The 111,793-nt window shown below is 66.4% G+C and carries 103 protein-coding genes (2 of these 103 running past the window's edge); 52 read left to right on the top strand and 51 right to left on the bottom strand.

What is annotated here, in order from left to right:
• From B9Y82_RS03970 to B9Y82_RS03955, 4 genes are all read right to left on the bottom strand, one after another.
• Window positions 1–143, bottom strand: partial view of a DUF423 domain-containing protein gene (locus B9Y82_RS03970; protein ID WP_100471625.1) — the start only. The gene continues 229 nt to the left of window position 1, outside the view; the window shows 143 of its 372 coding nt (coding positions 1–143); the start codon lies at window positions 141–143; its stop codon lies beyond the left edge, outside the window.
• A gap of 104 nt (window positions 144–247) precedes the next feature.
• On the bottom strand, window positions 248–1,321 hold the full coding sequence (locus B9Y82_RS03965) for an SRPBCC family protein (RefSeq protein ID WP_100471624.1): 1,074 nt from the start codon (window positions 1,319–1,321) through the stop codon (window positions 248–250).
• A gap of 234 nt (window positions 1,322–1,555) precedes the next feature.
• Complete coding sequence (locus tag B9Y82_RS03960; protein ID WP_100471623.1) at window positions 1,556–2,197, bottom strand: response regulator; 642 nt, start codon at window positions 2,195–2,197, stop codon at window positions 1,556–1,558.
• The gene (locus tag B9Y82_RS03955) at window positions 2,197–3,393 is read right to left on the bottom strand and encodes a sensor histidine kinase (protein WP_100471622.1); all 1,197 of its coding nucleotides are present in this window, start codon (window positions 3,391–3,393) and stop codon (window positions 2,197–2,199) included. Before B9Y82_RS03955 ends, B9Y82_RS03960 begins: the two co-directional genes overlap by 1 nt.
• 150 nt (window positions 3,394–3,543) lie before the next feature.
• Between B9Y82_RS03955 and B9Y82_RS03950 the strand changes: the two genes are divergently transcribed.
• Genes B9Y82_RS03950 through B9Y82_RS03930 form a run of 5 tightly spaced genes read left to right on the top strand, consistent with a single transcriptional unit; the run spans window position 3,544 to window position 6,565 of the window.
• Window positions 3,544–4,140, top strand: coding sequence for a GNAT family N-acetyltransferase (locus tag B9Y82_RS03950; protein ID WP_014036357.1), 597 nt, complete (start codon window positions 3,544–3,546; stop codon window positions 4,138–4,140).
• A complete protein-coding gene (gene minC, locus B9Y82_RS03945; protein ID WP_100471621.1) occupies window positions 4,086–4,931 on the top strand; it encodes a septum site-determining protein MinC in 846 nt (281 codons plus the stop codon). Before B9Y82_RS03950 ends, minC begins: the two co-directional genes overlap by 55 nt.
• A gap of 35 nt (window positions 4,932–4,966) precedes the next feature.
• Complete coding sequence (gene minD, locus B9Y82_RS03940; protein WP_005415682.1) at window positions 4,967–5,776, top strand: septum site-determining protein MinD; 810 nt, start codon at window positions 4,967–4,969, stop codon at window positions 5,774–5,776.
• Window positions 5,777–5,778: 2 nt separating this feature from the next.
• On the top strand, window positions 5,779–6,039 hold the full coding sequence (gene minE / locus B9Y82_RS03935) for a cell division topological specificity factor MinE (RefSeq protein WP_005408532.1): 261 nt from the start codon (window positions 5,779–5,781) through the stop codon (window positions 6,037–6,039).
• 46 nt (window positions 6,040–6,085) lie between these two features.
• On the top strand, window positions 6,086–6,565 hold the full coding sequence (locus B9Y82_RS03930) for a hypothetical protein (protein ID WP_032961355.1): 480 nt from the start codon (window positions 6,086–6,088) through the stop codon (window positions 6,563–6,565).
• 61 nt (window positions 6,566–6,626) lie between these two features.
• Here B9Y82_RS03930 and B9Y82_RS03925 read toward each other — a convergent pair whose 3' ends face one another.
• From B9Y82_RS03925 to B9Y82_RS03915, 3 genes are all read right to left on the bottom strand, one after another.
• Window positions 6,627–7,871, bottom strand: coding sequence for a DUF819 domain-containing protein (locus B9Y82_RS03925; RefSeq protein ID WP_100471620.1), 1,245 nt, complete (start codon window positions 7,869–7,871; stop codon window positions 6,627–6,629).
• Between the two features lie 154 nt (window positions 7,872–8,025).
• The gene (locus tag B9Y82_RS03920; protein ID WP_100471619.1) at window positions 8,026–10,104 is read right to left on the bottom strand and encodes an alpha/beta hydrolase family protein; all 2,079 of its coding nucleotides are present in this window, start codon (window positions 10,102–10,104) and stop codon (window positions 8,026–8,028) included.
• Between the two features lie 245 nt (window positions 10,105–10,349).
• Window positions 10,350–12,314: an OPT family oligopeptide transporter gene (locus B9Y82_RS03915; protein ID WP_100471618.1), complete on the bottom strand. Its 1,965-nt coding sequence runs from the start codon at window positions 12,312–12,314 to the stop codon at window positions 10,350–10,352.
• Between the two features lie 198 nt (window positions 12,315–12,512).
• On the opposite strand from B9Y82_RS03915, the gene B9Y82_RS03910 reads away from it, so the two are divergent.
• A complete protein-coding gene (locus B9Y82_RS03910) occupies window positions 12,513–13,661 on the top strand; it encodes a DUF1624 domain-containing protein (RefSeq protein ID WP_100471617.1) in 1,149 nt (382 codons plus the stop codon).
• A 106-nt stretch (window positions 13,662–13,767) separates the two neighbouring features.
• The gene (locus B9Y82_RS03905) at window positions 13,768–15,522 is read left to right on the top strand and encodes a peptide MFS transporter (protein WP_100471616.1); all 1,755 of its coding nucleotides are present in this window, start codon (window positions 13,768–13,770) and stop codon (window positions 15,520–15,522) included.
• 56 nt (window positions 15,523–15,578) lie between these two features.
• Here the strand turns inward: B9Y82_RS03905 and B9Y82_RS03900 are convergent, their stop codons facing one another.
• Together B9Y82_RS03900 and B9Y82_RS03895 are read right to left on the bottom strand one after the other, a co-directional pair.
• A complete protein-coding gene (locus tag B9Y82_RS03900) occupies window positions 15,579–17,567 on the bottom strand; it encodes an alpha/beta hydrolase family protein (RefSeq protein ID WP_100471615.1) in 1,989 nt (662 codons plus the stop codon).
• 163 nt (window positions 17,568–17,730) lie between these two features.
• A complete protein-coding gene (locus B9Y82_RS03895; RefSeq protein ID WP_049422777.1) occupies window positions 17,731–18,366 on the bottom strand; it encodes a LysE/ArgO family amino acid transporter in 636 nt (211 codons plus the stop codon).
• 138 nt (window positions 18,367–18,504) lie between these two features.
• On the opposite strand from B9Y82_RS03895, the gene B9Y82_RS03890 reads away from it, so the two are divergent.
• The 14 genes from B9Y82_RS03890 (at window position 18,505) to B9Y82_RS03825 (ending at window position 33,542) form a co-directional block, all read left to right on the top strand.
• Window positions 18,505–19,410, top strand: coding sequence for a LysR family transcriptional regulator ArgP (locus B9Y82_RS03890; RefSeq protein WP_010483397.1), 906 nt, complete (start codon window positions 18,505–18,507; stop codon window positions 19,408–19,410).
• Between the two features lie 170 nt (window positions 19,411–19,580).
• Window positions 19,581–20,165 carry a hypothetical protein gene (locus tag B9Y82_RS03885; protein ID WP_100471614.1) on the top strand — a complete coding sequence of 195 codons (585 nt, stop codon included), beginning with the start codon at window positions 19,581–19,583 and terminating at the stop codon, window positions 20,163–20,165.
• Between the two features lie 99 nt (window positions 20,166–20,264).
• A complete protein-coding gene (locus B9Y82_RS03880; protein ID WP_100471613.1) occupies window positions 20,265–20,711 on the top strand; it encodes a GNAT family N-acetyltransferase in 447 nt (148 codons plus the stop codon).
• 182 nt (window positions 20,712–20,893) lie between these two features.
• Complete coding sequence (gene mqo / locus B9Y82_RS03875) at window positions 20,894–22,588, top strand: malate dehydrogenase (quinone) (protein WP_100471612.1); 1,695 nt, start codon at window positions 20,894–20,896, stop codon at window positions 22,586–22,588.
• A 355-nt stretch (window positions 22,589–22,943) separates the two neighbouring features.
• Window positions 22,944–25,136 (top strand): TonB-dependent siderophore receptor, encoded by a 2,193-nt coding sequence (locus B9Y82_RS03870; RefSeq protein WP_100471611.1) that lies wholly within the window; start codon window positions 22,944–22,946, stop codon window positions 25,134–25,136.
• 166 nt (window positions 25,137–25,302) lie between these two features.
• Window positions 25,303–26,946, top strand: coding sequence for a malonate decarboxylase subunit alpha (gene mdcA / locus B9Y82_RS03865; protein WP_100471610.1), 1,644 nt, complete (start codon window positions 25,303–25,305; stop codon window positions 26,944–26,946).
• A 10-nt stretch (window positions 26,947–26,956) separates the two neighbouring features.
• On the top strand, window positions 26,957–27,277 hold the full coding sequence (gene mdcC / locus B9Y82_RS03860) for a malonate decarboxylase acyl carrier protein (RefSeq protein ID WP_100471609.1): 321 nt from the start codon (window positions 26,957–26,959) through the stop codon (window positions 27,275–27,277).
• Window positions 27,274–28,182 (top strand): biotin-independent malonate decarboxylase subunit beta, encoded by a 909-nt coding sequence (locus B9Y82_RS03855; protein WP_100471608.1) that lies wholly within the window; start codon window positions 27,274–27,276, stop codon window positions 28,180–28,182. Before mdcC ends, B9Y82_RS03855 begins: the two co-directional genes overlap by 4 nt.
• On the top strand, window positions 28,179–28,889 hold the full coding sequence (gene mdcE / locus B9Y82_RS03850; RefSeq protein WP_100471607.1) for a biotin-independent malonate decarboxylase subunit gamma: 711 nt from the start codon (window positions 28,179–28,181) through the stop codon (window positions 28,887–28,889). The genes B9Y82_RS03855 and mdcE overlap by 4 nt, the downstream gene beginning before the upstream one ends.
• Complete coding sequence (mdcG, locus tag B9Y82_RS03845; RefSeq protein WP_100471606.1) at window positions 28,882–29,523, top strand: malonate decarboxylase holo-[acyl-carrier-protein] synthase; 642 nt, start codon at window positions 28,882–28,884, stop codon at window positions 29,521–29,523. Before mdcE ends, mdcG begins: the two co-directional genes overlap by 8 nt.
• Window positions 29,520–30,377 carry a triphosphoribosyl-dephospho-CoA synthase MdcB gene (mdcB, locus tag B9Y82_RS03840; RefSeq protein WP_100471605.1) on the top strand — a complete coding sequence of 286 codons (858 nt, stop codon included), beginning with the start codon at window positions 29,520–29,522 and terminating at the stop codon, window positions 30,375–30,377. Before mdcG ends, mdcB begins: the two co-directional genes overlap by 4 nt.
• On the top strand, window positions 30,374–31,294 hold the full coding sequence (gene mdcH, locus B9Y82_RS03835; RefSeq protein ID WP_100471604.1) for a malonate decarboxylase subunit epsilon: 921 nt from the start codon (window positions 30,374–30,376) through the stop codon (window positions 31,292–31,294). The genes mdcB and mdcH overlap by 4 nt, the downstream gene beginning before the upstream one ends.
• Before the next feature lie 104 nt (window positions 31,295–31,398).
• Window positions 31,399–32,766 (top strand): SLC13 family permease, encoded by a 1,368-nt coding sequence (locus B9Y82_RS03830; protein WP_100471603.1) that lies wholly within the window; start codon window positions 31,399–31,401, stop codon window positions 32,764–32,766.
• Window positions 32,767–32,822: 56 nt separating this feature from the next.
• Window positions 32,823–33,542: a GntR family transcriptional regulator gene (locus B9Y82_RS03825; protein WP_012510388.1), complete on the top strand. Its 720-nt coding sequence runs from the start codon at window positions 32,823–32,825 to the stop codon at window positions 33,540–33,542.
• A 92-nt stretch (window positions 33,543–33,634) separates the two neighbouring features.
• Here the strand turns inward: B9Y82_RS03825 and B9Y82_RS03820 are convergent, their stop codons facing one another.
• The gene (locus B9Y82_RS03820) at window positions 33,635–33,961 is read right to left on the bottom strand and encodes a hypothetical protein (protein ID WP_100471602.1); all 327 of its coding nucleotides are present in this window, start codon (window positions 33,959–33,961) and stop codon (window positions 33,635–33,637) included.
• A 150-nt stretch (window positions 33,962–34,111) separates the two neighbouring features.
• Between B9Y82_RS03820 and B9Y82_RS03815 the strand changes: the two genes are divergently transcribed.
• Window positions 34,112–35,059 (top strand): nucleoside hydrolase, encoded by a 948-nt coding sequence (locus tag B9Y82_RS03815; RefSeq protein ID WP_053506836.1) that lies wholly within the window; start codon window positions 34,112–34,114, stop codon window positions 35,057–35,059.
• A gap of 4 nt (window positions 35,060–35,063) precedes the next feature.
• Here B9Y82_RS03815 and B9Y82_RS03810 read toward each other — a convergent pair whose 3' ends face one another.
• The 5 genes from B9Y82_RS03810 to B9Y82_RS03790 form a co-directional block, all read right to left on the bottom strand.
• Window positions 35,064–36,323 (bottom strand): MFS transporter, encoded by a 1,260-nt coding sequence (locus tag B9Y82_RS03810; RefSeq protein WP_100471601.1) that lies wholly within the window; start codon window positions 36,321–36,323, stop codon window positions 35,064–35,066.
• Window positions 36,324–36,427: 104 nt separating this feature from the next.
• The gene (locus B9Y82_RS03805; RefSeq protein ID WP_100471600.1) at window positions 36,428–37,741 is read right to left on the bottom strand and encodes a sensor histidine kinase; all 1,314 of its coding nucleotides are present in this window, start codon (window positions 37,739–37,741) and stop codon (window positions 36,428–36,430) included.
• Window positions 37,738–38,478: a response regulator gene (locus tag B9Y82_RS03800; RefSeq protein WP_100471599.1), complete on the bottom strand. Its 741-nt coding sequence runs from the start codon at window positions 38,476–38,478 to the stop codon at window positions 37,738–37,740. Before B9Y82_RS03800 ends, B9Y82_RS03805 begins: the two co-directional genes overlap by 4 nt.
• Window positions 38,479–38,535: 57 nt before the next feature.
• Window positions 38,536–39,081, bottom strand: coding sequence for a redoxin family protein (locus B9Y82_RS03795; protein WP_100471598.1), 546 nt, complete (start codon window positions 39,079–39,081; stop codon window positions 38,536–38,538).
• 3 nt (window positions 39,082–39,084) lie between these two features.
• The gene (locus tag B9Y82_RS03790; protein WP_100471597.1) at window positions 39,085–39,885 is read right to left on the bottom strand and encodes an alpha/beta fold hydrolase; all 801 of its coding nucleotides are present in this window, start codon (window positions 39,883–39,885) and stop codon (window positions 39,085–39,087) included.
• A gap of 342 nt (window positions 39,886–40,227) precedes the next feature.
• Between B9Y82_RS03790 and B9Y82_RS03785 the strand changes: the two genes are divergently transcribed.
• The 5 genes from B9Y82_RS03785 to B9Y82_RS03765 all read left to right on the top strand — a co-directional run bounded on the left by B9Y82_RS03785 (window position 40,228) and on the right by B9Y82_RS03765 (window position 43,791).
• Window positions 40,228–40,872 (top strand): HvfX family Cu-binding RiPP maturation protein, encoded by a 645-nt coding sequence (locus B9Y82_RS03785; RefSeq protein WP_100471596.1) that lies wholly within the window; start codon window positions 40,228–40,230, stop codon window positions 40,870–40,872.
• A 93-nt stretch (window positions 40,873–40,965) separates the two neighbouring features.
• Window positions 40,966–41,442, top strand: a complete 477-nt coding sequence (locus B9Y82_RS03780) for an HvfA family oxazolone/thioamide-modified RiPP metallophore (protein ID WP_100471595.1) — start codon at window positions 40,966–40,968, stop codon at window positions 41,440–41,442.
• A 54-nt stretch (window positions 41,443–41,496) separates the two neighbouring features.
• Window positions 41,497–42,342, top strand: a complete 846-nt coding sequence (locus tag B9Y82_RS03775) for an HvfB family MNIO-type RiPP peptide maturase (protein WP_100471594.1) — start codon at window positions 41,497–41,499, stop codon at window positions 42,340–42,342.
• Window positions 42,335–43,069, top strand: coding sequence for an HvfC family RiPP maturation protein (locus B9Y82_RS03770; protein ID WP_100471593.1), 735 nt, complete (start codon window positions 42,335–42,337; stop codon window positions 43,067–43,069). Before B9Y82_RS03775 ends, B9Y82_RS03770 begins: the two co-directional genes overlap by 8 nt.
• 83 nt (window positions 43,070–43,152) lie before the next feature.
• A complete protein-coding gene (locus tag B9Y82_RS03765; RefSeq protein ID WP_100471592.1) occupies window positions 43,153–43,791 on the top strand; it encodes a ferric reductase-like transmembrane domain-containing protein in 639 nt (212 codons plus the stop codon).
• 61 nt (window positions 43,792–43,852) lie between these two features.
• On the opposite strand, the gene B9Y82_RS03760 is transcribed toward B9Y82_RS03765, so the two are convergent.
• From B9Y82_RS03760 to B9Y82_RS03735, 6 genes are all read right to left on the bottom strand, one after another.
• On the bottom strand, window positions 43,853–44,257 hold the full coding sequence (locus B9Y82_RS03760; protein WP_100471591.1) for a hypothetical protein: 405 nt from the start codon (window positions 44,255–44,257) through the stop codon (window positions 43,853–43,855).
• Window positions 44,258–44,329: 72 nt separating this feature from the next.
• Window positions 44,330–45,466, bottom strand: a complete 1,137-nt coding sequence (locus B9Y82_RS03755; RefSeq protein ID WP_100471590.1) for a metallophosphoesterase — start codon at window positions 45,464–45,466, stop codon at window positions 44,330–44,332.
• A gap of 64 nt (window positions 45,467–45,530) precedes the next feature.
• Entirely contained in the window at window positions 45,531–47,072 is a 1,542-nt protein-coding gene (locus B9Y82_RS03750) for a TerC family protein (protein ID WP_100471589.1), read from the bottom strand.
• Window positions 47,073–47,115: 43 nt separating this feature from the next.
• Window positions 47,116–47,340: a helix-turn-helix domain-containing protein gene (locus B9Y82_RS03745; protein WP_005408494.1), complete on the bottom strand. Its 225-nt coding sequence runs from the start codon at window positions 47,338–47,340 to the stop codon at window positions 47,116–47,118.
• Window positions 47,340–47,807 (bottom strand): DUF2975 domain-containing protein, encoded by a 468-nt coding sequence (locus B9Y82_RS03740; RefSeq protein WP_100471588.1) that lies wholly within the window; start codon window positions 47,805–47,807, stop codon window positions 47,340–47,342. Before B9Y82_RS03740 ends, B9Y82_RS03745 begins: the two co-directional genes overlap by 1 nt.
• Before the next feature lie 184 nt (window positions 47,808–47,991).
• Complete coding sequence (locus B9Y82_RS03735) at window positions 47,992–48,573, bottom strand: NMCC_0638 family (lipo)protein (protein WP_100471587.1); 582 nt, start codon at window positions 48,571–48,573, stop codon at window positions 47,992–47,994.
• 129 nt (window positions 48,574–48,702) lie between these two features.
• Between B9Y82_RS03735 and B9Y82_RS03730 the strand changes: the two genes are divergently transcribed.
• The gene (locus B9Y82_RS03730; RefSeq protein WP_004147836.1) at window positions 48,703–49,014 is read left to right on the top strand and encodes a metalloregulator ArsR/SmtB family transcription factor; all 312 of its coding nucleotides are present in this window, start codon (window positions 48,703–48,705) and stop codon (window positions 49,012–49,014) included.
• Between the two features lie 24 nt (window positions 49,015–49,038).
• Entirely contained in the window at window positions 49,039–50,433 is a 1,395-nt protein-coding gene (locus tag B9Y82_RS03725; RefSeq protein WP_100471586.1) for a DUF2867 domain-containing protein, read from the top strand.
• 38 nt (window positions 50,434–50,471) lie between these two features.
• Here the strand turns inward: B9Y82_RS03725 and B9Y82_RS03720 are convergent, their stop codons facing one another.
• Window positions 50,472–50,903, bottom strand: a complete 432-nt coding sequence (locus B9Y82_RS03720) for a pyridoxamine 5'-phosphate oxidase family protein (protein ID WP_005412573.1) — start codon at window positions 50,901–50,903, stop codon at window positions 50,472–50,474.
• 284 nt (window positions 50,904–51,187) lie between these two features.
• On the opposite strand from B9Y82_RS03720, the gene B9Y82_RS03715 reads away from it, so the two are divergent.
• Window positions 51,188–51,622: a hypothetical protein gene (locus B9Y82_RS03715; RefSeq protein WP_100471585.1), complete on the top strand. Its 435-nt coding sequence runs from the start codon at window positions 51,188–51,190 to the stop codon at window positions 51,620–51,622.
• Between the two features lie 37 nt (window positions 51,623–51,659).
• On the top strand, window positions 51,660–51,971 hold the full coding sequence (locus tag B9Y82_RS20800) for a PaaI family thioesterase (protein WP_238381536.1): 312 nt from the start codon (window positions 51,660–51,662) through the stop codon (window positions 51,969–51,971).
• Window positions 51,972–52,170: 199 nt separating this feature from the next.
• Here B9Y82_RS20800 and B9Y82_RS03705 read toward each other — a convergent pair whose 3' ends face one another.
• From B9Y82_RS03705 to B9Y82_RS03690, 4 genes are all read right to left on the bottom strand, one after another.
• Complete coding sequence (locus tag B9Y82_RS03705) at window positions 52,171–53,913, bottom strand: GGDEF domain-containing protein (protein WP_100475165.1); 1,743 nt, start codon at window positions 53,911–53,913, stop codon at window positions 52,171–52,173.
• A gap of 162 nt (window positions 53,914–54,075) precedes the next feature.
• A complete protein-coding gene (locus B9Y82_RS03700) occupies window positions 54,076–55,101 on the bottom strand; it encodes an AI-2E family transporter (protein ID WP_100471584.1) in 1,026 nt (341 codons plus the stop codon).
• 116 nt (window positions 55,102–55,217) lie between these two features.
• Window positions 55,218–56,270, bottom strand: a complete 1,053-nt coding sequence (locus B9Y82_RS03695; protein WP_100471583.1) for a sensor domain-containing diguanylate cyclase — start codon at window positions 56,268–56,270, stop codon at window positions 55,218–55,220.
• Between the two features lie 115 nt (window positions 56,271–56,385).
• Window positions 56,386–57,393, bottom strand: coding sequence for a LacI family DNA-binding transcriptional regulator (locus B9Y82_RS03690; protein WP_100471582.1), 1,008 nt, complete (start codon window positions 57,391–57,393; stop codon window positions 56,386–56,388).
• Window positions 57,394–57,488: 95 nt separating this feature from the next.
• On the opposite strand from B9Y82_RS03690, the gene B9Y82_RS03685 reads away from it, so the two are divergent.
• From B9Y82_RS03685 to B9Y82_RS03665, 5 genes are read left to right on the top strand one after another with little or no spacing between them, the layout of a single operon-like run.
• Window positions 57,489–58,541, top strand: coding sequence for a sugar phosphate isomerase/epimerase family protein (locus B9Y82_RS03685; RefSeq protein ID WP_100471581.1), 1,053 nt, complete (start codon window positions 57,489–57,491; stop codon window positions 58,539–58,541).
• A 27-nt stretch (window positions 58,542–58,568) separates the two neighbouring features.
• The gene (locus tag B9Y82_RS03680) at window positions 58,569–59,786 is read left to right on the top strand and encodes a nucleoside permease (RefSeq protein WP_100471580.1); all 1,218 of its coding nucleotides are present in this window, start codon (window positions 58,569–58,571) and stop codon (window positions 59,784–59,786) included.
• Between the two features lie 12 nt (window positions 59,787–59,798).
• Entirely contained in the window at window positions 59,799–60,923 is a 1,125-nt protein-coding gene (locus B9Y82_RS03675; protein WP_100471579.1) for a Gfo/Idh/MocA family protein, read from the top strand.
• 19 nt (window positions 60,924–60,942) lie between these two features.
• A complete protein-coding gene (locus B9Y82_RS03670; protein WP_100471578.1) occupies window positions 60,943–61,806 on the top strand; it encodes a sugar phosphate isomerase/epimerase family protein in 864 nt (287 codons plus the stop codon).
• A gap of 18 nt (window positions 61,807–61,824) precedes the next feature.
• Window positions 61,825–62,121: a c-type cytochrome gene (locus B9Y82_RS03665; RefSeq protein WP_100471577.1), complete on the top strand. Its 297-nt coding sequence runs from the start codon at window positions 61,825–61,827 to the stop codon at window positions 62,119–62,121.
• A 30-nt stretch (window positions 62,122–62,151) separates the two neighbouring features.
• On the opposite strand, the gene B9Y82_RS03660 is transcribed toward B9Y82_RS03665, so the two are convergent.
• From B9Y82_RS03660 to B9Y82_RS03620, 9 genes are all read right to left on the bottom strand, one after another.
• On the bottom strand, window positions 62,152–62,895 hold the full coding sequence (locus tag B9Y82_RS03660; RefSeq protein ID WP_238381535.1) for a 3-keto-disaccharide hydrolase: 744 nt from the start codon (window positions 62,893–62,895) through the stop codon (window positions 62,152–62,154).
• A 14-nt stretch (window positions 62,896–62,909) separates the two neighbouring features.
• Window positions 62,910–63,485, bottom strand: a complete 576-nt coding sequence (locus tag B9Y82_RS03655; RefSeq protein WP_100471575.1) for a gluconate 2-dehydrogenase subunit 3 family protein — start codon at window positions 63,483–63,485, stop codon at window positions 62,910–62,912.
• Entirely contained in the window at window positions 63,485–65,170 is a 1,686-nt protein-coding gene (locus B9Y82_RS03650) for a GMC oxidoreductase (RefSeq protein WP_100471574.1), read from the bottom strand. The genes B9Y82_RS03655 and B9Y82_RS03650 overlap by 1 nt, the downstream gene beginning before the upstream one ends.
• A gap of 27 nt (window positions 65,171–65,197) precedes the next feature.
• On the bottom strand, window positions 65,198–66,094 hold the full coding sequence (locus B9Y82_RS03645; protein WP_202908114.1) for a hydroxypyruvate isomerase family protein: 897 nt from the start codon (window positions 66,092–66,094) through the stop codon (window positions 65,198–65,200).
• A 731-nt stretch (window positions 66,095–66,825) separates the two neighbouring features.
• The gene (locus tag B9Y82_RS03640) at window positions 66,826–67,968 is read right to left on the bottom strand and encodes a restriction endonuclease subunit S (RefSeq protein ID WP_100471573.1); all 1,143 of its coding nucleotides are present in this window, start codon (window positions 67,966–67,968) and stop codon (window positions 66,826–66,828) included.
• Window positions 67,965–69,548, bottom strand: a complete 1,584-nt coding sequence (locus B9Y82_RS03635) for a type I restriction-modification system subunit M (protein ID WP_100471572.1) — start codon at window positions 69,546–69,548, stop codon at window positions 67,965–67,967. Before B9Y82_RS03635 ends, B9Y82_RS03640 begins: the two co-directional genes overlap by 4 nt.
• 11 nt (window positions 69,549–69,559) lie before the next feature.
• Entirely contained in the window at window positions 69,560–71,398 is a 1,839-nt protein-coding gene (gene rmuC / locus B9Y82_RS03630) for a DNA recombination protein RmuC (protein WP_100471571.1), read from the bottom strand.
• Between the two features lie 8 nt (window positions 71,399–71,406).
• Entirely contained in the window at window positions 71,407–74,787 is a 3,381-nt protein-coding gene (locus B9Y82_RS03625) for a DEAD/DEAH box helicase family protein (protein ID WP_100471570.1), read from the bottom strand.
• Window positions 74,788–75,194: 407 nt separating this feature from the next.
• Window positions 75,195–75,770: a single-stranded DNA-binding protein gene (locus tag B9Y82_RS03620; protein ID WP_100471569.1), complete on the bottom strand. Its 576-nt coding sequence runs from the start codon at window positions 75,768–75,770 to the stop codon at window positions 75,195–75,197.
• A 293-nt stretch (window positions 75,771–76,063) separates the two neighbouring features.
• Between B9Y82_RS03620 and B9Y82_RS03615 the strand changes: the two genes are divergently transcribed.
• Complete coding sequence (locus B9Y82_RS03615; RefSeq protein ID WP_100471568.1) at window positions 76,064–77,095, top strand: LacI family DNA-binding transcriptional regulator; 1,032 nt, start codon at window positions 76,064–76,066, stop codon at window positions 77,093–77,095.
• A gap of 48 nt (window positions 77,096–77,143) precedes the next feature.
• Here the strand turns inward: B9Y82_RS03615 and B9Y82_RS03610 are convergent, their stop codons facing one another.
• The 6 genes from B9Y82_RS03610 to B9Y82_RS03585 form a co-directional block, all read right to left on the bottom strand.
• Window positions 77,144–77,338 (bottom strand): hypothetical protein, encoded by a 195-nt coding sequence (locus B9Y82_RS03610; protein ID WP_100471567.1) that lies wholly within the window; start codon window positions 77,336–77,338, stop codon window positions 77,144–77,146.
• Window positions 77,335–77,799: a GNAT family N-acetyltransferase gene (locus tag B9Y82_RS03605; protein ID WP_100471566.1), complete on the bottom strand. Its 465-nt coding sequence runs from the start codon at window positions 77,797–77,799 to the stop codon at window positions 77,335–77,337. Before B9Y82_RS03605 ends, B9Y82_RS03610 begins: the two co-directional genes overlap by 4 nt.
• Before the next feature lie 134 nt (window positions 77,800–77,933).
• Window positions 77,934–78,320: an SseB family protein gene (locus B9Y82_RS03600; protein WP_100471565.1), complete on the bottom strand. Its 387-nt coding sequence runs from the start codon at window positions 78,318–78,320 to the stop codon at window positions 77,934–77,936.
• A 125-nt stretch (window positions 78,321–78,445) separates the two neighbouring features.
• A complete protein-coding gene (locus tag B9Y82_RS03595) occupies window positions 78,446–80,161 on the bottom strand; it encodes an alpha-amylase family glycosyl hydrolase (protein ID WP_100471564.1) in 1,716 nt (571 codons plus the stop codon).
• On the bottom strand, window positions 80,161–81,648 hold the full coding sequence (locus tag B9Y82_RS03590; RefSeq protein ID WP_100471563.1) for an MFS transporter: 1,488 nt from the start codon (window positions 81,646–81,648) through the stop codon (window positions 80,161–80,163). The genes B9Y82_RS03595 and B9Y82_RS03590 overlap by 1 nt, the downstream gene beginning before the upstream one ends.
• A complete protein-coding gene (locus B9Y82_RS03585) occupies window positions 81,645–83,837 on the bottom strand; it encodes a Six-hairpin glycosidase-like protein (protein ID WP_100471562.1) in 2,193 nt (730 codons plus the stop codon). The genes B9Y82_RS03590 and B9Y82_RS03585 overlap by 4 nt, the downstream gene beginning before the upstream one ends.
• A 237-nt stretch (window positions 83,838–84,074) precedes the next feature.
• Here B9Y82_RS03585 and B9Y82_RS03580 point away from each other — a divergent pair, with 237 nt between their 5' ends.
• Entirely contained in the window at window positions 84,075–86,129 is a 2,055-nt protein-coding gene (locus B9Y82_RS03580) for a glycoside hydrolase family 97 protein (protein ID WP_100475163.1), read from the top strand.
• A 225-nt stretch (window positions 86,130–86,354) separates the two neighbouring features.
• Window positions 86,355–89,111 (top strand): TonB-dependent receptor, encoded by a 2,757-nt coding sequence (locus B9Y82_RS03575; RefSeq protein WP_162292078.1) that lies wholly within the window; start codon window positions 86,355–86,357, stop codon window positions 89,109–89,111.
• A 168-nt stretch (window positions 89,112–89,279) separates the two neighbouring features.
• Here the strand turns inward: B9Y82_RS03575 and B9Y82_RS03570 are convergent, their stop codons facing one another.
• Window positions 89,280–90,893 (bottom strand): alpha-glucosidase, encoded by a 1,614-nt coding sequence (locus B9Y82_RS03570; RefSeq protein WP_100471561.1) that lies wholly within the window; start codon window positions 90,891–90,893, stop codon window positions 89,280–89,282.
• 214 nt (window positions 90,894–91,107) lie between these two features.
• Between B9Y82_RS03570 and B9Y82_RS03565 the strand changes: the two genes are divergently transcribed.
• Window positions 91,108–92,106 carry a polyprenyl synthetase family protein gene (locus tag B9Y82_RS03565; RefSeq protein ID WP_100471560.1) on the top strand — a complete coding sequence of 333 codons (999 nt, stop codon included), beginning with the start codon at window positions 91,108–91,110 and terminating at the stop codon, window positions 92,104–92,106.
• 121 nt (window positions 92,107–92,227) lie between these two features.
• Here B9Y82_RS03565 and B9Y82_RS03560 read toward each other — a convergent pair whose 3' ends face one another.
• A complete protein-coding gene (locus B9Y82_RS03560; protein WP_100471559.1) occupies window positions 92,228–93,013 on the bottom strand; it encodes a dienelactone hydrolase family protein in 786 nt (261 codons plus the stop codon).
• A gap of 132 nt (window positions 93,014–93,145) precedes the next feature.
• Between B9Y82_RS03560 and B9Y82_RS03555 the strand changes: the two genes are divergently transcribed.
• Window positions 93,146–93,739, top strand: a complete 594-nt coding sequence (locus tag B9Y82_RS03555; RefSeq protein ID WP_100471558.1) for an SMI1/KNR4 family protein — start codon at window positions 93,146–93,148, stop codon at window positions 93,737–93,739.
• A gap of 25 nt (window positions 93,740–93,764) precedes the next feature.
• Here the strand turns inward: B9Y82_RS03555 and B9Y82_RS03550 are convergent, their stop codons facing one another.
• The 4 genes from B9Y82_RS03550 to B9Y82_RS03535 form a co-directional block, all read right to left on the bottom strand.
• Entirely contained in the window at window positions 93,765–94,154 is a 390-nt protein-coding gene (locus B9Y82_RS03550) for a hypothetical protein (protein WP_238381534.1), read from the bottom strand.
• Between the two features lie 242 nt (window positions 94,155–94,396).
• Window positions 94,397–95,806, bottom strand: coding sequence for a UDP-N-acetylmuramoyl-L-alanine--D-glutamate ligase (gene murD / locus B9Y82_RS03545; protein ID WP_100471557.1), 1,410 nt, complete (start codon window positions 95,804–95,806; stop codon window positions 94,397–94,399).
• Window positions 95,787–97,139 carry a UDP-N-acetyl-alpha-D-muramoyl-L-alanyl-L-glutamate epimerase gene (gene murL / locus B9Y82_RS03540; RefSeq protein ID WP_100471556.1) on the bottom strand — a complete coding sequence of 451 codons (1,353 nt, stop codon included), beginning with the start codon at window positions 97,137–97,139 and terminating at the stop codon, window positions 95,787–95,789. The genes murD and murL overlap by 20 nt, the downstream gene beginning before the upstream one ends.
• A gap of 76 nt (window positions 97,140–97,215) precedes the next feature.
• Window positions 97,216–99,810 carry a bifunctional aspartate kinase/diaminopimelate decarboxylase gene (locus B9Y82_RS03535; protein WP_100471555.1) on the bottom strand — a complete coding sequence of 865 codons (2,595 nt, stop codon included), beginning with the start codon at window positions 99,808–99,810 and terminating at the stop codon, window positions 97,216–97,218.
• Between the two features lie 75 nt (window positions 99,811–99,885).
• Here B9Y82_RS03535 and B9Y82_RS03530 point away from each other — a divergent pair, with 75 nt between their 5' ends.
• Window positions 99,886–100,758, top strand: coding sequence for a PhzF family phenazine biosynthesis protein (locus B9Y82_RS03530; RefSeq protein ID WP_100471554.1), 873 nt, complete (start codon window positions 99,886–99,888; stop codon window positions 100,756–100,758).
• 131 nt (window positions 100,759–100,889) lie between these two features.
• Window positions 100,890–101,768 (top strand): PhzF family phenazine biosynthesis protein, encoded by an 879-nt coding sequence (locus tag B9Y82_RS03525; RefSeq protein WP_100471553.1) that lies wholly within the window; start codon window positions 100,890–100,892, stop codon window positions 101,766–101,768.
• Window positions 101,769–101,951: 183 nt separating this feature from the next.
• On the opposite strand, the gene B9Y82_RS03520 is transcribed toward B9Y82_RS03525, so the two are convergent.
• Window positions 101,952–102,383 (bottom strand): OsmC family protein, encoded by a 432-nt coding sequence (locus tag B9Y82_RS03520; RefSeq protein ID WP_100471552.1) that lies wholly within the window; start codon window positions 102,381–102,383, stop codon window positions 101,952–101,954.
• Window positions 102,384–102,754: 371 nt separating this feature from the next.
• Here B9Y82_RS03520 and B9Y82_RS03515 point away from each other — a divergent pair, with 371 nt between their 5' ends.
• From B9Y82_RS03515 to B9Y82_RS03500, 4 genes are all read left to right on the top strand, one after another.
• Window positions 102,755–103,153: an HU family DNA-binding protein gene (locus tag B9Y82_RS03515; RefSeq protein ID WP_072168628.1), complete on the top strand. Its 399-nt coding sequence runs from the start codon at window positions 102,755–102,757 to the stop codon at window positions 103,151–103,153.
• A gap of 253 nt (window positions 103,154–103,406) precedes the next feature.
• A complete protein-coding gene (locus tag B9Y82_RS03510) occupies window positions 103,407–103,715 on the top strand; it encodes a DUF3861 family protein (protein WP_100471551.1) in 309 nt (102 codons plus the stop codon).
• A 56-nt stretch (window positions 103,716–103,771) separates the two neighbouring features.
• Window positions 103,772–104,311, top strand: a complete 540-nt coding sequence (locus B9Y82_RS03505) for a hypothetical protein (protein ID WP_100471550.1) — start codon at window positions 103,772–103,774, stop codon at window positions 104,309–104,311.
• An 82-nt stretch (window positions 104,312–104,393) separates the two neighbouring features.
• Window positions 104,394–104,990: a DUF1439 domain-containing protein gene (locus B9Y82_RS03500; RefSeq protein ID WP_012510326.1), complete on the top strand. Its 597-nt coding sequence runs from the start codon at window positions 104,394–104,396 to the stop codon at window positions 104,988–104,990.
• A gap of 69 nt (window positions 104,991–105,059) precedes the next feature.
• Here B9Y82_RS03500 and B9Y82_RS03495 read toward each other — a convergent pair whose 3' ends face one another.
• Together B9Y82_RS03495 and B9Y82_RS03490 are read right to left on the bottom strand one after the other, a co-directional pair.
• On the bottom strand, window positions 105,060–105,602 hold the full coding sequence (locus B9Y82_RS03495; protein WP_100471549.1) for a type 1 glutamine amidotransferase domain-containing protein: 543 nt from the start codon (window positions 105,600–105,602) through the stop codon (window positions 105,060–105,062).
• A gap of 127 nt (window positions 105,603–105,729) precedes the next feature.
• Entirely contained in the window at window positions 105,730–106,197 is a 468-nt protein-coding gene (locus B9Y82_RS03490; protein WP_012479369.1) for an SET domain-containing protein, read from the bottom strand.
• A 208-nt stretch (window positions 106,198–106,405) separates the two neighbouring features.
• Between B9Y82_RS03490 and B9Y82_RS03485 the strand changes: the two genes are divergently transcribed.
• The 5 genes from B9Y82_RS03485 (at window position 106,406) to B9Y82_RS03465 (ending at window position 111,707) form a co-directional block, all read left to right on the top strand.
• Complete coding sequence (locus B9Y82_RS03485) at window positions 106,406–106,861, top strand: SUF system Fe-S cluster assembly regulator (protein ID WP_005408436.1); 456 nt, start codon at window positions 106,406–106,408, stop codon at window positions 106,859–106,861.
• A gap of 17 nt (window positions 106,862–106,878) precedes the next feature.
• Window positions 106,879–108,354: a Fe-S cluster assembly protein SufB gene (gene sufB, locus B9Y82_RS03480; RefSeq protein WP_100471548.1), complete on the top strand. Its 1,476-nt coding sequence runs from the start codon at window positions 106,879–106,881 to the stop codon at window positions 108,352–108,354.
• 73 nt (window positions 108,355–108,427) lie between these two features.
• Window positions 108,428–109,192, top strand: coding sequence for a Fe-S cluster assembly ATPase SufC (gene sufC / locus B9Y82_RS03475; RefSeq protein WP_100471547.1), 765 nt, complete (start codon window positions 108,428–108,430; stop codon window positions 109,190–109,192).
• The gene (sufD, locus tag B9Y82_RS03470; RefSeq protein ID WP_100471546.1) at window positions 109,192–110,454 is read left to right on the top strand and encodes a Fe-S cluster assembly protein SufD; all 1,263 of its coding nucleotides are present in this window, start codon (window positions 109,192–109,194) and stop codon (window positions 110,452–110,454) included. Before sufC ends, sufD begins: the two co-directional genes overlap by 1 nt.
• Window positions 110,451–111,707, top strand: a complete 1,257-nt coding sequence (locus B9Y82_RS03465; protein WP_100471545.1) for a cysteine desulfurase — start codon at window positions 110,451–110,453, stop codon at window positions 111,705–111,707. The genes sufD and B9Y82_RS03465 overlap by 4 nt, the downstream gene beginning before the upstream one ends.
• A gap of 15 nt (window positions 111,708–111,722) precedes the next feature.
• Here B9Y82_RS03465 and B9Y82_RS03460 read toward each other — a convergent pair whose 3' ends face one another.
• On the bottom strand, window positions 111,723–111,793 hold the 3' portion of the coding sequence (locus B9Y82_RS03460) for a transposase (protein WP_100471544.1). Its footprint extends 580 nt past the window's final position; only the last 71 of its 651 coding nucleotides appear in the window; its start codon lies off the right edge, out of view; it ends in the stop codon at window positions 111,723–111,725.

Below are 111,793 nucleotides of genomic sequence, written 5' to 3'. Positions count from 1 at the left end.
GCCATGTTCAGATGCTGCTGCGCCAGCGGATCGGCCACACCGTGCGACGCATAGGCAGACAGGCCGATCGAGGCAGCGGCCAACAGCGCACCCAGGCAGGCCAGCAGGGAAGGCTTGCGTGCGCGACGTTCGAGATTGAACATGAGGGCTCCTTGCGCAGCGCCCCTTGCCGGGCGCCAGATGAAAAAAAACGCGCCGCAATGAGCGGCGCGTTTTCGCGTCCAACACTACATGGGTCAGCCGAGGCTTACTTGACGGCCCAGTAGATGTCGTAGGTCGCTTCCGGGGTGAACGACTTGTCGATGCCGTCCTTCCAGGTTTCGTACGGACGGTCGATGACTTCGTTGCCCGAGGTCACGGCCCAGGCGCGCAGGCCGTTGCGGGCCACGTCCAGGCCGGCCATGTGGCCGGTGTAGGCCGCATGCGCCGAACGGTGCGGAGCCACGTGCACGTACTTGACCGGTGCGCCGCCATCGATCTTGACGGTCAGCTCCTCAGCGGTGGCACCCTCGGCACCCTTCTTCTTCACCGGCTGGGCGATGTCGAAGGCGTACTTCTCCTGGCCGAAGTCGGTGGTGATGATGCGGAACGGACCGGCGGCTTCAAGGCCATTGGCCTCCATCACGCGCTTGATCCACTCCTGGTTGTCCTTGATGGACTTGGTGATGCTGTCCTGACCGCGGTCCACGTTGCCGGCGTTGACGACCAGCAGGTTCTCGGCCGGCACGTCGACGATGGCCAGGTCGGTCAGCGGGGCTTCCGGCGTGCGGTAGTCCACGTTCGGCACGGTGGCGAGCATGTTGGCCATGCGCGACAGGCCCATCTTGATGTCGTCGCCGATCTGGCGGCTGACATACAGGCCGGCGTAACGACCGAACAGGTCGAAGCCGTACTTCACCGAGTAGTCCTGGGTGATCTTGACGTTGCGACCGCCCTTGCCGGTCGGCTCCAGGTTGAAGGTGGTGACCTTGTCGTGACCCTTGGTGGCGTCTTCGATGGCGATCACAACACGCTTGTTCTCTTCGGCTTCGGTGATCTTCCAGGAACCGGTGCCCAGGTCCTTGGAGGTGAAGTCGAGGGTGGCACCGGTACCGGAGGCCGGGCCGGACAGCTTCAGTTCAACGGCGGGATCGCGCAGTACCAGCGGGTTCCAGTCCTTGAAGCGGCGCAGGCTGCTGACCGTGTCGTACACGATCGTCATCTTGCGGTTGGTCTCGATGCTTTCGGTGATGTGACGCTCGCCCGGCAGACATACGCCAATGATGACGAACAGGCCAGCCACGATCCCCAAGGCGATCAGGAACTCGATAATACGGGTCATTCAGAGAGTCTCCGGGGCCGATCCCACGGCCGGGTTGATTGAAGCGAAGCGCCAATCCTAGCAGGCTTCGCAGGCATTGTTTATCGGGATTGGCGCACCGGTTTCCCTGCCGGCTGCGTATTTGTATGGACAAAGAATTCGAAGGGTAACGCATACCGCTGCCCGGCAAGTAGGGGGCAACCTTGGCGGGAACCCTCGGCAACCATCCAAGTCGTTGTACCTGAAGGATTTTCCTCAGACCAGCTGGAGTTCGAACGCCTTCAGGACGGCGCGCGTACGGTCGCGCACGCCCAGCTTGGAGAGGATGTTGGACACGTGGTTCTTGATGGTGCCCTCGGCCACGCCCAGCGAATTGGCGATCTCCTTGTTGGAGAAGCCGCTGGCCATCAGCCGCAGGATCTCGGTCTCGCGGTCGGTCAGCGGGTCCGGCCGGTCCAGGCTGACGAACTCGTTGCGCATGTGCTCCAGGCCGGACAGCAGGCGCTGGGTCACCGCCGGCTGCACCAGCGATCCCCCATCGGCCACGGTGCGGATGGCACCGACCAGCTGCGCCAGGGTGACATCCTTGAGCAGGTAGCCCTTGGCACCGGCCTTGAGCCCGGCCAGCACCAGCTGGTCGTCGTCGAACGTGGTCAGGATGATGGTCGGCGGCAGCTGTTCCTGCCGCGACAGCAGCTGCAGCGCCTCCAGGCCGGACATCACCGGCATGCGCATGTCCATCAGCACCACGTCGGGGCGCACCTGCGGTATCAGCTCGACCGCCTGCCGGCCGTCGCCGGCCTCGGCCACCACCTCGATGCCGTCGTCGAGCGCCAGCAGGGAGCGGATTCCCTGCCGCACCAGGGTTTGGTCGTCGACCAGGCAGACGCGAATCATCAACGCACTCCTTCAGGAACCTTGGTAAGGGCGGCCACCAGCACCGTTGCCGGCACCGTCGCCCGCAGCCGGAAGCCTTCGCCGGGACGGGTTTCGATCTGCAGCTGGCCACCACATTGTTGCAGGCGCTCGCGCATGCCGCGCAAGCCATTGCCTACATTGACCATATCCGCGCCGACGCCGTCGTCGCGGGCCTCCACCACCACCCGGTCGGGGGCTTCACGGTACACCTTGATCCACAGGTGGCGGGCGCCGGCGTGGCGCACCGCGTTGGTGATGATCTCCTGGGTACAGCGCAGCAGCACATGGGCCCGCTGCGGGTCCTCCACGTTCAGTGGATCCTCGATCTCCAGCTGGATGTCCAGCGAGGGCACGTTCTCGGTCAGCGGGCGCAACGCGGCGGCCAGATCGATGGCGCCGGTCTCGCGCAGCTGGCTGACCACTTCGCGCACGTTGCCCAGCAGCAGCTTGGCCAGCGCGTGCGAGCGCTTCACGTGATCCAGCGCCTGGCCCTCGGCCAGGTGGCCGGCGACCTCCAGGTTCAGGGTCAGCGCAGTCAGCTGGTGGCCCAGCAGGTCATGCAGCTCACGCGAAATGCGGGTGCGCTCGTTGACCCGCGCGCTCTCGGCCAGCAGCGCGCGGGTGGCCCGCAGTTCCGAATTGAGCCGGCGCTGCTCGTCGCGGGCCTCGGTCTGCTGCCGCGCGACCAGGCTGGTCACGAAGATGAACATGGAAAAGCCGCCGTACAACAGCGACTGCATCACTGCCTCAAACAGCGGGAAGCGCAGCAGCATGTAATAGACCGGCGCCACCGCCAGCTGGCTGACCAGCAGCCACAGCACCCCCAGCCGTACCGACAGCATCCACGGAATGACCCCGGCGGCCACCATCATCAGGATGCTGCCCAGGCCCGATCCGCTGAGGAAGCTGACCCCCAGCGCGGAGACCGTCAGCAACAGCAGCAGGCCGCGGTCCAGCCAGCTGGTATGGCTGTCGCTGCGCAGGATGCGGGTCAGCCAGTAATAGGCGGTACCGAAGGACAGGTAGGCGACGAACAGCAGGATCGCCCAGCCGCCCATGTCATTGCGGCTGTGCAGGTTCTCGAACTGCGAGTAAGCCAGGGGCAGGCCGACCATGACCCAGGTGAACAGGCCGGCCAGGCGGAGGACACGGGTATGGCTGAGGACTCCCAACATGCCAGCACTCTACGGGGCACGCCTGCGCACCGCACCCCACGGAAGTCATGCCCGCCCGGTCGCCTGTTCATGCCGCAGCCCACCCCGGGCATGCAATAATCGTGCGCAGGGTCCCTCGATGGACCAACCGCGTTACCCCACGGAGTCACAATGTCGATTGTCATCCGCGACGTGCGCGAGCACGAGCTCGATTCCGTCCTGGCTTTGAACAACAACGCTGGCCTGGCCATCCTTCCCCTGGATGCGGCCCGCCTGCGCCTGTTCTATGAAACCGCTGAGTATTTCCGCGTCGCCGAGCGCGACGGCAACCTGGCCGGCTTCCTGATCGGCTTCGGCAGCGACAGCCAGCACGACAGCAGCAATTTCGCCTGGTTCAAGCAGCAGCTGGACACCCCGTTCTTCTACATCGACCGCATCGTGGTCGCCAGCCGCCGCCGTGGCGGTGGCGTCGGCCGTGCGTTCTATGCCGACGCGCAGAGCTTCGCCGAGCTGCGCTACCCGCAGATGACCTGCGAAGTCTTCCTCGACCATGGCGCCGATGCCGCCCTGCTCTTCCACGGCAGCTTCGGCTTCCGCGAGCTGGGCCAGAACACCATGCCGCAGGTCGATGTGCGTGCCAGCATGCTGGCCAAGGAACTGTGCAGCTACCCATGGGTCCAGGAGACCTACGGCGACAAGCTGCCGGATGTGGCATGGACACGCGCCCGGCAGCTGCCGGCGCAGGCACAGCGGCCGACGGGGACCTGAGCGTGGCGGTGAATTTCGATTACGAACAGGCCGGTGAACTGAAGATCGGCCAGGTGGGCATCGCCAACCTGCGCATCCGCACCCTTGATGTCGAGCGCCTTGTGCAGGAAATGCGCGAGCGCGTGACCCGCGCACCGAAGCTGTTCGGCCGCGCCGCGGTGATCCTCGACTTCGGCGGCCTGAGCCAGGTGCCGGACGTGGCCACCGCGCAGGCGCTGGTTGATGGCCTGCGCAGCGCCGGCGTGCTGCCGGTGGCACTGGCCTATGGCACCAGCGCGGTCGACCTGCTCTCGCAGCAGCTCGGCCTGCCGCTGCTGGCCAAGTTCCGCGCGCAGTACGAGCGTGCCGAGGCCGAACCGGCCCCGCCGCCGCCCGCGCCGGAACCGCGCCGCGCGGCCCGTGCCGAACCGAAGCCGGCCCCGGCAACGCCGGTGGCCAAGGTGGCCGACGCTGCTGCACCGCAGCCGGGCCGCATGCAGCTGGGCAACGTGCGTTCGGGCCAGCAGCTGTACGCGGAAAACTGCGACCTGACCGTGATGGCCACCGTCGGCGCCGGCGCTGAGGTCATCGCCGATGGCAGCATCCATATCTACGGCACCCTGCGCGGCCGCGCGCTGGCAGGGGCCCAGGGCAACACCGCGGCGCGTATTTTCTGCCGTGATTTCCATGCGGAACTGGTCGCCATTGCAGGCCATTACAAGGTACTGGACGATGTCCCGGACAACCTGCGCGGCAAGGCCGTCCAGGTGTGGCTGGAACAGGACCAGATCAAGATCGCTGCGCTGGACTGACGCAGCACCCAAACAGAATCATCAGGAGAAGTCCTTTGGCTGAAATCATCGTAGTCACCTCCGGCAAGGGCGGCGTCGGCAAGACCACTTCCAGTGCGAGCCTGGCCTGCGGCCTGGCACGGCGCGGCAAGAAGGTGGCGGTGATCGACTTCGACGTCGGCCTGCGCAACCTCGACCTGATCATGGGCTGCGAACGCCGCGTGGTGTACGACTTCGTCAACGTCGTGCACGGCGAAGCCACCCTCAAGCAGGCCCTGATCAAGGACAAGCGCTTCGACAACCTGTACGTGCTGGCCGCCTCGCAGACCCGCGACAAGGACGCACTGACCCAGGAAGGCGTGGGCAAGGTCCTGAAGGACCTGGCCGCCGACGGCTTCGACTACATCATCTGCGACTCACCGGCCGGCATCGAGAAGGGCGCCTTCCTGGCGATGTACTTCGCCGACCGCGCGGTGGTGGTGGTGAACCCGGAAGTGTCGTCGGTGCGCGACTCCGACCGCATCATCGGCCTGCTCGACTCGAAGACCCACAAGGCCGAGTCCGGCCAGGACGTGCCGGCCTTCCTGCTGCTGACCCGCTACACCCCGCTGCGCGTGGAAAGCGGCGAAATGCTGAGCATCGCCGACGTCGAGGAAGTCCTCGGCCTGAAGGCGATCGGCGTGATTCCGGAATCGGGTGACGTGCTCAACGCCTCCAACAAGGGCGAACCGGTCATCCTGGATGTCGAATCCGCTGCCGGCCAGGCCTACGAAGACGCCGTCGCGCGCATCCTCGGCGAAGAACGCCCGATGCGCTTCACCAACGTCGAGAAGAAGGGCTTCTTCAGCAAGCTGTTCGGAGGGTAAGCATGGGCCTGTTTGATTTCCTCAAAGCGAAGAAGACCACCGCCGAAACCGCCAAGAACCGCCTGCAGATCATCATTGCGCAGGAACGCAGCCACCGCGGTGGCCCGGACTACCTGCCGCTGCTGCAGCGCGAGCTGCTGGAAGTGATCAAGAAGTACGTGAACATCGACGTCGATGCAGTGAAGGTCGACCTGGTGAAGGATGGCCAGCACGACGTGCTGGACATCTCCGTGGCGCTGCCTGAAGGCCCGGACAAACCCTGATGCCCTGCCCCGCCCGTGCCTGCATGGGCGGGACTGCCTGACCTGCATGACCGATACGACAACCGCCGTGGACATCACCTGCGTGGGCGACATCGCCTTCGCCGATGCGCAGTGCCTGCTCGCCGCGCATGGCCTTCGGCTGCACCACGTGGCGGCCGGTGAACCGATTCCCGGCAGCTACTGGGGCGAACCCGAGGCCGGCATCATCGCCAGCAACGTGTACGTGCGCGATGACACCCCCGTGCACTCGATGCTGCACGAAGCCTGCCACCTGATCGTGCTGCCGCCGGAGCGGCGTGCGCAGGTGCATACCGATGCCACCGACTCGGTAGCCGAGGAAGACGCGACCTGCTACCTGCAGATCGTGCTGGCCGGGCAGCTGCCCGGCGTCGGCAGCCAGCGGCTGATGGCCGACATGGATGCCTGGGGGTATACGTATCGGCTGGGGTCTACACAGGCGTGGTTCGAGCAGGACGCCGAAGACGCGAAGGCCTGGCTGATCGAACGCGGCCTGCCGGTGGCGTGATCCACCGTGAACCGGGTCAGATCCCTTTTGCTGCGCAAAAGGGATCTGACCCCAATACCCATCACCCCTGCCCTGCCAACGCGCGCAGGGTGATGCCGACGATGTAGGCCAGGTAGGTGCCGGTGGCGTAGCCCATCGTCCCCAGCAGCACGCCGACCGGCGCCAGCGCCGGATGGAACGCCGCGGCCACCACCGGTGCCGAGGCCGGTCCACCGATGTTCGACTGCGAACCGATGGCGAAATAGAAGAACGGTACCTTCAGCAGCTTGCCCAGGCACCACAGCAGCACGATGTGCACGGCGATCCAGATCAGGCCGAGCAGGAACAACCACGGCCGGTCCAGCAGCGCCAGCAGATCCATCTGCATGCCGATGCAGGCGATCAGGAAGTACAGCAGCAGCGAACCCAGCCGCGACGCGCCTGCGCCTTCCAGATTGCGGGCACGGGTGAAGCTCAGGCTCAGGCCCAATGTGGTCGACAGCACCACCACCCACACGAACGGCGCATCCAGGCTGAACTGCGGGGCCCAGCTGACGTTGGCCTTGAACCAGGCCGCCAGCGGCGCGCCGATCGCGTGCGACAGGCCGACGCCACCGAAGGCCACGGCAACGATCAGCATCAGGTCGGTGAGGCTGGGAATGCGCTCATGTTCGGCCTGGAAGCGCGCGATGCGTTCCTTCAGTTCATCGATGGCCGAGGTATCGGCACCGCTGCGCGCGTCGATCTTCGCTGCGCGCCCGGCCAGGAAGATCAGCGCGGCCATCCACACGTAACCGACACCGACATCGACCACCGCGAACTGGCCAAAGGTGGTCGCGTTGACGTCGAACACTTCGCGCATCGCCAGCATGTTGGCGCCGCCGCCGATCCAGCTGCCCGCCAGCGCGGCCATGCCGGCCCAGGTATCACCGGCCACGGTGTCGGGATGGATCGCGCGCATCAGCAGGAACGCCACCACCGCACCGAGCATGATGCTGGCCGAGGCGCCCAGGTACATCAGCACCAGCTTCGGGCCGAGCCGCAGGATGCCCTTGATGTCCACCGCCAGGGTCAGCAGGATCAGCGCCGCCGGCAACAGGATGTCGCGCGCGATCGGGTTGTAGAGCCGGGTGTTCTGGCCGTCGATCAGGCCGACGGTGTTGTAGATGCCGGGAATCAGGTAGCACAGCAGCAGCGCCGGCACGAAGGTGTAGACGCGTTTCCACAGCCCCTGCTCGCGCGAGGCGGTCCAGAACACGGCGCCGAGGGTGGCGGCGATCAAACCGAAGACGACGATGTCGTTCTGGATCAGGGCGGTCGAGGGCATGCAGGCGCTCTGGGTAGAGCCGAGCCATGCTCGGCTGCTGTTGGCTGGAGGTGTGCCGACCAACGGTCGGCGCCCACCGGCGGGAACATCTGCACCCACCGGTAAAGCAGATGGTGAAACAAAAGCGCCGCCCCGGAGGGCGGCGCTGCAGTCATCAGTTGCCGATGTGCTGCTTCAGCCAGGCATTGACGGTGTCATGCCACAGGATGCTGTTGTTCGGCTTCAGCACCCAGTGGTTCTCGTCCGGGAAGTACAGGAATTTCGATTCGATGCCCTGGCGCTGGGCGGCGGTGAACGCGGCCAGGCCCTGCTCGACCGGAATGCGGAAGTCCTGCTGGCCATGGATGACCAGGATCGGCTTCTTCCAGTCCGCCACGTGGTTGACCGGATTGAACTTCTCGTAGTTCGCCGCCTTCTGGTACGGCGTACCGCCCTGTTCCCACTCGGTGAACCACAGTTCTTCGGTGGCATAACCCATCATGCGCTGGTCGAACACGCCGTCATGGTTGACCAGGCACTTGAACGGGCTGTTCCAGTTGCCGGCGATCCAGTTGACCATGAAGCCGCCGTAGCTGGCACCCAGCGCACAGGCCTTGTCACCGTTGAGGAAGGAATACTTCTTCAGCGCCGCGTCCCAGCCCTTCTGCAGGTCTTCCAGCGGGCGGTCGCCCCAGTGCTGGCTGATCGCATCGGTGAAGGCCTGGCCATAGCCGGTGGAACCGTGGAAGTCGATCATCACCACGGCGTAGCCCTGGCCCGCATAGGTCTGCGGGTTCCAGCGGTAGCTCCAGCCGTTGCCGAAGCTGCCCTGCGGGCCACCGTGGATCAGGAACGCGACCGGGTACGACTTGCCTTCCTGGTAGTTGTGCGGCTTGACCACGTAGCCATGCACGGTGTCGTTGTTCCAGCCCTTGAACTCGAACTGTTCGTAGTCGCCGAAGCTCACGTCCTTGAGCACCTCACCGGCGGCCGGGGTCAGCGCGCGCAGTTCACCGATGGCTTCGCCCGCGGCCGGCAGCAGGCCGACCAGCACCTGGTCGTTGCTCTTCAGGCTGTTGCGGGTGATCGCCACGCTGTTGCCGGCCACGTCGACCGAGGTCACGCTGCCGTCGCCGATCAGCTTGGTGGCCTTGCCGCTGGCCACGTCGATCTGGAACAGCGGGTGCTCGCCGAGGTCATCGGCGGTGGTGTAGATGCTGGCGCCATCGGCAGACAGGGTGATGCCGCCGGCCGAACGATCCCACTGCGGGGCGATCTCGCGGGTCTTGCCGCTGGCCACGTCCATCGCCATCAGGCCGAAGCGGTCGGCCTCGAAGCCCGGGCGCTTCATCGCGCGATAGAACAGGGTCTTGCCGTCGGCGCTGAACACCGGGCCGGCATCCCAGGCCGGGTTGGCGGCGGTCAGGTTGACCGGCGCCTGCTTGCCGGCGGCGTCGAAGCGGTACAGGTCGAAGTTGGTCGACCACGGCTCCTGCTTGCCGGCCACGCGGATGCTGGCCACCACGCTGGCGCCATCCGGCGACCACGCGAAATCATCATTGCCACCGAACGGCTTGGACGGCGCATCCCCATCGATGGTCGCGCTCAGCGCCGAAGCGCCCTTGACCGCGCCGGCCTTGGCCGTCGGCAGCGGTGCGACGAACAGGGTGTTGCGGCGGCCGTCGTTCCAGGTATCCCAGTGGCGCACGAACAGCGAATCCCACACCTGGCCGCTGGCCTTGGCGTCCTTCTTTTCCTTCAGCTTCTTTTCGGTGCATGCCAGGTCCGAGGCACAGGCCTGGAACACGCCGGCACTGAACAGCACGCGGTCGTCCTGCGGCGACACGTGGTAGCTGTCCACGTCGACCGGGAAGTCGGTCAGCTGGCGCGGGGTGCCGCCGTTGATCGGCTGCGCGTACAGCTGCTGGCTGCCGTTCTTGGCGCTGAGGAAGTACACGGTCTGGCCATCGGCCGACAGCGAAGCGGAATTGACGCTCCAGCCGGCCGGGGTGATCTGCTTCGGCGGCGCCGCATCGCGGGTGCGCAGGTTGCGCGCGAACAGCGCGGTGGAGGCCTTCAGGTTGGCATCCACGCTGCGCTTGGCGAACACCACGGTGCCGCCGTCAGCGGTCAGTACCGGCGCGGAGACGCGGTCCATGGCCACCATGTCGCGGACTTCCAGGCCACGGGCAGCGGCGACGCTGGGCAGGGCGGCCAGCAGGCTCAGTGGCAGCAGGGCATGACGCAGTTTCATCGGGGTCTCCGCAGGACGGCAAAAAACCGATGGTAGGCCCGGGCGGCCGGGGCTGCCAAGGCCATCGGTCATGGCTGCCGGCGGCGGTTGGCTGCGCCGCCACAACGAGCAAACCCCGCCGAAGCGGGGTTTGTGGGGGGACGCCGGGGTCGGATCCGATTCCACCGGAATCGGCTCTGACCCCAGACGCTGCCAACGTGGGGTCAGCGCCCTTCCCGGTGGGAAGGGATCCGACCCCGTGGCCCTTACGCCACGGCGCGCTTGCCGGTGCGGTAGATCAGCCAGCCGACCACGAACAGCACGGCCAGGCCGATCCACTGTGCGCCCGGCAGATGGAACGGCACGGCCAGCACGTCGGCGCGGCTGCTGACCACGATCGGAATCGCGATGGCGATACCCATCAGTGCCTCGCCGGTGATCAGGCCGGCAGCGAACAGCACGCCCGGCTTGTGCACGCGGTCGCGGCCTTCTTCGTCATCGGCGCGCACCTTGTGGAAGCGCTCGACCAGATAGGCGATCAGGCCGCCGAGGAAGATCGGCACCATCAGTTCCAGCGGCAGGTAGATGCCGATGGCGGCGGCCAGCACCGGCACGCGGAAGCGCGCGTTGCGCGACTTCAACCAGCTGTCGAAAGCAATGATGGCGGCACCGACCACGGCACCGATGCCGATGAAGGTCCAGGGCAGTTCACCACCAAACAGGCCCTTGGCCACCGAGGCCATCAGGTTGGCCTGCGGTGCGGCCAGCGCGTTGGGGTGCAGCTCGGACTTCACGCCGATGCCGTAGGCGGTGGCCAGCAGGTTCAGCACCGGCGCCATGATCAGCGCGCACGAGAACGCACCGATGCCCAGCATCAGCTGCTGCTTCCACGGAGTGGCACCGACGATGTAGCCGGCCTTGAGGTCCTGCAGGTTGTCACCGCCGACCGCTGCAGCACAGCACACCACCGCGCCGATCATGATCGCAGCCACCGCACCCAGCGGCGCGCCGAAGGCGCCGACCGGCTGCAGGCCATCCTTGCCCAGCAGCACGACCAGCACGGCCGAGGCGAACAGGATGGTGGAGATGGTGATGCCCGAGACCGGGTTGTTGGACGAACCGATCAGGCCGGCCAGGTAGGCCGAGACCGAGACGAACAGGAAGCCGGCGACGATCATGATGAGGGTCATCGGGATCGACACGTGCCACTGGCCCACGATGGCCTGGTACAGGGCCAGCAGCGGCAGCACGAAGACCACCAGGGCGACCAGCATCCACTTCATCGGCAGGTCGCGCTCAGTGTGCGCCAGCACCGGGCCACCGCTCTTGCGCGCAGCGGCGAAGCCACTCTTGACGCCGTTGAGCAGCGACTTGCGCAGCGAGATCAGGGTCCAGATGCCACCGATCAGCATCGCGCCGACACCCAGGTAGCGCATCTTCGCGCCCCAGATGGCGAACGCCGCCTCGGTGGAGGAAGCCGTGGCAACCGACGCGGCCAGCGCCGGATCGGTGTTCATGAAGAAGGCCTGGTAGATCGGGATGGCGATGTGCCAGGTCAGGATCGAGCCGGACACCACCACGATGCCAACGTTGAGGCCGACGATGTAGCCCACGCCCAGCAGTGCCGGCGACAGGTTGGTGCCGATGAAGGCGGTGACCTTGGAGCTGCCGACATAGGCCGAGGTGGCCCAGGCGTCGGGAATCAGGCGCATGCCGCTTTCCGCGGCCAGCTTCACGAAGGCGCCGATCACGGCCGAGATGGCAAGGATCTTCAGGCCCGGGCCCGGGTTCTCGCCGGCCTTGAGCACTTCGGCCGCAGCCTTGCCTTCCGGGAACGGCAGCGGGTCTTCGACGATCATCGAACGGCGCAGCGGCACCGAGAACAGCACGCCCAGCAGGCCACCGAGGCCGGCGATGCCCAGCACCCACCAGTACTTGAAGTCCGGCCAGTAGCCCATGATCACCAGCGCGGGGATGGTGAAGATCACACCGGCGGCGATCGACGAACCGGCCGAGGCGCCGGTCTGCACGATGTTGTTTTCGAGGATGGAGCCACCGCCCAGCAGGCGCAGCACGCCCATGGAAATCACCGCGGCGGGAATGGCGGTGGCGATGGTCAGGCCTGCGAACAGACCGAGATAGGCGTTGGCCGCCGACAGCACCACCGCCAGCACGATGGCCAGGGCCACTGCGCGGAAGGTGAGCTGCTTGGGCGCAGCGTCATGGTTCATGGAAGCCCCTGCTGGCAAAAAATCCCTGCCACGCTAGCGTTCAGGGCAGATCAAGTCCAGCGTGCCAAAGGATGGGGCGTGTGCTGCAGCGCAATGGGCGCGTACGTGAACCGGCAACCGACCGACCCGGCAAACTGCGGCTGGGCCCGTCGCAAACGATATGTTATATCTTAATATTACCTGTTCCCACCGCATCGCATGCCCCCTTCCCCCTCACTTCGCCTGGCCTCCATCGACCAGCTGCGCGGCACCGTGATGCTGCTGATGCTGCTCGACCACGTGCGCGAGACCTTCTTCCTGCAGCACCAGGTGGGCGATCCGATGGACGCGGCCAGTGTGTCCCCCGCCCTGTTCGCCTGCCGCCTGCTGGCCCACCTGTGTGCGCCGGTGTTCGTGCTGCTCACCGGTCTGTCGGCCTGGCTGTACGGCCAGCGCCAGGCGGACCCGCGCCGGGCCACCGCCGCCTTCCTGCTCAAGCGCGGCCTGTTCCTGGTGGTGCTGGAACTGACCCTGGTGAACTTCGCCTGGACCTTCCAGTTGCCGCCGGACACGATCTATCTGCAGGTGATCTGGGCCATCGGCCTCAGCATGATCGCGCTGGCCGCCCTGCTGTGGCTGCCGCGCCCGGCCTTGCTGGTGCTGGCGGTGCTGCTGGTGGCCGGGCACAACCTGTTCGATGGCCTGCACGTGGAAGGCAACAGCCTGCTGGCGGTGCTGTGGAAGGTGCTGCACCAGCGCGACTGGATCGAGGCCGGCGGCCTGCGCCTGCGCACCTCCTATCCGGTGCTGCCATGGATCGGGGTGATCGCACTGGGCTATCTGATGGGCCCCTGGTTCGCCCGTGATCGCGCGCCCGAGCAGCGTCGGCACTGGCTGCTGTGCGCAGGCATCGGTGCGCTGGTCCTGTTCGCGCTGCTGCGGTTCGCAAACCAGTACGGGGATGCTCCCTGGTCGTACCAGGCCACTCCGCTGCGCACGTGGTTGAGCATTTTCAACGTCACCAAGTACCCGCCGTCATTGCAGTTCCTGCTGTTGACCCTGGGCGTGGGACTGTTGCTGCTGCGCCTGTACGAGTGGCCGCCAGTGGCGCGTGCGCTGCGGCCGTTGGCCGACATTGGTGCAGCACCGATGTTCTTCTACCTGCTGCATCTGTATGTGCTGAAGGGGCTGTACCTGGGCGCACTGGCGATCTGGGGGCCGACCCACGGCGGGCTGTATGCGCTGGATTCGGTCAGCGGCCTGCTGCTGGTGGCGTGCGCACTTGCAGTGGTGCTGTATCCGCCGACGCGGGCGTTCGCGCGGTTCAAGGCACGACGGCGTGATCTGGCGTGGTTGCGGTACCTGTGAGCGCTTGGGCGGGATCGTCCATCCACGCATGGCGTAGATCTACCGTGGGCTGCCCACCCCGGCCCAGGGGCCTATAATCGCGCCCTTTCCGCTGTCCCCGCCGTCGATGACCGTTGCCGCTCCTGCTTCCGACGACTTCCTGGGCCATCCCAAGGGCGTCTACGTCTGCTTCTTCACCGAGATGTGGGAGCGCTTCTCCTTCTACGGCATGAAGGCGCTGTTGCTGCTGTATCTCACCAAGTACCACCTGTTCGGCGACAAGGCCGGCCTTGACCTGCTCGGTGCCTACGGCGGCCTGGTGTACTGCATCCCGGTGTTCGGCGGCATGCTGGCCGACCGCTGGCTGGGCATGCGCCGGGCGGTGCTGTTCGGCGGCACCCTGCTGGTGCTCGGCCACCTGGGCATGGCCTTCGAAGGCCACGCGGCGTACCGGGTGAACGGCGAAGTGGTGCGCGACACCTCGGCGCTGGCGGTGACCTACCTGTCGCTGGCGCTGATCATCATGGGCGTAGGCTTCCTGAAGCCGAACATCTCCACCATCGTCGGCAAGCTGTACGCCAAGGACGATCCGCGCCGCGACTCGGGCTTCTCGCTGTTCTACGCCGGCATCAACCTCGGCGCGTTGTTCTCGTCGCTGGTGTGTGGCTTCCTCGGCGAGGCCTATGGCTGGAAGTACGGGTTCGGCGCGGCCGGCGTCGGCATGCTCGCCGGGCTGGCGATGTTCCTGTGGGGCCAGAAGTACCTGCAGGGCCATGCCGAACCGCCGCAACCGGCGGCGTTGAAGCAGAAGGTGCTGGGCCTGCCGCGCGAATGGCTCATCTATCTGTGCGCGGTGCTCGGCGTACTGCCAGTGGCGTGGCTGATGTGGGCGGCCGGCAACGGCGCGTTCGCGCTGGGCGGTGAAATCAGCCTGGCGCTGATGCTGATGCTGGTGGTGCTGGGCGGCGTGCTGGTCTGGTTCGCCTGGTTCACCGGCAGCAAGTGCACGCCGGTGCAGCGCCAGCAGATGATCGCGCTGATGGTGCTGATCTTCATGGCGCTGGTGTTCTTCACGATGTACGAGCAGTCCTACGGCTCGTGGGTGACCTTCACCGACCGCCTGCTGACCAAGGACATCGTGCCCTCGCTGGTGATCACCGGCGGCACGCCACTGCCGTGGTCGATCATCTCGCTGCTGCTGGCACCGCTGGGCTTCGTGGTCAGCGCGCGGTTGTCCGAGCGTCGTCCGGGCTCGTCGGCACCGCGCACGTTCTTCGCCGCCATCCTCGTACTGATGCTGGTGCTGCTGGTGCGCGACTGCCTGGTGATTCCGCAGACCGCAGGCTCGCTGACCTACCTCGGCGGCCTGTTCCTGGTGCTGCTGGCGCCGGCCTTTGCCGCGCTATGGACGTGGATGGACCGCCGCGGCTGGGAACCGGGCAAGCCGGTGAAGTCAGCCTGGGGACTGGTGATTGGTGCGCTGTCGTTCGTGCCGCTGGCGCTGGCGGCGCAGCAGGTCGGCGCCACCGGCGAGATGGCCAGCGTGTGGTGGCTGGTGCTGGCCTACTTCCTGCTGGCCAGCGGTGAGATGTGCCTGTCGCCGGTCGGCCTGTCGGCGGTGACCCAGCTGGCCGTGCCGCGGGTGATGAGCCTGATGATGGGCACCTGGTTCCTGGCCACCGCATTCTCGGAAACGCTGGCCGCGCTGTTCGGCAAGCTGGCCGCGATCGAGGTGCCGGAAGGCGAATCGCTGGACATGGTGGCTGCGGCCGGCGCCTATGCCCACCTGTTCTGGCTGCTGATGTCGATCGGCCTGGGCTGTGCGCTGACCGCCTTCATCGCCGCGCCGCTGCTGAAGAAGATGATGCACGGGGTGAAGTAAGCCCCGCGCCTGCGGAAAACCAGGGCGGCGGAAGGATCATCCGCCGCCCTGTCAGTTCAGGGCGCCTTGTCCTTGCCGGCCGCAGGTGCGGTCGTTGCGGTCTTGCCCCCCAGGCTGCGTGCCAGGAACGCCAGCAGCTTGTCGTAGTACTCGCTGCGATGGGCCTCGGTGTAGAAGCCGTGGCCTTCGGTCTTGTAGTACAGGCTCTCCACCGGCGTACCGGCACGCTTGAGCGCCGCTTCCATGCGCTCGGTGTGCTGGATCGGCGCGCGCTTGTCTTCGCCACCGGCCGCGAGGAACACCGGCACCTTGATCCGCTCGGCCAGGTTCACCGGCGACACCGCGCCCAGCTTGGCCGGATCACCCAACCATTCGCGCAGGTAGGTCACGCCTGAACCGCGGTCCTGGATGTCGCCGCGGGTATACATCATCGGCAGGTCGTAGACCCCGACATAGCCCGCCGCGCACTGGTACAACCCGGGTTCGCGGGCGGCGCCCATCATCGCCGAGTAGGCCCCGTAGCTGGCGCCATAGATGCAGATGCGGCGGCCATCAGCGATGCCTTCGCTGATCGCCCAGCGGGTGGCATCGGTGACGTCGTCCTGCATCGCCGCGCCCCATTGCTGCGCTCCAGCCTGGGTGTGGGCCCGGCCATAATTGCCCGAGCCGCGGAAGTTGACCTGCAGCACGGCATAACCGGCGGCGGCCAGCATCTGCGTTTCGCGGTCGTACTGGCCCGAATCGAAGATGTCGAACGGGCCGCCATGCGGCATCACCACCATCGGCAGGTTGCGCCCGTCGCTGCCGGCCGGCAGGGTCAGGAAGCCATGCAGCGGCAGCCCGTCGCGGGCCTTCAGTGCGATCGGACGCACCTTGGCGCTGCGGTCGATGTCGATCCAGTCGCTGCGGCTGATCAGGTGGTCGGCCTTGCGCGCGACGGTGTCATACACGTAGAAGTCGCCCGGGTTCGAGCCCGACCAGGTCTCCACGAGCACGACACGGCCATCGCGGGTACTGGACGTGATGTAGACCGCGCCGCCGAAGGCCGCTTCAAGACTGCGGTAAAGGCGCGCATCGGCCGAGCCTTCATCGAAGAAGCGGGTGCGCGGCTTATCGCCCAGGTACAGCGCGCCGACCGGCACATGGGTGCCGGGCCGGTGGATGATGCGGTACGGATTGACCACCTCGTCGCGCAGCAGCGTGGCGCGCTCGCCGGTCTTCGGGTTCCAGCTGACGATCGCATCCGGCCCCTGGGTCTGCTCGACGTTGAGATAGGCAAGGCTGTCGTCAGCCGAGAAGCCGATGGCGGTTTCGATGCGCTTGCTGACCGCCTCGTCGTTGATCAGCTTCCAGGTGTCGCCGGAGCGCTCGCGGAAATACAGCTTGTTGATGTTGTCGCTGCCCGAGCCGTGCACGAAGCGGACCTCGCCCGCGCCGTCGGTGGTGAACTCGCCGCGCCGTACCGGCGAGGATGCCACCCGCGAGCGACGACCACTGGTCACGTCCATGCGATCGACGCGAGTGAACGGATCCTCGGCCAGCGGCCACACAGTGACCAGCACGTTGCGCTCATCGCCCGGCAGGTCGTCGGCCAGGAAGGCGGCAACCGCCTCGACCTTCTTCGGCTGGATGCGGGTTCCCGGACCGTTGCTCTCCACGCGGTAGCCCACCAGCAACTCGCCGCGATTGCCATTAGCATCGATGGCGTACAGTTCGCCGGTGGGATTGGGCTGGTCGAGCGAGCCCCACTTCTGGGCCAGGCCGATCAGCAGGCGCTCGTTGCTGACCCAGTCGAATTCCTGCGCGTGGTTGCGGCTGGGGGGCCGGAAACTGCCGACCATCTGCTTGTCCTTCAACCGAAGCACGGCGATCGCGGTGGCATCCTCCATCGGCACCGTTGCCGCCACGTACTCGCCCCCCGGCGAAATCTTGATATCGGTGAAGGTCTCGCGACGCAGGTACTGCGTCAGGTCCACCGCGCCCACGCTGCCTGCGGCAACGCCCCCGATGACGGCCAGTGCAGCCGCCAGAATCGTCTTGTTCATCCTTCCCCTGCTCCTGTGGACACCTTGTCCTGGTCGCCGATTCTAGGCAGCACCATGCGCTTCCCGCCAGAGCCGGAAAAGACGACGGCACCGTTGCCGGTGCCGTCGTTGCCACTACCTTGGAGAGAGAGTCAGGACGTGGGTTCGGGGGGCGTGCGCCGGGTCAGTGGACCCCGCGCACCGCCAACATGAGGGCCAGGATGCTGAGAATCACGGCGATGGTGCCGTCAAGCACGCGCCAGGTGCCGGGCTTGGTGAACAGCGGCGCCAGCAGGCGTGCGCCCAGGCCCTGCGCGGTCAGCCACAGGCAGCTGGCGGTGACCACGCCGGCGGCGAAGGCCATGCGGGCGTTGCCGAAGTTCTCGGCGATGGAACCGATCACCATCATGTCCAGCCAGAAGTGCGGATTGATCAGCGAAAAGCCGACCGCGGCCATCAGCACCGCGCGGCGGCTGCCGTCATCGCTGTCGGCCTCGCCCATGCCACCGCCACCGGCGATCGCACGGCGTGCCGACTTCATCGCATACCAGGCCAGGAACGCGACGCCGGTCCACAGCACGGCGGAGGTCAGCCACGGCAGCGCCGAGGTGAGCGTGCGCAGGCCGGCCACGCTGGCGAAGATGAAGATGGCATCGATGGCCGCGCAGGTGGCGACCACCGGCACGATGTGCTTGCGCAGGATGCCCTGGCGCAGAATGAAGGCGCTCTGGGCCCCGACCACGGCGAACAGGCCGATGCCGGTGGCTGCACCAGAGAACCAGGCACCGAGGCCGGTGCTGGCGGAGATGACCGAGAACATGGGATTCACTGCCTTGTATTGCTTGGGGGGACGGTGCCTCGCGAAGGCGGACAGCACCGGAACGAGCGCTATTGTCGCGCCGCAACATGGAAAAGACGAGCTAAACTTCCTAAACCAACATTAGCGGAACTTAATCCGATGCGTATCGACCATGCCCAGCTGCGCGCCTTGGCCGCGGTGATCCGCGAAGGCAGCTTCGACCGCGCCGCACAGTCGCTGAATGTCACGCCCTCGGCCATCTCGCAGCGGGTCAAGGCGCTTGAGGACCGGGTCGGGCGCCTGCTGGTCAAGCGCGGCACCCCGGCCACCGCCACCGCCGAGGGCCAGGTACTGGTGCAGCTGGCCGAGCAGACCGCCCTGCTCGAACACGATGCCCTGCACCGGATGGGTCTGGCCGACGAAGACCTGCCCCAGGCCAGCATCCCGGTGGCGGTGAACCACGACAGCCTGGAAACCTGGTTTCCGCAGGCCGCCTCGCAGTTCGCACAGAGCACCGGCACCACCCTGGACCTGCGCGTGGAGGACCAGGACCACACTGTCGAACTGCTGCGCCAGGGCACGGTGCTGGGCGCGGTGACCACGCTGGACGAGCCGGTGCAGGGCTGCCAGATCCACGCGCTGGGCAGCATCCGCTATGCAGCGACCTGTACCCCCGAGTTCCGCGAGCGCCATTTTGCCAAGGGCGTGACCGCGCAGGCGCTGGCCCAGGCACCGGTACTGGTGTTCAACCGCAAGGACGAAATGCAGTCGCGCTTCGCCCGGCGCATGGCCGGCGACGACCTGCCCAGCACCGCGCCGACCTGGTGGATTCCCTCCACCCGCGCTTTCGTGCAGGCCAACCTGGGCGGCATGGGCTGGACCATGAACCCCCTGCCGCTGGTCAAGCGGCACCTGGATGCCGGTCGCCTGGTGTACGTACGCCAGCGCGCGTGGGAAGACGTGCCGCTGTACTGGCAGCACTGGAAGGGCGACGTGCAGACCATGGCCCTGCTGACCCGCGCAGTGCTGGACGCCTCCTCGGCGCTGGTGCGGCGCAAGCGCTGACGGTGATCAGCAAAAAAGGGACGGAGGGGATTAAGTCGCTTCTGCCCTACAGGTCGTATTGGCCTTATACGACTTAATCCCCTCCGTCCCCTTTTTTCTCCGCGTGACCGGGGTCCGTTCCTGGCTGCCCTGTTGTGCCAGCATCGAGGCATCCGACACGGAGCGCCGCGATGCAGACCGATCCGCTGTTCCTGCACATCCGGGTGGTGATGGGCATCATCCTCGGCCTGTCGATCACCACCGTGCTCAAGGGCCTGGCACAGATCATCGAGCATCCCCAGCGCCGCGGCTGCTCTGCACTGCACCTTGGCTGGGTGGCATGGACGCTGATATCGCTGGTGACCTTCTGGTGGTGGGAATTCCGCCTCATCGAGGTGCACCGCTGGACGTTCGAAACCTACCTGTTCGTGATCGTCTACTGCGCGACCTGGTTCCTGCTGTGCACGCTGCTGTTTCCCGACGATCTGCGCGAATACGGCAGCTACGGAAACTACCTGATGCAGCGCCGGCGCTGGATCTTCAGCGTGATTGCTGCGCTGACCCTGCTCGACCTGATCGATACCGGCATCAAGGGCAGCAGCCGCTGGAAGCTGCTGGGAACCGCGTACCCGTTGCATGCCGTGCTGATGCTGGCGGTGGCGGTGCTCGGCGGGTGGCTGCGCAGCCGCCGCGCACAGCTGCGCCTTGTGCTGGCAACGCTGGCCTACCAGATCGGCTACTTCGTCGTGGAGTACTTCACCGTTGGCAGTGACTGACCCGGGTGCAGGCGCTCCATACACTCTCCATCAGGCCTACACACCGGGTCCATGCGCGATGCGGATACTGGCCGGCCGATCACTGCAAGGATGCCCTGCATGCCTGTATTCGTCCGCGATGCGCGCCCCGAGGATGCCGCTGCCTGCATCGACCTGCGCGGGCGCACCCGCGAGAACGCCTTCAGTGCCGCGCAGTTGGCGGAGCTGGGCATCACGCCGGAAAGTTGGGCGACCGGCATCGCCCAGGGCGATTCGATCGGCCGCGTCGCCTGGGAGGGCGAGCGCATGGTTGGCTACTGCTTCGCCGACCGCGACAGCGGCGAGGTGCTGGTGCTGGCCCTGCTGCCGGAGTACGAGGGCCGTGGCATTGGCCGCCAGCTGCTGCAGGAAGTGGTCAGCCTGACCCGCGACGCCGGCCACCAGCGGCTGTTCCTGGCCTGCTCGGCCGACCCGCGTTCGCGCTCGCATGGTTTCTACCGGCGCCTGGGCTGGCGCCCGACCGGCGGGATCGACGAGGCCGGCGACGAGGTTCTTGAGCTGGTCTGAGCCGGGCGTGGCCCGGCGCTTCGCCTGACGGGGCCGCGAAACGTCGGATGCTGCGTTGCATCAAAAAAGGACCGGATCCGGTTAGAATCGCGGATGGATGGCGCAAGGCGTTGTTTCTTCACGCCCTTTCCCTGCCCCACGCGCATCCTGACCCCTTCCCCTCCGCCAACGATCCCGCCCCCATGAAGAAATTTGGCAAGGCCCTGCTCGCCCTGCTCGTGCTGCTGTTGCTGGCCGCCGCGCTGTTCCTGTACTGGCCGCTGACCCAGCGCTCGGTGCCCGCCGCCAGCAACGACAAGCCCGTCGATGTTGTGCTGGTCGGCGCCGGCATCATGAGCATCACCCTGGCCACCTACCTGCAGGAACTGCAGCCGGACTGGAACATCCAGGTCTACGAACGCCTCGACGGCGTCGCCGGCGAAAGCTCCGACGGCTGGAACAACGCCGGCACCGGCCATTCGGCGTTCGCCGAACTGAACTACACCCCGGAACTGCCCGACGGCAGCATCGAGACCAAGCGCGCGGTCGGCATCGCCGAATCGTTCGAGGTCTCGCGCCAGTTCTGGTCGCACCAGGTGAAGCAAGGCCGGTTGAGCCAGCCCAGCGACTTCATCAACCCGACCCCGCACATGAGCTTCGTCTGGGGCGATGACAACATCGCCTACCTGCACAAGCGCCAGCAGGCCCTGGTGAAGAACCCGCTGTTCTACGGCATGCAGTACTCCGAGGATCCGGCACAGATCAAGCAGTGGGCCCCCCTGCTGATGGAAGGCCGTGACCCGAAGCAGAAGGTCGCCGCGACCTGGATGCCGCTCGGCACCGACGTCAACTTTGGCGTGATCACCCGCCAGCTGGCCGCCGGCCTGCAGCGCAGCCCGAACTTCAGCCTGCACCTGAACCACGAAGTGAGCGCGCTGCGGCAGAACGCCGACAAGAGCTGGAACGTCACGGTGAAGGATCTCAAGGCCGGCACCGAGTCCACCACCCACGCCCGCTTCGTGTTCATCGGTGCCGGTGGCGCTGCGCTGAAGCTGCTGCAGATGTCGGGCATCCCGGAATCGAAGGACTACGCCGGCTTCCCGGTCGGTGGCCAGTTCCTTGCCTTCCAGGGCCAGGACGTGACCTCGCGCCACGGTGTGAAGGCCTACGGCATGGCCGAGACCGGTTCGCCGCCGATGTCGGTGCCGCACCTGGATGCACGCAAGCTGGACGGCAAGCCGGTGGTGCTGTTCGGGCCGTTCGCGCTGTACAGCACCAAGTTCCTCAAGCACGGCTCGTGGTGGGACCTGTACTCGTCGGTCACCCACAACAACGTCGGCCCGATGCTGGAAGTGGGCAAGGACAACCTGGACCTGGTGCAGTACCTGATGGGCCAGGCGCGGTTGAACGATGCCGATCGCCAGGCCGAACTGGTCAAGTACTTCCCCAATGCCAAGCCGGGCGACTGGAAGCTGGTCACCGCCGGCCAGCGCGTGCAGATCATCAAGCGTGATCCGCTGAAGGGCCCGGTGCTGCAGTTCGGCACCGAGATCGTGACCGACAAGGACCACACCCTCGCCGCCCTGCTTGGCGCGTCGCCGGGCGCGTCGACCTCGCCGCCGATCATGCTGGACCTGATGGCCAAGGCCTTCCCGGAGCAGATGAAGGCCGGCTGGGAAACCCGCCTGCGCGAGATCGTGCCGTCGTACGGGCGCAAGCTCAATGACAGCGCCGCACTGGTGAACGAGATCCGTACGCTGACCAGCCAGACCCTGCACCTGCCCTATCTGGAGGTGCCGGTGGATGCGAACGCGGCATCACCGGCCCCGGTGGCTGCACCGGCTCCAGCACCGGCCAAGGAAAAGCGCAACGCCAACGAGGAGCTGCAGGCGCTGTAGGCCCGCGCGTTCCTTTCGATGCAGACGGACGGCCACCTTCGGGTGGTCGTTTGTTTTTGTGCGAGGTGGGTCGGATCCCTCCCGCACGGGAGGGCTCTGACCTGCGCCCGGGCGCCGATGATGGGGTCAGAGCCCATTGCCTGCGGCAACGGGATCCGACCCCGGCTCGCCACTGCTCTGCGCCCGGAAGACCATGCGCAATGTCGAGAATTGTAATGTTGTTAAGAATTATTTACATTTGCGCCCGACACAGTGACCGCGCCTCTCCCCAGATGGACCTGATGTACCCGAAGCCGCCGCCCGGGTGCTGGATGACTGTTGCCGCCCCCTTCCCGTCTCCGAGCTTCGAACCCACATGTCCCCGACGTTCCGTATCCGCCTGCCCCGCCGCGCGCTGCTGCCGGCCGCCCTGCTGTCCTCGCTTGCACTGGGCGCGACCCCGGCCTTCGCCGAGGCCGTCGCCGATGCATCCGACGCCAAGACCCTGGACCGGGTCAGCGTGCGTGCCCAGCACTCGGCACCGCCGGCCAGCACCACGCGCCTGCCGATCACCCTGCAGGAAACCCCGCAGTCCGCCACCGCGATCAGCCTGAAGCGCCTGCAGGACGAATCACTGTTCAGCATCAACGATGTGATGCGCAACGTCACCGGCGTCAGCGTGTCCTTCTATGACACCCAGCGCCCGCTGTACTACGCGCGCGGTTTTGCCATCACCGACTTCCAGGTCGATGGCATTCCCACCTACAGCGGCTCCACCAACCAGGAATACGACACCGCCTTCTACGACCGCATCGAAGTGATCCGCGGTGCCAACGGCCTGCTCAGCGGCGCCGGCGTGCCGTCGGCCACGGTCAACCTGCTGCGCAAGCGCCCGGGCAAGGAATTCGATGCGTCGTTCGCGGTCAGCGCCGGCAGCTGGGACTACCGCCGCATGGAAGCCGACGTGACCGCACCGCTGACCGCCGACGGCCGCTTCCGCAGCCGCGTGGTCGCCGCCTACACCGACCGCGGGCTGTATTACGACCGCTACAAGGAAAACAAGATGGCCGGCATGGCGGTGCTGGAGGGCGATGTCACCGACAGCACCACGGTCACCGTCGGCTACCAGACCCAGGACAACAACCCGACCGGTTCGACCTGGGGCACCGTGCCGTTCTTCGACAACCAGGGCAACTTCGCCCATCTGGCACGCTCGACCAACCTGTCGCCGAAGTGGAGCTACTGGAAGCGCGAGAGCAACACCGCCTTCGCCAACCTGGAACAGCGTTTCGGCGACAACTGGCTGCTGAAGATCAACACCGCCTACACCCGCGGCAACGTGCAGAACGTGCGCCTGTACGGCACCGGCAACCCGGACCCGGTGACCGGCTCGGGCATTTACCTGCGTGCCGCCGCCGGTGATTCGAAGGACACCCGCCGCAACGTCGATGCCTACCTGAGCGGCACGTTCCCACTGTTCGGCCGCGACCACGACCTCACCCTGGATGCGCAGTGGTCGGACCTGGAAGGCACCACGAATACCGTGGCACTGAACTTCCCGCGTGACTGGGCCACCTGCGGGCGCGAGCGCTGCTACTACATCCCGAATGTCTTTGATTGGGACGGTGACATTTCCGAGGTGACCTACATCCGCACCGGTGCACGGCGCGTGGCAAAGACCACGCAGAGCGGTGTCTACCTGGCCACGCGCCTGCACCTGGCCGATCCGCTGTCGCTGATCGCCGGCGCGCGCCTGAGCCGGTGGCAGACCTTGAGCCGTTCCTACAATGCGGCCGGGGCGTACACCGGCACCAGTGGTGCGTACAAGGTCAGTGATGAGATCACGCCGTATGTCGGCCTGGTCTATGCGATCACGCCGAACGTGTCGGCCTACGCCAGCTACACCGAGATCTTCAATCCGCAGAACTACAAGGACCGCAACGAGAACCTGCTGGCACCGGTGCAGGGCTCGAACCTGGAAGCGGGCATCAAGACGCAGTGGTTCGATGGCCGCCTGACCGCGAACGCTGCAGTGTTCGAGGCCAAGCAGAACAACTATGCGGTGCGCGACATGAGTGTGCCGGAAGGCACGCTGAGCGACGGCAGCTCGGCCTACATCGGGGTCAACGGCACCAAGGCACGCGGCTGGGAGATGGACGTCAATGGCGAGATCCTGCCGGGCTGGACGGTCAATGCCGGCTACACCCACGTCAAGGTGACCCGCGCCGCCACCGACCTGCTGTATGCCAACCCGCCCGAGGACCTGCTGCAGCTCAACACCCAGCTGCAGCTGCGCGGCGCGCTGGAACGCCTGAGCGTTGGCGGTGGCGTGCAGTGGCAGAGCAAGGTGCAGGGCTACAACATCGCCTACCCGCTGGGCGGCACGGTGACGGTGAACCAGCCGGCCTACATGCTGGTGCAGTTCAACGCCAACTACCGCATCAGCGACAACTGGACGGCAACCCTGAGCGTGCGCAACGCACTGGACAAGACCTACTGGGCCAACCTGGACTACAACAACTACGGCGAACCGCGCTTCGTGTCGGCCAGCCTGCGCTGGAAGTTCTGAGCGACCCGCGAACCGGTGGGTGCCTGGTGGGTGCCGACCGTTGGTCGGCACACCCCAACCCTGAAAGGGCCCGCCTCCGCGCGGGCCCTTTCATTTGCTGCACCGCGGGTTGCATGCCCATCATAATTATGCCGTAATTATTTCAACGCCAATCGGAAGCCGGTCGATGAACCCGAGCTGGGATACGTTGGAACGCAGCCGCCAGGCCCGCCTGCAGCGGGCCGCGCATTGGGCCCGGGGCCGCGAGGTTGCTGCCAGCGACGTTGGCCAACTGCTGCATGCGCTGCTGGAACCGGGCGACAAGGTCTGCCTGGAAGGCAACAACCAGAAGCAGGCCGACTTCCTCGCCCAGGCGCTGGCCGACCTCGACCCGGCCCGCGTGCACGACCTGCACATGGTGCAGTCGGTGCTGTCGCTGCCCTCGCACCTGGATGTGTTCGAGCGTGGCATCGCCTCGAAGCTCGACTTCTCGTTCTCCGGCCCGCAGTCGGTGCGGCTGGCCAACCTGGTGGCCGAGGGACGCATCCAGATCGGCGCGATCCACACCTACCTGGAACTGTTCGGCCGCTACTTCATCGACCTGACCCCGCGCGTCGCGCTGGTCGCCGCGCAGGCCGCCGACCGCCACGGCAACCTGTACACCGGCCCGAACACCGAAGACACCCCCGTGATCGTCGAGGCCACCGCGTTCGGTGGTGGCATTGTCATTGCCCAGGTCAACGAAATCGTCGACACCCTCCCCCGCGTCGATATCCCCGCCGACTGGGTCAACTTCGTGGTGCAGGCGCCGCGCCCGAACCACATCGAACCGCTGTTCACCCGCGACCCGGCGCAGATCTCCGAGATCCAGGTGCTGATGGCGATGATGGCGATCAAGGGCATCTACGCCGAGTACGGCGTGAACCGCCTCAACCATGGCATCGGCTTCGACACCGCGGCCATCGAGCTGCTGCTGCCGACCTACGCCGAATCGCTCGGGCTGAAGGGAAAGATCTGCCAGCACTGGGCGCTCAATCCACACCCGGCACTGATTCCGGCGATCGAATCGGGCTTCGTCAAGTCGGTGCATTCGTTCGGTTCGGAACTGGGCATGGAGAAGTACATTGCCGCACGTGGCGATGTGTTCTTCACCGGCGCCGATGGTTCGATGCGCTCCAACCGGGCGTTCTCGCAGACCGCCGGCCTGTATGCGTGTGACATGTTCATCGGTTCCACCCTGCAGATCGACCTGCAGGGCAACAGCTCCACTGCCACCCGCGACCGCATCGCCGGCTTCGGCGGCGCACCGAACATGGGCTCGGATGCACGCGGCCGCCGCCACGCCAGCGAGGCCTGGATCAAGGCCGGCCAGCAGGCCGCGCGCCCCGGTGAGATGCCGCGTGGCCGCAAGCTGGTGGTGCAGATGGTGGAAACCTTCCGCGAGCACATGGCGCCGGCCTTCGTCGATCGGCTGGATGCCTGGGAACTGGCCGAACGCGCGGCCATGCCGCTGCCGCCGGTGATGATCTACGGCGACGACGTCAGCCACGTGCTGACCGAGGAAGGCATCGCCAACCTGCTGCTGTGCCGCACGCTGGAAGAACGCGAACAGGCGATCCGTGGCGTGGCCGGCTATACCGCCGTGGGCCTGGGACGCGACCGCGCGATGGTGGAAAACCTGCGCGACCGCGGCGTGATCCGCCGCCCGGATGACCTGGGCATCTCCGTGCGCGATGCCAGCCGCGACCTGCTGGCGGCGCGTTCGGTGAAGGATCTGGTGCGCTGGTCCGGCGGCCTGTACGACCCGCCCAAGCGCTTCCGCAACTGGTAAGGGGCTGAGCATGGAAACCCTCGACTATCGATTCGAAGGCCGCACCCCGGTGCAGTTCCCGCGCGATGCGGTACTGGTCGGCGTACTGGCCTCGGGCAACCTGGAAATCCTGCTGGAACCGGCCGCACTGGACGGCGCGATGACGGTGCGCATCATCACCGCCGCGCAGGGCTTTGGCCGCGTCTGGGAGGCGGTGATCGGCGATTTCGCACAGCGCCATCCGCTGCGCGACGTACGCATCTCGATCAACGATGCCGGTGCCACGCCGGCGGTGGTCAGCCTGCGCCTGGACCAGGCCGTGGAAACGCTGCTCGCTGGAGATGCACGATGAACCGGACGCCGCGCCACAGCTACTACGAAGCCGACGCGCGCGAGCGTATCGCCGGCCTGCTCGACGCCGGTTCGTTCCGCGAGTTCCTCGGCCCGGCGCAACGCATGATGAGCCCGCACCTGGCCCAGCTCGACCTTCCTGCGGCATTCGACGACGGCATCGTCGTCGGTCAAGCCACGCTGCGCGGCAAGCGCGTGCTGCTGGCCGCGCAGCAGGGTGAATTCATGGGCGGCGGTGTGGGCGAAGTGCATGGTGCCAAGCTGACCGGCCTGCTGCGCCGTGCAGCGATGACCCGGCCCGACGGTGTGTTGCTGCTGCTCGATACCGGCGGCGTACGCCTGCACGAGGCCAATGCGGGGCTGATCGCCATTTCCGAGATCATGCGCGCCACCCTGGACGCGCGTGCCGTGGGCGTGCCGGTGATCGCGCTGATCGGCAGCGGCAATGGCGCCTTCGGCGGCATGGGCATCGTCGCCCGCTGCTGCAGCACGGTGATCATGTCCGAGGAGGGCCGGCTGTCGCTGTCCGGGCCGGAGGTGATCGAGACCGTGCGCGGCGTGGAAGAGTTCGATTCCCGCGACCGTGCGCTGGTCTGGCGGGTAACCGGGGGCAAGCACCGCTACCTGATCGACCAGGCCCAGGTGCTGGTGTCCGATGCCATCGAGGCCTTCGCGCAGGCGGCGTTCGATGCGCTGCAACCGGACACCGCCAGCACCGATACCGATGCGGCATTGAATGCCCTGCAGGCTCGCCATGCCGCGCTGAAGGCGCGCGTGCAGGCGTGGGGCGGGTGCCGCGATGGCCGTGAGATCTGGTCGCTGCAGGGCATCGCCGAACCCGAGCGGCTGCCGCTGCTGGACACCGACGATTTCCTCGCCGCCACTGCCGATCGGAGCCTGCCATGAGCCTTCCGCTGCACGCGCTGCTCGATGCCCTGTTCCCGCGTGGCCACGCCGTTGCCGTGGAGGACTCGGTACTGACCGGTACCGCCACCACCGACGACGGCGAGGTGACCGTGATCGGCACCGCCGACAAACTCGAGGTGGGCGTGGACCACGCACTGGCACTGGCCGACACCGTGCTGGCCAGCACCGCCGCGCATCCACAGCGCCCGATCGTGATGCTGGTCGACACCGCAGGCCAACGCCTGGCACGCCGCGACGAACTGCTCGGCATCAACGGCTATTTCGCGCACCTGGCGCAGGCGCTGGACCTGGCACGCCGACGGGGGGCGCGCCTGGTGACGCTGGTCTACGGGGAATCGGTCAGTGGTGGCTTCCTCTCGTTCGGGCTGATGGCCGACCACATCCATGCCCTGCCCGACGCGCAGGTGCGGGTAATGGACCTGCGCGCGATGGCAAGGGTGACCAAGCAGCCGCTGGAGAAACTGCAGGCACTGAGCCTGGCCTCGCCGGTATTCGCGCCGGGCGTGGAGAACTACGTGGCGATGGGCGCGGTGGATTCGCTATGGGATGGCGATCTGGCCACGTACCTGCTTCAGGCGCTGCGCACGCCCGCCGATGGCGACCGCCGCGCCGCGCGGGGTGCCGAGCGTGGCGGGCGCACGCTGGCCGCACGCGTCGCGGCTGCCGTGAGCCAGGGCGATGCCTGAGCGGCTGCCCCGCCATACGCTGGTCTGGCTGCCAACGCACGCCGGCTGGCAGGCGGACATTGCCGCGCACGAACCGCGCCTGGCCGACTGGTTTGCGCAGGGCCTGCCGGCCATCGTTGCGCGTCGTGCCGCGGACGATGCCGATCCCCGCCTGCGCCTTGGCGTGCCGCTGCCACCCGCCGAGGGCAAACTGCGCCTGGCCCTGCGCGTGCCGGCACACGATGTGCTGCGCACCGCGCCGCCACCGACACTTCAGTCCGTGCTGGAAGGCGACCTTGTGCAGGATTGGCAGCGTCCCGTGCAGGCACTGCAGGACATCGCAGCAGCACGCGTGTTCGGTGCGTTCGCGTGGCAGTACCTCAGTGGCCTGCGCTATGTGCACGCACGCTCGGACATCGATCTGCTGTGGCGGATCGACACCACCGCACAGGCCGATGCCCTGGTCGCACGGCTGCAGGCGTGGGAAACCGGATACGGTCGCCGGGTCGATGGCGAGCTATGCCTCGCCGACGGTGCCGCCGTGAACTGGCGGGAGTACGCGGGACGCAGCCGCCAGGTACTGGTCAAGCGCCCGGAAGGCGCCGCACTGGAACTGCGCGAGTCCGTGTTCGCCTCCGCCGGGGTGAGCGCATGAACACCGTCGCGCAACCGACTGTCGGGCCTGCAGCGGCCGTGGACTGCGCGCGCCTGGGGCGCCTCGCCGTTGCCAGCCTGCATGCAGAACTGGCCTTGGCACCCAAACCGGGACTGGTCACGCCGTTCGATCGCGGCAGCCATCACGACATGGACGCCGGCACGTTCCTGCGCAGCCTGTTCGCGCTGCGCCACTACTTCACTGCGGTTGCCCACCTCGGTGCAGCCGGGGCGGACTTCGATGCGCTGCGCCGGTGTGGCATTGCCGCCGAAGCGGCGATGCTGCGCGCGACCGCCGGCATCAACACCCATCGTGGCGCGGTCTTCAGCCTGGGCCTGCTGGTGGCAGCCGCCGCGGCCTGCCGTTCCCGCCTGGGCCATGCCGCCACCGGTGAGCAGGCCTGCCTGGAGGTACGTCGCTGGGCTGCGGATCTGGCACGTGCGCCGCTGGATGCAGCCAGCCCGGGCCAGCGGGCGCGCACCCTGCACAAGGTGCCAGGCGTGCGCGAACAGGCCGCCGCCGGTTACCCGCTGCTGCGCGAGGTGGCGCTGCCCAGCCTGCGCCACGCGCTGGCCAGTGGCCTGCCACGCGAAGCCGCGATGTGCCACACGCTGATGCAGCTGGTCGCACACACCGAAGACCTCAATCTGCTGCATCGCGGTGGCGCGGAAGGCCTGCGCTGGGCACGGCAGCAGGCCCACCGTTTCCTGGCCGAAGGGGGTGCCTTCGCGCACGATTGGCAGCCGCGCCTGCAACGCATCGCCGATGCCTTCGTTGCGCGTCACCTGAGCCCTGGTGGCAGCGCAGACCTGCTCGCCTGCAGCCTGTTCCTGTTGCAGCAGGAGGGCACATGAGCCTTGCCCTGCTCTGCCCCGGACAGGGCGCGCAGCATGCGGCGATGTTCGATCGCGTGCGCGGCCTCGCCGCCGCGCAGCCGGTGCTCGATGCCACGAGTGAACTGCTGGGCCGCGATGTATTCAACGTCGCAGCCACCGATGATCGCTTCGACAACGCGCAGGCGCAGCCGTTGCTGAGCGCTGCCAGCCTGGCGCATTGGCAGGGGCTGCGTGAGCTGTTGCCGACGCCGTCCGTGATCGCGGGCTACAGCATCGGCGAGCTCGCCGCGCATGCCATCGCCGGCAGCTTCGACGCCACCACCTGCCTGGCACTGTCCGCGCAGCGCGCGCGGCTGATGGATGCCGCCAGCCCCGATGACGCCGGACTCCAGGCAGTACTGGGACTGGACCGCACTGCGGCCCAGCGCTTGTGCGATGCGCATGGCGCCTTCATCGCGATCGCCAATGGCCATGACCACTTCATCGTAGGTGGTGCACGGCCGTCGCTGTACGCGTTGGCGGCAGACGCGCAGGCGTGCGGTGCGGAAATCCGTCCATTGCCGGTCCATGTGCCCGCGCACACGCCGCTGCTGGCCGGCGCAGTGGCACCGTTTGCCACTGCCCTGGAAGCAGCACAGGTGCAGGCGCCGCGGCTGTCCCTGTTGGCCGGCGTCGATGCCCGCCCGGTGCGGGAGCGCGCCGCAGTGGTGCACACGCTGTCGGCACAGCTGGCACAGACCATCGAATGGGCGCAGGTGATGCGCCAGGCCTTCGAGCGTGGCGCGCGGGTATTCCTGCAACTGGGCCCGGGCAACGCGCTGGCGCGCATGGTCGCGCCGTCCTATCCGTGCTGCGAAGTGCGCGCGGTGGAAGAGTTCCAGAGCCTTGAAGGCGCCGCGGCCTGGGTCCGCAGTGCGCTGGAGCGGCTGCAATAACGGGTTCGAGCAGTACGCATCACGCAACACGCCGTACGTCGCCTTACCCCGGGATGGCGGGTCTCCATCCGCGCTGTACGTGAGTCACGTGTCTGGGAGGGCGCATGAGTCCACAAATCGCAACGATCATCGGCCTGGTGATCATGTTCATCGTCGCCACCGCGATGCCGATCAACATGGGAGCCGTCGCCTTCGCGCTGGCCTTCATCATCGGCGGGCTATGGGTCGACATGGGGGGCAAGGAGGTCCTGGCCGGCTTTCCCGGCGATCTGTTCCTGACCCTGGTCGGCATCACCTATCTGTTCGCCATTGCGCAGAAGAACGGCACCATCGACCTGCTGGTGCACTGGGCAGTGAAAGTGGTGCGCGGCCATATCGTGGCCATTCCGTGGGTGATGTTCGTGATCACCGCAGTCCTCACCGCGTTCGGTGCGCTGGGCCCGGCGGCGGTCGCAATCATCGGCCCGGTCGCCCTGCGCTTTGCCAAGCAGTACAACATCAACCCGCTGATGATGGGATTGCTGGTCATCCATGGCGCGCAGGCGGGCGGCTTCTCGCCGATCAGCGTGTACGGCAGCATCACCAACGGCGTGGTGCAGAAGGCCGGGCTGGAAGTGACCGAGATGGCGGTGTTCCTGACCAGCCTGGGCTTCAACTTCATGATGGCGACGATCTGCTTCTTCGCCTTCGGCGGCATCGCGCTGCTGCGTCGCGGCTCGATCACCGCCGCAGGAGCGCTCGGCAATGCCGAACTGGCGATGGCCGGTGGCCCGCAGGCATCGTCGCGCCAGTTCGCCATCGAAGGCCACGGCGCCCTGGTCGCGGCAGGTGGCGGCACGCTCAGCAATGATCCGGCGGCCCTGGATGCGGTGAACCTGACCCGCGAGCGGTTGTTCACCCTGATCGGCCTGCTGGGCCTGGGCGTGGCGGCGTTGATCTACAACCTCAACGTCGGCCTGGTCTCGATCACCGTGGCGGTGGCGCTGGCACTGTTGTCCCCGCAAAGCCAGAAGGGTGCGGTCGACGGCATCAGCTGGTCCACCGTGCTGCTGATCTGCGGCGTGGTGACCTATATCGGCGTGCTGGAGCATGCCGGCGCGGTGGACTTCATCGGCAACGGTGTCTCCGACATCGGCATCCCGCTGCTCGGAGCGCTGCTGGTCTGCTACGTCGGCGGCATCGTTTCCGCATTCGCCTCATCGGCAGCGGTACTCGGCGCGACGATTCCACTGGCGGTGCCGTTCCTGATGCAGGGCCACCTCAGCGCCGCCGGCGTGATCTGCGCGCTGGCGGTGTCATCCACCATCGTCGATGTCAGCCCGTTCTCGACCAACGGCGCGCTGGTGGTGGCCTCGGCCGCCAAGGAAGAACGCGAGACCCTGTTCCGCCGCTTCCTGGTCTACAGCGGCCTGGTGGTGGCGCTGGGGCCGCTGCTGGCCTGGCTGGTGTTCGTGGTGCCGGGCTGGATGTAACCGCCAGCCGGTCGTGCCGGCCGCTGGCCGGCGCGACCTGGCGTTACACTCTGCGCATGGCTATTGCCCCTGCCCCACGGTCACCGAAGAAGCGCGCGCCCCTGTATGAAGAGGTGGCCGAACACGTGCGCGAACGCATCTACGATTACCGGCTGCCGCCGGGCGAGTGGATCGACGAGCCTGCGCTGTGCGAAGAACTGGGCATCAGCCGCACGCCCCTGCGCGAGGCACTGAAGCTGCTGGCGGCCGAAGGCCTGGTGCAGATCGATGCCGGTCGTGGCAGCCGGGTCACCCGGTTGACGCTGGAAGACCTCAACCAGCTGTTCCCGGTGATGGCCATGCTGGAAGGCCGCTGCGCGCATGAGGCGGTCAAGCACATCGACGACGCTGGCGTGCAGCAGCTTGAAGACCTGCATGCGGCGATGGAAGCGGCGGCGGCCGAGGGCAACATCGCCGAGTACTACCGCAACAACTACCTGATCCACGAGACCGTGCAGCATTACGCCGGCAACCCGTGGCTGATCCGTATCACCCACGATCTGCACCGCATCCTGAAGATGCATCGCGGCCGCCAGTTGCTGACCCCAGGCCGCACCGCGCAGTCGTTGGCCGAACATCGCGAGCTGATGGAATGCTTCCGCCGCCGCGACGCGCAGGCTGCCGAACGCACCATGGAACGCCATCTGCTGAGCCAGGGCCAGGCACTGGCCGCCTATGTGGCGGCGGGCGGGCTGTTGAACGTGCCGGCGCCGTTGCCGACCGAAGGCGGCGGCTGAGCTGTTGGGGTTGCCGGCCAGCGGCCGGCACTACCAGGACATGACCTCGGCTGGGTAGTGCCGGCCGCTGGCCGGCACCCTGGGACGTCCCATCAATCGCCGCCACCGCAGCTGCCGCCGTCACCCCCACCACCATCACTGCTGCAGTCGGCGCTGCTGTGGTTGTGATGGCTGTGGCTGTCACTGGCATAACCACCTGAGCTGTCGTAGCTTGCGCCACCATCCCCCCGGCTCCCCGAACCATCGGCCGTGGCCACCGCCATGCACAGGATCGCGCCGACCAGCGGCAGCAGCCAGACCAGCAGCAGCTGCACCGTCCGGCCGCCCGCCGACAGGCCATCACGCCTGACGATCACCACGGTAGCCACCACGTTCAGGCCCAGCACCAGCAGGACCAGCAGAAGGGCAACGATCAGCATTCGACGACTCCGTGCCTGGACCGGGGGCATTATGGCCTGCCACCCCGGCAATGGCCCTGCCTGTCATGAAGATGGGACAATGTAGGGCGCGCCGGCCTGCCCCGTGGCCGCCGGCGCCCCCGCACCACACGGAAGAAGAAGAACAACAACATGCTGAAAGTCATTTTCGATACCGACCCGGGCGTCGACGACGCCCTGGCCCTGCTGTACCTGCACAAGCACGCCCAGATCGATCTGATCGGCGTCACCACCACCTTCGGCAATGCCTCGGTGGAGTCGACCACGCACAACGCGCTGTACCTGAAGCAGGCCTGGGGCTTTGCCGCCCCGGTTGCGCGCGGCGCCGAAGGCCCGCTGCAGCCGGAAGCCACTCCGGAAGCCTGGCCGGTGCACATCCACGGCCACAACGGGCTGGGCAACCACCCGGTGCCGGCCCACCTGGACGTGGCTGCCGATGCGCGCCCCGCCCACCAGCTGATCATCGACCTGGTCCGCGCCCATCCGGGCGAAGTGACGCTGGTCGCGGTCGGCCGCATGACCAACCTGGCCCTGGCCCTGCAGCAGGCCCCGGACATCGCCGGCCTGGTGCGCGGCGTGGTGATCATGGGCGGCGCCTTCCACGTCAACGGCAACATCACCCCGGCCGCCGAGGCCAACATCTGGGGCGATGCCGAAGCCGCCGACGTGGTGTTCACCGCCAGCTGGCCGGTTACCGCGATCGGCCTGGACGTGACCACCCGCGTGGAAATGGACCGTGACGGCCTGGATACGCTGGCTGCGATCGGCGGTGCCGATGCCGAGCTGGTGCGTGCGCTGTCTCAGGATTACGTGGACTTCTACCTGCAGGCCGGCCACAAGGGCATGGTCGTGCATGACTGCTGCGCCTGCATCGCGCTGACCCGCCCGGAACTGTTCCAGTTCGAGCGCGCCAGCGTGCGCGTGGCCACCGACGGCGTGGCCCGCGGCATGACCATTCCCAAGCCGGAAGGCCTGGCATTCGGCCCCAGCGTGTGGGACGGCCACGTGGTGCAGTCGATTGCCATCGGCGTGGATGCGGCCGCGGTACTGGCCGACATCGAGCAGACCCTGAAGGTCTGACCGGCTAGCGCTTGGCCCTGCCCGGGACCGTCTCGGGCAGGGTCCACAGCACCGGCAGCACCAGCACCGCCACCAGCGCGATCATCGCACCCGGTGCCGCTGCCCAGCCGCTGCGCTCCACCCACCATTGCGCCAGCCATGGCGTTGCTCCGCCGAAGAAGGCGGTGGCCATGGTCACCCCCAGTGCCAGCCCGCTGACCCGGCCTTCGCCGGGGAACTGCTCGGCGGTGGCCGGCGCCGCCACCGCGCTCACGCCACCGGCCACGCAGGCCAGCAGCACCGCGGCCAGCGCGATGCCCAGCGGCGTCGCCTGCGCCATCCAGGCGAACAGGGACAGCGGCAGCAGCGCTGCCAGCAAGGTCAGGCCCAGCAACATCGGCCGCCGCCCGACGCGGTCGGACAATGCACCACACAGTGGCGTGATCGCGATCACCGCCACCGCCGCAATCGTCGACAGCCACAGCGCGTCACCTTCGTCATGACCCTGCGCATGCAGGAATGCCGGCACATAGGTGATACCGACGTAGTAAGTGATCGAGCCCAGCGCAGAGATCGCGAAGGTGCGTGCCACCGCCAGCGGATGGTTGCGCAGTACATGGCGAAGCGGCGTGGCCGGGATGCTGCCCTCGCGGCGCTGACGCTCGAACTCCGGCGACTCATGCATGCCCGAGCGTGCGACCAGGATCACCAGTGCGAGCCCGGCACCGACGAAGAACGGAATACGCCAGCCCCAGCTGTCCAGCTGCGCGGTGGGCAGCAGCGCAACCGTAACCGCCGAAATCGCCACCGCCAGCAGCGCCCCCACTTCACTGGCCGCCGATGCCAGCGAGGTCACCAGGCCACGTCGCCGCGCCGGTGCGCTTTCCAGCAGGTACGCCACCACCCCGGTGTACTCACCGCCCACCGAAAACGCCATCACGCAGCGCAGTACCAGCAGCAGCACGCCCGCCGTGGTACCTGCCGTGGCCGCTGTCGGCAGCAGTGCGGTGGCCAGCATCGCCGCTGCCATCAGGGCCATCGACGCGAGCAGCATCCAGCGCCGACCCAGCCGGTCGCCCAGGTGGCCGAAGCACAGCGCGCCCAGCGGGCGCATCAGGTAGGACACTGCGAAGCCGGCCAGGGTGACCAGCAGCGCCTGCTCGCCACCGCCGAAAAACACACGCGACAACACCGTGGCGAAGTACAGGTACAGGGTGAAGTCGTACCACTCCACCACCGTGGACAGGCCCGCCACCCACATCGAGCGCTGCCGCGCCGCGGTCATTTCATTCATGGCGGAAGGGTGTCACGCGCGGGGTGATGGCGCGGTGCACCTGCCAACCGGGGTCAGAGCCCTTTGCCGGTGGCAAAGGACTCTGACCCCAACCATCAGCCCGGCAGCTGCAGCTCCGCCCGCAGACCGCCGCCCTCGCGGTTGTGCAGCCGCAGTGAGCCGCCCAGCGACTGCGCCAGCTGCACCGCGATGGCCAGGCCCAGGCCGGTGCCGCCGGTATCGCGGTTGCGCGAGCTTTCCAGCCGATGGAACGGTGCCAGCACCGCCTGCAGCTGGTTCTCCGGGATACCCGGGCCACGGTCGGAAATACGGATCCATATCCTGCCAGCCTCATCACGGCCGGCTTCGATCTCGGCGGCACCGGCGTAGCGCACTGCGTTGTCGACCAGGTTGCCGACCACCCGTCGCAGCGGCTGCGGCCAGGTCTGCACGATCAGTCCAGCGGGTGCACCGCCACTGACCGGCTTGCCCATGTCCTCGTAGTCGCCGACCACACTGGCCAGGAATGCACCCAGGTCCATCGACACCGGCGTACCACTGGCGATGTGGCTGCTGCGCGCATAGGCCACGCCTTCACGCACCAGTTGCCCGAGATGGTCGAGATCGGCCAGCAGGCGCTGCTGGGTGTTGTCTTCAGGCAGGGTCTCCACCCGAAGCTTCATGCGCGTGATGGGGGTCTGCAGGTCATGCGAGATCGCTGCAAGGATCTGCAGGCGCTCACTGACATGGCCACGAATGCGTGCCTGCAGCGCGTTGAGTGCGGCCGCCGCACCGCCTACTTCCACAGGGCCATCTTCAGGCAGTGCCGGTCCGTCGTTGCCCGGCTGCAGCTGTTCCACCGCACGCGACAGCTGCTGCAACGGGCGCATGGCCAGGCGCACTGCCAGCCATGCGCACACCAGCAGCAGCGCCAGCTGCACAAGCAGTACGGCGGGCAGCCAGCGTGCCAGCGGCAGGCCCGACGGGGTGACTTCAATGGTCAACGGCGTGCCGTCGTGCAGGCGCAGTTCGACCTCGAAGCGCTCCGGCAAACGAGCTACCTGGCGCGCCTGCAACGAATAGCGGTGCTGCAGGCTGTCGTCGATGATCGCAGTGACCTGGCGTGCACGATCGGTCTGCAGCCCGGGCCCGGCCGTAGCCGGGCGCAGCAGGTAACGGTAGGTGCGCCGCTCCAGCCGCGGCACCCAGGCATCGCGCTGCTCTGCGGGCAGGTGCTCCAGCAGCGCGACACTCACTGCCACATCCTCATCCAGGTTGCGCAGCATCATGCTGCGGGTGGATTGGTAGCGTTCGAAGAACAGCAGGCCGAAGGACAGCGCGTGGGCCAGCGCCAGTCCGCCCAGCAGCACCAGCAGCAGCCGCGCCGACAGCGTGCGCGGCCAGCGTGGACGGCGTGCGCCGGTGTTCATTCGTCCGGCCCCAGCAACTGCACCGGCACGCTGAACACATAGCCTTCGCTGCGCACGGTCTTGATGTAGGTCGGCTCGCGTGCGTCGTCACCCAGGCGCTGCCGCACGCGGCTGACCAGCAGGTCGATCGAGCGGTCGAACAGTTCGGCATCGCGGCCCTGGGTGAGGCTGAGCAGCTGGTCACGGCTGAGCACGCGATTGGCGTGATCGAGGAACACGCGCAACAGGCGGAACTCGGCACCACTGAGCGGATACGCGGTGTCCTGTGCATCCAGCAGATGGCGCGCGGTGGTATCCAGGCGCCAGGCACCGAAAGCCAACTGGCGGCCGGCTTCGCTCACCTGCAGGTTCGGCGGCAACATCTGTGTGCGACGTATCACTGCATTGATGCGTGCCAGCAGTTCGCGCGAGGAAAAGGGCTTGGTCACGTAATCGTCGGCGCCCATTTCCAGGCCGATGATGCGATCGGTCTCGTCGTCGCGGGCGGTCAGCAGCACCACCGGCACCGCACGATGCTTGCCGGCGCGCAGGTTGCGGCACAGGCTCAGGCCGTCCTCGCCCGGCATCATCACGTCCAGCACCACCAGATCCACCGCGTGGGTGTCCATCAGCGCGCGCATGGCCCGGCCACCGTCGGCCTGGCTCACGCGCAGGCCGTTGCGTTGCAGGTAGTCGGCCAGCATCTGGCGGATCTCACTGTCATCGTCCACGACAAGGATGTGCGGTACAGGATTCATTGCGTTCTCGATGAAGGCAGGGGGCAGCGCCGCGCGGCGCCGCCATGGTAGCGCGGCTCAGGGGCTGGCCAGCAGGCGCTGGATCTCGCTTTCGGTACGTGCGTAGTCGCCCTCGCCGTAATGGCGATAGACCACCCTCCCCTGCCGGTCGAGCAGGTACAGTGCCGGCCAGAAGCGGTTGCCCCAGGCATTCCAGATCCGGAACTGGTTGTCCTGCACCACCGGCCAGGTGATGTCCAAGCGGCCGATGGCCCTGCGCACGTTGCCGGGCAGGCCCTCATAGGCGAACTCCGGCGTATGCACGCCGATCACCTGCAGGCCCTGCGACGCGTAGCGTGCATGCCACTGGTGAACATATGGCGCCACATTGAGGCAGTTGCTGCAGGTGTAGGTCCAGAACTCGACCAGTACCACCTGCCCCCGCAACTGCTTCAGTGTCATCGGTGGGCTGTTGTGCCAGGGCCCGCCACCGTCGAACCCCGCCTTCGGTGCTGCGTCGAGCGGCTGCGCGCCGACCTCGGCACCGGGCCATGCCAGCAGCAACGCCGCTCCACCCAGCAGGCCCAGCAGCAGGGGCAGTGCATACCCTCGTAGCGCGGCCATCGCTCAGCCCCCCTGCTCGGCCAGCGGCAGTTCGGCCGGCTTCACGCCTGCCGCCTCCAGGATGCTGTCGGCCACCTGCGCCGGATGCGAAAGCAGCGACACGTGGCTGCTGCCGATCGACTGCAGCTGTGCGCCGATGCGGCGTGCGGTGGCGGCCTGCAGCTGCGGCGACAGCATGCGATCGTCGCGGCTGAGCACGTACCAGCTCGGCTTGCTGCGCCAGGCCGCAACGTTCACCACCTCGCCCAGCGCGCTGGCCTTCAACGGGACCTGCGTGCTGTACAGCAGTGCGGCCGACTTCTTCATCACGTCCGGCGCGAAGTCCTGGGCGATGGCATCAGCGGGCAACGTCAGGTAGCCATCCCTTTCCTGCAATCGGGCCAGGCCCGGACCGACCGGGAAACCTTCGCCCTGTTGCGCCGAAGACTGCCCTGCATCCGGTGCGAAGGCCGCCACATACACCAGCGCCTGCACCTTCGGGTCATCGCCCGCCTCGGTGATGACCGTACCGCCCCAGCTGTGGCCGACCAGCACCACCCTGCCGGGCGCGGCGGCAATGGCGCGACGGGTGGCGGCGACGTCGTCGGCCAACGAGGTGAGCGGATTCTGCACGGCCACCACCGGCAGCTTCCAGTCATGCAGGGTGCTGATGACCCTGTTCCAGCTGGAGCCATCGGCGAAGGCGCCGTGCACCAGGATGACGGTGGGCGGTGCAGCGGTATCGGCCTGGGTAGCGAAGGCGAAGGAGGGGGCGGCGGCGCCGGCAAAGGCGAGAGCGGCGGCAAGCAACGAGCTACGGATCATGGGTGGCACTCCGGTGTTGGGAGTGGCCATTTCCGCTTGCCGGTGTATCGGCGCTGTTTCGCCGCGGCGCAGAGTTGTACCGGACTGTAGGGCGCAGGCGTGTTTCTACAGTGGGATACATTCGGGCGCCGCGCCCGGCCAGGCACTACCGGGTGGAAATCGTTCCCCGCGCGCGGGCGCGCAACGCCCCGATGTGCATCAACGCATCGTCTTTGTATCTGACTGTAGGAAACCCCGGCCGCGGCCACAGTCGCTGACAAAACCCCGGGCAACGGCACACGTTGCCGATACCTGCGCCGCCTGAAATGGCCTCCATCGACCACTGGCCCGCAGGACACCACCATGATCAGCACCGCCTCTTCCGTGTATACCCCCCGCCTGGACGCCGTCGGCCGCTGGCTCTCGCCCTTGGCGCTGCGCGCCCTGCTGGCCTGGGAGTTCTTTGAATCCGGTTGCGAAAAGCTGGGTGGCCAGAACTGGTTCGCCGACCTGGAAGGCCGCTTCCCCTTCCCGTTCTCCACTCTGCCCGCGTCGCTGAACTGGCAGCTGGCCACCTGGCTGGAACTGGTGGGTGCGGTGATGCTGCTGCTCGGCCTGGCCACGCGCTCGGTGGCCTACGTCTTCTGGGTGTTGACCGTGGTCGCCATCGCCGCCGTGCACTGGCCCGACCAATGGAACGGCCTGGGCGAGCTCTGGCAGGGCTATGCGATCACCGACCAGGGCTACGGCAACTTCAAGCTGCCGCTGCTGTTCCTGGCCATGCTGTTGCCGCTGATCCTCAACGGCGGTGGCGCACTCAGCGTCGACCGGCTGCTGGCCGGCTCGCCGCATGCCCCCGCCGGCAACGACGGCCTGGGCTGGGGCGTCAGCCTGATCGCCCTGCTGCTGCCGGTTGCCGCGCTGCTGCCCGGCATCGGCTTCGGCGGTGCCCTGCTCGGCGGTGTGCTGCTGCTGGGCCATCTGCTGCGTCGTCGCCGCAGCGCCTGATCTGATCTGCCTTTTCCCACGCGCCTCTTTCCGTCGCCTGTTCGGCGGCGTCCATCCCGCACGCCCCGCGTGCATTCCCAAGGAGTCACCACCATGTCCGTCTCGACCAAGAACACCCCCTCCTCCCGCCTGCCGCGCATCGGTGCCATCGGCATCGCCCTGGCCGGTGGCCTGCTGCTGGCCGGCCAGGCCGCGGCGATCCAACCGCTGGCGATCAGTGCGGTGGCCATGAGCGCCGCCGCCGAAGGCAAGTGCGGTGAAGGCAAGTGCGGGGCCAGCAAGGCCACCACCGGCAAGCCCGCCGGCAAGGCCAGGGTCGCCGAGGGCCAGTGTGGCGAAGGCAAGTGCGGCGACGCCTCGTTTGCCCGCACCGACCGTGACCACGACGGCCGGGTCTCGCGTGCCGAGTTCAACGCTGTGGCCGCCAAGCGTGCCGCCGAGTTCGACCGCATCGACACCGACCACGACGGCTACATCAGCGAGCAGGAGGCGCACGACTACCTGCGCAGCGTCTACACCGCCAACGGCAAGCCGATGCCGAAGGGCCTGTTCTCCCGCGTTGCCGATTGATCGACGTTCAACCGGCGCCGCCTCCAGGGCGGCGCCCTCTCCGGAGTATCCGTGATGCCCCTGCCCCTGCCTTCCAATGCCGCCGGTCTTGGCCTGCGCCGTGGCCTGATCGACGAACTGCTGGCCATGCCGGCCGGTGCCATCGACTTCCTCGAAGTTTCGCCCGACAACTGGATCGGCGTCGGCGGTGCACACGGTGCAGCGCTGCGCAGGTTGAGCGAACGCCACCCCCTGACCTGCCATGGCCTGTCGCTGTCGCTGGGCGGTCCTGATCCGCTGGACCGCACCCTGCTGGCACAGACCCGTACCTTCCTCGACCTGCACCAGGTGCAGCTGTACAGCGAACACCTGAGCTACTGCGCCGCCGGCGGCCATGTCTACGACCTGCTGCCGCTGCCGTTCACCGCCGAGGCTGTCCACCACGTCGCCGGGCGCATCGCCCAGGTGCAGGACATGCTGGGCCGACGCATCGCAGTCGAGAACATCTCCTACTACGCCGTTGCCGGCGCGGACATGAGCGAGATCGACTTCATCAACGCCGTGCTCGCCGAAGCCGACTGCGACCTGCTGCTGGACGTCAACAACGTCTTCGTCAACGCCTGCAACAACGGCTACGACGCCTTCGAATTCCTGGCCCGCGTGCCGTCCCACCGTGTCGCCTCGCTGCATGTAGCCGGCCACTTCGATGAAGACGATGGCTTCAAGATCGACACCCACGGCGCGCCGGTGAAAGGCATGGTCTGGGCGCTGCTGCGCGAGGCCTATGCGCGGGTGGGCGTGCGCCCCACCCTGCTCGAACGCGACTTCAACTTCCCGCCACTGGCCGAGTTGCTGGCCGAGGTTGCGCAGATCCGCCAGGCACAGACTGAGGCACGTTGGCCCGAGGTGGCCCATGGCTGAGTCACTGGCCACACTGCAACGGCGTTGGGCCGACCATGTGCGCGACCCTGCAATGGCCGCACCCGATGGCGTCGAGGCGCGCCGGTTGGCGGTGTACCGCCGCCTGTGCATCGACAGCCTGGACACCCTGCTGGCTGGCACCCTGCCACGCCTGCAACACCAGTTGGGCATGCCGCGCTGGCGCGACACGGTCGAGCACTACTACGCCCGCCACACCTGCCACACCCCGTTGTTCCCACAGATCGCTGGCGAATTCGCGGCCTGGCTGGCAGTGCAGGACACACTGGCACTGCCGGCCTGGGCAGCGGAACTGGCGCACTACGAGAGCACGCAGCAGTCGCTGCACATTGAAGCCCGTGGCGCCGGGCAATCGCTGCAGTGCACGCCCCTGGACAGTGATGTGCTGGCGATTTCGCCGCAGGTGCGGGTACTTGGCTACCAGTGGCCGGTACATGAGGACGAGGTGCTGGTGCCGGTGCTGGATGCAGCTCCCACGCTGCTACTGATGCGCCGCATGCCCGATTTCAGACTGCAGGTCGAGGAACTGGCCCCGCTGGCCTATGCGCTGCTATCGGTCTTCGGTGACGACGGCGCGCCTTTGGATGAGGCACTACAGGTACTGTCCAAAACACATGACGTGGCAAAGGATGCACTGCGCACGGCATGCGCCCCCCTTCTGGAAGAGCTGTGCGCGGCAGGCGCGCTGGTTGTGCCGAACGACTGTTGAGGGTACCGGCCAGCGACCGGCACTACCCATTCCCTGACCGGCCCGCGGCCGGCACTACCCGTCCCCTACTTCGAGGTCTCACCATGGCTGCTTCCAACAATTCCCTCCTGCACGGCTGGCGCCTGTTCGTAGCCATCAGCGTGGTCCTGATCGCGTTCGCACTGACCGCCTTCGCCCTGCATCCCGATGCAGCCGAAGGCAGCCGGGCGGCGATCCGGGTCACTGCACGCACATCGTTCCTGCTGTTCCTGGCGGCGTTCACGGCATCGTCGTTCGCCAGCCTGCTGCCCGGCCCGTTCACTCGTTTCCTGCTGCGCGAACGGCGCATCATCGGCCTGTCCTTCGCGTTCTCGCACCTGCTGCACGCAATCGCCATCACCAGTTTCGGCATCCTCAACCCGGCGTTCTGGCCAGCACGCTCAGCGCTGGCCAACCTCCCGGGCACGGTGGGTTACATCGCCATCCTGGCGCTGGCCATCACCTCGCACCGGGGGCTCGCCCGGCGCATGGGACCCACCGCCTGGCGTCGCCTGCACGTAACCGGCATGTGGATCATCGCGGCGGTGTTTACCTACTCGTACTTCAAGCGCGTGCCGGGCAACTTCTGGTATGCGGTGCCGTCGGCGCTGCTGTTCACCGCCTTCGTGGTGCGCTGGATCGCCAAGCGGGCACAAGCACTGCGTCGAAGTGCGCATCCGCGGCCGCCGCTGCGGGCGGCCTGACGGGCCGGGGTCAGTTCCCTTTGCCAAAGGCGAAGGGAACTGACCCCATCATGCCGCCCCATCAGCCGTCGCGTGTGGCGCGATAGGCAGCGTAGGCATCGAGGATCCCCTGCAGCCGCGCGCGTTGCTTCGCCCCCATGGATACCCGTTGCACGCGCTTCAGCAGCGTCTTCCACATGTACCCGGAACGGAAGAAGTATGGCCGCACTTCAAGGAAGGTCAGCGCGACGTCCAGCGTATTCGGGTCATCCTCCGCCAGCCGTCTCAACGCGTTGGCATAGCCACCCGGAAACGCCAGCCGCTCGTAGTGCTGGTGGAACGCCGCGCAGGCCTGGGCGTGCAGCAGCTTCTGCTCCGGGTCACGCCAGCGCAGCGCGGCACTCTCGTGGATGGCCTGCTGCAGCCGGTTGATCTCGTCAGCATTGGCTCGGATCAGGCGCTCCATCGATGCACGGGGATGGGCCATGGTTCCTTCCATGTGGTTGTCAGGGGTCAGATCCCTTTCCCTGCGGGAAAGGGATCTGACCCCACTTCCGGGTCACGGCGCGCGGCGCAGCGTCACCAGGGTGATCTCCGACGGCACGCCGATGCGCGCCGGGAAACCCGCCCAGAGGCCTGCACCATTGCTCACGTACAGGGTCATGCCATCCACGTCGTAGCGACCGGAGACATAGCCACCGTTGGCCCGCTTCACCAGCTGGTCCATGCCGATGATCTGCCCGCCATGGGTATGCCCGGACAGCTGCAGCTTCACGCCACGCGCGGCCGCCTCACGTGCATTGCGCGGGCGATGGTCGAGCAGGATCACGGGGGCAGATGGATCAGCCCCCGCCAGCGCAGCACCCAGGTCCGGCAGCGGCAGGCCGTAGCGTGCGGCCACCGGGTCGGTAACCCCGGCGATGGTCAGCGCCGCATCACCGCGCCGCACCTGCAGGTGGCTGTTCTCCAGCACCTGCATGTGCAGCGCGCGGAACGCCTGCATCCACGCCTGGTACTGCGCGTAATACTCGTGATTGCCGGTGATGGCAACGACGCCATCCGGCGCCCGCAGGTCCGCGAGTGGGCGCGCGTCGTCACGGCGGGCCTCGACACTGCCGTCGATCAGATCACCGGTGATCACGATCAGGTCCGGCGCCAGTGCGTTGCTCTCATCCACGACCTTGCGCACCCAGTCGCCGGTCAGCAGGCGGCTGGCATGGATGTCGGTGAGCTGCAGCACGCGATAGCCGTCGAACGCGGCCGGCAATCCGGCGATGCTCACCTCGATCTGACGGGGCGTGGGCACTGCCATGCCCTGGCTGACACCATGACCACTGACCAGCAGGGCCAGCACGCCGGCCACCGGTCGCAGACGCCGCGCGCGCAATGCGGCTACCGCGCGAGGCCAGCGCGACAGCCGCGAAAGCAGCAGGCCGGCGTCCAGCACCAGCATCACCAGCGCCAGCAGCAATACGGCGGTCGAGCCGGTGGCCAGCGTGGCGATGGCCAGCTTCGGGATCTCGGGCGAGGCCATCGTGCCCCAGAAGGTGGCGACGATGCGCAGCTGCACGGCAACCCCCACCAGCAGCACCGACAGCACGACCTTCAATGCGGCGGGCATGCGCAGTGGCCAGAACAGGCGCCAGGCCACATACAGGCCCATCAGGAAACCGATCGTACTCAGCACTGCAACCATCCTGGAAAGAACGCGGGTCCGCCATGGTGACGGTTGCCGGCAGTGTTGTGTAGCGGAAAGTGGGTCAAGCCATTCCGCCGAGGCGTTGCACCCGCAGGCGGGCGATGCGGCGCTTCTCCATCGCCAGCACGGTGATGCGCACGCCGGCCACCTCCACCGCATCGCCGATGTCCGGCAGGCGGCCCAGCTGCTCCAGCACCAGGCCGGAGATGGTCATGTAGTCGGCACTGCGCGGCAGCGACACCCCCGCCAGACGCTGCAGATCATCCACGGTCAGCGCACCGTCGGCCTCCCACTGATCCTCTCCCTGCGCGACCACGCCATAGCGCTCGTCCTGGGTATCGACCAGGTCGCCGGCAATCGCCGCCAGCAGGTCGTTGGCGGTCACCAGGCCCTCCACGCTGCCGTACTCGTCCACCGCCACGGCCAGCGGCACCGGGTGCTGGCGGATCAGTTCCAGCGCCTGCAAAGCACTGGCACTGGACAGCACGTACTGCGGCTCACGCAGGTTGCCTTCCAGCTGCAGCGGCTTGCCCTGCAGCAGGTCAGCCAGCACGTCCCGGCTCTGCACCACGCCACGCAGGCTGTCCAGGTCACCCTCGCAGACCAGCAGGCGGGTATGCGGCGACGCCACCAGGCGCGCCACCACGTCCTCCTGCCCACGTGCCAGGTCGATCCACTGCACGTCGGCACGCACGGTCATCACGCTCGACACCGGCCGATCGGCCAGGCCCAGCACGCTGCGGATCATCTCGTGTTCGGCCGGCTGCAGGCGATCATCGGCGTCCACCTGCTCGTCCACGCCTTCGCTGTCGTGGCCGTTCGCCGGACGCGCGCCCAGCATCCTCAGCACGGCGTCGGCGGTACGCTGGCGGAACGGCTGGCGGCGCTCGTTGCGCTCGCGATTGAAGCGCACCCACTGGTTGAACGCTTCGACCAGGATCGAGAAGGCAATGGCCGCGTACAGGTACCCCTTCGGGATCTTGTAGCCCAGGCCTTCGGCCACCAGGCTGAAACCGATCATCAGCAGGAAGCCCAGGCACAGCACCACCACCGTGGGATGCTTGTTGACGAAGCGGGTCAGCGGCTTGCTGGCCACCAGCATCAGCGCCATCGCGATGGTCACGGCGGCATACATCACGCCCAGGTTGTCGACCATGCCCACCGCGGTGATCACCGAGTCCAGCGAGAACACCGCGTCGAGCACCACGATCTGTGCCACCACCATTGCGAAGCTGGCGTAGACCTTCTTGCCATCCTCGTGGTGCTCGCGGCCTTCCAGCCGTTCGTGCAGCTCCATGGTGCCCTTGAACAGCAGGAACAGGCCACCACCCAGCAGGATCAGGTCACGCCCGGAGAAGCTGTGGTCGAACAGCGTGAGCAGCGGCTCGGTCAGTTTCATGATCCAGGCCAGCGCCGCCAGCAGCACCAGCCGCATCAGCAGCGCCAGTGCCAGGCCGATCACGCGCGCGCGGTCGCGCTGGTGCGGCGGTAGCTTGTCGGCAAGGATCGCGATGAACACCAGGTTGTCGATGCCGAGAACGATCTCCAGCACGACCAGGGTTGCAAGGCCCATCCATATCGAGGGGTCAGCCAACCATTCCATTTCAGGTCCGTTTCGTCAGTAGGCAAGGGAAAAGAGCAGACATTCAATCGGCGTCCTGCGCCTGCGCGGGGTCATGCCCGAGCAGGTCGCCGGGCGTGCACTGCAGCTCGCGGCAGATCGCATCAAGCGTGGAAAAGCGGATGGCACGCGCCTTGCCGGTCTTCAGGATCGACAGGTTCGCCAGGGTGATGTCGATGCGCCCGGCCAGCTCGGACAGGGTCATGCCCCGTTCCTGCAGCATGCGGTCCAGGGTGATGACGATCGCCATCAGATGACACCGTCGAGGTCATCGCGCATCGCTGCGCCCACGGCGAACACGCGTGCAAGCACGAACAGCATCAGCACCGCCACCAGGCCGGTGATCGACATGCCTCCGCCCACCTCCATCCAGGTGAAGTCCGGGCCCATCCAGGCCGCGTAGGCGCCGATCAGGATCGACAGCAGCTCCATCGCCAGCATCAGCCACGCCATGCGTTGCAGGCGCTGTGCATTGGCGTGGGTGAACGGCCGTTCGCGCGCCGCCGATTTCAGCAGCCGCGACAGATGGCGCAGGAACATCAGGCACAGCACCAGCAGCGCGACGATCGCTCCCAGGCCCAGGCAGAAATGCAGGAACAGGTCGTTGCCGTGCGCGGCGGCGGCCTCGGCGTCATGCACGCTGTCGAGCAGCCAGCGACGGTCGTGAGCAACAAGCGGCACCGCCAGCAGTGCGGCCAGGATGCCCAGCCAGCACATCGCCCGGACGGCCTGTACGGCGGCCTGGGCCAGGGTGAACAGGCCTCGCGCGGGTCTGGCGCGGGCGGGACGAGCGGTCAAGCGGCCTCCGGCATTGGGGTGGCTACGCCGCCCCGGGTGGATTTATCGATAAACGATATACCAGATCCCGCGTAGAAGGCTGAATCGCGCTGGCTGGTCCCGATCAGGGCCCAGGCGTGCTCTGCTCCAGCATCGCTTCGCCCGGCGTCACCGAAGCCATCGCCTGCACGCCGGCCTCGGCCGCCTGCCGCGTCACCAGCCGGAAGCGCGCCTGCAGCTTGGATTGCCCCGGCGTGGCCCAGCCGTACTGGATCGCCACCTGGTCGGCCGACAGCGGCCCTCGGCCCGGGAGCGAGCGCGCCTGCAGCGGCTTCGGTGCCGCCTGCACCAACCGGGCGAACCCTTTCTGCACGACCGCCGCGTCGGCCTTTTCGGCGTAGACCGTACAGGTGCCATCGTCAGCCCAGCTCACCGCATAGCGGCCACTGGCCAGAGGCACCATCCAGGCCACGCCCGATTGCCCCTGCAACAGCGTTGCGGCTTCGGCGGGCTGCAGCGGCGACAGGCCATTGGACTCCATCAGCGACTGCAACCGCGCCGGGGCCCCGATGTGCTGCATGCAGGCGGTATCGAACAACTCGCTGAAGGCGTCCTGCGCCGGGGCCTTGGCCTTGGCTGCGCGCGCAGGCAGCGCCACCACCAGGGCAGGCAGCAGGGCCAGGACCAGCCAGGAGACAGGGCGCATCGGAACTCCACGGTACGGAAATCAGCGGGGAGGATGGCAAAGCCCAGGCGTGCCACGCAACGGGTCTTGGCTTGACAGCCGCCACCGGCGGGAGGAGTATCAGTTAACGAATTAGTTAATTAGCTCGCCATGGACCGCATCTTCGAAGCCCTTGCCTCCACCGCCCGCCGGCAGATCCTGGCCTATCTCAGCGCCGGTGAGCTCAGCGCGGGCGAGCTGGCCGAGCGCTTCGACTTCAGCAAGCCGGCGTTGTCCAGCCACCTGCGCATCCTCGAGGAAGCCGGACTGATCGAACGCGAGAAACGCGGCCAGTTCGTGTACTTCAGGCAGGTACCCGACCGTTTGGCCAACACGTTGTTCTCGTGGGCGGCCGAAGTCTGCCCTGTCGGCGGCCCGCTCAAGCGTGAAGCCCGCGCCCGCCGCAAGTCCCCCGCCCGCTGATCCGCCTCGCCAAGGAGCATGACGATGCCTGGTTCGACCCGCGATCGCCGTTCGTTTCCAGCAGTGCAGCTTCCGGCACAGGACGGCGGCAGTCCGACCGAAGTCACCCTGATCGCGCAGCTCGGCATCGGTGCCGGTGACGGGCTGGTGAGTGACGCCGGCCAGCGTCAGCGCCACCACCCGGCGTTCATCGATGCGTTGGATGAACCTTCGGCGCGACTGGGTGGCATGCACCTGCAGCACGGGGATGCCTCCTCGCTGTACAGCTTCACCGTCGGTGCCGGTGGCCACCCGTTTCATCGCCATGCAGGCCCGCGCATGTTCACCGCCATCGCCGGCAGCGCGGGAGCCGAGCTGCGTTTCGCCACCGCCTCCGACACGCAGCTGGCAGCAGATCCTGGTGCCTTCGCGCGCACGCTTCGGCGCATCCGCATCCCACCGGACTGCCTGTTTACCGTGCGCTTCGGCGGCGGCACCTGGCACCAGTTCGCGTCGAACCATCCTGCACATCCAGCGCTGTTCGCGTTGTCCTGCCACAGCAATGAACTGGCCGGCGCGATGAGCGAGCAGGCGCGTGCACAGGTGCAACGCAATGCCGCCGATATCCCCAGCCTGACCGAGGTGCTTCCGGAACCGCACTGGCCTTCAGGCACCTCGCTTGCGGCGGCACCGCTGTTGCAACTGTCGCTGCAGGCGGCGCCTCCCAGCCTGTGCGCACACCTGTGCGCGCGTACCCGTGCCCTGCTCGGCCCGCTGCGCCGCATCCCCATGCGGCCGCTGCGCGGGTTCGTCGAACGTGCCACACCGGCCTATCCCATCCATTCGCGGCCCGCCGCCACCGATGGCATGCTGACCACAGCGCTTCCGCACAGCCACTACCAGGACCTGACCACCCTGTGCCTGGAACCCTCGCAGGTGGTCCACCGTTCCGCATCGGCACTGCTGGCCGATGTACTGGAGGGCTTCCTGCGCAATCCACCCAGCGGCGTAGGCCATCTGATGGCGCTGCGAAACCGACTGGTGGCGCCGTTGCGGTTGCGCACGTCGCCGCTGGGATGCCCGGTGTCGTCATTGCTGTCGACCGATCGCAGCCGGTTGTTCGCTGGTCGATTTCCGGTGCTGGATTCGCACATCGATACGCAGGACAACGACGCCGAAGTCCTGCTCGGCGCCGACGATCGGCACCTGCGTTTCCGCAGCAGCGTGCGCGTGCAGCGGCGTAGCGATGGACATGTCGAGATCAGCCTGGGCTCATGCGTGCAGACCCTCAATGCGTTCGGCGGCATGTACATGGCGCTGATCGACGCCGGGCACCGGCACTATGTCGCGCCGGCACTGCTGCGGCGTGCGGTGGAGCACGCCTTGGCACCGGAACTGGCCAATCTTGGGGATCCTGCAGCACACCCTGCGCACTGCTGACCCTGGAACACGATGCGCCGGGCGCTGCGCGGTTCCGGTCAGATCACGATTTCGCCCTCGTCCTCGCCATCCCAGTAGTGGATGCGGCTGGCGCGCACGTGAATCAGCACCAGTCCCGGTGTATCCACGCCCTGTTCGAACCATCGCTCCAGGTCCTTCACCCAGTGCTGGCTCATCGTAGCGCGATCGCGCACCAGCGCTGCCCTTCCCTGCACGTGCACGAACAACGGTGGCTTGCCCAGCAGCGACTTGCTGCCGGAAAAACCCAGCGCGACGGCGGGGTCCGCTTCAATCTCGCGCACCATGTCGGTGTCTTCGGTGGTGAAGAACCAGCTGTCACCGTCATAGTCCACGTCACCGTTGTTGCTCATCGGACGACCGGCAATCTCTCCGCCGGCGTGGGTCTGCAGCATCGTGAAATCGATGCCGGCCATTTTCCTGGACAGTTCAGGCAGGGTGAGCTGGGTCATGTCGTCGTCCCTCGTCGGATGGAGTCCCAGCGTCTGCGCAGAGCGGTGACCGAAGCGTGGATGGGCAGTTGCGACCTCTTCACAGAAAACGAGATAGGGCGCATGGCACGTGTGTGACGCACTCCTCACCACCACACCCGCGTTAACAGCGGATGGAGGAACGGTCCTCCACACCACGACACGCCTCTAACAGGGGCTTGCCCGAGAATCGCGCAACCCCGCGGCACCTCCGGCATGGCCGCCGGCGCAACCGGGGCTCCCCTCCGCAACCGCATGGCCTCCACATGGACCTGTTCGCCTGGCTCGCGTTCGGCTGCTACCTGTTAGCGTTCTTCATTGTCTCGCTGTTTGCTGCGGCCTACCTGAAACGCTCCGACTTCATGCCCTACCACGGGCAGGCCGTGGGCATGCCGTGGGCTGAGGTCGAACCACGCATGCAGGTGTTGGTGATGGCCCTCATCCGCGTGGTCGGCGCCGGTTGGATCGCACTGGCCGGCGCCGGCGTGATGCTGGCCTGGCTGATTTTCTTCGGAGGTCACTTCGCACTGCCGCAGCTGCTGGCGTTCCAGCTGTTCTGCCTGGTCGCCACCGTGCCACCGGTACTGGTCGCCACCGGCGTACGGCGGCAAACCGGTGCCCGTACGCCTGTACCCGCTGGCGCTGCCGTGGTGGTGCTGTCCGTCATCGGATTCGTGCTGGCGCTGTTGGCGCTGCCCTGACGTGCTGTTCCTCCCTCCCCTTTCATCGAGGCTCCCCATGAATCCCGAATCCATCTTCTACAGCGTGGTCAACGGTGATCTGCCGCCCTCCCAGGCAGGCACCCTGCTCGGCTGGCGCTTCGTCGACTACGACGATGCACGGCGCCGCATCCAGGTCGAATTCGAGGCCGGCCCGGTACTGACCAACCCGATGGGCAACGTGCAGGGCGGCTTCCTCTCGGCGATGCTGGACGACTGCATGGGGCCTGCGATCTACGCCACGCTGCCGGCCAACCGCATCGCAGTCACGGTGGAATCCAAGACAAGTTTCGTCAGCCCCGCGCCCCGGGCGGATCATCGGCTGGGGTGAAGTCGAACACAGCAAGGGCAGCATCGCCTTCACCCGTGGTTGGTTGACCGACCCGGCCGGCAAGGTGCTGGCAACCGCCAGCGCCACGTTCCGGGTGGGTGCGCTACGCTGGCGTGGCTTATCGGTACCACGTCCCATAGCGCGCCGGATGATCGCGCGCACGCTGCGCCGGGTGCATGCGCGTATCGGTTGAGGCCGTTCAGCGCGCGATGCGGCCACCGCCGGCCACGCGCACGCGATCGCGGCCCTGCGCCTTGGCCTGGTACATGGCCGCATCCGCAGCGCGCAACAGGGTGCGCCAGCCCAGCGCGTCGGTGCCGCCCTCGGCCACACCGAAGCTGGCGGTGACCCGCAGCACCTTGCCGCCAACCAGTACGATCTCCAGCTGCTGCAGTGCCGCCCGCAGCGACTCGGCCACCTGGCGGCCGCCGGCCAGATCGCCGTCGGCCAGCAATACGAGAAATTCCTCGCCACCATAGCGGGCAATGCTGTCGCTGCGGCGAAGGTGGCGCTGCAGCAACTGCGCCACCTGCACCAGCACTGCATCGCCCGCGTCGTGGCCATGGCCATCGTTGATCGCCTTGAAGCGGTCCACGTCCAGCAGGATCACCACCGCGCTGTTGCCGCCGTCGTCGTGGCGTTGCTGCACCATCTCGTCCAGCGCCCGCCGGTTCAACAGCCCGGTCAGCTCGTCGGTACCGGCCAGCTGGCGCAGCTCGCTGGTCAACGCCGAGCGCTCGCGCGACTTCTCGCGCAGCACTTCGATGGCATCGAACAGGCGCTGCATCTCGGCCAGCGGGTGGGTCACATGCTGTTCCGGGCCGGGCGCTTCCGAGGCAATCTGGATCACCTGCTTCTGCGCCTGCAGCAGTGGCCGCAGGATCTGCAGGTGGGCAATGCGCAGCGCCACGCCCAATACCACCAGCGTGCCCAGCACCGTCGCCACCAGCACCACCAGGCGCGTCGCTTCGCGGTTGCGGGTGCGCTCGAAGCGGGCGATGGACACGCTCAGGTAGCCGTCGCGCAGCGCTTCCAGCGACTGCAGGGTCGGCACGTAGCGCGTGGTGAACTCGGCAGCAGTCCACGGCGGCGGTACGCCGCGCCGGCCATCTTCGATCAACTGTTCGATCATCGGCAGCGATTCGCCGAAGAACTGCCGGCGTGCCATGTCCCAATGCCAGGACAGCGCCGGATCACTGCGGAACACCGCTTCATGGCTGCCTGCCAGCCGCCACAGTTCCAGCAGGCGGCCTTCGGTCTGCAATGCCGCCCGCAGCTGTTCGTCACGCCATGCCCCCGGTACCGCCACCGGCGCCATCACGTTCGAGGCCAGGCGGCCGCCATGCTCGCGCAGGTCGATCAGCACCTGGCCCTGCATCGCCGGAATCGCCGCTTCGCGGTCGGCACTGACCAGCACGTTGATCTGCGCCGAGGTCAGTACGTGCAGGCGATCGACCACCGCGAACATGCTGCTGATCGCGCGCTCCACGTCCTCCACCCGGCGCGCATCGTGCGGCTGCACCGCCACCCGGTCCACCGCGGCCCGCGCTGATTGCAGGCGACGTTGCGCGTCGGCCAGCATTCCATGCTCGTCGACCACGCCCGGGTCGGCGTTGAACACGGTGTCCAGGTGCTGCAGGGCGGTATCGACCCGCTTGCGCGCGACCGCCAGCTGCGCCGCGAGCCGGGCCTGTTCAGCCGCATCGGCCGTGTTGGCCCCCAGCAGGCTGTTGGCGGGGCCGCGCTCGGCCGACACCAGGTTGGCCAGGTCGAAGGTCTGCCGCAGCTGGCGCAGGCTGACCAGGTTGTCCTCGGCGGCAGTGAAGCGCAGCGTGCCCTGCACCAGCGCGATGGCCATCAACGGCAGCGTACAGACTACGAACAGCCCGGCCAGGATCCAGACCCAGGTCCGCAATCCGATGGGCGACGCCTTGCGGGCCATGCACATTTCCCCTGTCGTGCGGAACACTGTAGCGGCCGCCTGCACAGGCGCCAAGGCGCTACCGGGCCAACCGTTGCCGTGGGTATACCGCGCACGCCGCCAACGCACCGACAAGGCCGCGCAGACCGTCCAATCTGGGCGAATACGTCATGCCTTGCCGCGTCAGATCCAGCGCTGGTCGACCAGTTCGCGCTTCACGTAGGCATAGAACACCGGCGCGGCGACCAGGCCCGGCAGGCCGAACGCCGCCTCCATCACCAGCATGGCCAGCAGCAGCTCCCAGGCACGCGCCTGGATCTCGCCACCGACGATACGGGCGTTGAGGAAGTACTCCAGCTTGTGGATCACGATCAGGTACAGCAGCGCCGCCACCGCCACATAGAACGAAACCGACAGCGCGACGATGGTGATGATGGTGTTGGAGATGATGTTGCCCACCACCGGCAGCAGGCCTGCGATGAAGGTGATCAGCACCAGGGTCTTCGACAGCGGCAGGTGCACGCCGAACAGCGGCAGCACGCCCAGCAGGAAAACGGCGGTGAACACCGTGTTGAGCAGCGAGATCTTCAGCTGCGCGAACACCACCTGCCGGAATGCGGTGGCCAGGCGGCTGGTACGCCCGATCAGCTCCTGCGCCAGCGGCCCCATCTGCGGCAGCGGCAGTTCGTCATACAGCGCGATCATCGCGCCCAGCACCATGCCGATCAATACGCGCACCCCCACCTGCACCACCGAGGTACCGGCCACGCCCAGCTGGCGCTGATGCTCGGCGGCCCACTCGTTCAGCGCCGTGCGCAGTGCCGGCATGTCTTCGGGAATATAGGGTTGCAGCAGCGCCGGCACCTGGTGGCGCGAGGTGTTGAGGATCTCCATCAGGCGCGCCAGCAGAGCGTCCGGGCCACCGGTCTCGTTGCGGAAGAACGAGGCCACGCCGATGCCGGCCATTACCAGTGCGCTGATGATGATCGCCGACAGCACGATCACCGCGATCGCCCGTGCCCGTCCCGGCGGCAGCTTGCCTTCCACGGTGGAGGCCAGCACATGGGTCAACTGGAACACCAGCAGGCCGGACAGCAGGGTCACCACCAGGCCCAGCTTCAGCGCCAGCCACATGCCCAGCAGCATCATCAGCCACGCCGCGATCCTTGGAACGGGGGGCTTGGGCTGGGCAACAAGGGCGTCTTGCATGGGAGCGCGTCCGGGCGGGGTGGCCCATGGTAGAGGATTGACCCGCCGATTCGGCGTGCAGGCTGAACGGGCGTTACGTTCTCATCCGGTGGCGGCCCTGCCGGCGCCCCATCGACTCACTCGCCGTAGCTGGCCGTATTCTTGCCCTGCCGCTTGGCGTGGTAGAGCGCGCGGTCAGCCAGTGCCAGCCAGTCCTCGACACTGCCTCCCCGCGGCGTAGCGGCAATGCCGATGCTTACACTGAACTCCACGCCCGGCGTGATCTGGCGCGCGGCCTCGAGCAGATGCAGGCGCACCCGCTCGGCCACGTGCATCGCGTCGACGGGCGCGCAGTCGTGCAGCAGCACCACGAACTCATCACCCCCCAGCCGCGCCGGGGTATCACCGGGCCGCGCAAACGTGCGCAATGTTGCAGCGATATGCCGCAGTACCTCGTCGCCCGCGCGGTGGCCAAGCGAATCATTGATGCGCTTGAAGTCATCCACATCAAGCATCAACAGGCAGGCAAAACCGCCCTGGCCCTGGGCCCGGTCCAGTGCCTGCTGCGCACGCAGGATCAGGAAGCCACGGTTGGCCAGCTCGACCAGCGGATCCATCCGGCTGAGCCGCTGCAGCTGGCGATTCTGCGATTTGACCCGGCGCGCCAGCTGCCAGCTGAGGATGCTCAGCCCGATGCCGTAGACGAACAGGAACGGCACGCTGAGCACGATCGTGCGCTGCGAGGAAACGGGCTGGTAAGGGAAGCCGAGCACCCACCAGGTGATCGCGAAACCCAGCGCCAGCGCCAGCGTGGCCCGCATCGCCAGGCGCACGCCACCGGCCGCGATCTTGTCGGCAACCAGCAATGCGGCGAACAACGCACTGGGGACCGCGCTCAGCGCCATGAAGGCGATCCAGCCGCCACCGAAGAAGGAGTCGGCGACCATGCAGCGGAACTGCGCCTGTGCGGGCTGGCGGGCACGCTGGGTCAATACCAGTGCGAGCGCCGGCCACGCCAATGCATTGAGCAGCAGCAGCGCCCAGGCCAGCAGGCCGTCCTGGCGTTCAAGAATGATCGAGGCGATGGGAATCGCGCCCAGGCCATTGCCGACGAAGCGCATCCAGCCGATGCGACGTGCCGCGCCGATGCCTTCGACCGCGACTTCCGACGCGTCAGTCAAGAACGGCATTGCCGACCCCCTTGCGCGATCGCACGTTCCACCCCGGCGCTTGCCGGGGTGCCCACGCTGAGTCTGACAGCTCTGCGTCAATTCGGGATCAAGGACTCAAGGCGGCGCCCTGCCCTCACCCCTGCCCGGGCGCAGCCGTCGAACCCCGCAGCATCAGGCTGAAATCCAGCGTTTGCTGAAGCGGTACATCAACCTGTTCGATGATCGCGAGCAGCAGGTTGACCGCGCGCTCACCAATCTCCCGCATGGGCTGGCGGATGGTCGTCAACGGCGGCGTGAGGTAGCGGGAAGACGCCAGGTCGTCAAAGCCGACGATGGACAGTTCGTCCGGCACGCGGATGCCCAGCTCCCGGCAGGCGGCCAGCGCACCCAGCGCCATCTGGTCGCTGAAGCAGAACACCGCGGTCGGTGCGGGCGCGGCGGCCAGCAGCGCCATCGCCGCCGCATGCCCGGATTCCACGGAAAAATCCCCCGGCACGATGCTCAGCTGGCGCAGGCGGCCGCGCGCCTTGCCGGCTGCGCGGACGCCTTCCAGTCGCTGCTGGTGCAGCGGGTTGTCAGGCGGCCCACCGACCACGGCAATCCGTTCATGTCCCAGCCCATACAGATGTTCCATCACCACGCGCGCGGCCGCGGCGTTATCGATATGGACGCTGGGAATGCCCAGCGCGGGGTCGAACTCGCAGCCGTTGATCACCGGCGCGGCGGCACCGCGCTGCTGGACGATCTCGCGCGCCGTCGGCGGCAGGCGGTGCCCCAGCACGATCATGCCGTCGGCCTCGTTGCGCCGGAGCATCTGCGCATAGCGCTCCTCGCGGTCGGGTTGATGCTGGGTATCGCCGAGCAGAACCGCATAGCCGACCGCCTGTGCGGCGTCCTCCGCCCCCTGCAGGATCTGCGCGAAGAACGGATTGGCGATGTCCGGGACGGTGACCAGGATCTTGCCGCTGCGCTGGGTCTTGAGCGTGCGGGCCACCGTATTGGGCACATAGCCCAGTGCGGCAGCGGCCTGCTCGATGCGCGCGCGGGTGGCCGGCAGGACTTTGTCCGGCCGCGAAAGCGCCCGCGACACCGTGCCTGCGGAGACGCCGACGTGCTTCGCGATGTCGTAGATGGTGGCCATGGCGTTAGTTCTCCTGTCTGCTGTGCACTGCACAACAGGTCCTGCGTGAGCCCCTGCTAGGATAATGCAATCGATTGCATCGAGGGCGAATCACGTTGAAGACGCTCAAGGGTCCAGCGCTGTTCCTGGCGCAGTTCATCGGCGACACGGCTCCTTTTGATCGGCTGGACACGCTGGCCGGATGGGCCGCGGGTCTGGGCTATTCTGGCGTACAAGTTCCCACCAGCGCGCCCCACCTGTTCGACCTGGCCGAGGCCGCGCGCAGCCAGGCGTACTGCGACGATGTTGCCGGCATGCTCGCCGGGCACGGCCTGCAGATCACCGAACTGTCGACCCACCTGCAGGGGCAGCTGGTTGCCGTCCATCCGGCCTACGACAGCCTGTTCGACGGATTCGCGCCACCGGACAAGCGCGGCGACCCGTCCGCCCGCCAGGCCTGGGCGGTGGAGCAGCTGCGGTTGGCCGCCAAAGCCAGCCAGCGCCTGGGGCTGACCGCCCACGCCACGTTCTCCGGCGCATTGGCCTGGCCCTACTTCTATCCCTGGCCACAGCGCCCACCGGGACTGGTGGAAGAAGCCTTCGCCGAACTCGGCCGGCGCTGGCGCCCCATCCTCGATGCCTTCGACGCCTGCGGCGTGGACCTGTGCTTCGAGATCCACCCCGGCGAGGACCTGCACGACGGCGCGACCTTCGAGCGCTTCCTCGACGTGGTGGACCATCACCCCCGCGCCAGGATCCTGTACGACCCCAGCCACCTGCTGCTGCAGCAGATGGACTACCTGGGTTTCATCGACCGCTACCACGCGCGCATCGGCATCTTCCACGTCAAGGACGCGGAATATCGCCCCAGCGCAAGCAGCGGCGTGTATGGCGGCTACCAGGACTGGATCGATCGCCCGGGCCGGTTCCGTTCACTCGGCGATGGCCAGATCGACTTCAAGGCGATCTTCTCCAAGTTCGCGCAGTACGACTTCCCCGGCTGGGCGGTGCTGGAGTGGGAGTGCTGCCTGAAGCACCCCGAAGACGGCGCACGCGAGGGTGCCGCCTTCATCCGCGACCACATCATCCGCGTGACCGAACGCGCCTTCGATGATTTCGCCGACAGCGGCACGGACGCCGCATCACTGCACCGCATGCTGGGAATCTGAGCCATTACCGCCCCGGGAGGGTAAGCCATGTCGCACGCCATGTCGCGCTTGGGCGCGATGATGTTTCTGCAGTTCTTCATCTGGGGAGCGTGGTTCGTGACGCTCGGGACGTACCTGGTGCAGGGCCCGCTGCAGGCCAGCGCCAGCCAGGTGGCCACCGCCTTCCTCAGCCAATCGATCGGCGCGATCGTGGCGCCGTTCCTGGTCGGCCTGATCGCCGATCGCTACTTCGCCGCGCAGCGCATCCTCGCGGTGCTGCACCTGGCCGGCGCGGTACTGATGTGGCTGGCATCCACCGCCACCAGCTTCAGTGTGTTCTCGGCCTGCGTGATGGGGTACATGCTGCTGTTCATGCCGACGCTGGCACTGGCCAACAGCGTGGCGATGCGGCACATGCAGTCGCCCGAGAAACAGTTCCCGCTGGTACGGGTGGCCGGCAGCATCGGCTGGATCGTCGCAGGCGTGCTGATCGGCTGGCTGGGCTGGGAGCAGGCCCATCGGCTCGAACTGACCTTCCGGATGGCGGCGCTGGCATCGCTGGTACTGGGCCTGTATGCGTTCACCCTGCCGCACACGCCGCCACTGGCACAGCAGCGCGACGCCGGGCTGGGGCAGATCCTCGGGCTGGACTCGCTGCGGCTGCTGAAGTCGCGCGCCTACCTGGTGTTCTTCCTGGCCTCCATCGCCATCTGCATACCACTGTCGTTCTACTACAACTTCACCAACCCGTATCTCAACGACCTCGGCGTGCGCGGCGCTGCGGGCCTGCAGTCGCTGGGCCAGGTCTCCGAAGTGCTGCTGATGCTGGCCATGCCGTTCCTGTTCGTGCGGCTGGGAGTGAAGACCATGCTGGCGGTCGGCATGGCCGCCTGGGTGGTGCGCTATGCCCTGTTCGCCTTTGGGGATGCGGGCGGTGGCTTCCCGCTGCTGGTGATCGGCATCGTGCTGCACGGCATCTGCTACGACTTCTTCTTCGTCACCGGCCAGATCTACACCGATGCGCACGCCGGCCCGGCCGCGCGCAGCAGCGCGCAGGGGTTCATTACCCTGGCCACGTACGGCGTGGGCATGCTGATCGGCACCTTCCTGTCCGGCGCGGTGGTGGAGCACTTCACCACCGAGGCTGGCCCCGACTGGCAGCAGATCTGGTTGTTCCCGGCCGGCGTGGCACTGGTGGTGCTGATCGCCTTCCTGCTGCTGTTCCGCGACCGGCCGGTGGCCGCGCCCGCGCCTTCCACGCCCTGAGGACCGCAGCCAATGCCCAAGCTTGGAATCGCCATCATCGGCGCCGGCATGATCGGTGCCGTGCATCGTCGCGCCGCCTTGCTGGCCGGTGCCGAGGTACACGGCGTGGCCGCCTCGTCACCGCAGCGCGCGCGTGAGGCAGCGCAGTCGTGGAATGTTCCGCGTGCGTACCGGGACATCCAGGAGGTGATCGCCGATCCGCAGGTGCAGGTCGTGCACGTCTGCACGCCCAACCATCTGCACCGCGCGATGGCGCAGGCCGCGCTGGAAGCCGGCAAGCACGTGATCTGCGAGAAACCGCTGGCAACCACGCTGGACGATGCACAGGCGCTGGCGGCGCTGGCCGCATCGACCGGATTGGTCGCCACGGTACCCTTCGTCTACCGCTACCACCCGGTGGTGCGCGAGGCGCGCGCACGCATCGCCGACGGTGAGCTGGGGCCGCTGCACCTGATCCACGGCAGCTACCTGCAGGACTGGCTGCTGGATCCCGCCAGCAACAACTGGCGCGTGGACCCGGCGTTGGGCGGCGCATCGCGCGTGTTCGCCGACATCGGTTCGCACTGGTGCGACCTGGTGGAATGGGTCAGCGGTGAACGTTTCGCCGAGGTCAGCGCGGCCTTCGACACGGTGGTCGCCGAGCGCAGCGCCGTCAGTGGCCAGAGCTTCAGTACAGCGGCCACAGACGGCGCGATGCAGGCGGTCACGAGCGAGGACGTGGCGGCGGCGATGTTCAGGACCGGCGCTGGCACGCTGGCGTCGTTGACGGTCAGCCAGGTTTCGGCCGGGCGCCGCAATCGCCTCTGGTTCGAGATCGATGGCGCCAAGGCCAGCGTGGCCTTCAACCAGGAGGATGCCGAGCGCCTTTGGATCGGCCTGCCCGACCAGCGCGAGGAGATCTTCGTGCGCGGGCCCGGCGCCGGCACTGCCGAACAGCGCCGGCTGTCGGTGCTGCCGGCCGGGCACGCGCAGGGCTACGCCCAGTGTTTTGAAGCATTTGTCGCCGACAGCTATCGCGCCATCGACGGCGAGCGGCCGCAGGGCCTGCCCACGTTTGAAGACGGCGTGCGCTCGGCGCTGATCGTCGATCGTGTCATTGCATCGGCCAGGTCGCGTGCCTGGACTGCCATCGGTTGAAACCCGGGAGGAGCTGTTGATGAAGACCCTTGTCCGTAGAACTGCAGGCCTCGTCCTGCTGCTCGCAGCGCTGCCTGCCCTTGCAGGCGAAGCTGCCCGCACGCAGAAGCCGATCGCGGTGCAGATGTACACGCTGCGCGATGCCGGCTCGCTGGAGCAGCAGCTGAAGATCGTCCACGACGCGGGTATCCATGCAGTGGAAACGGTCGGCACGCAGGACACCCGCGCTGCCGAACTCAAGCCGTTGCTGGACCGGTATTCGATCAAGGTGGTTTCTTCGCACGTGCCCTTGGCCGAGCTGCGCAGCAACCTGGAGGGGGTGGTGGCCTTCAACCGGTCGATCGGCAACACGACGCTGGTGGTGCCGTACCTGGACAAGAAGGATCGCCCGAGCGATGCCGCCGGCTGGACTGCCCTGGGCCAGGAACTGGGCCGGATCGCAAAGCAGGTGCGCGGTAAGGGCATGCGCCTGGCCTACCACAACCACGATTTCGAACTGGCCGACTTCGATGGCAGGACCGGACTGGAACTGCTGTTTGCCGCCGCCGGTCCCGACCTGCAGACCGAGCTGGACCTGGCCTGGGTCGCGCGTGCAGGCCTGGACCCGGCGGTGATGCTGGCAAAATTCCGCGGCCACGTGTTCGCGGTGCACGCCAAGGACAATGCGCCCAAGGGCCAGGCCGAAGACGAAGGCGGATTCGCTGCGGTGGGCCAGGGCGTGCTGGACTGGAACGCGATCCTGCCTGCTGCGGCAGCCGCCGGCGTGCATTGGTACATCATCGAGCACGACCAGCCACGCGACCCGGCCAAGGTCATCCAGACCGGCGCGGACTATCTGCGTGAACACCTGACCACCAACGTGCCCGCCCGTGCGCGGCGCTGACGCATCAAGGAGCCCCGCATGAAAATGATCCTGGCAATGGTGGTGGCCCTGGGTGGCATGAGCGTGGCGACAGTCGCCTGGTGCAAGGACGACCCGGCTGCGGGTGCAAGGCTCTACACCGCGAACTGCGTGGCCTGCCACGGCGCCGATCGTGCGGGCATGCCGGGTGCGTTTCCGGCGCTCACCGACATCGGCAAGCGCATGGCACCTGCACAGATCAAGGAAAAGATCAGCAAGGGCGGTGGGTTGATGCCGCCCTTCTCCCAGCTGTCGCAGCAGGAGATCGATGACATCGCCAGCTACCTGGCGAAGTAAGCGGCCGGCGACCACGCCGGCCGCGTGCCACTACAGCTCGCGCACCCAGATGTTGCGGTAGCTGACCCTGGAGTCATGTTCCTGCAGGTAGAGCGGCGCGCATCCATGGGGCGCGTACGATGGCGCGCCGATGTACTCGGTCTTGCCCGCCAGCACGGTATCGTCCTGCACCAGCACGCCGTTGTGCAGCACCGTGATGCGCGCAGGCGAGACAAGCCCGCCGCCCGCCGAGAAGCGCGGTGCTTTCCAGAGGATGTCGTAGGCCTGCCACTGGCCCGGTGCGCGCGAGGCATTCACCCGCGGCATGGCCTGCTTGTAGATGGAGCCCGCCTGGCCATTGGCATAGGTCGGGTTGTTGTAGCTGTCGAGCACCTGCAGCTCGTACAGCTCCTGCAGGAAGATGCCGCTGTTGCCCCGGTTCTGGCCGTCGAAGCCCTTCGTGTCGGTGGGCGTGCGCCACTCGACATGCAGCTGGACATCGCAGAAGCGTTGCCGGGTGCGGATGCCCTTGCTGCCGGGCACGACGGTCATCGCGCCATCGGCAACCGTCCAGGGCACGCGGTCGCCCTGCTCCGACTCCCACGCCGAGACATCCTTGCCATCGAACAGCACGATGGCGTCGGACGGCGCCATGCCCGCTGGTGTTGCCACTACCGCAGGCACCGGCGTCCACACCTCGGTCTTCTTCGGATCGCGCGCGGCGTCGGCCCCGTTCTGCGCGAACACGGGTGCGGCGGCCAGCACGGTGGCCGCGATCAGCAGCGGCTTGATCATCCTGTTGCACTCCATCAGCTGGTCCCCCAGGCGGGCGTGCCGGGAACATAGGCGAGATCGCCGTCGTAGCGCCCCGGCACGGCGACGTACTGCAGCACCCCGGTGGCGCCGACCTTGGAGGTGAAGAAGCCGAAGATGGCCAGTTGCTTGAGCATCGTGAAGTAATGCGGCATCGCCTCGCCCTCTTCTGGCGTACCGGTTTCGGTCACATCGGCATGGCGTGCCCTGGCCTCTGCATCAAGCGTGCGCAGCAATTCGGTCCGGGCTTCCGGCGTGAGCGACACGAAGCGGCCACCGGCCCGCTTGTCGATATCGACCAGGCCCGCCCGGAACGCCGCCTGCTGCCGGGCGGTGTAGCAGTCGGTGACGAACGTCGCCATGAACAGGCCCGCGCCAGCATCCTTCGCCCCTGGCGTCCGGGTCCGCGGCAGGATGGTCTCGGCGATCTCGTCCAGCGTGCCGACATCGGCGTCGGAGAACAGGGTCTTCACCGGTGCGGCAGCGGCCTTTCCCTGCGCGAGCGCAGGCAGGCCGACCATGGCCGCACCCGTAGCGGCGACGATCATTTTCAACAGCTCGCGGCGATCCATCAGAGGTTCCCCGCTTTCAGTTCACGCACGGCGTGGTCGGCCGCGCGCGCGGTCAGCGCCATGTAGGTCAGCGAAGGATTCACGCAGGCGCTGGAGGTCATGCAAGCACCGTCGGTCACATAGACATTGGGTGCATCCCAGACCTGATTGTGCTGGTTCAGCACCGAGCTCTTCCGATCACGTCCCATGCGCGCGGTCCCCATTTCGTGGATGCCCTTGCCCGGGGCGTAATCGTTGTCGTGCATCTTCACGTCCTTGACACCGGCCGCCTCCAGCATCTCGGCGGCATCGGCGGCCATGTCCTTTCGCATCGCCAGTTCGTTGGCACGCATGGCAACGTCCATCGCCAGCACTGGCAGCCCCCACTTGTCCTTGCGGTCGCGGTCCAGGCGGATCGTGTTGTCGTGGTGCGGCAGCATTTCACCGAACCCGGTCATGCCGATGCGCCAGTCACCGGGCACGGTCAGCGCCTCCTTCAGGTCAGCACCGATGTTCAGCTCGGCGATCTCGCGCGACCAGCCGGTGCGGCTGGCGCCGCCCTGGTAGCCGAACCCGCGCAGGTAGCCGCGCTTGTCGGCCGCGACGTTGCGGAAACGCGGGATGTAGAAGCCGCAGGGACGGCGGCCGAAGTAATACTTGTCTTCGTAACCCTCGACCCGGCCCGAGGCGCCCGCTCCGAAATGATGGTCCATCACGTTGTGCCCGAGCTCGCCCGACGATGAGCCCAACCCGCCCTCCCACACATCGGTGGCCGAGTTCATCAGCAACCACGTCGAGTTGAAGGACGACGCGTTGAGGAAGATGACCTTGGCCGTGTACTGGTAGGTCTGCCCGGTCTCCGCGTCGATGACCTCCACGCCGCGCGCGCGCTTGCGGTCCTTGTCGTAGAGCACTTCCTTGACGATCGAGAACGGCCGCAGGGTCAGGTTGCCGGTTTTCATCGCCGCTGGCAGCGTCGCCGCCTGGGTCGAGAAGTAGGCGCCGAAGGGACAGCCCAGGATGCATTTGTTGCGGTACTGGCAGTTGACGCGGCCCTGCTCGGGCATCGGCTTGGTGATGTTGGCAGTGCGCGAGTGGATCATGTGCCGGGTGCCGCCGAAGGCCTTCTTGATCCGCGCGGCCACATCCTTCTCGACGATGTTCAACGGGATCGGCGGCAGGAACTCGCCGTCCGGCAACACGTCCAGTCCTTCGCGCGTGCCGGCGATGCCGGCGAATCGTTCCACATGGTCATACCAGGGCGCGATGTCCGCGTAGCGGATCGGCCAATCGGTCGCGATTCCGTCCTTGAGGTTCGCCTCGAAATCCAGGTCGGAGAAGCGATAACTCTGCCGGCCCCACATCAGCGAACGGCCACCCACGTGGTAGCCACGAAACCAGTCGAAGCGGTTGGTTTCGATGTAGGGCGACTCCTGTTCGTTGGCCCACATTCCTTCCAGGTTTTCGGCCAGGCCGTAGTCGCGCATCAGCACCGGGAACTCGGCCTTCATCGCCTGCGTTGGCCGGTTGCGGTGCGGAAAGTCCCACGCTTCCTTCATCGCATTGACGTAGTCCTTGACGTGCTCGATGTTGCGCCCGCGTTCCAGCATCAGGACCTTCAGGCCCTTCTCGGTCAGCTCCTTCGCCGCCCAACCGCCACTGATTCCCGAGCCAACAACAATGGCGTCGTAGTGATTATCTGCCATGGGTTTCTCACCTGGGTGGATATCGTTTCAGACGTCGCAGAGGCGGATCGCCTCGCGCAATGAGGCAACGGGATCAGGCGCTACAGGCGTGAACTCCTGCGCCAGGTATCCCTTGAAACCGGTGTCGCGGATCGCGCGACAGATGGCCGGATAGTGGAGCTCCTGCTGGTCTCCGATCTCGTTCCGGCCGGGCACGCCCGCGGTGTGGTAGTGCTTGAAGCAGGCGTGATGCTTGCCGATGGTGGCGATGATGTCGCCTTCCATGATCTGCATGTGATAGATGTCGTACAGCAGGCCGAAGTTGTCCGAGCCAAGCCGCTGGCATAGCTCTACGCCCCAGGCCGAGTGGTCGCACAGGTAGTCGCGATGATCGACCCTGGAATTCAGCAGTTCCATCACCAGCACCACCCCGCGCTTCTCGGCATGCCCGAGGATGCGCTTGAGGCCGGCCTCGGCATTGGCCATGCCCTCGGCAGGATCCATGCCGCTGCGGTTGCCGGAGAAGCAGATGAGATTCCGGTAGCCGGCATCGGCCACCAGATCGATGTGCCGCGTGTAGCGCTCCACCAGCTCATCATGGAACTGGCGGCCGGCGAAGCCCTTGGTCAGGCCCAGCTCCGCGCCGTTGCACATCGAGCTGTACACGCCATGGGCCTTCAACGTGGGCCAGTCTTCCGGGCCGACCAGATCGATGGCGGCGAAGCCGATGTCCTTCACCGTCGCGCAGAGCTGGGCGACCGACAGCTGCGGGAAGGTCCAGCGGGCGACGGAGTGCTTCAGGTTGCCCTTGAGCGGAGCATCGGCGGCGAATGCGGGGAGCACGCCTGCCGCCCCCAGGCCAATGCCGCCGGCAACCGCCAGGCGCAGCGCATCGCGCCGCGTGAGGCCCGTTGCCGGGGCCGGTTTGATCGAATGGATGGACATCCACCTGCCGGCCTCCCAACCGGTATCAAACGCAACGATTCACAGCAATGCAATCGATTGCACCATAGGGGAGGAAATTGTCTGTTTGCAAGTCGCGGTGCACGAAAATCAATGCTGCGAGGCACAAGCTCCAGGGAATCGCGGGAAAAAGAAAAGCCCCGCGTGAACGGGGCTTTCTTTTCTGCTGCAAACGCGCGTTCGATCAGAACGGTTGTGCACACATCTCGGCCTGTCAATAGATCATTGTGCTTGTGTAAATGATTGATCTATATGTGTATTTTAAATTTTGTGACGGGTCTATTTCAATCATCCGGGTCTTTTTGGTCTGTAATGGACGCGAAAGTCGCGTGAAAAGTGGCCTCTTATCAACAGTCACGCGATCCACTCGAAGGGGAGCGGCCTTGCGGGCGGGATGGATGCAGGCCTGCCTGAACTGGGAGAGGTGGGCGAACAACTGAGGATGTTGGCCAATACTACGTTCAGCTAGGGGGTTCCAGGGATAGAGCAATGCAACGTTGAGCATGGCTACTGACTAGGCTCTGGTGCTTCTAGTGGATGGGCGGTTCCTCACAGCTCTCTAAGAAGAAGGCGATGGCTTCGAGGATGGAAGACTTGCCATCGTTATTGCCCCCGAAATCCTGTTCAGTGCCACGTCAATGTAAATAACGGTGACAGCACGCCAACCGCGAAAGTGAATAAGCTCGACGGGCTTGAGATGCATGAATACCCACCTACAACTTGCCGTTGAAAACTCTTGTGCTGATAGATTCAAATATCGAAAAATCACAGCTATCATAAATTCTATTTATCGCACCATTGATAGATATAAATTTATCTTGTAACGCCAAAGGAGGGACTGGAATTTGCATTTCTTTTATTTGGGAAGTAGTCAAGTTCTGAAAAATGGCCCCAGCCTTTCTGGATTCGTGAGTTGACTTTAAAAACATCATGATCTCACAAAGAAATTCCTGCCTTATTTTGGATGTATCAAGCCCCTTGAAGGCAACAAAACCGTCATGAATACATGCATCAATGGCGAGCACAGAGGTTAATCCGACGTTCCCACTTACAGCCATGACCACAGTTCCGGCTTCAATCGGCCGACTCTTCTTTGCACCCTGTTCTGTTAAGGAGTCAATCTTTGGGGTTACCAATTTCCCGTCACGAGTCAGATCCGCAACCATAAGCCGAGGCACGGGACCGCCATAGAAGCGCGGATCACCTTGGGGACGAGGGGAGCTCCCTCTGACAATTTCACACAGTTCCTCTACGCGCAGCATTGGCCAACTCTTCGAATTGGTCACCGGGTCTCCGAACATGTCCAGAAACACCGCGCGCAGGAAGTCGTCGGCAAGTTTGATGGCTTGCTGACGCTTGCGTCGGATGGCATCGGCCTTGTCGAGAATGGCGGCGATTCGCGTTTGTTCGGACAGGGGCGGGAGCGGGACTTCCAATCCCTTGAGCACATCTAGCGTTATTCCTTTGACAGTAGCTCCCTTTCCCTGCTCCTGCAAAAATCCAGATTTATATTCTAAAAATCGATACAAATAACGAACCAACAACCTAGACTCATCCCTGACCCGCAGAGCCTTCAGATCCTGATTTATCGCCATTTCCACTGAGTTTATAGCGACCTTACCAAGGGCCATCCTAGTTGGAACGATGAGGCTCCCCGCGGGGATAAGACATGTAGAAGAAGAACTGACGGCCAGTTCAGTTATGCAGTCTTCCGTTGTTTCCAATGTCCCACCCTTGAAATCCTTGACGGACGCCCAAGGAATCGCCCCTCCCCAGTACTCAGGTACTGACTTACTTGGTGTTCCTCCGCCCTTTATTTCAACAAGGTCACCGAGATTATTCGTAGACCAACTCACAGCATCCCCTCCAGCCCATCCAGATCCGCCAGGATCTCCTGCTCCAGCGCACGCAGCCGCTGCAGGATCCGCTTCGGATCCTCGTACTGCACCAGCTGGTGCTTTACTTCCTTGTAGCGATTGATGGACAGGTCGTACTTGTTGGCGGCAATCTCGTCGGCCGGCACCACAAAGGCCTTCTGCTTGCGGTCACCGAACTGCTTGTTGATGGTCTGCTCGCGGGCATTGCGCTCGACCAGCTTGCGGTAGGCCGCCCACTGGGCAATCGCATCGGGCAGGTCATTGCTGCCCTCGCCCTTCAGCGGCGTGCGCTTGTCATCCAGCGAATAGCCATCGGCCTGCAGGTCGTAGAACCATACCCGCTCCGTTTCACCGCCCTTGGTGAACAACAGGATGGCCGTGCTCACGCCGGCATAGGGCCTGAACACGCCGCTGGGCAGGCTGATGACGCCTTCCAGCTGGTTGTTTTCCAACAGTTCCCGGCGCAGCTGCTGGTGGGCCTTGCTGGAGCCGAACAGCACGCCATCGGGCACGATCACCGCCGCACGGCCGCCCAGCTTGAGCGAGCGCAGGATGTGGGCCACAAACAGTAGCTCGGTCTTCTTGGTCGTGACCAAGGCCAGTACGTCCGGGTTGACGTTGGCCTCGTCCAGGCTGCCCTTGAACGGCGGGTTGGCTAAAACCACGTCAAAGAAGTTCTCTTCCTGACGAGGGAAGTGTTCCTTGATGGATTTGTTCAACGTGTCCTGATAGTTGATGTTCGCCCCGCTCACCCCGTGCAGCAGCATGTTCATGCTGGACACGCGCAGCATGGTGGTATCGAAATCGAAACCCCAGAACATCTGGCTGTTGATGTGCTTGCGGTAGGCGTCCAGCAGGTCACCGGTGTAGCTGCTGTTGCCGTCCTCGTCGGTGAGGGTGCCCGCATCGCTGGAATGGGTGCGGTTGAGGTATTCCATGGTGCGGGCCAGGAAGCCGGCCGTGCCGCAGGACGGATCGCAGACCACCTCGTAAGGCTGCGGCGCCACCACCTCCACCATCGCATCGATGATGTGGCGCGGGGTACGGAACTGGCCATTGATGCCGGCGGTCGTCAGCTTGCTGAGCAGGTATTCGTAGATGTCGCCCTTGACGTCGGTGTGGGTCAGCGGCAGTTCGTTTATCATCTCCACGGCCGCAACCAGTACCGATTCGTTCTTGATCTCCAGGTCGGCATCCTGCATGTACTCGCCGATGTGCCCCAGAGCCGCCACTGCCCCGCCCTTGGTGCCGGCAGTGCCCAGCGTGGCAAAGAAGGGGTAGACGTTCTTCTTCAGGTGCTTGTGCAGCTCTTTGCCACTGAGGTTGCGGAAGTTCTTCCAGCGCAGCAACTGGCCCTCGCGGGAGTCGGGGAATAGGCGCTCGACCGGCTTACCGGTGCGCTTGGCCTTGCGTTCGGCCACGTCTTCCTGCATATCCAGCATGCGGGCAAACATCAGGTAGCTGATCTGCTCGATCACAGTCAGCGGGTTGGTGATACCCCCGGTCCAGAATTTCTCCCAGAGCTTATCGATATCGTTGCGGATCTTGCCGGTCAACATCAGTTGGTCTCTTACTCAGTTTCAGTGTCGTTTTCGTCGAGCAAGCCTTCATTGTCAGCGGCGCGGTTAAGCGCTTCGATGCTTTGCTCAGATGGGATAAAATCGATTTCCAGCGCGGCTTTGTCGGCGAAATAGGCAGGCAGCTGCGCCTTAATGGCGGGTGCAAGGTTCTTGAATTCGCCCACCTGCTTGACGAGGTTGCCTTTGCCGCTGACCAGTTGGCCTTCCGCCCTGGTATAGGCTTCGGTGGCGCTTTCCAGCCCCTTCTTGATTCTCTCGAAACTGGCCAGGAAGGAGTTGAGCTTTTTGAAAACGCCCTCTGCTCGGTTGGCCAGCGCGGCGGTGTGCTTGTTCTGATCCTCATAGCGCCAGAGCTGGCGAACGATGTTGAGGCTGGTCAGCAGGGTAGTCGGCGTAGCCACCAGCACATTGTTTTCAATGGCCTGCTGAAACAGGGTTTCATCCGCCTTGAGCGCTTCAACGAACGCAGACTCAATGGGGATGAACATGAACACCATGTCCGGCGAGTTGAGCCCCGGCAGCTTGTAATAGTCACGGTCAGCCAGCTCCTTGATGCGGCTGGCGACGGCCTGGACATGCTCTTTCAGGGCCTGCTTGCGCTCCAGATCGTCTTCCGCGTTCACGTAGCGGGCATAGGCGTTGAGCGAGACCTTGGCGTCGATGATCAGATGCCTGCCCTGGGGCAGGTAAACCACGGCATCCGGGCGCCGGCGCCCCTCTTCGGTAGTAATGCTGACCTCGCGCTGGTAGTCCTTGCCCAGCTGAAGGCCAGAGCGGTCGAGTACGTTTTCAAGCACCAGCTCGCCCCAGTTGCCCTGCAGCTTCTTTTGACCGCGCAGCGCAGTGGATAGCTCATGGGCCTCGGCAGTGATCTGTTGGTTAAGCGCCTTCAGCTGCTCCAGCTCTTTGCGCAGCTCACCCTGCTGGGTGGTTTCGCGGTGATGGATCTCCCGGACCTCTAGCTTGAAGGTTTCGATGGACTGCTGGAACGGCGTCATCACGGCACTCAGACTGAGCTTGCTGCTTTCCTGCAAGGCTTGGGCCTTAGCTTCCAGTATTTCGTTGGAGAGCAATCTGAACTGTTCGCTCAAGCTGGCTTTCTGTTGTTCGAAATTGGCCAACTCACGTGCATGACTGGCCTCACGCTCGTCCAGCTCCGTCTTGAGTTTGGTGTATTCGCTGCTCTGCGTAGCAAAGCGAGCCTGGAGCGTTTCATAGCGCTCGGCAGCAACCACTTGCTGCGCCTTGAGGCCCTGAAGTTGCTCGCGGGCTTCCCGTTCGCCAATTGCTGCCACCTTGGCAAGGGCATCCTGATTGGCGAGCTGGTCCTTGAGCGTGTCGCGCTCACGTTGCAAGGAGATATTGGATGCTTGGGCGGTAGCCAGACGATCAACCAGGTCGTTGACTTTCTCCTGCAACGCCCTACCTTCGGCCTGGGCGGTCTCCAAGCCTTTGACTGCTTCAAGATACTGCCCGTGGGCATCCTCCAGATCCTGCCGCAATTCAGCCTGCACGTCTTTGCCGTCCAGCTGCTCTTGCGTCAACCGACTCACATTGTCGACGGCTGCCTGCATCTGCGCCTTCAACGCGGAATCTGCAACCTGCAAATCATTGGCTCGGGCTTCTGCGGCTTTGAGCTGCTGACCCAGCGCGGCACTGCCCGCGACTGCCGCTGCTAGCGCCTGCTGAGCCTGCTCGAGTTGGGCTTGCAGCAGACTGAGCTGCCGCCCCTGACGCAATGTCGCCACCAAATAGCCCAGCAACACACAAATCAATGCAAGCACGGCAGTGATGACGATGACGTCAGTAGTCCATTGACTGGCTTCCATGTGCTCTCCTAGCGGCTGGCTGGCACGGTTTCCCCGTGCATGAAGGGTTTGAGTACAGCCACGAGCGCATCCACATCCGCAGCAGTAAAAACACCATCGATGCCTTCGTGGGAAATGCTGTCAAACGGCGGCTCGTAGAGCGTTTCAATGACGATACTGCCGTGGGTGGCAATGTAGTTCTTCAACAGGTTCATGAAGCGCACCTGTTGTGCGGTAAGCCCAGGATGTGCGTGCAGAAAGCCCTTGAAGTGCTCTTCGATGGCGTGTGCATCCAGGCCGATTATCTCACGCACGGTGAGGTGCAATTCAGTGGCGGTACGGCCGTAGAATTCGTTGAGCACCTCCAAGCTGACGCCCGGATGGCTGGTGAGGATGGTGGAAGTGAGTTTCTTCAGCTCATGCTCGGCAATGGACTGGCCTTGGTGGATCTTCTGCAGGGTGGGATTCGCGGCCAGCATGTCATCGAGAATGCGCTTGAGCCGACGCCGGTAGATCAGCGCCTCACTGGCTCCTACCATGTATGTCGTGCGCTCCTCTTGGATCACCCCGCCATCGCCGGTGCGGGTCGTGGGAATGTCATAACCCGGCCCGAAATCCACGCGCCGGTACTTCATGATGCCGCGCAATTCCTTGCGGGCATGTTCCAGGCTCGCAATGCTGGCCTGCCGCCAGAACGCGGCACTGCGCACCTCGGCAATCACTGCATCCTTCTGCCGGACCGCCTGGATGTTCACTGCCAGCTTGTCCAAAGCAACCAATAGTTCGGTCTTGCCATCTTCAAAACAGCTGGCCTGCTCCACCAGACAACGCTGGATGTTTGCCATGAGTTTGTCCAGCGCGGTGGCATGCTTGTCACGCAGCACTCGGGCAGACATCAGTGGCGAAATGGTCTCACTGACAAGGTGTTGGGTGCGGCTATCGAAATTCCGTAGCTGGTCGGTCCGCTGCAACTGGTGCACCAACCGCAGCTGCCGACGCACGGCCACACTGCTGTCCGGCAGGTCATTGATGTCTTCGCGCATCAGGCGCACGGCCAGGTCAAAGGCCTCGGCATGGTTATTTTTCAGCGCCACTTGGGCAAGTTCGACGCGTGCGGCAAATGCAGTCTGCAGCAGCGAGTTCCCGCCGGTGTCTTCCGGCTCCTGGTATTCCTGCTCGAAGAATTCGAAATTGCCGTAGTGATCAAAGATCAGAAATTCGGCCTTATGCTTGCCCGGGCCGAAAAGATGCGGGCGAAGACGCGTGCCACGGCCAATCATCTGCCAGAACTTGACCCATGACTTGACCGGCTTCGCGAACACCAGGTTCACCACCTCTGGCACGTCGATGCCGGTATCGAGCATGTCTACCGAAATGGCGATGCGGAAGTCGTTGTCCGGCCTCTTGAACTCCTTGATCAGGGTTTCCACATGCGGGATGTCGTTGTGGATGACCTTGCACACACGCGAGCCGTACTGCGGGTAAAGCTTGGTGAAGATCTTTTCCAGATGCTCGGCGTGATCCTGGCGCTGGGCAAAGACAATGGTCTTGCCCACCAGGGAGCCGGTGTCATCCTTGACGCCGTTGTCGATCAGGTTTTCCAGAATGATGCGGTCGGTGGATTCGCTGAAGATTCGGCGGCCGATATCCTTGCCGGCAATGGTGGTGCGCTTGGCTTCTTCCTCGCCCAGATCCTCTTCCAACTGACGCTTCTGCTCGTCGTTCAGGTCGTTGTAGTGGATGCCATCGCGCAAGAAATCAGTTGTCAGGTCACGCACGCGGAACGGCACCAGATACGGCGGATCGTTGTTGATGGCCGCATCCAGGCCGAACTCGAATGTCGGGTCGGTGGTTTCGCAATCGAACATGTCGAAGGTATTGCGGCTGATGAACCTTACCGGCGTGGCGGTCAGCCCGACCTGCAGAGCGTCAAAGTAATCGAACAGGTCGCGGTATTTGTTATAGATGCTGCGATGGCTTTCGTCAGCAATGATCAGGTCGAAGAAGCCGACATCCAACTGCGCGAAACGGTTCATCATCCCCGGGAAAGTAGCGATGTAGATGCGCGCGGTCTGGTCAACCTTATTGGCTTCGCCGATTACGCAGCGCGGTTCGCTGGGCAGGTTCTGCTTGAAGGCATCATCGGCCTGGACGCGCAGCTCCTTGCGGTCGCACAGGAACAGCACGCGCTTGGCCCAGCCGGTGCGCAGCAGAAGTTCGGCCAAAGCAATTGCAACGCGGGTCTTGCCGGTGCCGGTGGCCTGGATGATCAGCGCCTTGCGCCGCTGCTTCTGGAAGTGCGCGGCAACGGTCTTGATCGCCTCGATCTGATACGGCCTGTCGGCAATGCTCAACTCGGGGTTGTGTTTTTTCAGCTCGGCAACGCGGTACTGACGCTGGTAGATCAGGTATTCCAAGCTGTCCTTGCCATAGAAGCCATACACCTGCCGATAGCCGTTGTACTGCTTGTCATCCCAGATGAAGGTCTCATAGCCATTGCTGTAGAAGATCACCGGGCGTTGCATGCCCATGCGTTCAAAACCATCGGCATACATGCGGGCCTGTTCGCGCCCCGCCTGCAGGCTGACGTTGCCTGATTTCTTGGCTTCGACCACCGCCAGAGGCTGGCCGTTGTCTCCCCACAGCACATAGTCTGCATAGCCCTTGCCGCTGGCGTTGCCTGGAAAATCGACTTCCACCTCCAACCCGACCTGTGCGGGGCTGCCCACATCCCAGCCAGCCTGAAGCAGCATAGCGTCAATCAACAGCTTACGGGTCTTGGCCTCGCTCCATTGCAGGCTGCCGGCAACCTCCTCGCTCCTTTCCTGGCGCTGCTTCTGGTCTGCCGGAGCGGGCATTTGCAGCTTTTCAATATCACGTACCCGCTGCTGCTCCAGTTGCCCCACAACACGCTGCAACTCTTCCTGTTGCTTGGACAGCTCCTTCTCGTAGCTGGCAACCGACTTCTGCAGCGCATTAAGCGCAGTGGCGGGGTCCTTGACCTCGACAAAAGCCGGCAAGTTCGAATGGGCCAACCCGTAGTACTTCACCGCCATGTATTTGGCCAGCTCGTGCGCCGTCTTCAGTGCCGACTTGGCTGTACGAACATCTCCCTCGCCGCCATGAGCCGTTTCATTGCCCTGGATACGCAGGAAGTTGATCTGGTGGACTAGTGAGCTGCTTGTGCACGCAGTGAATACCGGACTCTTCACCAAGCTATAGAACGTGGACTGCGGCAAACGCGGCAGGCGCTCTTCGCTGTAGATGGTCTTGGTCAGCTCCTCGGCGAAGCTGCGCAGGCGCGTCAGTGCACTGCCCGCATCGACATGCAGGACTCCCTCAGCAAGACCGGCCAGATTGGCCAGCAGCTCGTTCCCGGGGCGAAGAAATTCAAAGTTGACGGATTTCATGCAGGAGACTTCTGTCCTTGGAGGCCTCGAAATCAAGGCTGTGCGGCGTTGCATGCGAGCAACTATAGCCTACTCATCAGTCTGACCAGAGCCGGGATGGCGAGTTCGATGAAAGGGTAGGTAACTCTATTTATAGCGAAAATCATCGACGGGAGCTGGGTTAGAATCAGGCTGTGTCGTTGGACACTTTCGCTGTCGCTGTACCCATGTGTTACAACCCTTACAATTGCTCAGCGAGCAATTTCTTCAGCCGGGTGTTCTCCTCGTCCATATCGTTGAGCCGCTTCGCATCCGGCACCGTCATATAGCAGTATTCTTCAATTACGCATGATGGGGTTATAAACTAAAAGCCCCGCAAAAGCGGGGCTTTGTAAGACTTTTTATCAACACTCTCAACTAGGTGTTTCTTAGAACGGAATATCGTCGTCAGCGAAGTCGTCCATCGGCGGCGCCTGCTGCGGCTGCGGGCGCTGGTTGCCACCCTGGTTGCCGTAACCGCCGCCCTGGTTGCCGCCCTGGTTGCCGTAGCCACCGCCCTGGCCACCACGCTGGCCACCGCCACCGCTGCCGTACTCCTGACGCGGCGCCTGCTGGCGCTGCGGACGATCGCCACCGTAGTTGCCACCACCGCCGCCACCGCCGCCTTCGCCACGGCCGCCCAGCATCTGCATTTCATCGGCAATGATGTCGGTGGAGTACTTCTCCACGCCGTCCTGGCCGGTGTACTTGTCGTAGCGCAGGCTGCCTTCGACGTAGACCGAGCTGCCCTTGCGCAGGTACTCGCCGGCGATCTCACCGAGCTTGCCGAAGAACACCACACGGTGCCATTCGGTACGTTCCTGCTGGTTGCCATCCTTGTCCTTGCGGACGCTGGTGGTGGCCAGGCTGATGCGGGTGATCGCCATGCCGCCCTGGGTGTACTTCACGTCCGGGTCGTTGCCGAGATTGCCGACCAGGATGACTTTGTTGATGCCGCGCGCCATAGGTACCTTCGTCCGTTGTCCAGGGGCAGACCGCCAGTGATAGCACAGCCCCGGGCGGGGGTGCAGTAGGCTGGGCCGCCCCTGTTGAAATTTGGGGGAATGCGAGAACGATGCATCTTAGCATTGCCGCCGCCATCTGCCCGGCCGGAAGACCCCGGCCGCGCCGGAGGATTGAACTGATTTCCTTGTCCGGCAATGACTTACCGTTGCCTCAACGGCCGTCCGAAGAGGCATTCGCGTCTGCCCATGGCATCATGCCCGGGCACCTTCCCCCCTGCCCCTTCCGCGTGCCCATGACGATCAAAGGCAAAGCCACCTCCCTGGACATCGCCCACCTGGCCGGGGTCTCCCAGCCGACCGTGTCGCGGGCCCTGCGGGGCAGCCCGATGGTCAACGCCGAAACCCGCGAGCGCATCCTGCGCATCGCTCGCGAGCTGAACTACAAGGTCGACAAGAACGCCTCCAGCCTGCGCCTGCGCAACGCCGGCACGCTGGCCCTGCTGTTCTTCGAGGACCCGACCAACGACGACTCGCTGATCAACCCGTTCTTCCATTCGATGCTGGGCTCGATCACCCGCGCCTGTGCCCTGCACGGGCAGGACCTGCTGGTCTCGTTCCAGCAGCTGTCCACCGACTGGCAGGCCGATTACGAGGACAGCAACAAGGCCGACGGCATCATCCTGCTCGGCTATGGCGACTACCACGAATCGCGCGACCGCCTGCAGCGACTGGTCGAACAGGGCACGCACTTCGTGCGCTGGGGCGCCGCGCTGCCCGGCCAGCCCGGTGTCTCGATCGGCAGCGACAACTTCCAGGGCGGGCACGACATCACCACCCACCTGTTGAAGCAGGGCTGCCGCCGCATCGCCTTCCTCGGCCATGCCTCCAGCCATTACCCTGAGTTCCAGGAGCGCTACCGCGGCCATGTCGCGGTCCTGCAGGACCACGGCCTGGCCGCCGAACCGGCGCTGCAGCACGATGCGATCACCACTGAGGCCTCCGGCCAGGAGGCCTGCCAGGCGCTTCTGGCGCGTGGCGAGCCGATCGATGCGATCTGCGCCGCCAGCGACCTGATCGCCATCGGTGCGATGCGCGCCCTGCGCGACGCCGGCCTGCGCGTGCCGCAGGACGTGGCGGTAACCGGCTTCGACGACATCCCGCTGGCGGCCTCGGTATCCCCGGCGCTGACCACGGTGCAGCAGGACACCAAGCAGGCCGGGCAGCTGCTGGTGGAACGCCTGCTGGCGCTGATCGGCCGGCAGCCGGTGGAAAGCCAGAGCATCCCGGTGAAGCTGGTGGTGCGGGAATCGTCGCTGCGCGGGTAAGCGCAGTCAGCGCGCCGCCACCTTCGGTCCCGGCAGCGCCAGCCGCACCTAGGCCACGATCGAAGCGACGGTGCCCAGCGCCGCCGGCACTCCGAACGTCCATGCCGAACGGCCCTGCTGTCGCGCCCGCTGCGCCAGATGCCAGGCCGCGCGCAGCAGGTGCATGGACACCAGCGCGGCGGCGATGGCTGCGACCAGGAAGATCAGCGCAAAGCGGGAATGAGGGGCCGTTGGGGCGTTCATGCGGCCAGCCTGCGCACCATCACCAGAACTCGAAGGCTGCGATTGTCGGCTTCCTGCAGCGGCTCCCAGCCCAGCCGAGCGTACAGGCCGCCATCCAGCGCTTCGGTCTGTAGATACAGCTCGGAAACGCCCATCCGCATCGCCTGCGCCGCTGCCTGCTCGACCAGGCCACTGGCCAGTCCGCGGCCCCGATGACTGTCGGCCACGAACACACTGCCCAGCCAGTGCTCGTACTGCGGGAAGGCCTGCATCTCGCGGCGCTTGAGCTGGACCGCACCGACCAGCTGGCCGCCATCGAAGGCGGCCATCAGGTGCGGGAATCCCCCGGCATCCTGCGGCAGGTTGAGCCGCTGCAGTTCCTGTTCCAGTGAAAGGCCAGCCTCCCGGCCCCATTGCGCGTGGTACCACTGCGCCAGTTGCATTCGTTCCGGCGCGTCAGCCGGAAGCATCCTGAATTCCATGGCAGAGCCTCGTTCCCGATGTTATCCAGAGGGGACCACGTCGGGCGGCCGAAGGGAAGCTTGCTGTTGACTGATCTGGCAGATGGCAGGAGCAGCCGAGCATGGCTCGACGCTACAAGTGACGAGGCGGCGGCTCAGCCCTGGGCGAAGTCCTTCAGGATTTCGCCCACGCCGCTCGGGGAAACCTCAAAACCCAGCGAAGTACCCGGGTTGATCACCACGCCATAGCCCCCCGGCACCCGGCGCAGCACGTCCAGCATCAGCCAGCGGATCTGGTGTTCGGCCTGCTGGCTGTAGATGCCCACCCGCGATGGATCGGTGAACACGGCCACATGCAGGGTGCCCTGCTTGTCGAACAGCAGCGGGTCGAAGCCGCTGCCATCGGGGGTGACCAGGCTGCCGGTCAGCAGCACGACTTCGGAGGCAACGAAGGCCTCCATGAAGGCGCGGATCGGCACCGCCCCGTCCATCGCCGCCTTCAGCAGGGTTTCAATCGGGGTCTGCGGGGCGAGGTCGGTCATGGCGGTACGGTGGGGCGTGAGGGGTGCCTATTGTAGAGTCGGGCTTGCTCGACTGCTCGAAAAGCGTGCCAACCAAGGTTGGCACCCACCAGAGCGGTAGGGCCGGACCATGCCCGGCGGCGCCCTCACCGCCCCAGCCGCTGGTCGCGCGCCTGCTGGTCGGCCATGGCCTTGTCCAGTTCGGCCTGCAGCGCTGGCTGCTTCACCTGCGCGTCCAGCACGTAGACCCTCACCCCGTGCGCGGGGATTTCGGCCTGAAGGCGGCCGTCCACCCTCAGCGCCCCGCCCCCCAGCGCATCGCGCCAGGTACCGGCCTGCAGGTAGCGCTCCACGCTGAACGTCTTCGCCCGGTCGCCCTTGTTCAGCAGCACCAGCGCGGTCTGCGCCACGTCGCCATGCTGCAGCACGCGGAAGAACACCGCCTCATCACCCTGCAGGCGCTCGTTCACCTGCAGGCCACGCTGCAGCGCCGGCGTGGCTTCGCGCAATCGCGCGATACGCTGCAGCGGCGCGAAGATCGGGCTCTGCGGCGCAGCGTCCACGCGCGACTGGCCGAAGTAGGCGCGGTTGCCGGCATGCTCGGCGCGGCCACGCATGAAGCCGGTTTCCGAACCGTAATAGACCACCGGAATGCCGCGTGCGGTGAACAGCCAGTTGTGCGCGTCGATGAAGCCGTTGTCGCTGGCCTGCAGGCGCGGCATGTCGTGGTTGTCGTAGAAACTCATCAGCTCGTACGGGTTGGCGTATGGCCCGCCACTCAGGTGCAGCGGTTCGGCCAGCGTCTCAAAGCCCTTGCCGGCAGTGCCGAAGGTCTGCTCCATCGCGCCACGCAGCGGGAAATCCAGCACGCTGACGTTGGCATTGGCCGGCCAGGTGTGTTCGGCAATGCTGGCCGCGTTGTAATCGAACGCTTCGCCGAACATGAACATGTCCGGATGCTCGGCGCGGATGCGCTTGACGAAGGCGTGCCACCACGGGTGCGGCAGCCAGCCAATGGTGTCGATGCGCAGCGCATCAACGCCCTGTGCGGTCCACTGCAGGTACGCACCGACCAGATAGTCCATCACCGCCGGATTATCCTGGTTGAAGTCGGACAGCTCGGCCAGGTTGCCGTCGAAGATCGAGCCATCCTTGCTGTCGACCGGGCCGATGTTGTTGTAGAAGGCGTGCAGCGGGTTGTGCTTCGGATCCAGTTTCTGCGGCGGCAGGTTCTGGTGGTCGGCAATCAGCTTTCCGTCCTTGTCGAAGAGCTGGCCGAACTGCGGCTGCCGCGTCGGCATGGTCCAGGCCGGCGAACCGTGGTTGCCGACGATGTCCAGCACCACCTTCAGGCCTGCGCCATGCAGGCCCTGGGTCAACCCGGCGAAGTCCAGGTCCTTGCTCGGCAAGTGCTCATCGAGTTTGTAGAAATTGATGCCCCAGTAGCCGTGATAACCGGTTTTGCCGCGATCGGTCAGCGTGCTGGTACAGCTGATCGCTTTGCTGCCGGTAAAGGCCTCGTCCGGGTTGTCGACAATCGGCGTGATCCACACTGCGCCGAAACCCAGGTTGCGGATGTATTGCGCATTGTCGAGCACGCCGCGGAAGTCGCCGCCGAGGTAGCCGATGTTGCCGTCGACCTTGTCCGGGCATGGCACCGGGATATCGAAGGTGCGGTGCTTGCCGCCCTGGTCGCGATGATCGTTGGACGGGTCGCCGTTGACGAAGCGGTCGGTGACCACGAAATACACCGCATCGCTGGCGAACGGCTCGGTGGTGCCGACGTAGTCCGGGCGCGGCGCAGCCGCCGCATGGCCGGCCAGCAGCACCAGGGAAACAGCAACAGACAGCGCTCCACGCATCACACCACCTCCGGACGGGACGGAACCCGCAGCACGCACAGGCCGGCGACGAACAGGCTGCAGCCGCCCAGCACCAGCACATGCATCGGCTGGCCACCCAGCCAGGCGCGCAGGGCAAAGCCGAGCGCGCTGGCCGCCACCAGCTGCGGGATCACGATGAAGAAATTGAAGATGCCCATGTACACGCCCATCTTCGACGCCGGCACGCTGTCGGACAGCAGTGCGTACGGCAGCGACAGGATCGACGCCCAGGCGAAGCCGACGCCGGCCATCGACAGCAGCAGCCAGTGCGGATCACGGATGAACATCAGCGAGACCAGGCCGGCGCCGCCCAGCCACAGGTTGACCAGGTGGCTCCAGCGCAGGCCGATCGCACGCACCATCGGCGGGATCAGTACCGCGGCCAGCGCAGCGAAGCCGTTGTAGGCACCAAACAGTACGCCCACCCAGTTGGCGCCTTCGTTGTAGGCCGCCGACTGCGGATCGATCGAGCCGAAGTGGGTGCCGGCCACCGCGGCGGTGGTGTAGATCCACATGGCGAACAATGCGAACCACGAGAAGAACTGTACCCAGGCCAGGCGCCGCATGGTGACGGGCATCGCGCGCAGGTCGCCAACGATGGCGGCCAGCATGTGGGTGTCTGGCAGCGCGCGGGCGAGCGCCAGCAGAAGGCCATAGCCCGCACACAGGCCGGCCAGCACGTACAGCATCCTGTCGCCCTGCCGCCAGGCGATCAGCAGCGCCAGCAGCACGCCCAGCCCCAGCCAGAACACCACCTGCGCCCACGGTGCCGGTCCGCTGACCGCGGCTGCGGTGTGGTGTGCCGGCGGCTCGGCATCATCGAAGCCGGCCAGCTCTGCGGGCGAGTACTCGCGGGTGCTGACCACCGTCCAGGTGATCGCCGCCAGCAGCACCACTGCGCCGAAATAGAAGGCATAGCGAACGGTGTCCGGCACTTCACCTGCGGCGGCCGTATTGGCGATGCCGAACTGGGCCAGGATGAAGGGCAGGAAGCTGGCGACGATCGCGCCCACGCCGATGAAGAAGCTCTGCATCGCATAGCCGGCTGGCCGCTGGCGTGGCGCCAGCTGGTCGCCAACGAAGGCACGGAACGGTTCCATCGACACGTTGATCGACGCATCCAGAACCCACAGCGTGCCGGCGGCGATCCACAGCGTCGGCGAATTCGGCATCACCAGCAGGGCCAGGGTGGTCAGTACCGCACCGATCATGAAGAAAGGACGGCGGCGACCCCAGCGGGTCCAGGTGTGGTCGGACAGGTAGCCGATCACCGGCTGCACCAGCAGGCCGGTCAGCGGCGCGGCGATCCACAGCCCCGGCACCGCCTCCATGTCCGCGCCCAGGGTCTCGAAGATGCGGCTGGCGTTGGCGTTCTGCAGGGCGAAGCCGAACTGGATGCCGAGGAAGCCGAAGCACATGTTCCAGATCTGCCAGAACGACAGCTGCGGCTTTGCAGGGCGGCTCATCGGTTGCCCTCGACCACAGCCACTGGCGCCACCTTCAGCGCCTGCACCTGGGCCTGGTTGAGCACGCCGTCGCGCCCGCCCTTGCCGCCGGTGTAATGCGCGAAGTGCTGCAGCGCGCTCATGTTGAAGCCCTCTTCCAGCTTCACGCTGCAACGTCCCTTGGGCACGCTGAACGTCGCGGCAGTGGAATCCTGTGCGGTCACGCTGTGCGGCAACGTCACGGTCAAGCGCTGCACGGGCTGGGCGGCGCACTGCACCGCCAACTGCTTCACTGCGGCGGTCACACCGGTGTTGATCGGTCCATTGGGGTTGCTGTACTGCAGGCGCAGGCGCACCTGCCCGGCCTTGGCTGCAGTGAACTGCCACTGGCGTGCACCGCGCAGCACCTGCTGTGGGCCAACACACAGCATCGGGCTGTGCAGCGATTCCAGTGCACCTTCGCGACGGGTCAGGCTCAAACAATGCTGCAGGCCGTCGTCGCCGATCCGTGCCACGCCCTTGTGGATCGCGGTCACCGCCCGGCCGTCCTGCCACAGCACCTGGCCTTCGGCCACCGCTACCGACCAACCCTTTCCGCTGCGCCGCGCCTGCGGTGCGGCCGGAGTTGCCGGTGCACGCGCCTCTGCATCGGCCGTGCTGGCGGGCAACGTGCGCGACGGCGCGGCCACCAGCTGCACGGTAGTGGTGGTCCCGCGCATCTTCACCTTGCCCGCCACCAGCAGGCCATCACCCACCTGCTTCGGTCGCTCCAGCACATAGCGCTTGCCATTGGCTTCCAGCGCGATGCGGCGCTGCTTGCCGAACAGTTCGGGCACCAGCACCGCCGGCAGCTTGGGCTGCACCCGGCCATCGTCCTGCACGCCGAATACGCCTTCGACCACCATCGACAGATAGCCGGCCACCGACCACAGCTGGCGTTCGGAGTTGACCACCGGGCCGCTGAGTGCGCCTTCGTCAACATGCACGGCCTGGCTGGCCAGTTCGTAGTTCTCCATGTTGGAACCGGCCAGCGCGGCGCCCTGCATCAGCGAGCGGATCTCGGCGGCGATGCGCGGCGCGTCGTCCAGCTGCCGCGCGGCACGCAGCGAGTAGGCACTGACGAACGGCCAGATCGCGCGGTTGTGGTAGATCGGCTGCTGCGCCTCCTGCGGCCACACCACCGGGCTGCCGGCCGGCCCCATCGGGTAGGCAGCCAGTGCACGGCGCGCGCGCTCGGGTGGCAGCACCTCGGCCAGGATGCCCAGCGACAGGCCAAGCAGATCGACCTTGGCGTACGGTACCGGGTGCGCGGCTTCGCCGATGTAGCTCATGTACTGGCCAATATCCTCGCGCCAGAAGCGTGCATCGATCTGCTGCGCCAGCGCATCGGCCCACGCCTTGTAGTCGGCCGCGCGGGCGTCGCCGTGCTGTCCAGCGAGGCGTTCGGCCAGGCGCAGCGCCTGGTAGTGCAGTACGTTGGTGGACAGCGCGTAGGAATCACCGATGAAGCGCACGTCCTCACGGGTCCAGCCCGGATAGGTCTGCTCGCGCCAGTCCAGGAACGAGGTCTCGCCACGGTACAGGCCCATCTGTGCGTCGAACACCATCGCGCGGTCCTGCGCCAGCGTGCCCTGCAGCGCCTGCCAGACCTGGTCGGCAAATGCGTGATCATCCAGCAGGTGGCGCGCGGCCAGGAACCACACCACGCGGTCGCTGCTGATCGGCCAGCTGCCACCGGAACCGGTGTCCTGCGCCACGAACAGTCCGGGCGTCTGCCCGTCGCGTGCCGCCGACAGCTTGAACTGCAGCGACTGCCGGGTGCGCTGCGGATCCAGCCGCGCCAGCGCCAGGTCGGCGGCAAAGCTGACATCGCGGGTCCACACATAAGGCCAGCGCGCGCCGGTCTGGAAGCACGCGCACGGCACCGGCCGGCCTTCGTCGAACGCAGGATCGCGGATCGCATCCACGCGGTCCTGGTCCATCTCCTGCTGGGCCAGCGCGAACAGTGCATCGAACATCACGCTGCCGGTCTGGCTGCGCATCGGCATCGGCGCGATGCGCACCTCGCCCTTCTGCGCATGCAGCACGAAGCTGCCCTTGGCAGCGGCTTCGGCGCGCGCATGGCGGCCGTCGAATTGCAGGTCGGCCGCCTGCGCGGTCGATCCCAGCGCTGCCCCCAGGGCAGCGGTCAGGCAAATGGTCTTCAGCATCGAAGCGGCGGACCGGCTTGCGCCCGTCGGCCTCCCTCCCTCTCTGCACGCGTTGTAGGTCCGCACCGTCGTTGCCGGCGGGCGGGCGCGGCCCCTCCCTCAAGGTGCCTTGGCCCCATGGTAGACGCGGGGCTGTCGGCTGCGTCCAGCTGCATACGTATTCATGGCGTTGCGCGGTAGCGCGCCTGCCGCGCTGGCTTATGGTCCGGGTCTGCCAACGGCGCCTTGGGAGGGGAACTGCCGATGTCACCCACTGCAGTACGCGCGGCAATCGCGCACCTGCTCGGTCTGGCCCTGCTGACCTGGGCCACGCTGGCACAGGCCGCGCCACAGGTGGCCAGCGTCGAATCACCGGGCAAGGTGCTCACGGTCAGCCTGGTGCTGGACGGCGGCACCGCCCGCTACCGCGTGGAACGCCTCGGCCAAACCGTGGTGGAAGATTCGAAGCTCGGCTTCGCCCTGCGCGACGGGCGCCTGGACCGCGATTTCGCCCTGCTCGGCCAGCAGCGGCGCAGCGTCGATGACCGCTGGGAGCAGCCGTGGGGCGAACGCCGGATCACCCGCAACCACTTCAACGAGCTGACCGTGCAGCTGGCCGAGACCACTGGCAGCAAGCGGCGGCTGGATGTGGTGTTCCGCGTCTACGACGACGGCCTGGGCTTCCGCTATGTGTTCCCCGAACAGCCGAACCTGCACGAGGCGATCATCGATGACGAACTGACCGAGTTCGCCATCGCACAGGATTCCACCGCGTGGTGGATTCCCGCCGGCGAACCGATCCACTACGAATACCTGTACCAGCGCACGCCGCTGCGTGAAGTTCCGCTGGTACACACGCCGATGACCCTGCGCAGCCGCGATGGCCTGCATGTGGCGATCCACGAGGCGGCGCTGGTGGACTATGCCGGCATGTGGCTGCGGCGAACCGAGGGCCAGCGCCTGCGCGCGCAGCTGTCGCCCTCGGCGGAAGGCTGGAAAGTGCGCCGTGCCCTGCCCTTCGCCACGCCGTGGCGCACGCTGCAGATCGCCGACCGTGCCGGTGGCCTGGTCGAATCGGACCTGATCCTCAACCTCAACGAGCCCAATGCGCTGGGCGACGTGAGCTGGGTGAAGCCGGCCAAGTACCTGGGCGTGTGGTGGTCGATGCACCTGGACAATGAGAGCTGGGCGACCGGGCCGAAGCACGCGGCCACCACCGCCAAAACGAAGAAAGTCATCGATTTCGCCGCCGCGCACGGCTTCCGTGGCGTGCTGGTGGAAGGCTGGAACCCGGGCTGGGACGGCATGTGGGTGGGCAACGGTTACGACTTCGACTTCACCCGCGCCACGCCCGATTTCGATATCGAAGCGCTGTCAGCGTATGGCCTGAACAAGGGCGTGCACCTGATCGGCCACCACGAAACCGGCTGTGCCATCGAACATTACGAGGACCAGCTGGGGGCCGCGCTGGACCTGTACGCACGGCTGGGCGTGGACCAGTTCAAGACCGGCTATGTCTGCGACGACGGCCAGGTCGACCGCCGCAATCCGGCCGGTGGCCCACTGTGGCGCGAGTGGCACGACGGCCAGTTCATGGCCCGCCACCACCTGAAGGTGGTGCAGGAAGCCGCGCGCCGCCATCTGTCGGTGAACCCGCATGAGCCGATCAAGGACACCGGCCTGCGCCGTACCTATCCCAACTGGATCTCGCGCGAAGGTGCCCGTGGCATGGAATACAACGCCTGGGGCCAGCCACCGAACCCACCGGAGCATGAGGTCAACCTGGTGTTCACCCGCATGCTGGCCGGGCCGATGGATTACACCCCCGGCATCCTCAGCCTGAAGGGCCGCCACGGCCAGGCCATTCCCAGTACATTGGCCCGCCAGCTGGCGCTGTACGTGGTGCTGTACAGCCCGATCCAGATGGCCGCCGACCTGCCCGAGCACTACCTGCAGCATCGCGAGGCGTTCCGCTTCATCGAGGACGTGGCGGTGGACTGGGAGCAGAGCCGCGTGCTCGATGGCGAAGTGGGTGACTACGTGACGATCGTGCGCCGCGACCGCAACAGCCGCGACTGGTTCCTCGGCAGCATCACCGACGAGCATGGCCGCGTGCTGCCGGTAACGCTGGGATTCCTGGAACCAGGCGTGCGCTACCGCGCCGAAATCTACCGCGATGGTGACGGTGCCGACTTCCGCAGCAACCCGTTCGCGTTCGCCCGCGAAACCCGCGAGGTGACCAGCGCCGATGCCCTGACGCTGGTGCTGGCGCCAGGCGGTGGGCAGGCCATCCGCTTCACGCCCTTGAAATGATGAACGCCCCCGCGCGACGTTCGCCGGGCATCGCCCGGCGCCATCGTGGCGGGGATCTGAAAGCGATTACAACCCTGCGGACGCCATTGAATACGTATGCAGGGTGATCCCCGCGAAGAACGCGCTGCCTACCATAGCGGCGACGACAGCGGCCACCGCGTCGCACGTCCACGGTCACGCCGGGACGTTCACGAATCGATCTGCAACATTGCCTGGGAGGGGAAAATGTTGAACCACAAGCGCAGCGCGCTGAGCATCGCGCTGGCCGTTGTCCTGGCGCCGACACTGGCGTCGGCACAGTCCACGCAGAGCACCACCACGCCGGCCGGCACCGCCGCCACCAACCTGGATACGGTGCAGGTCACCGGCATCCGCCGCGGCATCGAGAGCGCGATCGCGGTCAAGCAGGATGCCACCTCGGTGGTTGAAGCGATCTCCGCCGAAGACATCGGCAAGCTGCCCGACGTCAGCATCGCCGAATCCATCTCGCGCCTGCCCGGCCTGGCCGCCCAGCGCGTGGCCGGCCGCGCGCAGGTGATCAGCGTGCGCGGCCTGTCGCCGGACTTCGCCACCACCCTGCTCAACGGCCGTGAAGTGGTCAGTACCGGCGACAACCGTGGCGTCGAGTTCGACCAGTACCCGTCCGAACTGGTCAATGGCGTGACCGTGTACAAGACTCCGGATGCCGCGCTGGTCGGCCAGGGCCTGTCGGGCACCATCGACATGCAGACCGCGCGCCCGCTCAGCTTCGGCGAGCGCGTGATCGCGGTCAGCGGCCGCTACCAGAAGAGTTCGCTGGGCCGCGCCGCCAACACCGACCCGTACGGCAACCGCTTCAGCGCCAGCTACATCGACCAGTTCCTGGACAAGACCCTGGGCATCGCCATCGGCTACGCGCACAGCGACATGCCGATCCAGGAAAACCAGGTCGGCCTGTATGAGCCGTGGACCACCGAGCACACCGACAAGGGCAACCGCCCGGGCGTTGCGGCGGGCACCTATTTCTCCGACGGCATCAAGGCCCTGCGCCGCACCGGCAACAACAAGCGCGACGGCGTGATGGCCACCATCCAGTTCCGGCCCAACAACAGCTGGACCAGCACCTTCGACGCGTTCCACACCGAAGCCGAGCAGATCGACACCGCCAATCAGTTCGAGCTGAATCTCAGCAACTACAACGGCAACTACACCCCGGGCCTGCTGGTCAGCAATCCGCAGGTCAACGCCAACGGTTCGTTCACCGGCGGCACCGCCAGCGGTGTCTATCCGCTGGTGCGCGGCATGTACAACAAGCGCAAGGACAAGATCGATGCGTTCGGCTGGAACAACGAGTTCAACTTCAGCGGCGTCAAGCTGGTCGCCGACCTGAACTACTCCAAGGCCACGCGCGATGAACTGAACCTGGAAAACAACCTGCAGCTGACTCCGATGCCGCAGCTGGACACGATCGGCGTGACGATCCGCCAGGACGGCTTTTCGCAGATCAGCCCGGGCCTGGACTACTCCAACCCTGACGCGCTGTTCCTGACCAACACCATCTACGGTTCCGGCTACGGCAAGGTGCCGAAGGTGGAAGACCGCCTGAAGGGCGGCAAGCTGGCCGCCACCATTGCACTGCCCGATGCCATCGCCTCGTGGGCACCGGACATCGATATCGGCGTGAACTACGCCGATCGCCGCAAGGTGAAGACCCAGTCCGAAGGCAACATCCTGCTCGGCGCACAGGGCGACGCCAACATCGCCGCGGACCTGCAGTACCGACCGGTGAACCTCGGCTTCGCCGGCCTCGGCACCATTCCGGCGTGGAACGTGCCGGCCGCTGTGGGTCGTTACATGACCTTCAACCCGGTCGACAACCTGGACTACCTGATTCCCAAGTCGTGGACGGTGCAGGAGAAGATCACCACGGCGTGGGCGCGCCTGAACATCAACGCCGACATCGGCGTGGTTGGCGTGCGCGGCAACATCGGCGTGCAGATGCAGCACACCGACCAGAGCTCGGATTCGCGTTACTGGGACAGCTCGCAGTCCGCCGGCAACAACGTGCAGCCGTACTCGAACGGCCGTACCTACAACGACTGGCTGCCCAGCTTGAACCTGGCCTTCATGTTCCCGCACCAGCAGACGCTGCGCTTCGCCGCCGCCAAGCAGGTCGCGCGACCGCGCGTGGACCAGATGCGCGCCGGCCTGGAGTTCGGCGTGGACACCGGTACCGGCCGCCCCGGCGGCAGTGGCGGCAACCCGCTGCTGGACCCATGGCGCGCCACCGCGCTGGACCTGTCCTATGAGAAGTACTTCGGCGAGAAGGCCTACGTGGCCGCCGCGATCTTCTACAAGGACCTGAAGAGCTACGTCTACACCCAGTCGGTGGACAACTACGACTTCACCTCGCTGCTGGGCAGCTACGTACCGCCGCCGGGCATGACCGCGCCGGTGCTGACCACCGGCACCTTCTCCGCACCGCAGAACGGCAAGGGCGGCACGCTGAAGGGCCTGGAACTGACCGCGTCCTTCCCGCTGGACATGCTGACCGACAGCCTGCGTGGCTTCGGCGTGCAGGCCAGCGCGACGTTCAACAAGAGCGACATCACCATCCTGGACCCGGAGAGTGCTTCCAGCGTGGGTACCGACCCGATCAGCCTGCCGGGCCTGTCCAAGCGCGTGTACAACTTCACCGCCTACTACGAGCGCAGCGGCTTTGAAGCACGCGTCAGCCAGCGCCGCCGTTCGGACTTCATCGGTGAGATCGGCAACTTCAATGGCAACCGCAGCCTGCGCTACGTGGTGGGCGAAAACGTGACCGATGCGCAGGTCAGCTACACCTTCAGCGACAGCAGCGCCCTGCGTGGCCTGACCCTGCTGCTGCAGGGCAGCAACCTGACCAACGAGCCGTACCGCACCTATGCCGGCAGCAAGGACCGCCCGCTGGAGTACATCGAGTGGGGCCGCACCTACATGCTGGGCGTGAACTACAAGTTCTGACCATGACCGGGTAGTGCCGGCCGCTGGCCGGCAACGACTCATCGGAAACCCGCTGCGCAGGCAGCGGGTTTTCTTTTGCGCGGATGCCCTTCGCCGGAACCCCACCCACAAAAAAGGGACGGGGCGCTTCGGCCCCGTCCCCGCAAGTACCGCCACCGGAGAAAACGGTCAGCTGCGTCGGGCGCAATACACCGCGCGCGGTGGCAGCTGGAGTTCATTGCCCTGCACCGTGCCCGCATCCGGGCCCGGTACCGCCACCTGTTGCCAATTGCCCGGCGGCAACGGATGGCTCACCGCCTCGGCCGACAGGTTGAAGGCCAGCAGGAGGGTTTCATCTGCAAGCATACGCTCGAACAGCAGCACTGGCTCGGCACTTTCGATGAATCGGATGCTGCCATGCAGGAGCACCGGCTGGGTATGCCGCCAGGCCAGGTACGCCCGGAACGCGGCCAGCACTGAGTGCGGGTCGCGCTCCTGCACGGCCACCGCCGCGGCGCGGTGCTCGGCCGGGATCGGCAACCAGGGCTGGCCCGTGGTGAAACCGGCCAGCGGCGCTTCGGTCCACGGCAGCGGCGTCCGGCAGCCGTCGCGGCCCTTGAAGTTCGGCCAGAAGGTGATGCCATAGGGGTCCTGCAGCGCCTCGAACGGCACCTCGGCCTCGGCCAGGCCCAGCTCTTCGCCCTGGTACAGGCAGACCGAGCCGCGCAGCGAGCACAGCATCGCCACCAGCATCCGCGCCAGGCGCGGGTCGGCCGGGTGACCGCCCCAGCGGCTGACCGCCCGCTCCACGTCGTGATTCGAAACCGCCCAGCACGGCCAGCCTTCGGTCATTGCCGCTTCCAGCCGCGAGACCGTGTCGCGGATGTAGGCCGCGCTGTAGTCGTCCACCAGCAGCTCGAAGCTGTAGCCCATGTGCAGGCGGCCATCGCGGGTGTACTCGGCGGTGGTGGCCAGCGAATCCTCCGAGGAGATCTCGCCCAGGCTGACCGCTCCCGGGTACTCGTCCAGCAGCGCGCGCAGGCGCTCCAGGAACGGCAGGTTCTCCGGCTGGGTGTTGTTGTAGTAGTGGTACTGGTAGGCGTACGGGTTGTCCGGGCTGAAGCCGCGCCCCACCCGCTTGTCGGCGGGCTTGGCCGGGTTGTCACGCAGCTGTGCGTCGTGGAAGCAGAAGTTGATCGCATCCAGGCGGAAGCCATCCACGCCGCGGTCCAGCCAGAAGCGCACGTTGTCCAGGGTCGCCTGCTGCACGTCCGGGTGATGGAAGTTCAGGTCCGGCTGGTCGACCAGGAAGTTGTGCAGGTAGTACTGCTCGCGGCGCGGCTCCCACTGCCAGGCGCAGCCGCCGAACAGCGACAGCCAGTTGTTGGGCGGGGTGCCGTCCTCGCGCGGGTCGGCCCACACGTACCAGTCCGCCTTCGGGTTGCGGCGGTCCTGGCGGCTCTCGCGGAACCAGGCGTGCTCGATCGAGGTGTGGCTCAGCACCTGGTCGATCATCACCTTCAGGCCCAGGCCGTGGGCCTTGGCCAACAGGCGGTCGAAGTCATCCAGGCTACCGAACAGCGGATCGACATCGCGGTAGTCGGCGATGTCGTAGCCGAAGTCGGCCATCGGCGACTTGAAGAACGGCGAAATCCAGATCGCATCCACGCCCAGCGCGGCGATGTGGTCCAGCCGCTCGATGATGCCCGGCAGGTCACCCACCCCGTCGCCGTTGGCATCGAGGTAGCTGCGCGGGTAGATCTGGTAGATGACGGCTCCGCGCCACCATGGATAGTGCGACATCGACAGCCCCCCTCCGGGCATGCGGGACCCGCCGGCAGCGGGCCGAAATCCTGATCCGGCAAGCTTAGCGGCGGCCTCCCGGGCATGGCGCAACCTGCATACGTATTCACGCAGACGGCGGCGCTGGCCGGGCTGGAAATGCCGCGCGGACCGGTTTGCGCCCGAATTCACGGCCAGCGCCTATAATCGGTGGTGAGCCTGAAAGCCTGATCGCATGACCATCACCGAAGACACCCGTCCCGCCCTGGGCCTGCCCCAGATCCAGTCGCTAGCCGCGGCCGACATGGCCGCCGTCGACGCCCTGATCCGGCGCCGGCTGTCTTCGGACGTCGTGCTGATCAACCAGATCGCCGACCACATCATTTCCGCCGGCGGCAAACGCCTGCGCCCGATGCTGGTGATGCTGGCCGGCCACGCGGTCGGCCACGCCGGTCCGGACCACCACCAGCTGGCGGCGATCATCGAGTTCATCCACACCTCCACCCTGCTGCACGACGACGTGGTGGACGAATCCAGCCTGCGCCGTGGCCGCAGCACCGCCAACGCGCTGTGGGGCAACGCGCCCAGCGTGCTGGTCGGCGACTTCCTGTACTCGCGCAGCTTCCAGCTGATGGTCGAGCTGGAACGCATGTCGGTGATGCAGATCCTGGCCGATGCCACCAACCGCATCGCCGAGGGTGAAGTGCTGCAGCTGCTGCACGTGCACAACCCGGATACCGACGAAGCGGCGTACCTGCGCGTGATCGAGCGCAAGACCGCAGTGCTGTTCGCCGCCGGCACCCGCCTGGGCGCGCTGGCCAGCGGCGTGGACGAGGCCACCCAGCAGGCCCTGTTCGACTACGGCATGCACCTGGGCTACGCGTTCCAGATCGCCGACGACGTGCTGGACTACTCGGCCAACGCCGAGGAACTGGGCAAGAACCTGGGCGACGACCTCGCCGAGGGCAAGGCCACGCTGCCGCTGATCCACGCGATGGCCCACTCCGACGACGCCACCCGCGAGCGCCTGCGCACCATCGTGCAGGACGGCGATGCCTCGGCGATGCCGGAAGTGCTGGCCGCGATCCGCGCCACCGGCGGCCTGGAGTACAGCCGCGCGCGTGCCGAGGAATACGCCGAGGCCGCCGAGCGCGCGCTCGATGGCCTGTGCGACAACGACGCCGTGGCTGCCCTGCGCGGCCTGGCCCGCTACGCGGTGCAGCGCTCGCATTGATGGAGGCGTGCCGACCAACGGTCGGCACCCACCAGGCCGGCGTACCCGAACGGGTAGGTGCCGACCGTTGGTCGGCACGGAAACATCGGCAGGTGCCGACCGTTGGTCGGCACTATCGGCACTACATGAAGCGCTCCTCGAAGAACTCATCCAGCGCCTTCCACGCGCGCTTGGCCGCCCGTTCGTTGTACTGGCAGCCCGGCGGGCTGTTTGCATCGCGCTCGGCGAAGCAGTGCACCGCGCCGCTGTAGTTGGTGAATTCCCAATCGACTTTGGCCGCGTTCATTTCCTTCTGGAAGCCGGCGATGTCCTCGGCGGTCACGCTGCTGTCGTCGGCGCCGTTGAGCACCAGCACCGATGGATGGGTACCACCGGCCTGCGCAGGCAGCGGCGAGCCCAGCCCACCATGCAGGCTGACCACGCCGGCCAGCGGCGCACCGGCACGGGCCAGTTCCAGCACCGTGGTGCCGCCGAAGCAGAAGCCCACCGCACCGATCCGGCTGGCATCCAGCGGCGCCTTGCCGGCCTGCGCCTTGAGCACGTTCACCGCCTCCAGCGCACGTGCGCGCAGCAGCGCCCGGTCGTTGCGCAGCTTGCTGGCCACCGGCCCGGCCTCCGCATCAGTCTTCGGACGCACGCTCTTGCCGTATACATCGGCCACCAGCACCACATAGTCATCGCCGGCCAACTGCTTGGCCTTTTCAATCGCCGATGCGTTCACGCCTTTCCAGTTCGGCACCATCACCAGTCCCGGGCGTTTGTCATGCCCGCCATCGTCGTAGACCAGCACACCACTGAAGGTCGTGCCCTGGTGGGTCCATTCCACCGGCTGGGTCTTCATCGCCGCCCAGGCCGGCATCGCCGCCAGCCCGAGGATCACCGCCACACCGCATCGCCAACGATTCATGCGCCTGCTCCACAAAAAAGGGGACGGAGGGGATTAAGCCGTATTCGCCCCTCCCGCGTCGCATTCTGCATTGGCGACGTGACGCAGGTGTGGTTGGATACGACTTAATCCCCTCCGTCCCCTTTTTGCCGCATGAACCTTGTTGATCACTTCCTGTCTGGCCTGATCCCGCGCCTGCCTGCCGACGATGCCCCGCAGTGGGCACATGTGCAGGGCGCCAGCGCCGAAGACTTGCAGCGCCTGCGCACGCAGTGGCCGCAGGCGCCGGACAGCCTCATCGCGCTGCTGTCGCGTGTGGATGGTACCCACTTCCGTGAATACCCCGGTGGCGAGGTCTGCGTGCTGATGCTCGGCTCGGACGTGGAGGACGGCGGCTATCCGTACTACCTGCGCTCGGTGGCCCAGATCTTCGAGGACCAGCAGCAGTGGGACGACAGCATCCGTTCAATCTACGAAGCGTGGCTGGATGACGAACCTGAGATCCTGGGTGAAGGCATTGACGCGGATCTGCCGATGAACCGCCGCCTGTGCTTCTCGCACTGCATGAACAACGGCGGCACCTCGATGCTGTACCTGGATTTCGATCCCGCACCGGGCGGCACGGTTGGCCAGGTGGTGCGCTACCTGCATGATCCGGACAGCTATGCGGTGATCGCGCCGAGCTTCGACGCATACCTGCAGCAGCTGATCGACGGCGGCTACGCGTTCATCGACCAGGAACAGTAGATCCACGCCATGCGCGCAGCGCGCTTCACCTGGGTTCCACCCAATGCAGGGTGCCCGGCTGGAGTGCCAGCAGATCCCCCGCCGCCAAGCGCGCTCGCGACCAGTGACGTTCCGGCGGCTTCGGCTGCCGGGCCCCCACCGCGCCGTCGTAATCGCGCACCAGAAGCCCGATGCGCGCCGCACCTGCCCCCAGCAGCGCATCGATGCGCTGCAGCCACTGGCTGGCATCGACCAGCGCTTCGTCGCGGCACGCCTGCTGAACCTGCTCGTGCCGCGCCGACTGCTCGGCCTGCGCGCGGGCGATCTTCGCTTCACTCCAGCCCTTCTTCCGCCAGCGTTCGGCATCGCCCTTCCACTTCGGCCCAGCCTGCGCCGATGCCAGGGCCGTACCGCAATCGCAGTGGCCCGCGCTCAACCAGGGCTGCCAACCGGGGCCGACGGCGGCCTACAGGCTGGGCGATGCCTGGGCGAACAGGCGCCGGCCGCTGCGCTCCATGATCGCGGCGGCTTCAACCTGCGCAAACGAGGTGGGCAGGAACACGGTGATGAAGGTGCACATGCGGGCATCCGGGTCCGTCCGGGGATGCCTGCATGATAAATGCACGATGGGGTCAGAGCCCTTTCCTGCGGAAAGGGATCCGACCCCGATCCCGCCGGTCAGGCAATACCCAACCCCGGTATCGCGCTGATGCTGTCCGGGTCGAATCCGGCCAGTTCGGCGAAATGACGGCCACGGGCCACATAGTCGCGGTAGGCACCAAAGCTCGGCGCGCCCGGCGACAGCAGCACCACCCCGCCCTGCCCACCCAGCGCGGCACGCGCCAGCACCATCGCCTCGGGCAGATCGCCCGCAGCGTGCAGACCAAAGCGCCCGGCGTCGGCCAGCGGCCGCAGCATCGCATGGATGCGTGGGCCGTTGCTGCCCATCGTCACGATCTCCACCGGCGGCACGTCGTGCGCCATGTGCTGCATGAAATCGGTCCAGTCCAGGCCACGGTCGTGCCCGCCCACCAGCAGTGCGATGCGCTGGCCGGCGAAACACTCCAGCGCAGCCAGGCTGGCATGCGGCGTGGTGCTGATCGAATCGTTGATGTAGGTCAGGCCATCGGCCACGCCAATGCGCTGCAGGCGGTTCGGCAATGGACGGAAGTTCTGCACCGCCGGCACCAGCGCCACCGCATCCAGCCCCAGCGCTTCCAGCGCGGCCAGCACCGCACACAAGTTGCCGCGGTTGTGGCGACCCGGCAGCGGCGTGTTGCGGGTATCGAACACGGCCTGCTCACCGCGATGCACGATGTCACCGCGCATGTGCCAGCCCTGCGGCTGGTTGAACCAGACAACTTCGCTGCCGGGCAGCGAAAGCGCCGCCAGATGTGGATCGGCGGCGTTGAGCACGGCGATGCGCGGTGCGGCTTCGGTCACCAACCGCAGCTTGTCCTCGATGTAACGCTGCTCGCTGCCGTGCCAGTCCAGATGTTCCGGGAACAGGTTCAGCACCACCGCTACCTGCGGATGGGCGCCACTGCGCGCCACTTCGCCGGTCTGGTAGCTGGACAGTTCCACCGCCCAGTACTCGGGCGCGGGCTGTGGGTCCAGCACTTCCAGCAGCGGCAGGCCGATGTTGCCGACCAGGCCGGTACGGTGGCCGGCCGTACGCAGCAGGTGCGCGACCAGTGCGGTGGTCGTGCTCTTGCCCTTGGTACCGGTCACGCACACGGTGTCGTGCACGATGCCATCGGCACCCGCATGCTCGGCAAACCACAGCGCGGTGCCACCGATGAAGGTGGTGCCCTGCGCTGCGGCCACCAGCGCGATCGGCTGGTACGGGCTGATACCGGGGGATTTGATCACCACGTCGAACGCGGCCAGCGCTTCAGCAGAAGGCTCGCCACGCACGTCCAGCGCGCCTTGGGTTTCTGCACGCGCGGCCTCAGCTTCGGCCGCCGGGCAGAACAGGCTCAGCGGCAGCGTGGGCAAGCGCTCGTGCAGCACCGCAAACGCGGCGCGGCCCTCTCGGCCCCAGCCCCACAGCGCAACGCGCTTTCCTTCAAGCTTCGAAATCTTCACGCACCCGTTCCCACAGCGCAGCCGGAACGCGGTGCTCGCCCTGCAGCTGCAGCAGCGGTGCCAGTTCCAGTTCGGCGGCATCCAGCTGCGGCTGGATCTCATTGCAGAAGCGCTTCACCAGCACGTCTTCCTTCCACTCCGCGCGCTGCGCCAGGGTCGCCATCGCCGCGCGCGATTCGCGGCCTTCGCCCACGCACTCGAACGGCTTGTGGTCCTGGAATTCCAGCAGCGCGTCGAAGCCACCGGCCTGCTCGGCATCGTCCAGCAGGTTGCGGCCGAAGATGCGCACCAGCCGCGTCTTGGGCATGAACGGAGCCAGCGCAAGGAACACGAAATGGCACTTCGGGCAGACGCCGCACCAGCGGTTCACCGGGCGCTCGCCAAGGATGTGGAAGTTGCGGTTGCAGCTGGAGAAGTGCGCGTCGTAGAAATCGGTCTTGGCGAACTGGCGGGCCACCGCCAGCTCTGACATCGGGCGCAGCAGCGAGTAGTACTGCAGGTCCGCAGCGACGTGCTTCTGCACGTGGCTGCCGAACGCCTGCTCGAACGCCCAGCCCTTGGACCACTGGTGGTTCACCTCGCCGGTGCCCGGAATCTGGCTGCCGTAGCTTGCCGAACGCTCATTGGAGAACACCACCTGGTCTGCGCCCTGCAGCAGCGCGGCCAGCACCATGATCGCCGAGTTCACCGCGGTAACCGGGATATGCCCGTTCCAGGCGCCCTGGCGGTTGAGCTCGAACAGTTCCGGCGCCAGCGCGCGGCCCAGGTTCAGCGTGGGCAGGCCGGTACGCTCGGCACAGGCGCGGATCAGCTGCGAACCACCAATCCAGGTCACCGTCTCGTCCACGCCGGCACGGCGCAGCGCTTCGATGCTGACCAGCGAATCCTTGCCGCCACCGATCGCCACCAGCGCATGCGGCTGCAGGCCCAGCACCAGCGCCTGCACTGCGTCGCCCTGCACCGGCAGGCGGAAGCGCCCGCGCAGGTTCAGGCCGTTGCGGTACGCAAATTCGCCCAGGCCGTTGAGGTAGACCGTCTCCACCAGCGCAGCGGTATCGGCATCGATGGCGTAGCTGTCGATGCTGACCGTCTCCGGCACGCCCGCCTTGTAGTAGCTGACACCGGCGATCAGGTGCAACAGCTGCAGCGCGCGCTGCACTGCCGAGGCACGCGCCTCGTCCAGCACGAACGGGGCGCCCGGCACGGTGATGGTTTCCACCATCTCCGGACCGTCATCAAAGGCGTAGACCAGCTTGGCCACGCCGGTCTCCGCGGCGAATTCGCAGCGGACGAAGCGGAAGCGGGAAACCTGGTGTTTGTCGAAAGCAGTCATGGTGTATCCGGTCAGGCACAGGCCCGCGCGGTCGCGCGGGGCGTGTCGGTGGGCGGGTGCAGGGCGCGCGCGGTGGTCACTCGATCACGTCTTCGCGCGGCAACGCCCGCTGGTTGTAGGTGTTGGCCATCGAATAACCGTAGGCGCCGGCATCGGCGATCAGCATCACGTCGTCCGGTGCGGTCGACACCGGCAGCTTGCGGCGCTTGCCGAACACATCGCTGGATTCGCAGATCGGGCCGACCACATCGAACGCCGCTTCGGCATAACCGCCCTGGCGGCTGAGATTCTCGATGTCATGCCAGGCGTCGTACAGGGCCGGGCGCATCAGTGCGTTCATGCCGGCATCGAGGCCGACGCGGCGCACGCCGTCCTTCTCCACCACCTGGGTGACATGGGTCAGCAGCACCCCGGATTCGGCCACCAGGTACCGGCCCGGCTCGATCGCCAGGCGGAACGCCGGATGCAGCGCCTTGACCTCGGCCAGGCCCTCGGCCCAGGCGTCCAGATCGAACGGCTCGTCTTCGTCGCTGTACGGAATCGGCAGGCCACCGCCGATATCGATGGTCTGCACGCTGCCGATGCGGCGGGCGAAGCCGGCGAGCTCATCGCACATCAGGCGCCAATGCTGCGCGGTCTCCACGCCACTGCCGAGGTGCGCATGCAGGCCGACCACGCGGCTGCCCAGATCGGTGGCCGCGCGCACGAACTCATCGACACGGGCGATCGGCAGGCCGAACTTGGACTCCTTGCCGCCGGTGCGGACCTTGGCATGGTGGCCTTCGCCACGGCCCAGGTCCACGCGCAGCCACAGCTCGCGGTTGCGGAACAGGTCCGGCCAGCGCTGCAGTGCTTCGACGTTGTCGACGGTGACAGTCACGCCCAGCGCGAACGCGGCTTCGTACTCGCTGCGCGGGCAGAAGCTGGGGGTGAACAGCACGCGCTTGGGCGAAAGCTCCGGCAAGTGCTGGAACACGTGCTTCAGTTCGCCGTGCGAGACACATTCCAGGCCGAAGCCCTCGGCTTCCAGCAGCTGCAGGATGGCCGGGTGGCTGTTGGCCTTGATCGCGTAGTAGCGCTGGTCGATCGGCTTGATCGCGGCCAGCGCGCGGGCGCGGGCGCGCACGGTCGGCAGGTGGTAGACATAACGCGGCGTGCCGGCATCGGCCAGCTGCAGCAGGTGCGCACGCTGCCCCCGCCACCACGGCGTGCCACGCGGGCGCACGGTGCCGGCGATCTCGCGCCAGCGCGGACCGAACACTTCGGTCTCTTCCACCGGCATGGCGCCGCTGTCGATCAGCTCGGCGTGCAGGATCGGCAGCAGGCCATCGGCATCGGCCTCATCGATGACGAAGGTCAGGTTCAGGTCGTTGGACGACTGCGAAATCATGTGCACGCGCTCGCGGCCGAAGGTGGCCCACACGTCCGACAGCTTGTGCAGCAGCGAACGCATGCCGCGGCCGACCAGGGTGATCGCCGCGCACGGCACGATCACCTTTACCTTGCAGATCTGCGACAGGTCGGCCGACAGCGCGGCCAGCACATCGGTGTTGACCAGGTTCTCGGACGGGTCCAGCGACACGGTGACGTTGGTCTCGGCCGAACCGATCAGGTCCACCGACAGGCCATGCTTCTTGAACAGGTTGAACACATCGGCCAGGAAGCCGACCTGCTGCCACATGCCGATGCCTTCCATCGACACCAGCACGATGCCGTTGCGGCGGCTGATCGCCTTCACCCCCGGCACCGGTGCAGCACTGCCGTCGATGCTGGTGCCCGGCAGTTCCGGGCGCTCGGTATCGAGGATGGCCATCGGCACGCCAGCATCGCGGCACGGCTTGATCGAGCGCGGGTGCAGCACCTTGGCGCCGGTGGTGGCGATTTCCTGCGCCTCGTAATAGTCCAGGCGGGTCAGCAGGCGCGCGTCGGGCACATCCTTCGGATTGGCGCTGAACATGCCTGGCACATCGGTCCAGATTTCCACGCGGCTGGCGCCGAGCAGCGCGCCGAAGTACGCCGCCGAGGTATCCGAGCCACCACGGCCGAGGATGGCGGTACCGCCATCGGCATGCCGCGAGATGAAACCCTGGGTGATCAGCAGGCGGGTCGGCTGCGCGCGGAAGCGCTGCAACCACTCCGCATCGGCACGCCACTGGCAGTTCACCGACAGGCGTTGCGACCAGTCGCTCTGGTTCGGCTGCGGCGGCATCGCGTCCAGCCACTGGCGGGCATCCATCCAGCCCATGTCCAGGCCCGAAGCGTGCAGATAGGCCGCGCCCAGCGTGGAGGACAACAGCTCGCCCTGGCCCAGCACTTCGGCCTGCCATTCCAGCGGGCGGGTGGCCGCACGCGGGTCGTCGAGCAGGCCCTGCAGCGCTGCCAGGCGCTCGGCCAGCACCTCGCGGCCCAGGCCCAGTTCGGCCAGGAAACCTTCATGGCGCTCGACCAGCGCGGCCACGCGGTCACGGCTGTCCGGCGCGCCATCGGCGATCGCAGTCAGTTCGTTGGTGACCCCGGACAGCGCCGAAACCACCACCAGTACGCGCGAGCCGGTCTCTTCCGCGCGTTTTTTCGCCAGCTTCCCGATCGTGTCCCAGCGGTGACGACGCGACACCGAGGTGCCGCCGAACTTCAGTACGATCCAACGATCGACAAGGGGGGAAGCTGACATGGATTGGCTATGTAGAATGTGGGGGAGCCGCCCTCGGGGGCGGAACCCTTGATTCTAAGCGCAATATCCCCGCAGATGGCCGTCCTTCGTTACCTGCAGCTCGATGTCTTCGCCCGCCGCCCCGGCACCGGCAATCCGCTGGGTGCCATCCTGGATGCGGACGGCCTGTCCGGCGAGCAGATGCAGGCCCTGGCCGCCTGGCTGAACCTGTCCGAGACGGTGTTCTTCCTGCACCCCACTGCGCCGGGCGCCGACTATCACATCCGCATCTTCACCCCGACCCGGGAGATGGCCTTTGCCGGCCACCCCAGCGTCGGCGCGGCCTGGGCGGCGGTGACGTGCGGCCTGGCCCAGCCGCGCAATGGCACCCTGCTGCAGCAATGTGCAGCGGGCGTGTTGCCGGTTCGGGTGAGCGGCCCGGCCGAGGCGCTGGAGATCCAGCTCGCCAGCCCAACGGCCCGGCAGCTGGACACGCCGGCGGACGCCGCGCCGGCCGCACTGCTGGCACTGGCGGCCAAGGGGCAGCAACCCGAACTGTGGGACAACGGCGCACGCTGGTGGCTGCTGCCGCTGCGCGACGCCGCTGCCGTGCGCGGCCTGGCGCCGGACATGGCCACGCTGCGCGACTGGAGCCTGGCCACCGATGCCACCGGCGTGGCCGTATTCGCTGACGAGGCCGGCACCGACCACGCCCGTGTGGTGCGCGCATTCTGCCCCGCCGATGCGGCCAGCGTGCCGGAAGATCCGGTCACCGGCAGCGCCAATGCCCTGATCGGTGCCTGGCTGCGGCAGCGCAACGCCCTGCCCGGCAGCGAGGGCCGCTACGTGGCCAGCCAGGGCCGCGAAGTCGGTCGCGATGGGCGCGTGCAGATCGAAGTCGATGCGCAGGGCACGGTCTGGATCGGCGGCCAGGTGCAGCCGGTCATCGACGGCCACATCCGCTGGTAGCCCACGGAAAAAAGGGGACGGAGGGAATTAAGTCGCTTCTGCCATATGTGCAACAAGCGACTTAATTCCCTCCGTCCCCTTTTTTGTGCCCCGCGCTACGCTATGCCGCCTGTCTACTGGAGTCCTGCCTGATGTCCACCCGCCGCTTCCTGCAGCTGGATGTGTTCTCCCCGCGCGCCGGCGCCGGCAATCCGCTGGCCGTTGTGCTCGATGCCGAGGGCCTGGACGATGCCAGCATGCAGGCCATTGCGCGCTGGACGCGCCTGCCCGAAACCACCTTCGTGTTCCCGCCACAGGTCGCGGGCGCCAGCTACCGGCTGCGCATGTTCAGCCCGCAGAAGGAGGTTCCGTTCGCCGGCCATCCCAGCGTCGGTACCGCGCACGCGGTGCTGCAGGCGGGCCTGGCCGCGCCGGTCGATGGCGTGCTGGTGCAGGATGGCATCGCCGGTGCGCTGCCGCTGAGCGTCAGTGGCGAGGGCATGCAGCAGCGCATTGCCATCCGCACCCCGCGCGCGCAGCTGGCCGAGACCGTCGAGGCCTCCGATCCGCGCCTGCAGGCGGCGCTGAAGGGCTGGCCGCTGGGCACGCTGCCGCCGGCACGCATGCAGGGCGGGCGCAGCTGGTGGGTGGTGCAGGTGGCCGATGAAGCCGCGTTGCGCGCCCTGCGTCCGGACTGGGATGCGGTCGCTGCACTGGCCGAATCCACCGACAGCATGGGCGTGTTCGCCTATGCCTTCAGCGATGGGAGCGAGGGCTTCGATCTGGCGGTACGCGCCTTTGTCGGCAATGGCCGACGCTTCGAGGACGCCGCCTCGGGTGCTGCCAATGCGGTGTTGGCCGCCTGGCTGGACCTGCGCGATGCCCTGCCCCATGGCCGTGCACCGTTCGAAGTCAGCCAGGGCCGCGAAGTCGGCCACGACGCACGCCTTACCCTGCGGGTCGATGAAGACGGCGAGGTCTGGTCGGGGGGGCAGGTGCAGACGGTGATTGCCGGCACCATCGATTGGTGAGTGCTGCTGGAGGGTAGAGCCGAAGGCAGCGGCAGGAGCCGCTGCCAACGTCGCGCGCGACGGCCCGGAGGGTGGCTGCCAGGAAGGTCGCCATGACGCTGGCCGGCTGCCACCTCGACCTCGGCATCATGCGGTTGCCGGCCCGCGGCCGGCACTACCGTGACCATCCCGGCCCGCGATTTCTCAGCCCAACTCGGCTTCCAGGCTGATGGGCACCGCGCTCAGCGCCTTGGACACCGGGCAGTTCTGCTTGGCGTCATCGGCAATGGCACGGAACTGCGTCGCATCGATGCCGGGCACCACCGCCCTCACCTTCAGCCGGATCTGCGACAGCTGCGGGCCGCCCTCCAGCGACAGGTCGACCTTCGCTTCGGTGTCCAGCGAGGTCGGGGTGAAGCCTGCCTCGCCGAGCTTGGCCGACAGCGCCATGGTGAAACAACCCGCGTGCGCGGCAGCGATCAGCTCTTCCGGATTGGTGCCCTTTTCGTCGCCAAAGCGGCTGTTGAAACCGTAGCGGGTCTTGTCCAGCAGCCCACTCTGCGGCGTGCTCAACTGTCCCTTGCCCGACTTCAGATCGCCTTCCCAGTGCGCGGTGGCGTGTCGCGAGATTCCCATTGTGCTGCTCCTGCGTGGCGGTGATGAACGGCTACCCTCGCACGCCGCGCGTTAGCCCTGCGTCGCTCCGCCGCACGCCGGGCGTCGCCCCGAGCCCGGCGCGTGGACACTTCCTCGCCAGCCCGGAACGCATTTTCCCCTTGTTTTCAGTGGTTTCGCGCACTCCGCCGATGGGCGGGCGCCGGCGATCAAACACGCTGGCGCGCCCCCATCCCCCACCACCGGCCATGTACTGAATCGGCCTGGATATGAAAAAACATGCACTTTCCGCGCTTCGGGCTATTGGCGGCGCCCGAGAGTTGCCCTACATTGCGCTTGCCGACGGGGTTCGGCGCCGACCAAACAACCAACCGTTCACGGAACAGGAAACCATGGCAAAGACCGCTAAGAAGGCTGCCCCGAAGAAGGCAGCGAAGAAAGTCGCGACGAAGGCAGCCGCCAAGCCGGCCGCTCCGAAGCCGATCAAGGAAGTGCTGACCAAGTCCGGCCTGGTTGCACACATCGCTGAAGCCTCCGGCGTCGTCGCCAAGGACGTCCGCGCTGTGCTGGCCTCGCTGGAAAGCGCCGTCGCCTCCTCGGTGCACAAGAAGGGCGCTGGCTCCTTCACCCTGCCGGGCCTGCTGAAGATCACCACCGTCAATGTGCCGGCCAAGCCGAAGCGCAAGGGCATCAACCCGTTCACCAAGGAAGAGCAGTGGTTCGCTGCCAAGCCGGCCACCACCAAGCTGAAGGTGCGTCCGCTGAAGAAGCTGAAGGACGCCGCGCTGTAAGCGCGCGCCCCAACGCGGAATCCGACGGGACGGCTCTGGCCGTCCCGTTTTTTTGTCCGGACCACACCCCGCAACACAGCGTTGCCGCGGCCCCGGCAATCCCCGTGCAGGCTCGCCACCAGTGGCTGCCGGCGCTCCGCAAAGGGCGCGGAACGTACCGGGTGGAACACTGCGTGCAGCGCCGGCCATCGCCGCCGGCCGTGGCCTTGCCTATGGTGGGCACATCCTCCACAGCTACGGCGAGCATACCCTCATGGCCAGCCCCTCCACCCGCTACCGGATCTCGGTGACCCCGATCGAAAAGGACGGGCTGCAGTGCACCGGGCGCTGCACCATCGAACTGGAACACCGCGCCAGCCGTGACCTGATGCGCCTGCTGGAGGCGGCTCCGCGTACCGCCGGCATCAGCGGCGACGAGCGCGCGACCCTGGTGATCGCCACCCAGCTGCTGCGCGACATCGTGCAGCGCCACGCCGGGACCGACGGCCACGCACTGGCCGCCGTCGCGGCACAGGTCCTGCCGGCGCTGGACGCGCTGGAACAGCTGCCCTCCTCCCGCTGAGCCCCGCGCAATCGCTACACTGCCGCCCTCCAGATTGCCTCGGGGAGGAGGCAGGCATGCGCAGGATCCTGTTGCTGATCGCACCACTGGTGCTGCTGGGTTGTTCACGCCCGGCAGCACAGACGAATGTTGAAACCGCGCCAGCGCCCGTTGCCGCTGCCGCCACCGCAGCAGCGGACATCCATACCGGCCCCGATCCCGCAGCGCTGCAGGCGAGCGATGTGCCGCTGCTGTCCGCCGTCGCCGACAGTGCCGAGCCACCCTCGACGATGCTCAACCGCTACGTGGCGGCGCTGCTCAACCGCGACCGCGCCTCCAGCAATGCCGCCTGGACGATCCCGCCCAGTGATCCGCGGCATGCGGACGACGCCGCGCTGCGACAGCTGCGGGACCTGCGCACCCTGCGCCTGCACAGCGATACCCCGATCGCCCGCGACGACCGGCAACCGCCACAGCTGCTTGAAGTGCCGGTGCAGATCCGCGCGGTCACCGCCAACGGCACGTTCCGCTTCGGTGGCTGGTACCGCGTGCAACCCAGCAGCGACGGCAGCGCCTGGCAGATCCAGTCGGCGCAGCTGCGTCCAATGCTGGACTGAACCGTTGCAGCCGCATGCACGCGCGATTCAGCCTGCGCGGCTACTCTGTGATCCATCCATTCCCTGCCCATCGGTCACCGCCATGCGCCTGCGTTCCCTGATGACCCGCCTTGCTGCCTCCACCGTACTGATCGCTGCTGCGATCGGCGCACAGGCGGCTCCCTCCATTTCCGGCCGCGAACTGTCGGTGGGTGCCAGCGACGTCCAGCAGTATCTCGATGGCAGCTTCCCGCGCACCCAGGACGCCCTCGGCGGCCTGATCGCACTGACCATGAGCCACCCGCAGCTGAGCCTTCCCGCCGGCGAGCGCTTGAACCTGGGCATGGACGTGGCACTGGCCACCGCTGGCGGCAACCCGGCCAAACTGGGTACGGTGAAGCTCAGCAGCGGCCTGCGCTACGACGCGCAGACCCAGGGTTTCCACCTGCAGCAGCCCAGCGTGGATGACTTCACCCCGGCCAACCAGGGCGGTCGCCTCGACTCACGCACCCGTGGCCTGCTCAATGCCTGGCTGAGCGACTACGCCCAGCGCGAACCGATCTACAAGCTGGACCCGGCCGTGGCCGGGCTGCTCGGCGCGCTGCAGGTGCAGTCGGCACAGGTGAAGAACGGCAAGCTGGTGGTCACCTTCAACCAGAACCTGGGCAACCTGGTGCCGGCAGGCGTGCTGGGTAAATGAGGTAGTGCCGCTGGCCCGCAGCGCAATCACTGCATCTGCCGGCCAGCAGCCGGCACTACCGGCAAAGCATCACGCGGCGAGTGCCTTGACCACCGCCTCGCTGAAGGCGGGAATGTCGTCCGGCTTGCGGCTGGTGATCACGTTGCCGTCGACCACCACCTCGGCATCGCGCCAGTTCGCTCCCGCGTTGGCCAGGTCCTGCTGCAGGGACGGCCAGGACGTCAGCTTGCGGCCATCGGCCAGCCCGCTATTGATCAGCAACCACGGGCCATGGCAGATCGCCGCGACAGGCTTGCCGGCTTCATCCACCGAGCGGATGAAGCTGAGTACCGCATCGTCGGTACGCAGCGTGTCCGGATTGATCACACCTCCTGGCAGTACCAAGGCATCAAAGCCCGACGGATCCGCCTCGTCCAGCGGGATGTCCACCGCGACGGCGTCGCCCCAGTTCTTCTCTTTCCAGCCCTTGATGGTCGCCTCCTTTGCAGGCGACACCACGCTGACCCGCGCACCTTCCGCTTCCAGCAAACGCTTGGGTTCGGTCAGTTCGGACTGTTCGAAGCCGTGGGTGGCAAGGATGGCAATCTGCTTGCCCTTCAATCGCTCTGCCATGGATGCACTCCGGTTGGGGGAGCCCACAGAATGGAAGAACGGCCCTTGCGCGGCGGTGACCCCGTCGTGCACGGCAGGTGGAGAGCCTCCAGGCAGTGCCGGCCGCTGGCCGGCACTACGGGCCCGGTCAGCGCTTGGGCTGCAGCATGGTACCGGTGCACTTGGGCGAGCCGCAGCGGCACTCCCAGATCTTCTTCAGCTTGGCCGTGTGGCGCTCGGCCAGGGTGATGCCGTAGTTGTAGGTCAGCTCCTCGCCGGCCTTGATATCGCGCAGTGCCTCGATGAACACCTTGTCGCCCCGGCTGTCGCCGTCCTCGTCTTCCTCGATCACCGCCTCGCAGTTCGGATCGCAGCTGTGGTTGATCCAGCGCGCGTCATTGCCCTTGTAGTTGGCATCGATCACCCAGTCATCGTTGAGGGTGAACAGGAAGGTGTGGCCGCTTTCGACGTCGCCGCTGTCGTCGGCATCAACATCGCCGTGGCTGCGCAGCAGGCCCTTGTACTGGATCACGCGCTCGCCCTGCTTGATCGGGGCCACGGCGAACACGCCGTTGCCATGGATGGCGGACTTGCGGGCTTGGATCTTCTTCGGCATCGGCACGGGCTGTTTGCAGCGAATGGAACCGGGATTCTCGCCCATTCCGGGTGATTGCGAAAATCACCCCGTTGGCGCAGCATTGCGCCGTGGCTGCGGCCCGGTGTGTTCTCCCGGCCCGCCCCCAGCGCCGGCTGAATGCCCGGGTTGGATGGTGGCGAATAAAAGCGTACAATTTCAGTCCGCTTTAAGAACCACTCGCATCCCCATGTTGCGCGTCACCAAACTCACCGATTACGCCACCGTCGTGCTGACCGTGCTCGCCGCCCGTCCGGGCGAAGTGCTCAGTGCCACCGAGCTGGCCGAATTCACCGGCCTGGAGCCGCCCACGGTCAGCAAGGTCCTCAAGCCGCTGGCCCAGGCCGGCCTGGTCGAGGGCCTGCGCGGCGTTCGTGGCGGCTACCGGCTGACCCGCCCGGCCATCGAGATCTCGCTGTTCGAAGTGGTCGAAGCGATGGAAGGGCCGCTGGCCCTGACCGAATGCAGCCACGACCACCACCAGTGCGGCATGGCGCCCAAGTGCGGCGCGCGCAGCAGCTGGCGGCTGATCAACGACGTGGTCTCCGAGGCCCTGCGCGATGTCACCCTCGCCCAGATCCTGCCCCCTCTTCCCCTTGCCGATGACGAACAGCGCCGCACCATCGCTGTCGATGTCGTCTCCTGATCCGTAGGCAGCCCCCCATGGCCACCGAAACCATCGAAAACGTCGCCCACGGCGACACCCCCAACCGCGAGATCCACGAGCAGCTCGGCCGCAAGTATTCGGCCGGCTTCATCACCGAGATCGAATCGGACTCCCTGCCGCCGGGCCTGGACGAGGACACCATCCGTGCCCTGTCGGCCAAGAAGGACGAGCCGGAGTGGATGACGCAGTGGCGCCTGGACGCCTACCGCCACTTCCTGACCATGCCGATGCCCGACTGGGCCAAGCTGGAGATCGCCCCGATCGACCTGCAGGCGCTCAGCTACTACTCCGCGCCGAAGGGCCCGAAGTACGCCTCGCTGGATGACGTGCCGAAGGAACTGCTCGACACCTACGACAAGCTGGGCGTGCCGCTGCACGAGCGCGCCAAGCTGGCCGGCGTGGCGGTGGATGCGGTGTTCGACTCGGTGTCCGTGGGCACCACCTTCCGCAAGGAACTGGCCGAGAAGGGCGTGATCTTCTGCTCGATGTCCGAGGCCATCAAGGAACACCCGGAGCTGGTGCGCCAGTACCTGGGCACCGTGGTGCCGGTGGGTGACAACTACTTCGCCGCGCTCAACTCGGCGGTGTTCTCCGATGGCAGCTTCGTGTTCATTCCCAAGGGCGTGCGCTGCCCGATGGAACTGAGCACCTATTTCCGCATCAACGCCGGCCACACCGGCCAGTTCGAGCGCACCCTGATCGTGTGCGAGGACAAGGCCTACGTCTCCTACCTGGAAGGCTGCACCGCGCCGATGCGCGATGAGAACCAGCTGCACGCCGCGGTGGTCGAGCTGGTCGCGCTGGAAGATGCGGAGATCAAGTACTCCACGGTGCAGAACTGGTACCCCGGCGACGAGAACGGCGTCGGTGGCATCTACAACTTCGTCACCAAGCGTGCCGAATGCCGGGGCGCACGCAGCAAGGTTACCTGGACCCAGGTCGAGACCGGCTCGGCCATCACCTGGAAGTACCCGTCGTGCGTGCTGCTGGGCGACGACTCGGTCGGTGAGTTCCACTCCGTCGCGCTGACCCACCACCGCCAGCAGGCCGACACCGGCACCAAGATGATCCACGTCGGCAAGCGCACCAAGAGCAAGATCGTCAGCAAGGGCATCAGCGCCGGCCGCGGCCAGAACACCTACCGCGGCCTGGTCAAGGTCGACCGCAACGCCGACGGCGCGCGCAACTACACCCAGTGCGATTCGCTGCTGATCGGCAAGCAGTGCGGCGCGCACACCTTCCCCTACATCGAGGTGAAGAACCCGGGCGCCACCGTCGAGCACGAGGCGACCACGTCCAAGATCTCCGATGACCAGCTGTTCTACTGCCGCGCCCGTGGCATCAGCCAGGAAGACGCGGTATCGCTGATCGTCGACGGCTTCTGCAAGCAGGTGTTCCGCGAACTGCCGATGGAGTTCGCGGTGGAAGCCAAGAAGCTGCTGGAAGTCTCGCTGGAAGGTTCGGTGGGCTGACCGCCCGACCCTGCCCTCGCAAACGCATTCTCTTTACCGGCGGGCCCTGGCCCGCCCCACGGAAACCCCCACCATGCTGAAGATCGAAAACCTCCACGCCCGCATTGGCGGCAAGGAAATCCTCAAGGGCCTGTCGCTGGATGTGAAGCCCGGCCAGGTGCACGCCATCATGGGCCCGAACGGCGCCGGCAAGTCCACCCTGGGCAACGTCCTGGCCGGCCGCGACGGCTACGAAGTGACCGAAGGCAGCGTGCAGTTCGACGGCGTCGACCTGCTGGAGCAGGACCCGGAAGCGCGTGCCGCCGCCGGCCTGTTCCTGGCGTTCCAGTACCCGGTGGAGATCCCGGGCGTGAACAACACCTACTTCCTGCGCGCCGCGCTGAACGCCCAGCGCAAGGCCCGCGGCGAGGAAGAACTCGATTCCATGCAGTTCCTCAAGCTGGTGCGCCAGAAGCTGGCCGTGCTGCACCTGAAGGACGAACTGCTGCACCGTGGCGTCAATGAAGGCTTCTCCGGTGGCGAGAAGAAGCGCAACGAGATCTTCCAGCTGGCCGTGCTGGAACCGAAGCTGGCGATCCTGGACGAGACCGACTCGGGCCTGGACATCGACGCACTGAAGAGCGTGGCCGACGGCGTCAACGCGCTGCGCGGCGCCGACCGCTCGTTCCTGGTCATCACCCATTACCAGCGCCTGCTGGACTACATCAAGCCGGATGTGGTGCACGTGCTGGCCGATGGCCGCATCGTCAAGAGCGGCGGCCCGGAACTGGCGCTGGAGCTGGAGGCACACGGCTACGATTTCCTGAAGGACCGGGTCGTGCCCGAGGCGGCGGTCTGATGAGTGCCCTGCTTGATTCGATGGCCCAGGCCTTCTGCGGCAGCGATGCGCGCCGCGAAGTGCTGGATGCGGCCCTGCGCGACGGCCTGCCGGCCGCCCGCAACGAAGCCTGGAAGTACACTTCGCTGCGCCAGCTGGAACGCCGGGCGTTCACCGCGACACCGTTGCAGGGCCCGGCGCTGGACGCCGCGCTGCTGGAAGACGTCCCGGCACCGCGCCTGGTGTTCGTCAACGGTCGCCTGGATGCCGCGCTGAGCGACGTGCAGGCGCTGCCTGCGGGCGTGCAGCTGCAGCCGTTGTCGGCGGCGCTGGCCGCCGGCGAAGACGCTGTGCGTTTCCTTGGCCGCCGCTACGAGCGCAGCGAGGAGATTTTCGCCCGCCTCAACGCCGCATTGGCCGACGAAGGCGTGGTGCTGCGCGTGGACGAAGGCGTGCAGGTCGAAGCACCGCTGCAGCTGGTATTTGCCAGTGTGGCCGGCGAGACCGACCTGGCCTGGCATCACCGCCACCTGATCGAACTGCGTGCCGGCGCCAGCCTCGGCGTGGTCGAGCACCGCTTCAGCGTCGGCGATTCCGCCCACCTGGACAACACGGTGCTGCACGCGCATGTGGCCCGCGATGCGGTGCTCAAGCACGCCCGCGTGCAGGCCGGCAGCGCGCGCCAGACCAGCTTCCTGCGCACCGACGCAGTGCTCGCCCGCGACGCGCAGTACCACCGCGTTGATCTGGAACTGGGCGCTGCGCTCAGCCGCCATGAACTGAACGTGCGCCTGGAAGGCGACAACGCCCAGCTGACCGCCAACGGCGTGCTGCTCGGCAATGGCCGCCGCCACGTCGAAACCCGCCTGGGCATCGACCACATCGCACGCGATACGAGTTGCGAACTGCTGTGGCGCGGCGTCGCCGCCAACCGCAGCCGCGTGGTGTTCCATGGCGGCATCCAGATCCGCGAAGGCGCCGACGGCACCGACGCGAACCTGTCCAACAAGAACCTGCTGCTGTCGGCCGATGCCGAGATCGACACCCAGCCGACGCTGGTGATCGACGCCGATGAAGTGAAGGCCGCGCACGGTGCGACCGTCGGCCAGCTCGATGCCAACGCGCTGTTCTACCTGCGCTCGCGCGGCCTGCCGCAGGCCCAGGCGCAGGCACTGCTGAGCGCCGCGTTCTGCCACGAGCCGCTGAAGATCCTGCCCGATGCGCTGCGTGCGCAGCTGGCACGCCGCCTGGACAAAGCCCTGGCCGAGGCGGGTGTGGCATGAACCTGTCCACGCCGCGCCCGATCGAAGAACGCACCGGCGCCCCCGACTGGGACCGCGTCCGCCTCGACTTCCCGCTGCTGATGCGCGAAGTGCACGGCAAGCCGCTGGTCTATTTCGACAATGCCAACACCGGCCAGAAGCCGGTGCAGGTGATCGGCGCGGTGGACGAGTTCTACCGACGCTACAACGCCAACGTCAGCCGCGCCGTGCATGCGCTGGGCAGCGAAGCCACCGATGCCTACGAAGGCGCGCGCAACACGCTGGCGCGCTTCCTCAACGTGCGCCCCAGCGACCTGGTGCTGTGCAGTGGCACCACCTTCGCCATCAACCTGGTGGCCTACTCGTGGGCGCTGCCGCGGCTGAAGGCCGGTGATGTGATCCTGATCACGCGCATGGAGCACCACGCCAACATCGTGCCGTGGCAGCTGGTCGCGCAGCGTACCGGCGCCACCATCCGCGTGGCCGAGATCACCCCCGATGGCGCGCTGGACCTGGATGCGCTGCGCGCAGCGATGACCCCGGAGGTCAAGCTGCTCGCCGTCACCCATGTCTCCAACGTGCTGGGCACGGTCAACCCGGTGCGCGAGATCTGCCGTGAAGCACGCAAGCGCGGCATCGTCACGGTGGTCGATGGCTCGCAGGCGGTGCCGCACCGCAAGGTCGACGTCGCCGCGATCGGCTGCGACTTCTACGCCATCACCGGCCACAAGATGTGCGGCCCGACCGGCACCGGCGCACTGTGGGCGCGCCGCGAGCATCTGGACGCGATGCCGCCGTTCCTCGGTGGTGGCGAGATGATCAAGGAAGTCAGCTTCGACGGCACCGTATTCAACGATGCCCCGCACAAGTTCGAAGCCGGCACCCCGAACATCGCCGGCTTCATCGGCCTGGGCGTGGCCGCCAACTATCTGCAGCAGCTCGGCCAGGAGAACGTGGAAGCGCGCGAAGCCGAACTGCTGGCGCACTTCACCGAAGAGCTGCGCCGCGTCGACGGCCTGCGCATCATCGGCGAGGCACCGGAGAAGGCCGCCGTGGTCTCGTTCCTGATCGATGGCGCGCATGCCCATGACCTGGCCACCCTGCTCGACCTGGAAGGCGTGGCCGTGCGTTCGGGCCAGCACTGCGCGCACCCGCTGCTGCAGTACTTCGGCGTCGCCGCCACCTGCCGTGCCTCGCTGGCGTTCTACAACACGCACGCCGAGATCGAGCGGTTCATGACCGCGCTGACCAAGGTCCGCAAGCTGCTGGGGTGAGCCGGAACAGCGGGGTCAGATCCCTTTCGCATCGCGAAAGGGATCTGACCCCATCAGCGAACCGGCCAACCGTCGCTGCGACTGCA

Source organism: Stenotrophomonas maltophilia (assembly GCF_002799155.1).
GTDB lineage: Bacteria > Pseudomonadota > Gammaproteobacteria > Xanthomonadales > Xanthomonadaceae > Stenotrophomonas > Stenotrophomonas maltophilia_R.
This window is presented reverse-complemented; position numbering and strand designations above follow the sequence as displayed.

Excerpts from the sequence above, each read along its gene's own strand:
- B9Y82_RS03965 (WP_100471624.1), bottom strand. The coding sequence starts at position 1,321 with ATGACCCGTATTATCGAGTTCCTGATCGCCTTGGGGATCGTGGCTGGC.
- B9Y82_RS03960 (WP_100471623.1), bottom strand. The coding sequence starts at position 2,197 with ATGATTCGCGTCTGCCTGGTCGACGACCAAACCCTGGTGCGGCAGGGA.
- B9Y82_RS03955 (WP_100471622.1), bottom strand. The coding sequence starts at position 3,393 with ATGTTGGGAGTCCTCAGCCATACCCGTGTCCTCCGCCTGGCCGGCCTG.
- B9Y82_RS03950 (WP_014036357.1), top strand. The coding sequence starts at position 3,544 with ATGTCGATTGTCATCCGCGACGTGCGCGAGCACGAGCTCGATTCCGTC.
- minC (WP_100471621.1), top strand. The coding sequence starts at position 4,086 with ATGGACACGCGCCCGGCAGCTGCCGGCGCAGGCACAGCGGCCGACGGG.
- minE (WP_005408532.1), top strand. The coding sequence starts at position 5,779 with ATGGGCCTGTTTGATTTCCTCAAAGCGAAGAAGACCACCGCCGAAACC.
- B9Y82_RS03930 (WP_032961355.1), top strand. The coding sequence starts at position 6,086 with ATGACCGATACGACAACCGCCGTGGACATCACCTGCGTGGGCGACATC.
- B9Y82_RS03925 (WP_100471620.1), bottom strand. The coding sequence starts at position 7,871 with ATGCCCTCGACCGCCCTGATCCAGAACGACATCGTCGTCTTCGGTTTG.
- B9Y82_RS03920 (WP_100471619.1), bottom strand. The coding sequence starts at position 10,104 with ATGAAACTGCGTCATGCCCTGCTGCCACTGAGCCTGCTGGCCGCCCTG.
- B9Y82_RS03915 (WP_100471618.1), bottom strand. The coding sequence starts at position 12,314 with ATGAACCATGACGCTGCGCCCAAGCAGCTCACCTTCCGCGCAGTGGCC.
- B9Y82_RS03910 (WP_100471617.1), top strand. The coding sequence starts at position 12,513 with ATGCCCCCTTCCCCCTCACTTCGCCTGGCCTCCATCGACCAGCTGCGC.
- B9Y82_RS03905 (WP_100471616.1), top strand. The coding sequence starts at position 13,768 with ATGACCGTTGCCGCTCCTGCTTCCGACGACTTCCTGGGCCATCCCAAG.
- B9Y82_RS03900 (WP_100471615.1), bottom strand. The coding sequence starts at position 17,567 with ATGAACAAGACGATTCTGGCGGCTGCACTGGCCGTCATCGGGGGCGTT.
- B9Y82_RS03895 (WP_049422777.1), bottom strand. The coding sequence starts at position 18,366 with ATGTTCTCGGTCATCTCCGCCAGCACCGGCCTCGGTGCCTGGTTCTCT.
- B9Y82_RS03890 (WP_010483397.1), top strand. The coding sequence starts at position 18,505 with ATGCGTATCGACCATGCCCAGCTGCGCGCCTTGGCCGCGGTGATCCGC.
- B9Y82_RS03885 (WP_100471614.1), top strand. The coding sequence starts at position 19,581 with ATGCAGACCGATCCGCTGTTCCTGCACATCCGGGTGGTGATGGGCATC.
- B9Y82_RS03880 (WP_100471613.1), top strand. The coding sequence starts at position 20,265 with ATGCCTGTATTCGTCCGCGATGCGCGCCCCGAGGATGCCGCTGCCTGC.
- mqo (WP_100471612.1), top strand. The coding sequence starts at position 20,894 with ATGAAGAAATTTGGCAAGGCCCTGCTCGCCCTGCTCGTGCTGCTGTTG.
- B9Y82_RS03870 (WP_100471611.1), top strand. The coding sequence starts at position 22,944 with ATGTCCCCGACGTTCCGTATCCGCCTGCCCCGCCGCGCGCTGCTGCCG.
- mdcA (WP_100471610.1), top strand. The coding sequence starts at position 25,303 with ATGAACCCGAGCTGGGATACGTTGGAACGCAGCCGCCAGGCCCGCCTG.
- mdcC (WP_100471609.1), top strand. The coding sequence starts at position 26,957 with ATGGAAACCCTCGACTATCGATTCGAAGGCCGCACCCCGGTGCAGTTC.
- B9Y82_RS03855 (WP_100471608.1), top strand. The coding sequence starts at position 27,274 with ATGAACCGGACGCCGCGCCACAGCTACTACGAAGCCGACGCGCGCGAG.
- mdcE (WP_100471607.1), top strand. The coding sequence starts at position 28,179 with ATGAGCCTTCCGCTGCACGCGCTGCTCGATGCCCTGTTCCCGCGTGGC.
- mdcG (WP_100471606.1), top strand. The coding sequence starts at position 28,882 with ATGCCTGAGCGGCTGCCCCGCCATACGCTGGTCTGGCTGCCAACGCAC.
- mdcB (WP_100471605.1), top strand. The coding sequence starts at position 29,520 with ATGAACACCGTCGCGCAACCGACTGTCGGGCCTGCAGCGGCCGTGGAC.
- mdcH (WP_100471604.1), top strand. The coding sequence starts at position 30,374 with ATGAGCCTTGCCCTGCTCTGCCCCGGACAGGGCGCGCAGCATGCGGCG.
- B9Y82_RS03830 (WP_100471603.1), top strand. The coding sequence starts at position 31,399 with ATGAGTCCACAAATCGCAACGATCATCGGCCTGGTGATCATGTTCATC.
- B9Y82_RS03825 (WP_012510388.1), top strand. The coding sequence starts at position 32,823 with ATGGCTATTGCCCCTGCCCCACGGTCACCGAAGAAGCGCGCGCCCCTG.
- B9Y82_RS03820 (WP_100471602.1), bottom strand. The coding sequence starts at position 33,961 with ATGCTGATCGTTGCCCTTCTGCTGGTCCTGCTGGTGCTGGGCCTGAAC.
- B9Y82_RS03815 (WP_053506836.1), top strand. The coding sequence starts at position 34,112 with ATGCTGAAAGTCATTTTCGATACCGACCCGGGCGTCGACGACGCCCTG.
- B9Y82_RS03810 (WP_100471601.1), bottom strand. The coding sequence starts at position 36,323 with ATGACCGCGGCGCGGCAGCGCTCGATGTGGGTGGCGGGCCTGTCCACG.
- B9Y82_RS03805 (WP_100471600.1), bottom strand. The coding sequence starts at position 37,741 with ATGAACACCGGCGCACGCCGTCCACGCTGGCCGCGCACGCTGTCGGCG.
- B9Y82_RS03800 (WP_100471599.1), bottom strand. The coding sequence starts at position 38,478 with ATGAATCCTGTACCGCACATCCTTGTCGTGGACGATGACAGTGAGATC.
- B9Y82_RS03795 (WP_100471598.1), bottom strand. The coding sequence starts at position 39,081 with ATGGCCGCGCTACGAGGGTATGCACTGCCCCTGCTGCTGGGCCTGCTG.
- B9Y82_RS03790 (WP_100471597.1), bottom strand. The coding sequence starts at position 39,885 with ATGATCCGTAGCTCGTTGCTTGCCGCCGCTCTCGCCTTTGCCGGCGCC.
- B9Y82_RS03785 (WP_100471596.1), top strand. The coding sequence starts at position 40,228 with ATGATCAGCACCGCCTCTTCCGTGTATACCCCCCGCCTGGACGCCGTC.
- B9Y82_RS03780 (WP_100471595.1), top strand. The coding sequence starts at position 40,966 with ATGTCCGTCTCGACCAAGAACACCCCCTCCTCCCGCCTGCCGCGCATC.
- B9Y82_RS03775 (WP_100471594.1), top strand. The coding sequence starts at position 41,497 with ATGCCCCTGCCCCTGCCTTCCAATGCCGCCGGTCTTGGCCTGCGCCGT.
- B9Y82_RS03770 (WP_100471593.1), top strand. The coding sequence starts at position 42,335 with ATGGCTGAGTCACTGGCCACACTGCAACGGCGTTGGGCCGACCATGTG.
- B9Y82_RS03765 (WP_100471592.1), top strand. The coding sequence starts at position 43,153 with ATGGCTGCTTCCAACAATTCCCTCCTGCACGGCTGGCGCCTGTTCGTA.
- B9Y82_RS03760 (WP_100471591.1), bottom strand. The coding sequence starts at position 44,257 with ATGGCCCATCCCCGTGCATCGATGGAGCGCCTGATCCGAGCCAATGCT.
- B9Y82_RS03755 (WP_100471590.1), bottom strand. The coding sequence starts at position 45,466 with ATGGTTGCAGTGCTGAGTACGATCGGTTTCCTGATGGGCCTGTATGTG.
- B9Y82_RS03750 (WP_100471589.1), bottom strand. The coding sequence starts at position 47,072 with ATGGAATGGTTGGCTGACCCCTCGATATGGATGGGCCTTGCAACCCTG.
- B9Y82_RS03745 (WP_005408494.1), bottom strand. The coding sequence starts at position 47,340 with ATGGCGATCGTCATCACCCTGGACCGCATGCTGCAGGAACGGGGCATG.
- B9Y82_RS03740 (WP_100471588.1), bottom strand. The coding sequence starts at position 47,807 with ATGTGCTGGCTGGGCATCCTGGCCGCACTGCTGGCGGTGCCGCTTGTT.
- B9Y82_RS03735 (WP_100471587.1), bottom strand. The coding sequence starts at position 48,573 with ATGCGCCCTGTCTCCTGGCTGGTCCTGGCCCTGCTGCCTGCCCTGGTG.
- B9Y82_RS03730 (WP_004147836.1), top strand. The coding sequence starts at position 48,703 with ATGGACCGCATCTTCGAAGCCCTTGCCTCCACCGCCCGCCGGCAGATC.
- B9Y82_RS03725 (WP_100471586.1), top strand. The coding sequence starts at position 49,039 with ATGCCTGGTTCGACCCGCGATCGCCGTTCGTTTCCAGCAGTGCAGCTT.
- B9Y82_RS03720 (WP_005412573.1), bottom strand. The coding sequence starts at position 50,903 with ATGACCCAGCTCACCCTGCCTGAACTGTCCAGGAAAATGGCCGGCATC.
- B9Y82_RS03715 (WP_100471585.1), top strand. The coding sequence starts at position 51,188 with ATGGACCTGTTCGCCTGGCTCGCGTTCGGCTGCTACCTGTTAGCGTTC.
- B9Y82_RS20800 (WP_238381536.1), top strand. The coding sequence starts at position 51,660 with ATGAATCCCGAATCCATCTTCTACAGCGTGGTCAACGGTGATCTGCCG.
- B9Y82_RS03705 (WP_100475165.1), bottom strand. The coding sequence starts at position 53,913 with ATGGCCCGCAAGGCGTCGCCCATCGGATTGCGGACCTGGGTCTGGATC.
- B9Y82_RS03700 (WP_100471584.1), bottom strand. The coding sequence starts at position 55,101 with ATGCAAGACGCCCTTGTTGCCCAGCCCAAGCCCCCCGTTCCAAGGATC.
- B9Y82_RS03695 (WP_100471583.1), bottom strand. The coding sequence starts at position 56,270 with ATGCCGTTCTTGACTGACGCGTCGGAAGTCGCGGTCGAAGGCATCGGC.
- B9Y82_RS03690 (WP_100471582.1), bottom strand. The coding sequence starts at position 57,393 with ATGGCCACCATCTACGACATCGCGAAGCACGTCGGCGTCTCCGCAGGC.
- B9Y82_RS03680 (WP_100471580.1), top strand. The coding sequence starts at position 58,569 with ATGTCGCACGCCATGTCGCGCTTGGGCGCGATGATGTTTCTGCAGTTC.
- B9Y82_RS03675 (WP_100471579.1), top strand. The coding sequence starts at position 59,799 with ATGCCCAAGCTTGGAATCGCCATCATCGGCGCCGGCATGATCGGTGCC.
- B9Y82_RS03670 (WP_100471578.1), top strand. The coding sequence starts at position 60,943 with ATGAAGACCCTTGTCCGTAGAACTGCAGGCCTCGTCCTGCTGCTCGCA.
- B9Y82_RS03665 (WP_100471577.1), top strand. The coding sequence starts at position 61,825 with ATGAAAATGATCCTGGCAATGGTGGTGGCCCTGGGTGGCATGAGCGTG.
- B9Y82_RS03660 (WP_238381535.1), bottom strand. The coding sequence starts at position 62,895 with ATGATCAAGCCGCTGCTGATCGCGGCCACCGTGCTGGCCGCCGCACCC.
- B9Y82_RS03655 (WP_100471575.1), bottom strand. The coding sequence starts at position 63,485 with ATGGATCGCCGCGAGCTGTTGAAAATGATCGTCGCCGCTACGGGTGCG.
- B9Y82_RS03650 (WP_100471574.1), bottom strand. The coding sequence starts at position 65,170 with ATGGCAGATAATCACTACGACGCCATTGTTGTTGGCTCGGGAATCAGT.
- B9Y82_RS03645 (WP_202908114.1), bottom strand. The coding sequence starts at position 66,094 with ATGTCCATCCATTCGATCAAACCGGCCCCGGCAACGGGCCTCACGCGG.
- B9Y82_RS03635 (WP_100471572.1), bottom strand. The coding sequence starts at position 69,548 with ATGTTGACCGGCAAGATCCGCAACGATATCGATAAGCTCTGGGAGAAA.
- rmuC (WP_100471571.1), bottom strand. The coding sequence starts at position 71,398 with ATGGAAGCCAGTCAATGGACTACTGACGTCATCGTCATCACTGCCGTG.
- B9Y82_RS03625 (WP_100471570.1), bottom strand. The coding sequence starts at position 74,787 with ATGAAATCCGTCAACTTTGAATTTCTTCGCCCCGGGAACGAGCTGCTG.
- B9Y82_RS03620 (WP_100471569.1), bottom strand. The coding sequence starts at position 75,770 with ATGGCGCGCGGCATCAACAAAGTCATCCTGGTCGGCAATCTCGGCAAC.
- B9Y82_RS03615 (WP_100471568.1), top strand. The coding sequence starts at position 76,064 with ATGACGATCAAAGGCAAAGCCACCTCCCTGGACATCGCCCACCTGGCC.
- B9Y82_RS03610 (WP_100471567.1), bottom strand. The coding sequence starts at position 77,338 with ATGAACGCCCCAACGGCCCCTCATTCCCGCTTTGCGCTGATCTTCCTG.
- B9Y82_RS03605 (WP_100471566.1), bottom strand. The coding sequence starts at position 77,799 with ATGGAATTCAGGATGCTTCCGGCTGACGCGCCGGAACGAATGCAACTG.
- B9Y82_RS03600 (WP_100471565.1), bottom strand. The coding sequence starts at position 78,320 with ATGACCGACCTCGCCCCGCAGACCCCGATTGAAACCCTGCTGAAGGCG.
- B9Y82_RS03595 (WP_100471564.1), bottom strand. The coding sequence starts at position 80,161 with ATGCGTGGAGCGCTGTCTGTTGCTGTTTCCCTGGTGCTGCTGGCCGGC.
- B9Y82_RS03590 (WP_100471563.1), bottom strand. The coding sequence starts at position 81,648 with ATGAGCCGCCCTGCAAAGCCGCAGCTGTCGTTCTGGCAGATCTGGAAC.
- B9Y82_RS03585 (WP_100471562.1), bottom strand. The coding sequence starts at position 83,837 with ATGCTGAAGACCATTTGCCTGACCGCTGCCCTGGGGGCAGCGCTGGGA.
- B9Y82_RS03575 (WP_162292078.1), top strand. The coding sequence starts at position 86,355 with ATGTTGAACCACAAGCGCAGCGCGCTGAGCATCGCGCTGGCCGTTGTC.
- B9Y82_RS03570 (WP_100471561.1), bottom strand. The coding sequence starts at position 90,893 with ATGTCGCACTATCCATGGTGGCGCGGAGCCGTCATCTACCAGATCTAC.
- B9Y82_RS03565 (WP_100471560.1), top strand. The coding sequence starts at position 91,108 with ATGACCATCACCGAAGACACCCGTCCCGCCCTGGGCCTGCCCCAGATC.
- B9Y82_RS03560 (WP_100471559.1), bottom strand. The coding sequence starts at position 93,013 with ATGAATCGTTGGCGATGCGGTGTGGCGGTGATCCTCGGGCTGGCGGCG.
- B9Y82_RS03555 (WP_100471558.1), top strand. The coding sequence starts at position 93,146 with ATGAACCTTGTTGATCACTTCCTGTCTGGCCTGATCCCGCGCCTGCCT.
- murL (WP_100471556.1), bottom strand. The coding sequence starts at position 97,139 with ATGACTGCTTTCGACAAACACCAGGTTTCCCGCTTCCGCTTCGTCCGC.
- B9Y82_RS03535 (WP_100471555.1), bottom strand. The coding sequence starts at position 99,810 with ATGTCAGCTTCCCCCCTTGTCGATCGTTGGATCGTACTGAAGTTCGGC.
- B9Y82_RS03530 (WP_100471554.1), top strand. The coding sequence starts at position 99,886 with ATGGCCGTCCTTCGTTACCTGCAGCTCGATGTCTTCGCCCGCCGCCCC.
- B9Y82_RS03525 (WP_100471553.1), top strand. The coding sequence starts at position 100,890 with ATGTCCACCCGCCGCTTCCTGCAGCTGGATGTGTTCTCCCCGCGCGCC.
- B9Y82_RS03520 (WP_100471552.1), bottom strand. The coding sequence starts at position 102,383 with ATGGGAATCTCGCGACACGCCACCGCGCACTGGGAAGGCGATCTGAAG.
- B9Y82_RS03515 (WP_072168628.1), top strand. The coding sequence starts at position 102,755 with ATGGCAAAGACCGCTAAGAAGGCTGCCCCGAAGAAGGCAGCGAAGAAA.
- B9Y82_RS03510 (WP_100471551.1), top strand. The coding sequence starts at position 103,407 with ATGGCCAGCCCCTCCACCCGCTACCGGATCTCGGTGACCCCGATCGAA.
- B9Y82_RS03505 (WP_100471550.1), top strand. The coding sequence starts at position 103,772 with ATGCGCAGGATCCTGTTGCTGATCGCACCACTGGTGCTGCTGGGTTGT.
- B9Y82_RS03500 (WP_012510326.1), top strand. The coding sequence starts at position 104,394 with ATGCGCCTGCGTTCCCTGATGACCCGCCTTGCTGCCTCCACCGTACTG.
- B9Y82_RS03495 (WP_100471549.1), bottom strand. The coding sequence starts at position 105,602 with ATGGCAGAGCGATTGAAGGGCAAGCAGATTGCCATCCTTGCCACCCAC.
- B9Y82_RS03490 (WP_012479369.1), bottom strand. The coding sequence starts at position 106,197 with ATGCCGAAGAAGATCCAAGCCCGCAAGTCCGCCATCCATGGCAACGGC.
- B9Y82_RS03485 (WP_005408436.1), top strand. The coding sequence starts at position 106,406 with ATGTTGCGCGTCACCAAACTCACCGATTACGCCACCGTCGTGCTGACC.
- sufB (WP_100471548.1), top strand. The coding sequence starts at position 106,879 with ATGGCCACCGAAACCATCGAAAACGTCGCCCACGGCGACACCCCCAAC.
- sufC (WP_100471547.1), top strand. The coding sequence starts at position 108,428 with ATGCTGAAGATCGAAAACCTCCACGCCCGCATTGGCGGCAAGGAAATC.
- sufD (WP_100471546.1), top strand. The coding sequence starts at position 109,192 with ATGAGTGCCCTGCTTGATTCGATGGCCCAGGCCTTCTGCGGCAGCGAT.
- B9Y82_RS03465 (WP_100471545.1), top strand. The coding sequence starts at position 110,451 with ATGAACCTGTCCACGCCGCGCCCGATCGAAGAACGCACCGGCGCCCCC.